A 115,343-nucleotide genomic window follows, 5' to 3' on the forward strand; every position below is an offset into this window, starting at 1 on the left:
AATATTTGGCACTGACATTCATCGACACACTATTGAGTTCTCAAAGAACACACGCACACACCATCGAACCGATCTGATCGATTGTCCAGCGAGGCAACTTTTCCAGCCTAACGGTCCGACTCCTCGGAGTCAAGTTCTCGTTTCGAACTGGGTGTTCACGTCAGGCGCTCCTCGTCCAACCTCGTTCTCCGATCCCGTAATCCCTGCTCTGAGCTGGGGTTTCGGTCCCGGTCGGTGTCCGTGTCGCTCTGACCTGGAATAAGTTACGTGGCGGGAAACGGAACGTCAAATCCCCTGGTCACGAACGTGTTTACGCAGGTCGCAGGGCCTCGAAACGACAAGATCGCCGGGTGGGACCACGACTTTGTGACCCAGCTCTCGGCGATCTCTTCCGCGCATAACGGAGAAGGGGGCGGGACCGCGTCCCACCCCCTTCGTTCAGCCCGCTCGACGGACTCCCGCGAAGTTCTTCTTGCCGCGCCGGAGCACCAGCCAGCGTCCATGCAGATAGTCGCCCGCCGCCGGCGTCCACTCCAGATCGGCGACGCGCTCGTTGTTCACCGACGCTCCGCCCTCGTTGACCGCGCGCCGCGCCGCGCCGCGGCTCTCGCACAGGCCGGAGGCGACCAGCAGGTCCACGATGGTGGCGGTGCCGTCTGTCTCGGCGACCTTGCCCTCGACCGCTGCCTCGGTCAGCGCCGCGGCCAGCGTGGACTCGTCGAGTTCACGCAGTTCGCCGCGACCGAACAGGGCCTGGCTGGCGAGCTGGACGGCGCGCGTGTGCTCCGCGCCGTGCACCAGCGTGGTCATCTCCGCGGCCAGGCGACGCTGCGCCTCGCGGGCGTGCGGGCGCTCGACCGTGGCCTGCTCCAGCTCGTCCAACTCCTCCTTGGTGAGAAAGGTGAACCAGCGCAGGTAGCGCACCACATCGGCGTCGGCGGTGTTGACGAAGTACTGGTACCAGGCGTACGGGCTGGTCATCTCCGGATCCAGCCACAGGCTGCCACCGCCGGTCGACTTGCCGAACTTCTTGCCGTCGGCCGAGGTGACCAGCGGGGTGGTCAGGGCATGGACGGATTCGCTGTCCACGCGGCGGTTGAGCTCCACGCCCGCGATGATGTTGCCCCACTGATCGGAGCCGCCGACCTGCAGGCGGCAGCCGTAGTTGCGGCGCAGCTGCACGAAGTCGTTGGCCTGCAGCAGCATGTAGCTGAACTCGGTGTAGGACATGCCGTCGGATTCGAGCCGCCGCTTGACGGTATCGCGGGCGAGCATGACGTTGATCGAGAAGTGCTTGCCGATATCGCGCAGGAAGGCGACGGCGCTCAGCGGGCCGGTCCAGTCCATGTTGTTGGCGATTATGGCACCGGTGGGCGAATCGTCGAGATCGACGAAGCGCTCCAGCTGGGAGCGGATGCGGCCGGCCCACTCGGCCACGGTGTCGGTCGAGTTCATGGTGCGCTCGCCGACATCGCGGGGGTCGCCGATCAGCCCGGTGGCACCGCCCGCCAGCACGATCGGGCGGTGCCCGGCCTGCTGGAAGCGCTTCAGGGTCAGCAGCGGGACCAGGTGCCCGGCGTGCAGGGAGGCCGCGGTCGGGTCGAATCCGGCATAGAGGGTCAGCGGGCCCTTCGCCAGGTCCGCACGCAGGGCGTCCAGGTCGGTGGACTGTGCGATCAGTCCGCGCCAGGTCAGTTCATCGATGATGTCGCCGCTCACGCCACCCCATCTTTCCGCACGGATACCGGAGACCTGCGCAGAGGTCTGCCATTCCGGAATCGGCCCCGGGCGTGCGCATGCCGGTCGGGGTCCGCCGCCGAGTGTGCGCGACGGCGGCGGGGACGGCCAGCGAGTTTCCGGGGCGTACCCGTCAGGAGACGGAATCGATGTCGCGAGACATGTGCGGCGGCACGGCGACGACAGCGGGGCCGAGGTGTCGGCGGAGCAGCTGTGGGAGCTGTTCACGCGGGTGTATGTCGAGGTGCCGCCGGGACCGGACGCGGAAGTGCTGTCGGAAGCCCGCCAGCACATCGATCGCGGCACCGCGTCGGTGACGGTCATCTACCGGGAGTACCGGTGTGCGGTGGGTGGTGCGGATGGCCCCGGCTCGGGAAGCGGCCGCCTCAGGCTCCGGCATCACCGGATGAGGTGTCGCCGAGTCGCCGCTCCAAATCGGCGACGCGGCTCTCCAGTGCCGTGATCCGCTGTCGCAGTTCCCGTTCGGCGGGCGGCGGCAGCTCGCGGGGGGCGGGTCCGGCACCGCCGAAGTGCGCGAGTACCGCCTTGCGCACCCGGTCGGCGTCGGCGCCCACCGCGACGAGGATCTGCGCGGCGACGCCCTCCCCCTCCCGGACGAGGGCGAGCAGCAGATGTTCGGGGGCGATGGTGCTGTGGCGCAGCAGCAATGCCTCACGCAGCGACAGCTCCAGCACCTTCTTGGCGCGCGGCGTGAAGGGAATGTGGCCGCTGGGCTCGTCCTCGGAGGTGCCGATCAAGGTCGCGACGCGTTCGCGCAGGGCGGGAAGTTCGACGCCGAGGTCGGCGAGCAGCGCTGCGGTGGTCCCGTCCGGCTCGGCCGTCAAACCGAGCAGGATGTGCTCGGTGCCGATGTAGTTGTGCCCGAGCAGCCGGGCTTCCTCCTGGGACAGCACGATGACGCGGCGGGTGTTGTCACTGAATCGTTCGAACATGGAACCGCCTGTGGGGTGTGGGTTCGATTCCACGGTAGTCCGTACGTCACCGTATCGGGGGCGAAACCTCTCGGGTTCGGCGCGCGATCAGGCCGGGCGGTCGAGTCGCGGAGCGCGCGGGCTGCGCCGGTAGGCCGAGACCGCCGGGGAGTCGCGCAGCCACAGCCGCCACGGCTGATCGGCGGCGACACTGACGCCGACCCGCGGGCCGACGCCGATGACGGAGGGGTCGGTAAGTTCCGGGCCGAGTTCGAGACGGATCGACGACGCGGGATCGAAGAGCGGAGTTCCGTAGTCGGCCAAGGCGATTCCGAGCGCGCTGCCGAGGTTGCCGGGACCGCGCGCCAGGGCGGCGTCGGTGCGGGCGGCGGGGCGGCGGGCCCGCGCCTGCTCGTGTCCGGCGGTGATCTCACCGGCGCGCAGCAGGACGGCGCTGGCCGTGCCGTCCGGACCGGTGGTGACGTTCACGCAGGTGTGCATGCCGTAGCTGAGATAGACATACAGCATTCCGGCCGGTCCGAACATGATGGTGTTGCGCGGGGTGGGCCCGGGATACGAATGTGCGGCCGGGTCGGGCCACGGTCCGGACGGGTCGCTGCCGTAGGCCTCGACCTCGACCAGGCGCAGGGCCACCGGACCGGACCACAGCGTCGCACCGAGCAGTCGCCGGGCGGCGGACAGGGGTTCCACGGCGAGTTCTGCGGCGCTCACGGGCATCCATTCTTCCCGATGCGTGATCGCGCCGGGTCGCCGCCGCTAGCGAACCCCGCCGGCCGGACGGAGACCAGCGAGTTTGTCGGGGTTGACCTGGAAGCGCAGGTGCAGGATGTGCCCGTCGAGGATGTCGAAGGTGATGACGCCCACCGGATGGTCACCGAGCCTGCCGACAATGCTCAGTTCACCGTTGACGACCAGGGTTTCGAGGGTGATGCCGGTGAGTACGGGTTTGGCCAGGACGCCCAGTAGCCAGCGGGCGACGTGGTCGGGTCCGTGCAGCGGCCGGCGCGCGGCGGTGACCTTGCCGCCGCCGTCGTTCCACAGGGTGACCTCCGGGGCCAGCAGTTCCATGAGCGCATTGACGTCGCCGCCGCGGCAGGCCGCCAGGAAGCGGTCGGTGACCCGGGAGCGCGCCGCGGTATCGGTGTCGAAGCGGGAGCGGCGGGATCGAACGTGCCCGCGCGCCCGGTGCCCGATCTGGCGGACAGTGGCCTCCGGCCGATCCAGGAATCCGGCGATCTCGCCGTGCGAGTAGCCGAACACCTCGCGCAGCACGAAGACCGCGCGCTCGACCGGGCTGAGCGTCTCCAGGACCACCAGCATGGCCGTCGATACGCTGTCGGCCGTCTCGGTCTCCTCGGCGGCCGAATCCGGGCCGGTGAGCAGGGGTTCGGGCAGCCACGGGCCGATATAGGTCTCGCGGGTGGCGCGAGCGGAGGTGAGCCGGTTCAGCGACAGGTTGGTGACGGCCCGCACCAGGTAGGACTTCGGATGTTCGACCGAATCTCGATCCACCGCATGCCATTTCAGCCAGGCGTCCTGCAGGATGTCCTCGGCGTCGGCGACGCTGCCGAGCATCCGGTAGGCGGTGCCGAACAGCAAACGGCGGTGCTCGACGAAGGGGTCGGCGGCCGCCGTGTCGGGTGTCTCGTCCCACATGGTCCACATCCTCACCCGGCGCGCACGCCTCGGGACAGTTTCACCGCGACCGGCAGGCGCTTGCTCATCGTGATGAGTGGAATCGGGCTGCTGCTCACGCTGTCCTTGTAGAACACCGCCGCCCGGCCGCGCAGGTACCAGCGTCCGGGGGTGTCGTCGGCCCGGACGAACTGGATGACCGCGTCCTCGCGGCCCAGGCTGAGCGGCTGGTGGAAGTAGCCGAACCGGAAGTGCCGCAGCGGCTTCGCCCGCAGCAGCCGCGTGATGGCATCGGCGGTGTAGGCGGCGGTGGGCATACCGCTCTGGCAGGTGCCGTGCAGTATGCCCCAGGGCATGCGGACCGCGGCCGCGTCACCGACGGCGTGGATCTCCGGATGGGAGACCGAGCGCAGGGTGGCGTCGGTGACGATGCGCCCGCGGGCGTCGGTCTCGACGCCCGCGCGGGCGGCCAGCGGCGGAACCCGGACACCGGTGGTCCACAGGGTGAGGTCGGAGCCGAGGTGTTCGCCGGTGTCCAGGCATACCGCCTCGGGCAGCACCTTGGTGGCCCGCACGCCCACCCGGCGGACGATGCCGAGCCGGTCCATGGCGCGCTCGAGGTGGGCCCGTGCCCGCTCCCCCATCATCGATCCGGGTCGGCCGTCGGTCACCAGGGTGACGGTGAGCCCGGGGTGGCTTTCCGCGATCTCGGTGGCCGCCTCGATTCCGGTGAGCCCGCCGCCGCAGACGGTCACGGTGCCACCGGTCGCGGCCACCTCCGCGAGGCGCCGGGAGAACCGGTGCGCCCGACGGGGATCGTCGAGGGTCCACGCGTGTTCGTCGGCGCCCGGCACCAGCGCGGTGTCGGTGCTGCTGCCCAGGGCGTAGACGAGGGTGTCATAGCCGAGGGTGGTGCCGTCGTCGAGGGCGACCGTCCGCGCGGTCGGATCGATGGCGGTCGCGGCGGCCTGCCGGAACACCACGCCGGAGCCGTCGAGCACCGTGGGAATCGAGTGGTGCGCCAATTCCTGGCCGGCGGCGACCTGGTGCATGCGCAGGCGCTCGGTGAAGCGCGCCGACGGGTTGACGAGCGTGATTCGCATCGGCAGCCGTCGTGTGCGCCGCGCCAGCCGGGCGGCGGTGAGCATGCCGGTGTAGCCCGCTCCCAGAATGACGACCTCGTGGATCTCGTCGTGGTTCATATCTGCCTCACACGTACTCGTTCTTCGCTGTCGACCATGGGACAGGGCAGCCGCCGAGAACGTGACAGTCCGATGCTGTGTTCCACATCACTTCAACGGCGAGGCCGGGCGCGGGTGCCGGAGTGATGCGGACCATGGAACATTCGCGCTGGTCACCCGGTTGCACCAGAGCGGTGCCGCGGCACTCGCGGGCGGTGATCGGCGTCCGCGCCGAATCGTTGGAATGAGGTGTGATGGCCGTACAGGTCGAGGTCTGGACCGATATCAACTGCCCGTTCTGCTATCTGGGCAAGCGGCGGTTCGAGGAGGCACTGCACGACTTCCCGCATCGCGACCAGGTACGGGTGGTGCACCGGTCCTTCGAACTGGACCCCACCCTGGACAGCGGGCACAGCGATGCGGTGATTCCGTATATCGCGAAGAAGTACGGAATCAGCGAGGCACAGGCCGCGGCCAATGAGCGCGGCATCGGAACGCAGGCCGAGGCGGTGGGGTTGACCTATCGGACCGAGGGGCGCGATTTCGGCAACAGCTTCGATATGCACCGGCTGCTGCACTTCGCGCTGGCGCAGGGACGGCAGGAAGCCCTGCTGGACGCGCTCTACGAGGCCAATTTCGCGGATGCGCGGCCGCTGTTCGGCGATACCGAGCGCCTGGTGTCGGTGGCGGTGGGCGCGGGTTTCGACGAGGACCGGGTGCGCGCGGTACTCGCCGACCCGGACGCGTACGCCGAGGCGGTGCGCGCCGATGAGGCCGAGGCGGCCCGGCTGGGTGCGCGCGGCGTGCCGTTCTTCGTCTTCGACCGCACCTACGGCGTATCGGGCGCCCAGCCGCCCGAGGTGTTCACACAGGCGCTGGAGCGGGCGTGGAGCGAGCGCCAGCCACAACTGGAGGTTCTGGACGGCGCGGATGCCTGCGGTCCCGACGGATGCGCTGTGCCGCAGCGGGATTGAACCGTAGAAGCGGGTGATCCGAAGTGGGGGCGCGGCCGGCCGCCCCGCATCGGCGACCGACCGCGCGTGCCGCGACGCCCTGCGCGCGGTGGCGTGCGGCGGGACGAGATGCCCGGTGACCCGACACCCCGAAGGTCGTACCGGGCCGACCATAACCCACCCCGACGCCGGTTAGAAGCTGAAGCGTTTCACTACTTTTGGGGGCTGGACGGCAGGTAGCGACTGTGCTCACCGCCGCGCACGCCGACGATGTCGTCGGCGATGACGAAACCGTAGGCGACCAGGATCAGCACGGCGAGCTGCCCCCACGCCACCCAGACCACCCCAATGCCCGCGGTCGCCACCGTGGCCAACGCCGCCAGCAGTCGCCACCACGGCCGCGGCAGTCCGAGCACCAGTCGAAACGCCCACTGCCCCACGAAGAACAGCGCCACCCCGCCCGACAGCGCCAGCGCCGCCGCGGCGGGCAGCCGCTCATTGCCTTCGGCGATGCTCAATTGCAGTCCGGCGGCGGTCATCACGATGCCGATCACGAGCGGAGTCAGCGCGTAACCGTAGGCCAGCACCGCGATCCGGGGCCGTTCGGCCGCGGGCAGGGCGCCCAGCACCTGTTCTCCGCGCTCGTCGTCGAACCCGAAGAAGGCCCACCACAGCACGTACGCGAGAGTCAGTGCGAGCGCGACCATTCCGGCCAGTCCGAAGGTCAGGTCCAGCCCGGCCAGGCCCGAACCCACCGCGAGGATGGACTCACCGATGGCGATGATCACCACCAGTCCGTGTCGCTCGCAGAAGTGGCTGGCCCGGATGACGAATCCACTCGTATCGATGAGGTACGGCGTGACGATCTGCACCACCACCGCCAGCGCCCACAGCGCGTAACGCGGCCAGCCGTGCGTCAGCCCGCCCGCCAGCACGAGTCCGGCCGACAGGCCGTTGAACACGGCCAACCGCACCACCGCCGGGGTGACCGACGCGCCCCCGTTCGAATAGAACAGCCCCGTGTGCACCGTATTGACGAGCAGATAGCCCAGACCGAAGGCCAGTCCGGAGCCGTGGAACGCGTCGGGGACGGCGAGAGCGATGACGAGGAAGCCGAACATGCCCACCATGAGCCAGGTGCGCCGCACCGAGGTGCTCGGCGCGACCTCGTTGGTGAGCCACACGTACCCGGAGTACATCCACCAGATGACGCCGAACATCAGGGCCACCTGGCCGAATTCCACCCAGCCCGGGTGGTGGGTGTAGACGTGCGAGAGCTGGATGATGGTGAAGACGAAGACCAGGTCGAAGAACAGCTCCAGGGTGGAGACGCGTAGCTGTCCGCCGTCGGCGGCCTCGGTGGGATGCGCACTGCTCACCCGGCGAGAGTAGAGCCATCCGCATGCTGACGCCCGGTGACCCGCGGGCGCGGCGCGTGATTTCAGGGTGTGGTCGGGGGCGATCTCCGGGCCTTGCCGGATGTGGCGTCGACCTGCTGTTTTCTAGCGTCGAGGGATGTCTTCGGTACGCAGGCCGCGCATGCGGCGGATACTCGTCGGCGGTGCGGCGGTTCTCGTGGTCATCATGCTGGCGCTCGCGGGCGGGTTCGCCCGCGTGTATATGACGGCGGACATCTCCACCGTCGGCACGGTGGATTTCGACCGCGAGTTGGCGATACCGCCGCTCGCGCCGTCCCGGGTGGAGGCCGACGGCACGCGCGTATTCGAGCTCGAGATGCGCTCGGGGCAGCGGGAATTCGAACCGGGCGTGGTCACGCCGACCTGGGGTTTCAATGGCGATCACCTCGGTCCGACGCTGCGGGCGCGCCGTGGCGAACAGGTGCGGGTGACCGTGCGCAACGCGCTGCCGGAGGCGTCGTCGGTGCATTGGCACGGCATGCATCTGCCGGCGGAGATGGACGGCGGGCCGCATCAGCCGGTGGCGGCCGGGGCCACCTGGACACCACACTGGCTGGTCGATCAGCCCGCGGCGACGCTCTGGTACCACCCGCATCCGCACGGGGAGACCGAATCCCATGTGCGGCGCGGGCTGGCGGGCATGTTCCTGCTCGCCGACGACGCCGCCGACGGGTTGGCGTTGCCGCACGAATACGGGGTGAACGATCTGCCGATCATCTTGCAGGACGTGCGTTTTCGTGGTGGCGAGCTGAGTGGAACACACGAGATGTTCCGGGATATCGGATTTCTCGGGGACCGGATCATGGTCAACGGCACGCTGTCGCCGTATCGGGAGGTGGATGACGAGCTGATCCGGTTGCGCCTGCTCAATGCCTCCACGGCGCGCATCTACAACTTCGGTTTCGCCGACGACCGGCGGTTCGCGCTGGTCGGCACCGACGGCGGACTTCTGGAACGGCCGGTCGAATTGGACCGCGTCCAGCTGTCGCCGGCTGAGCGGGCCGAGATCGTGGTGCGGATGCGGCCTGGGGAGAGAGTGGTGCTGCGGGGCTATCCGCTCGACGCCGGGTTGGACTTCTTCGGTCGCCGCTTCGCGGGCGGTGACGACCGTTTCGACATCCTCCAATTGCGGGCCGCCGAAACCCTGCGCCCCGCACCCGGGTTGCCTGCCGCACTGGTGCCCGCGGCCACACCCGACGGCTCGAATGCCGTGCGGGAGCGCACGTTCGATATCCGCTTCGCGCAGATCAACGGTCGGCCCATGGATATGAACCGCATCGACGAGACCGTGACCCGAGGCACCACCGAGATCTGGGCGGTGCGCAATGCCGACGGCATGCCGCACAACTTTCATGTGCACGATGTGCAGTTCCGGGTGCTGACGGTGGACGGTTCACCACCGCCCGCAGCCCTGCGCGGGCCGAAGGACACGGTGTACATCGCGCCGGGTGCGACCGTACGCCTCGCCCTGCGCTTCAACGGGCCCGCCGATCCGGATACGCCCTACATGTACCACTGCCATCTGCTCTGGCACGAGGATCTGGGCATGATGGGGCAGTTCGTGGTGGTCGAACCGGGCGGGTCCGCCGCGACGCCGCCACCCCGTCACGGCGGCCACTGACGGAAGCGGTGACCGCTCAGCGATATGCGGGGATCAGCGGTACTCGGGATTCTCGAAGTCGAAGCGGCAGCCCGCATCCCATTCGCTGCGCTGGTTGCCGTGCGCCGGGAAACCGCCCGCGTCCACCAGAATCCGGGCCAGGTGCATGAGATTCCAGGTCATGAAGGTGGTGTTGCGGTTGGTGAAGTCGTTGTCCGGGCCGCCGGACCCCGGGTCCAGGTAGGACGGTCCGGGTCCGGCTTCGCCGATCCAGCCCGCGTCGGCCTGCGGCGGGATGCTGTAGCCGATGTGCTGGAGGCTGTAGAGCACGTTCATGGCGCAATGCTTGATGCCGTCCTCGTTGCCGGTGATGAGGCAGCCGCCCACCCGCCCGTAGTAGGCGTACTGTCCGGCGTCATTGAGCACGCTGGAGTTGGCGTAGAGCCGCTCGATCACCTGCTTCATGACGGAACTGTTGTCGCCCAACCAGATCGGCCCCGCGAGCACCAGAATATGAGCGTCCATGACCTGCCGTTGCAGGTCGGGCCAGGCGTCGGTCGCCCAGCCGTGCTCGGTCATATCCGGCCAGACGCCGGTGGCGATATCGTGGTCGACGGCGCGGATGTGGGAGACGCTGACCCCGTTCTTCGCCATGATGTGCGCCGACAGGTCGATGAGCCCCTGCGTATTGCTGCGTTCCGGGGAGCGTTTCAGCGTGCAGTTGATGAACAGGGCGCGCAGGTCGCTGAAATCGGGCATGTACGACTACCTTTCGGGAGTGCCGCGATGGGTGTGGCCGCGGTGGGCGATGACCGTGGCCAGGGCGACCAGGGTCCAGACCGTGACGAGGGCGAGGGTCAGCCCGAGCAGATAGGGCCGGTCGCGAATGGTGGGATTGTCGGCGTTGGCGCCGCCGGGTGCGAGGACCGGCACGGCGATGAGCAGCAGGGAGACGGTGGCGACCGCGCCGCACGCGGCCGGAGCCCAGACGCGCGGCGGCAGCACCCGGCGGGCCGTGGTGCCGATCGCCGCGCACAGTGGCGCGAAGACCGCGTCGTGGACGAGAATGCCGCCCGCGAACCAGAATACGATCGAGATGAGGTCGGTGCGGCTCATCGCCAGCAGGTCGGTGACACCCAGGGCCGCCAGCCACAGGCCGAGCAGCACGAGCACGACGCGGATCGCGGTCACGGCAGCACCTCGATGCGGGACAGCCATTTGGTCTGGAGGACGCCGGGGCGGTTGGGGGCGATGAGGCGGCACGGGTAGCCGTGGTCGAGATTCAGGTCGGCGTCGCCGATGCGGAGGGCGACGAGGGTGTCGGCGGCGACGGCGTGCGGGCGCGGCAGCACCGACACACGGTAGATGCCGCTGTCCTCCAGCGAGGTGAATCGCACACTGCCGCCGCGGTATTCGCCGACGGTCGCGAGCAGGTCGCGCAGGCGCACTCCGGACCAGCGGGCGGTGGCGCTCCACCCCTCCACACACGTGATCGGCAGCTCGGCCGTGTGCTGCGGCAAGGCCGCCAGTTCGGCCCGGGTGAAGGCGCGACGGCGGTCGCCGACCGCGACGGTGAGGCTGTAATCGGCCGCGGTGGCGCGCTGCTCCACTCCCGCCTCCAGGGCGGTCCGGTTGATCGGAACACCTTGGGGACCTTCGCCGCTGCGCGGTGCGAGGACGGCGAGGCGGCGCAGGTACGGGACCGTCTGGCCCGCCGTCGACAGGCCCGCCGCCAGTGCGGCGACGGCGGCGGTACCCAGCAGTGCCCGCCGTGAGATGCCCTGGCCCGCAGCCGCTTTGTCGTCGGCCGGGCGGCGCAGGGCGGTGCGGATCACCGGCAGCTTCACCGCCAGGTGTACGGCGAGCGCACCCACGGCGACGTAGGCCATGGCGTAGTGCGTGGTGGTGAAGAAGAACCGCCACGGGTAGTTCTGCGCGGTATTGAACAGCCCGGTGACGAGCTGGAAGATCACCGAACCCACCAGCACCGCGATCGACCCGCGTTCCAGGGCGCGCACCGGGTCGCCGAGCAGGGGGCGGGCGAACAGGCGCGGGTACACCGACCAGAGCTTGACCAGCAGCAGCGGAAGGGCGACGACACCGGATATCACGTGAGCGCCCTGGGTGACCCGGTACAGCCAGACCGGATACGCGGGCCAGGTGAACCAGTGCGGCGGATGCTGGATCCAGTGGCTCAGCAGGCCGGTGGCGAAGCAGACGAGTATCGCCGCGCCCAAGGCGATTCCGACCCGCGCGGCCACCTCCGGCCCGCGCGCGGGCGACACCCGGCGCGCGATGGCGGCGGGCAGCAGCGACCCCGGCACTCCCGTGACCGGACTCGCCTCCGCCGAAGCGGCGGGCGCGCTGTCACCGTCATCCGCACCGGCAGCCGATGCCGCAGCACGCGCGGCGTCGCCAGCCGGGTCGGGCGGGCCGCCGGTCGGGCCGTGCGCGTCGCGGCTCTCGGCGGGATCGCCGCTCGGGCCGGGTGGATCGAGGCCGGGTGCCGGGTCGTCGGGTGGTTCCGGGGTGTTCATGGGACGAGTTCCGGGTGGGCCGTGCGGTGGTGGCGCATGGCCGTGGCGAAGCGGCCGTGTGCTTCGGCGGCGACCTGGAGGGCGTCGGCGTAGGTGTCGACGTCATTGAGAACGGGGAGGTCCTGGATGCGGTATCGGCTGCGGTGCAGCATGTCTCGGGTCAGTTCGCCGGTGCGGGCGGTGGACATGGGCACCTCGGCGAGGGCGGGGGCGGCCCACGGGTCGGTCCAGCCCAGCGCCCACCAGCCGCCGTCGGTGGCGGGCCCGAAGACCGCGTCGGCGGGGCCGGAGAGCCGGGCCGCCGCGCCGGTCAGCAGTTCCGGGGTGACCTGCGGGGTGTCCATGCCGATCTGCACGATGGGCAGGCCGAAGCGGGCGGCATCGGCGTGCGCGTGGGCCAGGCGTTCGGCGAAGCCGTCGCCGCGCTGCGGCACCACGGTGAAATCGGCGAGGGCGCGGGCGATGTCGGCGGCCGACTCGGCGGCCGACAGATCTCCCGTCCAGGCGACCACCCGGTGCCGGACGGGTGCGGCGCGCATGGCGTCGAGGGTGTCCAGCAGGGCGGCGGCGGCCAGGCGCGCGCCGTCACGCGGCGTGAGAGGCGGGGTGAGGCGGGTTTTGGCGAAGCCCGCGATGGGTGCCTTCGCCACCACGAGCAGGGTGGCGGCCAGTCGTCCGGCGGTCGGAGCGGTCATCGAATCCTCCTGCGGCCGTTCGATGCGGGCACCGCGCCGCGGGGCACGTGGCGGAATGTGTGACGGTGCGGGTGGTGTCATCGGACGCTCCAGAAATCGCGGATGGCGCGCAGGGTCCCGCGCACCGAGCCGGAGACCTTCGAGACGCCGTGGGTGCGAGGGCGGTAGGTGATATCGCGTTCGATGAGCGACCAGCCCGCTCCGGCCGCGGCCACCAGTAGTGCCAGCGGGTAGCCGGAGCGCGGGTGCAGCGGGCCGAGGGCGAGCAGGCGCTCGCGGCGGGCGACGCGCATGGCCGCCACATCGTGGACGGGCAGGCCGTAGCGGCGGCGCAGGCGGGCGGCCACCAGCACATTGCCCAGGCGGGCGTGCCAGGGCCAGGCGCCGCGCGCGGCGGGGCGGCGGCGGCCGACGACCATATCGACCTCGGGCGCCAAGTCGGCCACCAGCGTGGACAACTCGCGTGGGTCCATGGAACCGTCGCCGTCGAGAACGGCCACGATATCGGTGCGGGCGGACAGCACCCCGGCGTGCACGGCGCTGCCGTAGCCCGGGACGGATTCGGTGACGACGGTGGCCCCGGCGGTGCGGGCGACGGCGGCGGTGTCGTCGGTGGAACCGTTGTCCACCACGATCACCCGATAGCCCGCCGGGATTGCCGAAAGTACGCCGGGTAGCGCACCGGCTTCATCGCGACACGGAATCACCACCGTGACGCAGGATTCCTCGTTCGATTCGGTCACGCCTAGACCGTAGGCCCGCACGCGCCGGATGAACCCCAACACACCGATGACGAAAGTATGACGAGACCTGTGCGAACGCCCAGATCAACCGGTTCGGGGGCGACTCGCGGCCTAGGGTGGACGCGTGCGGAACACTCCCGTCATCACCCCGGACCGGCAGCCGACGCGCCGGGCCGATCTCGGCTGGGCCGTGGGCGCGGCGCTGTTGGTCGCCGTCGCCGTGGCCATTCCGCGAATAATGGGCAAACCATGGCGGGATCGGCTGTACGCCGGGGCCGCACCGCTGTTCGGCGAATGGCTGCCGCATATCGGCTGGGGCACCGGTCCGGCCGTCGCCATCGCGGCGCTGGTGATCATGTACGGCCCGGGCCTCGCCGCCCGCCTGTCCTGGCGGCGGCTGCTGGCCGCCACCTGGCTGACCGCGATCGCGTGGGCGTGCGCACTCGCCCTGGTGGACGGCTGGCGGCGCGGCTGGACCGAACGCCTCACCAGCCGCGACGAGTATCTGCACGAGGTCGGCGGGGTCACCGATATCGCGGTCATGCTGCGCGGCTTCTCCGCGCGCATCCTGGATTTCCAGCCCGACTCCTGGACCACGCACGTCTCCGGCCATCCGCCGGGGGCGCTGCTCGTCTTCGTCCTGCTGGACCGGATCGGACTGGGCGGCGGCGGATGGGCCGGACTGCTGTGCGTGCTGGCCGGTTGTGGTGCGGCCGTGGCCATTCTGGTCACGCTGCGGGCGCTGGGCGCGGCGGAACGCGCCCGCGCGGCGGCGCCCTTCCTGGCGCTCGCCCCGGCCGCCGTCTGGATCGCGGTATCCGCGGACGCGTTGTTCGCGGGGGTGACCGCGTGGGCGGTGGCACTGCTCGCGGTCGCGACCCGGCACGGTGAGCGGTGGGTATCGGCCGCGCTGGGCTCCGGACTGCTGTTCGGCTTCGGGCTCTACCTCAGCTACGGCCTGGTGCTCATGGCGGTGCCCGCGCTGGCGGTGCTCGCCGCCCGCGGGCTGCGGCCCGCACTCCCGGTGGTGGTCGGCATGCTGCTCGTGGTGGGCGCGTTCACGGCGGCCGGGTTCTGGTGGTTCGACGGTTATCACCTGGTGGTGGAACGGTACTACCAGGGCATCGCCAGCGAGCGGCCGTTCTCGTACTGGGTCTGGGGCAATCTCGCGGCCACGGTGTGCGCGGTCGGGCTGGCTTCGGTGGCAGCCCTGCACCGGGTGGCCCGAGAACTCCGTCCGTCCACGCTGTGGCGAACGCCGGAAGCCACTTCGAAACAGGCTGACAGCGAGGAGATGTCCCCGCTGGGGCCGCACCGGCACGACGATCGGGGTCCCGCTACCGTTCCCGGGCCGGAAGCGGCAGGCGAAGCGAACGCCGCGACACCGCGGTCGAACAGCGCGGTGTCGCGGTCGAGCGCATCGACGGTGGGTCTCCGCCAGGCGGAATCGGCCGCGGCCGGGCTGTCGGCGGCGAAGCGTGGCGGCTCCGCTGCCCGCGGGCGGTCGGCGGGCGTACTCGGCGGTGCGCGGTCGGCGCCGCGGCGGTGGCGGGCGGTGGTCGATCCGGCGGCGCTCATGGCGGCGGCGGGGTTGGCGGCGCTGCTGCTGGCCGATCTCAGTGGGCTGAGCAAGGCCGAGACGGAACGGATCTGGCTGCCGTTCGGGCTGTGGGTGATCGCGGGCACCGCGCTGCTGCCGCGGCGGGATATGCGGGGGTGGCTGGCCGTGCAGGCGGTCGGGGCACTGCTCGTCAACCATCTGGTACTCACGAATTGGTGACTGTCATGCGCATTCTGGTGGCCGATGACGATCCCGTGGTGCGGGAGGTGGTGCGGCGCTATCTGGAACGGGACGGGCTCGAGGTCGTGGAGACGGCCGACGGGCCGCAGACCGCGGCGGTATTGGCGCGCAATGACATCGACCTCGCCATTCTCGATGTGATGATGCCGCCGCCGGACGGGATCGACCTGGTGCGCATGGTGCGCGGCGGGCCGCATCCGGATACGCCGATCATACTGCTCACCGCGCTCGGCGAGGAGGACGACCGGGTGCTCGGATTGCAGTCCGGGGCAGACGATTACGTGACCAAGCCGTTCAGCCCCCGCGAACTCGCGCTGCGGGTGGCCTCGGTGCTGCGGCGCACCCGGCCCACGACGAGCGCCGGGCAGGTGCTGCGCAGCGGGGATGTCGAACTGCGGCCCGCGGCCCGCGCCGTGCAGGTGGCCGGGATGCCGGTGGAGTTGACCGCACGCGAATTCGATCTGCTCACCTTCCTGCTGACCCATCCGCACCGGGTGTTCAGCCGCGACGAACTGCTCGCGGAGGTGTGGGGGTGGACCTTCGGCGACCTGTCCACGGTGACCGTGCACATCAAGCGGCTGCGCGCCAAGCTCGGTGCGGCGCATCGCATCGACACCGTATGGGGGCGCGGATACGCTTGGGGCCGTACCGATTCCGGTGAGGATGTGCCCGGTGCCGACTGACACCCCCGGCCTCATCGGCTACGCGCTCGCCGGATCGCTGCCGGTGGTGGTGGTCGGCGCGCTGCTGCTGCGCTACACCCGCAATCGCGCCATGACCACGAGTATGGCCGTGCTGGTGCTGATTCCGACGCTGGCGACGCTCAGCGGCGTGGTCGCGGTCAGCGGGCTCATGTTCGACGACGCGCTGGCCCGTACCACCACCGTCCTGGGCGTGGTCACGGCGGTGACGGTGCCCGCGGCCATTCTGCTGGGGCGGGCGCAGGCGCGGGCCACGGTGTGGGAGAAGCAGATGCGCGAGCGGGAGCGGGCCGCGGAGCAGTCGCGGCGGGAGCTGATCGCGTGGGTGAGCCATGATCTGCGCACCCCGCTGGCGGGGATCCGGGCCATGGGTGAAGCGCTCGCCGACGGAGTGGTCGACGAGGGTGACGAGGTGCGCACGTACGCCGAACGCATTGTGCGTGAGACCAATCGGCTCTCCGCCATGGTCGACGACCTGTTCGAGATGTCGAAGATCAACGCCGGGGCGCTGCGGCTGTCCCTGGAGCCGGTGGACCTGCGCGAGTTGATCGACGAGGTGCTGGCCGCCAACCAGCCGACCGCCCGGCGCGCCGGAATCGCCCTCACCGCACGGCAACCCGAGCACCGCATCGCGGTGGCGGGCAGCGACCGCGCCCTCACCCGGGTGCTCACCAACCTGGTCGCCAATGCCATCGCCCACACGCCACCCGGCGGCCGGATCGAGATCGCGGCGGGCATCGCCGACGGCCACGCCTGGACCCGCGTGGACGACACCGGCCCCGGCATCTCCCCCGTCGACCTGCCCCGCATCTTCGAGGTCGCCTACCGCGGCACCTCCGCCCGCTCCCCCGGCGCGGCCGAACTGGGCAGCAGCAGCGGCATGGGCCTGGCCATCGCCGCCGGGCTCGTGGCGGCCCACCACGGCGAGATCCACGCCGAGAACCGCGACCGGGGAGCCCGATTCGAGATCCGCCTGCCACTGCTCGGTAATGGTGAACGGTAGAGCGACGCGTCCTGGGCCACCGCGATGGCCGTCCGCAACGACCGAGCTTGCATCACATACGGTGCTGGCACCGCGGAGAGGTCGGCCCAGTGCGGCGGGCGGGCGCACCGCACCGCTCCCGCCCGCCTGCGGTTCGCGACACCGGCCGATATAGGCCGAGCCCTCTCGGAGCGCCGCTCGCGAACCGCGTCCAGTGCGGCCCGCGAGTACCCCGGGGGCGCGGCCGAAACCCGACGGCCAAGGGCGAGCCTCTGAGCGCACGGCTCACAGCTCTGGCCCGCCGCGCACGGCACAGAAGCTGTCCCGTGGCACTCGGCTCCACGAGGTTCGGGGCTCGGTTACCAGGTCGGGGCACCGGAGGCGGGGGCCGGTCGCAGTGGGGCGGAGGCGAATTCGGTGAGGCCGGTGGTGGGAGTGGTGGCGGCGGTGAAGTCGAGGAGGCGGTGCGCGCGGGCGGGGCTGGCGACGATGTGGCGGACGTCGCCGGGGCGGTAGTCGGCGGTGACCACCGGGGGTTTGCCGCCGTGGGCGGTGGCGAGGACGGCGGCCACCTCGCCGATGGTGATCGGGTGGCCGGAGGCGATGTTCAGGGGGACGAAGGCGTCGAGCGGACGTTCGAGGGCGGCCAGATTGGCGGCGGCGATATCACGGACGTGCACGAAATCGCGGGCCTGGCGGCCGTCTTCGAAGACGCGGGGCGCCTCGCCCGCCTCCAGGGCGGAGCGGAAGATGGCCGCCACGCCGGAATACGGTGTATCCCTGGGCATGCCGTCGCCGTAGACATTGTGGTAGCGCAGCGCCGTCACGGTGGCACCGGTGGCGGTGGCCCAGGCGGCGGCATAGTGCTCCTGCGCGAGTTTGCTCGCGGCGTACAGGCTGCGCGGGCGCAGCGGGGCGTCCTCGTCGACCGGAGCCCAGTGCAGCGGTGCGCCATCCGGGCCGAGGTGGTCGAAGCGGCCCCCGTCCAGATCCGCGCGTGTGCGCGGTGCGGGCTCGACCCGTTCACCGTCGCGGTCCACATAGCTGCCCTCGCCGTACACCACCATGGACGAGGCCAGCACGAGGTGGCGGCAGTGCGCCCGGTCCATGGCGGCCAGCAGCACCGCGGTGCCGAGATCGTTGTGACTGGCGTAGGCGGGCGCGTCCTGGGCGCTCACCCCCGCACCGACCACGGCGGCCTGATGACACACCGCGTCCACCCCGCGCAGGCACGCGTCGAGCGCCTCCGGATCGCGCACATCTGCTCGCTCGACACCGCGCGGCGGCACCGCCTCGGCCCCGTGGGCGGCGGGCAGCATCAGGTCGAGCGCGACGACCTCATGCCCGGCATCGGTGAGCGCGCGGTGGATGTGGGAACCGATGAAACCGGCCGCGCCGGTGAGCAATACACGCACAAGTGTCCTCCGTAGCTGTGGCTCGCCAGGACCGGGTACCGGCTGAGCGTGGTCATGGCCTGTCCGGCGACGGCCCGGTGTGGCATGGTTGCGGTCCGCCGGTGCGGCGAGGTGCCGACCGGGCCGGATATCGTCGCCGGTCCGACGCACACACCCGCCCACCCGTCGCCGTCGATCCGACAACCGCTGCGCACCCGCACGCTGCCGGTCGAACATGCACCGCGCGGCGGATCGGACTCGCCGTCCGCCTCCGCACGGGCCAGCCCCGCGACGGCTTCGATACCGCCGGACGCGCCCATCCCGCCGGGCCGCACGCCCGGTTCGGATTTCGACTGTCCGGCGTGCGCCGCGGTACGCGCGTCGCCGATCCGACGTGGGCCGCACATCGCGGGGCGGCCGCCGATCCATGAGACGGGACGGCCGCCGATCCATGAAACTCCGCGCACACGACAGACATATCCGCGATTGTGGTGCCGACGGCCGTCGTTCGCGGCCCGACAGGCCGCCGACACGCGGGCCGTCAGCCTTTCGTCACCATCGCATCCGCACACGCGGTGGCCGCCGCGGGATCGGTCCGATTCGTCGGGGCGAAGCGGGTGGGCTGCGTGCGGGAACCGGATTCGAATCGGGTCTTGTGTCGCGGTCAATCAGGGTGCAGAATTCATCACACAGTGAATTCAACACTCGATGAATTGTAGGTGGTCCCATGACGACACCGAACCCCACGCCCGCCATCGACGCCGACGCCCTGTGCGTCACGCGGGGCGGGCGGCGGGTACTCCACGACATCACGCTGACCGTGCCGCGCGGTCGCATCACCGGCCTGCTCGGACCCTCGGGCTGCGGTAAGACCACGCTCATGCGCGGCATCGTCGGCACCCAGATCATCGAGTCGGGCACGGTGCGGGTGCTGGGCGAGACGGCCGGGTCGCGTGGGCTGCGCTCGCGGGTCGGCTATGTGACGCAGGCTCCGAGCATCTACGACGACCTCACCGTCACCGACAACGTCTCGTATTTCGGTGCGATGTACGGCGCTTCGCGGGACCAGGTGGCCGCGGCCATCGCCGCCGTGGGGATGAGCGACCATGCCGGGCAACGCGGCAATCAGCTGTCCGGCGGGCAGCGCACCCGCACCTCGCTGGCCTGCGCACTGGTGGCCGATCCGGAGGTGCTGATTCTCGACGAACCTACCGTCGGCCTGGATCCCGTACTGCGCGTGGAACTCTGGAAGGAATTCCACGCCCTGGCCGAACAGGGCCGCACACTGCTGGTCTCCAGTCATGTGATGGACGAGGCCGCGCACTGCGATCAACTGCTGCTCATGCGCGAGGGCCACCTGCTGGCCCAGCTCAGTCCCGACGAATTGCGCGCCGATACCGGCGAATCCAGTTTGGAGAACGCGTTTCTCGCCCTCATCGAGATGGGAGGACGGTCGTGACCACCCGCACCGGCCCCCGCCCGCTGGCCTGCTACACGGCCACCACCGCGCGCATCCTGAAGCAGTTGCGCGCCGACCACCGCACCGTGGCCATGCTGCTGCTGGTTCCGGCGCTGCTGCTGACCCTGCTGTACTTCGTGTACCAGGACTCGCCGACGCCGCCGGGCGCGCCGCGGGTGTTCGACCGGGTCGGCATCAGCATGCTGGGCATTCTGCCGTTCATCGTCATGTTCCTGATCACGGCCATCGCCATGCAGCGCGAACGCACCTCGGGCACCCTGGAACGACTCATGACCACACCGCTGGCCAAACTGGATCTGCTGGCCGGGTACGGTTCGGCGTTCTCCCTCGCGGCGGGCGCGCAGGCGGGCGTCGCCTGCCTGGTGTCGTTCTGGCTGCTGGATCTGCGCGCCGCGGGCAGTGTCTGGCTGGTGCTGCTCATCGCGATCGTCGACGCGGTGCTCGGGGTGGCGCTCGGCCTGCTGGCGAGTGCCTTCGCGCGCACCGAATTCCAGGCCGTACAGTTCATGCCCGTGATCGTCGGACCCCAGTTCTTCCTGTGTGGCCTGCTGGTGCCGCGTGAGCAGTTGCCCGACTGGCTGGAGGCGATCAGCGATGTGCTGCCGCTGAGCTACGCGGTATCGGCGCTGCAGGAGGTGTCGAACAATCCCGGGGCCACCGGCGCGATGTGGCGTGACCTGCTCGTCGTGGCGCTGTTCGCCGCCGCCGCACTGGGTCTCGGCGCGGCGACGCTACGCCGTCGTACCGCGTGACGGAGCGCGGCGGACGCGGCGGGCGGCGGCCCGGTCGATCCGGCACCCGGGAGGCGATCCTCGACGCCGCCCGGGTGCGTTTCGCGGAGGTGGGATTCGACCGGGCGTCGATACGGTCCATCGCCGGCGCCGCCGGGGTGGATCCGGCGCTCGTGCACCACTATTTCGGCACCAAACAGCAATTGCTCACGGCCGCACTGGATATCCCCGCCGATCCGAGCATCGTCACGGGGGCCGTCGCCGCCGCGCCGCTGGATCGGTTGGGCGACACCATCGTCCGCACGGTGGTCGGGCTGTGGGATTCGCCCATCGGTGTGCGGGCCGTGGCCGCCTTCCGGAGTGCGCTGGGCGGCGGCGATCCGGCGCTGGTGCGAACCTTCCTGGTCGAGGTGGCGCTGAAAGACGTTCGCGCCCGCGTGGATTCACCCCCGGGCACGGGGACGCGGCGGGTAGTGCTGGCCGCCTCGCAGCTCATCGGTGTGCTGGTGGCGCGCAAGATCCTCGAGGTCGAACCGCTCGCCTCCATGTCCGTGGACGAGCTGGCCGCCGAGGTGGGGCCGACGCTCCAGCGCTACCTGACCGGCGACCTGAAGACCTGACCAGCGCCGGACGGCCGCGTACCGCGATCCCGGGCGGGCAGCGGCCGCGGCCATGCTCGAACTCACGGTGGGGATCCGTGTCCCGCGGCTCCGTGCCTGCGGTCGCCTCAGTCCTGGACGATGAAGGCCGTGTGCTCCTCGTCCGACACCTCGCGCGCCTCGTCGACGAGCAGGACCGGGATGCCGTTGTCGATCGGGTAGGCGCGGCGCAGGCGCGGGTTGTAGAGCAGCGCGGCCCCCTGGTCGTCGTGGACCAGCAGCAGCGGGCCCTTGTCCTGCGGGCAGGCCAGCAGGCTGAGCAGGGTCGAGTCCAAGGTGATGTCCTCCGGCATGACCGATAACCTACCGGGCCGCGGCGGCACGCTCGCCGTCCGGTGCGGGCGGCGACTCCTCCGCACCGTCGGTGCGCCGGGCGCGCAGGTACCACCACTGCGACACCGCCAGGCCGAGTATGCCGGCCGCGCCGGTGGCCAGCCCGATCTTCCAGCCCGGCGGCCGCCAGGTCAGCACCAGCTCGGCGGACTCGGTCCCGGCCGGAATCCGCACGGCCACGAAGGATTTGGCGACGGTCGAGATGGGCACCGGCCGCCCGTCCAGGGTGGCGCGGTAGCCCGGCCAGCCGAGGCGGGCGAACACCACCTGCCCGCCCCGCGCCGAGGACACCCGCACCCGGCTGGTGGTGTCGGTCTCCGATACCGAGGTCGCGGTGGCATCGCGGGTGGCCGCGACGCGGCCGTTCTCGGTCGAGACGAGCCCGGCCACGCGTTCGAGTACCCAGATGTAGCGGTCCCCGGGCAGATCCACCCACCGCCACCCCGGCGGCGCGTCCTGGGCGCGCACGTCGGGGAACAGCGCCCGCTGCACGACCACCCGGTCCAGTTTCATCAGATCCACCAGCGGGCGGCCGGTGGTCGGCTCCGGCGCGAAGAGCCGCCGGTAGGCGTCCGGGCACACACTGGAATCCCACCGCATGCACAGCAGTTCGCCGAAATAGAAGTGGCCGGTCGGGGTGTACCCGTTGACATAGTCCAGTTCGAGCGATTTGGCATAATTGCCGAAGACCAGCGAGCCGTACGCCCCGTCCAGGCTCTTGTCCTCCGGCCGCACGAGTGCGCGATCGGCGAGCTGAATGGTGGTGCCCGGGAAGTCCGGGAAGACCCGCGCCGCATCGGATCGGTTCGTCGGCATGTTGTACGACATGGGCGTCGGCTGCGCGGCACGCACCTGCCAGTAGGCGATCGGGAACATGGCGACCAGGACCGCCGCGCAGGCGGCCGCGCTTCCTCGCGTCCGCGCCAGCCACACCACCACCGCCCCCACCGCCGCGACGACGATCACCGAGACCACGTGCCGGACCACAGTGTGCGGATCGGCCGAGAACGAGCGCACCCACAGCGCCAGGATCAGCACCCCGGCCGCCACGCCGCGCGCCCGCCACCGCACGACCGTCCCGAACCGCCCGAGCAGCACACACACCAGCACCAGCAGTGCGATGGCGATCATGGGCAGCACCCGCGCGGGCCAGCGCAGCGGGCCGATGGTGCCGGGCCCGGCCGCCCACAGCAGCATGACGATCGCGAACAGTCCGACGGAGACGAACTCCCGCCAGTGTTCGCGCGCCGCCCGCCAGTCCACGAACGCCAGCGCCGGAATCAGGAACCAGGCGATATAGGTGACCGGCATGGGTTGCACATATCCCCACCAGGAGGGAAAGGCCGGAAGGGTGGAGGGCAGGCTGGCATTCAGCGATTCCGACCAGGGCACCGTGAGGAACTGGTCGTTCACGATCTGCGCGGATCCCCGCCAGGTCACCTGGGCCGACAGCATGGCCGGCAGGAAGACCATCAGTCCGGCCAGTCCGGCGCACGCGCTCACCGCGGTCAGCCGCGCCACCGGCCGCCAGTCCCGCCGCGACACCAGCTCGCCCACCGCCACCGCGCCCAGCATGAGCGCGGCCTCGATGGCCGGGAAGATGTACTGCGTGGAAATGGTCAGGTAGAGAAAGACGAAGACCGGTATCGGCCCGCCGTATCCACGGCGGCGGGGGCGGGTCCCTCCGTGGTTACGCGGGCTGCCGCCTCCGGGCCCATCGCCCCCGCCGGGCCCGCGCGTGTACCGCACCGCCGACGCCCAGGCGTGCACCAGCCAGGCGGTGCCGGTGAGCGCCGTCATCCAGCTGGCCTCGTCGAAGAACAGGAAGAATCCGGACAGCGGGAAGGCCACGCCCGCCACCGCCGCCCACGCCGGTCGCGCGCCGTAGACCAGGCAGATGCGGTACACGCCCAGCGCCGCGATGATCGAGAAGACCAGTTTGACCAGCGTCGCGTACAGCGCCATATTGTCGAAGGACGGCGCGAGCAGGTCGATGAGCAGCTGCGGCGGATTGAACAGTCCCGCATCGTCCATGGTGTTGTTGCCCGACATCCACTGCTCGGGCCACAGCACCGGGAACTCCCCCGCCCGCAGCGCACGCCCGAGCCCCACCCACAGGCCGGTGTACTGGGATTCGGTGTCATCGGTGTAGAAGTGCCTGGCATTGGCCAGCAGCACCGCCGCGTAGCCCAGCAACACGCCCAGCACGGTGACCGCGCCCCAGCGCAATACCGCTCGGCGGGAATCGGATTCGCCCGCACCGCGGCTCGGTTCGGGCGCGCACCCGTCCGAGGTCACCGTCGAGACCGCACTGCCCGTCACGAGTTCCCCACCCTACCGGCAGTCACGGTTCGCGGCAGGGCGCGACGACGCGGCCGCCGCCCCGGGAGGTTGTCCGCACCGTGTTAAAGTGCTCGACGGCTCGGGCTCCAGCCAGTCCTCGAGGAGCACCGGCACGCGTACCGTCATCGAAAGTCGATTCAGCTGATGCCGATTCCCTCCCGACGCACGTACCACTCCGACGTCGACACCGCGGAGCATCCGATCCGGCCCGGTATCGACCGGCCGCACGCGGTCTCGGTGGTAGTTCCGGTGTACCGCGGCGAGGACACCATCGCCGCCCTGGTCGCCGAACTGCACGCGTTGACCGAGGCCACCACGACGCCGGGCGGCGTCCCCTTCGCCGTCTCGGAGATCGTTCTGGTGCACGATCACGGTCCGGACCGCTCCGATGTGGTCATGCAGGAGCTGCGCGCCGCCTACCCGGAGGTGCGCGCGGTCTGGTTGAGCCGCAATTTCGGACAGGACGCGGCGACCATCGCCGGAATGTCGGCGGCGCGCGGGGACTGGATCGTCACCATGGACGAGGACGGGCAGCACGACCCGGCGTTCATCGGCGCGTTCCTGGACGCCGCGCTGGAGCGGCGCGCCGACCTGATCTACTCCAAGCCGACCAACACCCGCCCGCACGGCTTCCTGCGCAATCTCACCTCGCGCGGCGCGAAACTGGTACTGGCTACCGTCTTCGCCTTCCCGGATTCCACCCGCTTCGAGAGCTATCGGCTCATCCGCGGCGATATCGGCCGCCAGCTCGCCGATGTCGCCTCCAATGGCGTGTACCTGGACGTGGCGCTGACCTGGGTGGTGGGCACGGTCGCCCAGGTGCCGGTGACGCTGCGCGCGGAGGGCCGGGAGGAATCCGGCTACAACTACCGCCGCCTGTTCTCGCTGTTCTGGAAGATGGTGCTGTGCAGCGGAACCCGCGGCCTGCGCCTGGTGAGCATGTTGGGCGTGACGCTGGCGCTGGCCGGGGTGGCGCTGGCCGCCTTCGTGGTGTTCCAGGTGCTCACCCGGGAGAACTGGGCTCCCGAGGGCTGGGCGTCCACCATCGTGGTACTGCTGCTGTGTTCGGGCGCGATCCTGTTCTCCCTCGGCCTGATCGCCGAATACCTGGGTGTGGCGTTGCACGTCCTGGTGGGCAAACCGCTGTATCTGACCGTGGATTCGCCGACGCCGCGGCCGGATGCCGACCGGGCCGCGGAAGCCGACCGCGAGATCGAGCACGTCGGGAGCTGACCGCTCGGCTCAGGGCTTCAGCAGGTAGAGCTTCTCCCGTCCGCCGGCGATGAGGCGGCGCTCCTCGACGTGTTCGGGGAAGCCGCGGAACAGTTCGTCGAGGGTCTCCTCGTCGAAACGCAGCGGCCGCGCGCCGTCCCCGGCGTCGGTGAGGCGTCCGCCGAGCCCGGCCATGGCGCGATGGCGGGTGGCGGTCAGATTCCGCACCGGTTCGGCGACGATCACCCGTTCCCGCGCGGCGTCGAGCATGCGGTCCAGCACCGGTTCCGGATCGGGCAGGAAGTGGTAGAGGCTGCCCTGCATGATGACGTAGTCGGCGGCGGGCAGCGGGGTGTCGGCGCGCAGATTCCAGACCTGCCCGTTGCCGCCCGCGCGGTTCAGCCGGGCGATGAAGCGCTCGTTGAGGTCGAGTCCGGTGTAGCGCACCGACTTCTTCCGCAGGTAGCGGGTGTAGAGGGTGGCCGGACCGCAGCAGAGATCGAGTACCTCGGCGTGCTCGGGCACCAGGGCCGCGATGGCGCGATACCGCGCGCCGTAGTGTCGGCCGTACAGCCCCCGCATGAGTAGTTCGTAGACGGTTCCGTACCGGTAGATGAAGCTGGTGCTCACGTCGATCCTGAACAGTTGGCGGACAACGTCATCCGTTGCACGAACTATGCCATCTGTCCGGTTCCAGCGCCCACCGTGTGGCGGGCGTCTCACGCGCACTGCCTGTTTGTGAACTGGTCGTTTCGTGTCGTCCGGTGCTGGTCGGACCGACCCCGGGTTTGTTGTCGGTGGCGTGTGTCACACTCGCCGGTGATGAGCAGGCACACCACCTTCCGCTACCGCCTCGACCCCACCCCCGAGCAGCACACCACGCTAGCCCGGCACGCGGGCGCGGCGCGGTTCGCGTTCAACCAATGCCTGCACCTGGTGAAAACCGCCCTCACCCACCGCACAACCGACCCCGAGCATCCGGTGCCGTGGACGGGGTTCGGTCTGATCAACGCGTTCAACGCCTGGAAGAAAACGGAGGCAGCCGGACGGGTGTTCACCGTCGACGCCGCCGGGGTCGCCGAGGTGCGGGTGACCGGTTTGGTGTGGCGGGATCAGGTGTGCCAGCAGGTGTTCGAGGAAGCCGCCGTCGACTGCGGCCGCGCCCTGACCAACTGGTCAGACTCGCGTACCGGTCGCCGCAAGGGCCGACGAGTCGGGTTTCCCCGCTTCAAGTCCAAACGGCGTGCGCCCCGGGCGTTCCGGCTGCGGAACAAGCCTGCCAAGAACGGCCGTCCGTCGATCCGGGTCGGTGACGGCGATACCCCCCGCTCGGTCACCCTGCCCGGCCTCGGAATAATCCGCGTACGGGACGACACCCGCCGGTTGCGGCGGATGCTAGCCAAACACCGCGCGAGAATCCTGTACGCCACCGTAACCGAGCGTGGTGGCCGGTGGTGGGTCAGCGTGGCCACCGAGGCCGCCGACCTGCACCCCACCCACCAGCACCGGCCCCGCGACCCCGGCGACGAACATGGCTGGGTCGGCGTGGATCGAGGACTGTCCGCGTTCCTGGTCGCCGCCACCACCGACGGCGGCGAGGTCGCCCGGATCACCGCGCCCAAGCCCCTTGCGGCCGGGTTGGCCCGGCAGCGACGACTGTCGAAAGCACTGTCCCGCACAGAGAAAGGATCACGCAACCGAGACGAGGCCGCCGCGCGGCTGGCGCGGCACCATCGCAAGACCACAGCGATTCGTCGTCACTTTCTGCATGAGGTCACCGGCATGCTGGTCAAGACCCACGACCGGCTCGTCATCGAGGACCTGCACGTGGCCGGCATGCTCCGCAACCACACCCTAGCCCGGGCGATCAGCGACGCGGGGTGGGCCGAGTTCGCCCGCATCCTGCGCTACAAACAGGATTGGAGGCACGGCAGCGTTGTCACCGCTGGTCGGTGGTTCCCGTCGAGCAAACGCTGCTCGCGCTGCGGCACCGTCAACCCGCAGCTGTGTTTGGCCGATCGGGTGTTCGCCTGCGGGTGTGGGCTACGGCTGGATCGGGATGTGAACGCGGCGGTCAACCTCGCACACTGGCCGGCCACGGTGAAAGACGTATCTGGATCCCCGGACCTCCCAGCAGGGGGCCGGGTCACCAAAGCCCGCCGACGGGAAGGCGCTGACCGACACCCTGCCGGTGTCGGTGTAACCGGCCCGGTGGACGCGGGAACCGGCACTCACCCGCTCGCGGTGTGAGTGCCGGACGCCCGAGAAGGGCGCTGTCGAAACAGCCCGTCAACCCGGGTGAATCAACAGGCTGTCAGTGCGAGCGGCGGAACGAGATGTGCCGGTGTCCGAAGAAGCTGGCGACCGCGACCAGGCCCATCACCACCACGGCGGCGGGCTTCTCCGGACAGTGCAGCACCGACACCGCCACCTGGAGCAGCAGCAGGTTCAGTGCCAGCCCACCGGAATTGACGCCGACGAAGGCCACGAAATCGCGCAGCGCGTGCCCGCGCACCCGGAACACCAGGGTGCGGTGCAGGACGAAGGCCACCACGATGCTGACGGCATAGGCCAGCGCGGGGGCCAGCGCCACCGCGGCCGCCTTGGCGACATGGCCTTCCAGCACGGTCAGCCAGAGCACGGTGAGCACCATGCCGAGCGCGGTATTGAAGCCGCCCACCAGGGCGAAGGCGACCTCCTGCCGCCGCACCAGGCGCAGCAGCAGGCCGGGCGGGGCGTCGGCGGCGGGCTCGGCGATGACACCGGAGTCCACCGTCAACTCGGGTGAGTAGTCGGCGGTGCTCACGAAACCGAGCCTGCCAGTTGACGTTCCGGTTCACCGGAGGACTCGCCGGGCGAATCCGACGCGTCCTCGCGCCGCGATCGCACGTAGAGCCATTGCAGCACCGCGATTCCGGCCACGCCGGCGGCACCGGTGGCGATGCCGATCTTCCAGCCCGGCGGACGCCAGGTGAGCACCAGTTCCGCGTCCCGGGTGCCCGCGGGGACATCCACGGCCACGAAGGAATTCGCGACCGTGGTGAAGGGGATGTCCTGTCCGTTCAGGGTGACGCGGTAGCCGGGCCAGCCCAGCCGGGCGAACACCACACGGCCGCCGTCGTCGGAGCTCACCCGCACACGGCTGGTGGTATCGGTTTCCGCGATCGAGGTCGCGGTGACATCGCGGGCGTCGGCGACGCGGCCGTTCAGACCCGACACGGGACCGCCGTCGCGCTCCAGTACCGAGATCCACTGGTCGTGGCCCGGGTAGTCCGTCCAGTGCCAGCCCGGCGGGGCGGGTTGGGTGCGGGCGTCGGGGAACATGGCCCGCTGCAGGATCACCCGGTCCAGCAGCATGAGGTCCACGATGGTGCGTCCGGTGGTCGGTTCGGGCGCGAACAGGCGGCGGTAGGCGTCCGGGCAGGTGCTGCCGTCCCAGCGCATGCACAGCATTTCACCGAAGTAGAAGTGCCCGTTGGGGGTGTAGCCCTGGACGTAGTTCAGTTCCAGGTCCTTGGCGTAGTTGCCGAAGACCAGGGAGCCGTAGGCGCGGTCGAGCGATGTGTCCGCCGGGCCGATCAGACCGCGATCACCGAGCTGGATATTGCGGCCCGCGAAATCCGGGAACGCCGCCATGGCCTGCTGTCGGTCGGCGGGCAGGTTCCACGACATGAGATTCGGCTGCACCGCGCGCACCTGGACGAACGCGATGGGGAACATGGCGGCGATGGTCAGCAGGCAGGCCGCGGCCACACCGCGGGTGCGGCCCAGCGCGACCACCGCCGCGGTCAGCGCCGCGACCGCCACCGCCGCGAGCACATGCCAGCCGATGCGGTGCGGGTCGGCGGAGAAGGTGCGCACCCACAGCAGCAGGATCAGCACCCCGGCCGCGATACCGCGCCCGCGCCAGTCGCGCACCGTGCCGAACCGGCCCAGCAGTACGCACACCAGCACCAGCAGTCCGATGGCCAGCATGGGCAGTACGCGGGCGGGCCAGCGCAGCGGTCCGATGGTGCCCGGACCGGCCGTCCACATGAGCGCCATGACGGCGAACAGCGCGATGGAGATGAACTCCCGCCAGTGCTCGCGCGCCCGCCGCCAGTCCACGAAGGCCAGCGCCGGAATCAGGAACCAGGCGATATAGGTCATGGGCAGCGGTTGCACATAGCCCCACCACGAGCTGAACGCCGGATAGGAGCTGGGCAGACTGGCATTCAGCGATTCCGACCAGGGCACCGTGAGGAACTGGTCGTTATTGATCTGCGCCGTGCCGCGCCAGCTCACCTTGGCCGAGAGCATGGACGGCAGATACGTCATGAGCCCCGCCAGCCCGGCACACACCGCCACCAGGGCCAGTCGCAGCACCGGCCCCCACGCGCGAACGGCAACGTTCATCATGTCCGTCCACGGCGGACGGATGCGGTCGTACCCGTCCCGCGTCCCACCGCGTCGGCGCGAGACGAGCGACAGCACCCCGTCCGACGCCACGCGCCATGCCGACAGAATCAGCCGAACCACCGGCTGCCAACCGCGGCGGCCGACGATCTCGCCCACGGCGACGGCGACCAACATGAGCACGGATTCGACCGCGGGGAAGACGTACTGCACCGAGATCGCCAGGTACAGGAAGACGAATACGGGAATCGGCCCGCCCTTCCCCCGCACGTAGCGCACCGCGGACGCCCACGCGTGCAGCATGTACGCGGTGCCGGTGAGCGAGGTCATCCAGCTGGCGGTGTCGAAGAAGAGGAAGAAGCCGGAGAACGGGAAGGCGACGCCCGCGACCGCCGCCCATTGCGGGCGCGCGCCGTAGACCAGGCAGACGCGGTAGACGCCCAGGGCAGCGAGGATGGAGAAGAGCAGTTTCACGATGGTGGCGTACACGGCCAGATTCGGCACCGAGGGCGCGATCAGGTCGATCAGCAGCTGCGGCGGGTTGAACAGGCCCGCCTCCTCCATGGTGTAGTTGCCCGACATCCACTGGTCGGGAACCATGACCGGGAAGGTGCCCTCGCGCAGGGCGCGGCCGAGCATCACCCACAGTGGGGCGTACTGGGATTCGGTGTCATCGGTGTAGAAGTGGCGCACGTCGGCCAACAGCACCGCCGCATAGCCGAGCACCACGCCGATCGAGGTGACGAACCCCCACCGGAACACCGCACGCCGCGTACCGAGAATTCCACTGTCCACCACGAGTTCCAGACCCTACAGGCAGGCCTTCGGGAAGTGCACCGCACCCGGGCGCGCGGGTGCGGAAATTCCCCGGCGACGATGCCGATTCCCGGCCGCCGCACCGTGTTAGAGTTCGACGCTCGGGCTCTGCCGTTCGGCATGTGGTCGGACGATCCGGGGCCGTTGCCGACCGCCATGAGGGGACCGAACTCCGGTGAGCACCGAACGCATTATCTTCAGCCGCCCGTTCCGGGCGAGCCGGGAGCTGGCGAATCTGGAGGCCGTGCTCGCCTCGGACCACAGCCACGGCGACGGTCGATTCACCGCCGCGGCCACCGCGAAATTGGCAGCCATCACCGGAGCCCCGCACGCGCTGCTCACCACGTCCTGCACGCACGCCCTGGAAATGGCCGGGCTGCTGCTGGAACTCGGACCCGACGACGAGGTGATCGTCCCCAGTTTCGCCTTCACCTCCACCGCCACCGCCATGGCACTGCGCGGGGCGACGGTGGTGTTCGCCGATATCGACTCCGCGACCGGCAATCTGGATCCGGACGCGGTGGCGGCCGTGGTCACCGAGCGCACCAAGGCCATCGTGGTCATCCACTACGGCGGGGTGGGCGCGGAGATGGACAGGCTGCTGGACCTGGCCGCCACCCACGGCTTCGCCATCATCGAGGACAATGCGCACGGTCTCGGCGGCACCTGGCGAGGGCGACCGCTGGGCACCATCGGCACGGTCGGCGCGCTGAGTTTCCACGACACCAAGAACGTGCACTGCGGTGAGGGCGGCGCGGTGCTGCTCACCGATGACATCCTGATGGCGCGGGCGGAGATCATCCGGGAGAAGGGCACCGACCGAGCGCGCTTCCTGCGCGGCGCGGTGGACAAGTACTCCTGGCAGGACATCGGCTCCAGCTACCTGCCCAGCGAACTCAATGCCGCGGTGCTGGACGCGCAGCTGAGCGAGTTCGACACCATCCAGGCCAACCGGCACCGGGTGTGGGACGCCTACGCCGCCGGACTGCCGGATTGGGCGCGCCGCAACGATATTCGCCTGATGACCGTGCCCGCCGACCGCGAGCACACCGCACACCTGTACTACCTGCGGGTCCCCACCGAGGACCGCCGCGACGACCTCATCCGCCACCTCGCCGACCGCGGCATCGTGGCCCCGTTCCACTACGTGCCCCTGGACTCCAGCCCGGCCGGACTGAAATTGGGCCGCACCCCGCTGCCCTGTGTGCGCAGCGCCGAATTCTCCGGCACCGTGGTGCGCCTGCCGCTCTGGCCGGGCCTGTCCGACGTCCAGGTGCGGCGCGTGATCGAGGAGGTCACCGCCTTCACGGTCTGAGGTTCACGGTCTGAGGCCTCCCCCGGTCGTCCACCCCGCCGCGTGGCGCGCGGACGAATCCGTCAGTTTTCCAGGGCCGTCGCCAGTCGCCGCAGGGTGTCGCTGATGGTGTGGCGGTTGCGCTCGGTTCGGTCGTCCACCCCCGAGATCTTCTTGCTGTACTCCAAGGCGTACGCGGGCCGCAGATCCTCGCTCCATTCGGTGACCCGGCATCCGTCCTCCGTCGGCTCGATGCGATACCCCCACGTCGCGTAGTGGATGTCGCGCATCGAGCATTCGAAGGCGAACTCCCGGCCTGGATCGGCCACGATGACCCGGCCCTGGGTGGTCCACTCGTGTTCGCCGTGGCGGTTGTGCCCGTCGAAGGTGGCGCCGACCACCGGGCCGTCGAACCCGTCGTGCCATTCGCAGGAGTAGCACTCCTCGGACCATTCGCCCATGCGAGTGATATCCGAGACGGCCGCGTACACGGCTTCGGGGTCGGCGGCGATATCCCGGGTGATCTCCAATTTCTCAGTCACACAACGGAGTCCACCAGAGAATTGGGATCGCCGCCACCCCGCGTTCGCGCACCGGTCAGGCGAAGAGCCGATCCGCCAGTTCCGGGGTGAGCACCTCGTACCGGTCGGATTCCCGGTTGTACCACCAGGTCCGGTCACCGGGTCGCGGGCGGCCCTGGGCCTGCACAGCGCGGGTGGAGGGGCGGAAGGTGGAGCTGCGCGGGATCTCGTCGACCACGTAGACCAGATCGGGCCGCTGGTCCGGGGGCAGGGCGCGCAGGGCCTCGCCGACATCCTCGGCTTCGAGGCGGTAGCCCGCGCGGACGCTCAGGGCGGCCACGGCGAGGATGCGGTCGCCGACCGGAAGTCCGTACGCCACTTCCATATCCACGGCCGTGATGTCGTTGAGCACATCGACGATCGGGTGGGTGTAGACCGGCCCGCGCGGGGTGTGGATGACGGTGTCGCGCCGGTCCATCAGCCAGTAGTCGCCGTCACTGTCGCGGCGGAAGAGGTTCTCCGTCGGCATCCAGGCGTCGCCGGGCGCGAACACCCCGCGCAGCCCGCCGCGGGAGAGATCCACCGAATCGGAGGCGGTGCCGATGAGCAGACCCACCTCGTTGTCGGCGCAGCGCCGCGCGAAACCCGAGTCCTCGACCAGGATCTCGTCGGTCCTGGGGTCGTAGGCGATGAGTTCGACCTTGGCGGTGCCGGGCACCGGCCGGCCCTTGGAGCCGATTTTCTGTCCGGACACGTTCGCCAACACCACATCGCCTTCGATGGAGGCGTAGAACTCCAGCACCCGCGCGGGGGCGAAGCGCTCCTGGGTGCGCCGCCACAGCCCGGCGGGCATCCCCGAGCCGATGAACAGGCGGATGGGATGCGAATGACCGTTCGGGAAGGTGTCGGCGTCGAGGATGTCGCGCAGCATGGTCCAGGTGTAGGTGACCACGGTGACGCCGTAGCGGTGCACCTCCTCGGCGAACCGGGCCGGATCCAGCGACCGCGCCAGCGCGATCCGGCTGCCGCCCGCGATGGCCCCGCCCAGACTCACCAGCAATCCGGACGAATGGTGCAGCGGCGCGAGGCAGTACACGGTGTCGCGGCGGTCCAGATCGGCCGCGGTGGCGGTGCCGAAGGCCGACAGCGCCCAGCGGTGGTTGGTGATGTATTTGACGTCGAAGCGGTCACCGGTCCCCGTCACCAGGACGAAGGCAAGCTCACGCGCCAGCCCCGGATTCGGCCGGTACCAGCCGGGCAGGGCGACCGCGGCCGGGTCGATCTGCTCCATGTCCACCACGTCGCCGCCGAGCGGGATGTCCAGGCCGCGACTCTCGCCGCCGCCCAGCACCAGGGTGCGCAGCCCGGTCGCGGCGGCGTCGCGCAGATTCTCCGGATCGGCGATGAGCAGTCTGGTGTCGGTGAGCGCCACGGCCTGCGCGAGTTCGCTGCCGGGCGCGAGCAGTACCGCCACCGCACCCAGTCGGGACAGCGCGGCGATGGTCACCAGGGCGCTCGGCCGGGTCTCCATGACCACGCCGACCCGGGTGGCCGGGCGCACGCCCACCGAGACGAGTCCGCGCACCACATTGTCGATGCGGGTGTTGACCGCGGTATTGGTGTGCACCCGGTCGTCGAAGAGGAAGCACTCACGCTGCGGTGCGCGCCGCGTCTGCTCGTCCATCAGGCGACCCAGCGAGATCCGGGTGTGCGACTGGATCATGCCGAGGCGGGTCAGGCGCGGCAGGGCGCGCGCCGCCTCCCCGGTGAGTTCCACCGATCCGCGCAGCGAATTGCTCGCCACGGTCTCGAGCGTCTTGCCGATGCTGGTTCCGGCCTCGGCCAGGGTGGCCGCGGCGTGCACCACCCGGGTCAGGGTCGACCGCTGTCCGTTGCGCGCCACATGCTCGGCCATGGGCGAGATGTCGGCGGGGAGTTCGCCGTGGCCGTCCGCCCAGCGCACCCAGTCGCGCACCAGCGGCCAGGTGCGGGCGGTGGCGGTGCTGCCGGCGACCAGGCCGAAGTGTCCGGCGACCAGGGATGCCTCGTAGACCTCGGCATTGGGCGCGGCGCGCTTGATCCCGCGCACCGCGGCGGGCTGGCCGATATCGTCGACCTCGCCGACGAAGGCCAGGATCGGGCATTCGATATCCGCCAATGAAATGGGCTGGTCGCGAATGACGAAACCGCCCAGCATCATTCGATTGTGCTGGACGAACTGCTCGAGCAGGTCGGTGAGCGCCGGACCGGGGTAGCCGAGCCACCCCTCGGCCTCCAGGAAGCGACGCTGCCGCTCCTTGGGCAGCAGCGCCTCGCGGTTGTGCAGTTGACGCAGGAAGTCCAGCCGCGCCCGTGCGGTCTTCACCGGGTCGAGGGCCTGGAAACCCAACCGCACCATGGAGTCGGTGATGGGCAGCCGGGTGAGCACATGGTCGGCGAGGAACTGCGCGACATCGGCGGCCAACCCGTGCGGCAGTCCCAGCGGCATCCCGGCCACGATGTCGACCGGGCTGCCGAAGGTGACGATGCTGTCGACGTCCTTCCCGCCGCGATAGGCGGTGGCCTGGTAGGCGAACATGCCGCCCTGGGAATAGCCCATGAGATGCACCGCGCGCCCGGTGATCTCGGCGACGGTGTCGATGGCGGCGCTCACGGCCAGCACGTGGTCGGCCAGATCCCGCTGCCAGCCACCCTCTTCCACCGCCGGGGAACCGAAATCCACCACCCAGCAGTCGATTCCAGCGGCGTCGAGAATGCCCACCGCGCCGTCGGCGGCGTTCACGTCCCACAGTTCGGCGCTCACCATGAGCGGCGGCACCAGCACCGCGACCGGGCGGCCCGGCGCGCTACTGTCGGGGAAGTAATGGCGCAGGCGATACATGCGCTTCCGCTCGACGACCTCGTACGGCGACGATTCGATGTCGTGCGCCAGCCCCCCGAACCGGATCACCTCGAGCCCGTTCTGCGCGGTGGCGACCAGCCGCTGCACGGGCCCCACGACGGACTTGGAATTGAATTTCACGACTTCTCCCAGACATACCTCGACGTGACCTGCGTCACCCGCCCCAACGCGTTCAGACGAGCTTGTCACATGGTCAGCCTACTTCGTGGGCGCTGTGAGCAGCGCCATGCGGCCCCCGGCGCGTCCTACACGAGTGAAGGAATTTGCCGCCCTGGAACTATCCCGGACGGTATTCATGCGGCCGCGTCGAAATTGCGGCACACGTCATGAAACTGCGGGCACCGGATTATTCCCGCATTCCGCTGCGGCTCGCCGAGTCGGCGATCTACCATCGAATCGCTGGAACGCACTGTCGCGCATGTCATTTCACTCAAACCGACTAGTTCGCGGGCAGCTACCGCCTGCTATATCGCCGTGACCATCACCGGCCGCCGCGCCCAGGCGGCAATTCGAGGGTGAGGACTTCAGCATGACCATAGAAATGCCCGTCCAGGCCGAGACCAACGGCCGAAAGAGCCTCAGCACCGGCGCCGCCCACCAGTTGGCGCACACCACCAAATCCGAACCCCAGATGCAGGGCATCAGCTCGCGCTGGCTCACCCGATCACTGCCGTGGGTGCAGGTGAAAGGCGGTATCTACCGGGTCAACCGGCGGCTGACCTACACCGTCGGCAATGGTGAGGTGGAATTCCTCATCGACGGCGGCAAGGCACGCGTCATTCCGGAGGAACTGACCGAAATGCCGCAATTGCATGATTTCGACGATGAGGAGATCCTCGGTGCCATGGCGCGCCGCTTCGAGCAGCGCGATCTCGAACCCGATACGGTCATCGCCGAATTCGGCAACCCCATGGACCAATTGCTGCTGATCGTGCACGGCAAGGTCGCCAAACACGGCACCGGCGAGTTCGGCGAACACACCAAGGTCGGAATGCTGTCGGGCGGAGACTATTTCGGCGATCGGATGTTGATCGACCCGAATGCCATCTGGCCGGTCACCCTGAAGACCGTCACGCCCGTCACACTGTTGGCGCTGCCCCGCACCGCCTTCCAGGAACTGCTCGACAACGCACCGCCGCTGCGCGATCGACTCGCGGCCGTGGCCGCCGCCGCACAACGCCCGCAGAACAAATACGGCGAGGCCGAGATCAACGTCTCCTCCGGCCATTCCGGTGAACCACTGCTCGACGGCACCTTCGTCGACTACGACGCCGCCCCGCGCGAATACGAACTCAGCCTGGCGCAGACGGTGCTGCGGGTGCACACCCGGGTCGCGGATCTGTTCAACGACCCGATGGATCAGGTCGAACAGCAGCTGCGACTGACCATCCAGGCCCTCTACGAGCGTCGCGAATACGACCTGGTCAACAATCCGGATTTCGGGCTGCTGCACAACTGCGATCTCAAGCAGCGCATCTACACCGAATCCGGTCCGCCGACGCCCGACGATATGGACGAACTGCTGTCCATGCGGCGCAGCACCAGACTGTTCCTGGCACATCCCAAGGCCATCGCGGCCTTCGGTCGGGAGTGCAGCAAGCGCGGTATCTATCCGGATCCGGTGGAGGTCGACGGGCACCGAGTGCCCGCATGGCGAGGGGTGCCGATCTTCCCGTGCGGAAAGCTGCCGGTCAGCGACACTCAGACCACCTCGATTCTCGCCATGCGCACCGGTGAGAAGGACCAGGGCGTGATCGGCCTGCACCAGACCGGAATCCCGGACGAGTACGAGCCGAGTCTGAACGTGCGTTTCAAGGGCATCGACGACCAGTCGCTCATCTCCTACCTGGTGAGCTGCTACTACTCGGCGGCGGTCCTGGTACCCGATGCCCTCGGCATTCTCGACAACGTGCTGGTCGCCCGGCAGACCGACTGACCGGCAGCCGCGCGCATCGGCTCGAAGTCGAAGCGTTCCAGCCGTTTTCGCAGCAAGCGCCACCAGCCCGACAGCGCGTTCGCCCGTGCGGCGCACGCGTTCCCCCGTGCGCCCATCGCACGTAGTCTCCACCGAGAGGATGATCTGCCATGACCATGCTCCACCACGACGCCGAGAACAGCCCGGTCCTGCGCACCGACTTCCAGCGATCGGTCGCCGCGTACTGGAACGACAACCCCAACGACGATCGGGTGAACACCAAACTCGGCGAGGTCGACGGGCTGTACCACCACCATTACGGGGTCGGCGAGCCGGACTGGTCGGTCATCGAGGGTCCGGAGGAGACCCGGCAGGAGCGCCTCGTCCGGGAACTGCACCGGCTGGAGACGGCACAGGCCGATCTGCTGCTCGACCACCTCGGCGACGTGCGGCCCGGCGACCGGCTGATGGACGGTGGATCCGGGCGGGGCGGCACCAGCTTCATGGCCAATCAGCGGTTCGGCTGCGCCGTGGACGGGGTGACCATCTCCGAGTACCAGGCCGGATTCGCCAACGACCAGGCGCGCGAGCGCGGCGTCACCGACAAGGTGCGGTTCCACTTCGCCAATATGCTGCACACCGGCTTCGAAGCCGGGTCCATGCGCGGCATCTGGACCAATGAGACCACCATGTACGTGGACCTGTTCGAACTGTTCGCGGAGTTCACCCGGCTGCTCGAACCGGGCGGGCGCTACGTGGTGATCACCGGCTGCTCCAATGACGTGACCGGCGGTCGCTCGGCCTCGGTGAGTTGGATCGACGCCCACTACGGGTGCAATATCCATCCGCGCAGCGAGTACTTCAAGGCGCTCGCCGCCAACAATCTGGTGCCCATCGCGGTCACCGACCTCACCCCCGCCACCATTCCGTACTGGGACCTGCGCACCCATTCGGAGCTGGCCACCGGGGTGGAGAAGCCGTTCCTCACCGCCTACCGGGAGGGTAGCTTCCAATACCTGCTGATCGCCGCCGATAAGGTGGGTAGGTGACCCTCGAATCCCCCGGCCTCGGCGCGGCCACCGATCGCGAAGCCCTGCCCGTCGAACTCGTCGACGAGCGCGGCCGGGCGATCGGGGCCTGCCCGGTGGCGGAGGCGCACACCGCACCGGGGCGGCTGCACCGCGCGTTCTCGGTCATGCTCTTCGACGCCGCCGGGCGGATGCTCCTCCAGCAGCGGGCCGCGGTGAAGACGCGCTTCCCGCTGCTGTGGACCAATACCTGCTGCGGCCATCCCGCCCCCGGACAGCCGGTGGCCGAGGCCGCGGCGGTCCGATTGCACGAGGAATTGGGTGTGGCGGCCGACCTCGCCGAGGTGGGCACCTTCACCTATCAGGCGACCGACCCCGGAACCGGGCGCGTCGAATACGAGTTCGACCACGTGCTCATCGGTCGGCTCGACGGCTTTGCGCCGCAACCGAATCCGGACGAGGTGGAGAACCTCACCTGGCTGCGCCCGGACCAACTCCGGGCCGCGCTCACCCACTCCCCCGAGGCGCACACCCCATGGCTGGCACGGGTGCTGGAGATCGCGGACCACGCGGTCCGATCGCGGGGGTAGACACCCTCACGCCGTGCGCTCATCCGGTGCCAGCAGGCCCGTATCGGTCGGCAGGGTCGCGATGACCTGTTCGAGACGCTTGTGATGCTGTTCGGCGGCGAGCAGCAGCCGATCGACGTCACGGGACAGGAAAGCGTCGAGCATGACGGTGTGGTCACTGTGCAGGCGCAGGCGGTCGGCCGCGCTCACGTGCACCATGGGCTGCACGGGTTCGGTGACATTCCACGCGGATTCGAGCATGTGCAGCAGCCGGAACATGCGCGAGGGGCGGGTGAGCGCGGTGTGGAAGGTGCGGGAATGGCGATGGTAGGCGATCGCGTCGCCGTCTCGAAGCGACTGTTCCAGTAGCGCATTCGCGTCGATGAGGGCGGTGCGCTCGGCGGTGCTGGCATGGGTGGCCGCGGCGACGAGGGACGCGCTCTCCAATGTCTGTCGCACCACATAGATTTCGCGCAGCTCCGCGGACGTCAGCCGGGCCACGGAGTACCCCAGGCCCGGTTCGTGTACGACCAGTCCCTCCCCGATGAGGGTCGCGAGCGCCTCCCGCACCGGAATATGACTGACGCCGAAGAGTTCCGCCACCTCGCGCAGCGGGATCAGAGTGCCCGGCGGCGCCGCCCCGTCCAGAATGAGCCGCCGCAGGTCACTCAGGATGATGCGGGGGCGGCCCGGCGCACCGGCCACCAGCGTGGCCAGCAGGGCGGTGTGTCGTCGTGCGGGCATGGCGCCACGCTAGGCGGCGCATGTTGGTTTTCTCGGTCGTCCATGTCACGAACAGGAAAAGCGTCAACCGAGCATGGCGGCCCGCACCCAGCCGACGCCGGTCCGCACGCCGGAGCCCAGGCAGCCCATGACCATCTCCGGTGTCATCATCTCGTAGCCCGCCGTGATCCGGACCCGCCCGCCCGCACCCGCACCGGCGACGATCTCCAGCTCACCCACGCTGGGCTGGGCCATGGTCACCGGCCACCACCCCCACACGGTGCTCACCGCACCGTTGGACCAGGTGATGTGCACGGTGATCGGACCGTCCGCGGGATGCATGCAGTCCGACCACGCCTCGTGCACGCCGGTGAAGGTGCCGCCGGTGATACCGGGCCACCCGACGCAGTCCCGCAGCGATCCGACCGAGGTGAAGGTCATCGGCTTGGGCGTCATATCGATGCCGCCGTGCACGGCGGTCCAGCGGAAGTCGCCCTCGGCGCAGCCCCCCACCACCGGCGGCGCGGCCGGGGGCGGCACCGCCACCGCGGCCGGCACCGCCACACCAGCCGCACGCGGCACCGCCACACCGGTCAGGGGCAGCACCGCCACACCGGTCAGGGGCGGCACCGCCGCCGCGGGGGCCGCGATGGCGAGCGCGCACGGCAGCATCGTGAGAATCATCCCGGATTTCCACACGGCTGCGGACATTAACGCAGGTCGGCAACCATGCGGTGGATGCGCCGTCGGATCGTCGTTTCCGAGCTCGCGGTCATCGCCAGACTATGCGTCCAGCAGCCAGTCGTTGGGGGCGAACAGTTCGAAATGCACGCGCCCGGCCGGGATTCCGGCCGCCAGCAGCTGCGCGCGCACCGCTTGCAGGAATCCGGTGCCGCCGCAGAGGTAGTAGTCGGCGTCGGCGGGCAATGCCACCTCGGCGAGGTCGAAGGTCTGCCCCTCGGCCTGATACCAGGCGCGGTAGTCGGCGTCGCGCAGATCGGCGGTGAGGTCCCGGACGCGGTCGCGCAGCGGATGCGTGGCGGCCGAGCGATCGCAGTGCAGCACCACGGTGCGCCGGGTGGACCTCGCGGCGGCCAGATACTCCAGCATGCCGACCATGGGTGTCACGCCGACCCCGGCGGAGATCAGCACCACCGGCGTGGTGGCCGCGGTGTCGAGGGTGAGGTCGCCGAACGGCAGCGTGATCTCCAGGCGGGCGCCCGCCACGGCATGGCGGTGCAGCCACGACGACACCTCCCCCTCCGGTGTCCCCAGCTCGGCCGCCACCCGGCGCACGGTGAACGCCAGCCTGCCCGTGCCGGGCGCGTTGACCAGGCTGTACTGACGCAACTGCCGGGCACCGTCGGGAAGCAGCGCACCGACCGAAATATATTGCCCGGGACGGAAATCGGGCAGCGGCCGGGTCGGATCCTCGGCTTCGACGACGAAGGTGACCACGCCCGAGGCATCCTCGACGCGGTCGACCACGCGGGTCCAGCGGTAGACATCGCCCGCCGCCACCCCGGCGGCCCGGTAGAGCCCCTGTTCGAAGTCGATGAGGGTGGTGGCCATGAGCCAGTACACGCGATCCCAGGCGGCGGCCACCTCGGCGGTCACCGCCTCCGCGCCCAGCACCTCGACGATGGCGGCGAACAGATGCTCGTGCACGATCGCGTACTCGTCGGCGGTGACCCCGAGCGAGGCGTGCTTGTGCCCGATGCGGGAGAGCAGTTCGCGCGGATGCGGCAGGTCCGGATTCACCAGATGGGTGGCATAGGTGGCGATGGAGGCGGCGAGTGCGCGCTGCTGCGCGCCCTGCGCCTGATTGCCCCGGTTGAAGCGGTCGCGAATGAGCTCCGGGTGGGCGGTGAACATCGTGCGGTAGAAGAGTGGGGTGATCTCGTCGATCCGAGCGCCCACCAGCGGCAGGGTCGCCCGGATCACCGCCGCGTGTTCGGGTTCCAGTTCCGGAACGACGTCCAGGGCCGGATCCATTGCGGTCGTCATGCTGTCTCCTCGTGCTAGCGGTCGACTGCCGGAGTGGCCGACAGATGCAGCAGTTCGACGGTCCGCGGGGTCACCAGGTCGGCGAGCGTGTAATGGTCGAGCTCCCGATAGAACGCCTCCTGCGCATTCCGGAGAACATGTCGCAAACGGCAATTACTCGCCAATGGACACGGATGCTCGCCGAGGCATTCGACGACTTCGGCATCTCCCTCGAGACCGCGGACTATCGCGCCCGCTGTCGCGGCGCGCCCTGCGTCGGTGAGGAAAATACCGCCGGAGCGCCCGCGATGGGAGGCGACGAAGCCGAGTTCGGCGAGCCGCGAGACGGCCTTGGCGACATAGTGCTCCGAGGCATTGACCTGTCTCGCAACCAGTTTCGCTGTCACACGGGTATCGGCTTCGCTGCTGACCGCGAGGCGCATCATCGCCCGGAGTCCGAGATCGGTGAACCGGGAAAGCTGCATGGCTATACCGTACGTAATTCGGACAGCAGAAAGCGCATTCAGCGCGTGTGCCCTTTAATACGCTGTGCCGCGCATATTTTGTCGGTTCGGTCACAAGGACTAATTACTCTATTCCGCGCCCTGCGGCCTTGGTATGGCTACCATCTGGCCAACCCGTGGTGGCCGGGGCGGATATCGGTGCCCGGCGCGACGCACGCCACACCCGGCTGGCAGCATGGCGGCCATGGATCTGGTCAGCGTGGAACGTATCGAGGACGCGGCGAAACTCCTCGCCCCCGTGGTGCGCCGGACGCCGCTGGTGGCGTCGCGGGTGCTGTCGGAGCGCACCGGCGTGGAGGTGCGGCTGAAATGCGAGAATCTGCAACGCACCGGATCGTTCAAACCGCGCGGGGCCTACAACCGCATCGCGAATCTCCCGGCGGACGAGCGGGCGCGCGGCGTGGTGGCCGCCAGCGCGGGCAATCACGCCCAGGGTGTCGCCTGGGCGGCCACCTCACTCGGGATTCATTCCACCGTCTTCATGCCCATCGGCGCATCGCTGCCGAAACTGGTGGCCACCCGGGCCTATGGGGCGACCGTGCACCAGGTCGGTGCGACCATCGACGAAGCACTCACGGCCGCACTGGATTTCGCCGGGCAGACCGGGGCCACCCTGATCCACCCGTTCGACCACCCCGACATCGTGGCCGGGCAGGCGACGGTGGCGCTGGAGATCCTGGACCAGATGCCGGACGTGGGCACGGTGGTGGTGCCGACCGGCGGCGGCGGGCTGCTGGCCGGGATCGCGGTGGCGCTGCGCCATCTCGCCCCGCAGGTTCGGGTGATCGGTGTGCAGGCCGCCGAAGCCGCCGCCTGGCCGGGTTCGCTCGCGGTGGGCCGCCCGGTGCCCCTGGACCGCATGACCACCATGGCCGACGGTATCGCCGTGGGCCTGCCGGGGGCGGTGCCGTTCGCCCATGTGGCCGAACACGACACCACCATCGTCACGGTGGACGAGGACGCGTTGTCGGGCGCCCTGCTGCTCTGCCTGGAGCGGGCCAAGCTGCTGGTGGAACCGGCCGGTGCCGCGGCGGTGGCGGCGCTCATGACCTGTCTGCCCGAGGAACTCGAGCTCCGGGGTCCGGTCTGCGCGGTGCTGTCCGGCGGCAATGTCGACCCGCTGCTGCTCACCCGCGTGGTCGGCCACGGCCTCAGCGCCGCGGGCCGCTATCTCGCACTGCGGGTGACGATCTCGGACCGTCCCGGCAGCCTCGGCGCGCTGCTGGGGGCGGTCGGACGCACCGGGGCCAGCGTGCTGGACGTGGTGCATTCCCGTACCGGGTCCTGGCTCGCGGTCGACGAGGTGGAGGTGGCGCTGACACTCGAGACGCGCGGCGCGGCGCACCGAGACGATGTACTCCAGGCACTGGCCGACGCGGGATACGCGGTGCGCGTGCAGGACTGACCACTTCCGCCACGCTGCCGGATCAGCACATGTCCGGCGGCGGGGCGGGAAGCACGGCAGCGTGACCCGATGTCCGCCAGCGTAACCGGACGCCCGCCAGCGGAGGCCTGGCAACATGACCGATGTCCGCCAGCGTAACCGGACGCCCGTCGGCGCAACCCGACGCCCGGCACCGTGTCCGGTGCCCGCCGGCATGACTTGATGGCCGCCGACGTCGCCGGATGACCGCCGGAGTGTGTCCGGAACCGCTGTGTGCCATAGCGTCTCGGCCGTCAGTGTGCCCCACCGAGTTCCAGCGCCAGCACGCCCGCGATCACCAGCCCGATGCCGCCGACCTGGACCAGGGTGAGCTTCTCGTTCAGGAACAGCGCGCCGATGACCGCCACCGCCACCACGCCCACCGCCGCCCAGATGCCGTAGGCCACCCCGACCGGCATCCCGCGCTTCAACGCCTGCGACAGACAGTAGAACGCCGCTCCGTAGCCGATGACCACGAGCGTCGACGGCACCGGTTTGGTGAATCCCTCCGACAACTTCAGCGATACCGTCGCGGTCACCTCGGAGGCGATGGCCAGCGCCAGAAACAGCAGAGTCATGCCGGGAGCGTATCCCGCCCGCGACGACCAGCATCGGTGACGATGCGCAGGGCCCAACCCGTGGCGGCCCGCCATCCCGGGCCCGCCGCTACGCGGCACGCGACGCGTCCGGGCGGCCCCTCTCGCGCGGAAACCCCATGGCCCGACACCTCCGGGCCGCGCACCCGACCACTACCACGCACGACCCGGCGAGTCCGGCTGCGCCGATCCCCGCCCCGGCTTCCCCTGTCCCGCTGATCCCAGCGGAACGTGGTGGCAGGCAGGCACACGACATGCTCGTCTCAACCGAGCACAGCTCGCCGAGCGGCAGTCTCCCACGATCCGGGTGCGGTGTGCGCATGGGCACACGGGCGCCCTTGCGCGCCGTGCTCACCCCCACGCGACGGCGCTCCAGCCAGTGAACCGGCCTCCGCCGCCAGCCGGGCCGCGCAAGCGCGTGGCGCACACGCACCGTCCACCACCGCCACACGCGTCGGTGGCGTCGGCAGCGCACCGACCATCGTGACACGGCGGAGCACAGTCCGCCCGTCGCCACCGCCCGGTGCGCTCGGCCGGGCGTCAGCTCAGCCAGTCGCGGTGGGCGGTGGCGGCGGCGCGCACCTCGTCGAGTTGTTTGGCGACCTGCACGCCCGCGGTGCCGCCGCGGGCGTTGCGGGAGGCGATGGAGCCCTGCACGGTCAGCACCTCGCGGACGGCGGGGGTGAGGGCCGGATCGACGGCGGCGAATTCGGTGTCGGTGAGTTCGTCCAGGCCGACGCCGCGCGCCTCGGCGGCGCGCACGCATGCCCCGGCGGCCTCGTGCGCGACGCGGAACGGGACGCCCTGGCGGACCAGCCATTCGGCGATATCGGTGGCGAGGGTGAATCCGGCGGGGGCCAGTTCGGCCATGCGGTCGGTGTGGAAGGTCAGGGTGGACACCAGTCCCGCGATGGCGGGCAGCAGCAGTTCCAGCTGCGCCACCGAATCGAAGACGGGTTCCTTGTCCTCCTGGAGGTCCCGGTTGTAGGCCAGCGGCTGCGCCTTCAGGGTGGCCAGCAGGCCGGTGAGGTTGCCGATGAGGCGGCCCGCCTTGCCGCGGGTCAGCTCGGAGACGTCCGGATTCTTCTTCTGCGGCATGATGGACGATCCGGTGGACCAGGCGTCGGCCAGGGTGATGTAGCCGAATTCGGGGGTGCTCCAGATGATCACCTCTTCGGCCATCCGGGACAGATCGACCGCGATCATGGCGAGGACGAAGGCGGCCTCGGCCGCGAAGTCCCGGGCGGAGGTGGCGTCGATGGAGTTGGCCGCGGCGGCGTCGAAATCCAGGTCGGCGGCGATGGCTTCCGGGTCCAGCCCGAGCGAGGATCCGGCGAGTGCCCCGGATCCGTACGGCGACACCGCCGCCCGCTTGTCGAAGTCACGCAGCCGCTCGATATCGCGCAGCAGCGGATGCGCGTGCGCCAGCAGGTGATGCGCCAGCAGCACCGGTTGCGCGGCCTGCAGATGGGTCTTGCCCGGCATCACCGCGTCCGGATGCGCGGCCGCCTGCGCGACCAGCGCGTCCACCACCTCGAGGACGCCGAAGGCGATGCGCCGCACCGCATCCCGCAGCCACATCCGGAACAGCGTGGCGACCTGGTCGTTGCGCGACCGCCCGGCCCGCAGTCGGCCACCGAGTTCGGCGCCGACCCGCTCGATCAGTCCGCGCTCCAGCGCGCCGTGCACGTCCTCGTCGGATTCCAGCGGTCCGAACGCCCCCGATGCCACGTCGGCAGCCAGTCGGTCCAGGCCCGCGAGCATGCCGTCCAGGTCGCCGTCGGACAGCAGGCCCGCCTTGTGCAGCACGCGCGCATGGGCTTTCGACGCCCGCACGTCGTAGGGGGCCAGCGCCCAGTCGAAATGCGTCGACTTGCTCAGTGCCGCCATGGCCGCCGCGGGCCCCGACGCGAACCGACCACCCCAGAGCGCGCCCTCGTTCGTGCCGTGCTGCTCGGTCATCGTGTGCTGTCTCCTCCGGGTCGGATCGTGGTCACGGGTGGATCGCTGTCATGAGTATGTGCCTGGCCATTTCGTCGGCCGTGAGTTCGGAATCGACGTCGCGGCCGTGGCGGGTGAGGACTTCGCGCGGGTCGCCGGGCGTGACGACCCAGCCCCGCTGCCGGAACCAGTCCACCGGGTGGTTGCGGCCCTCGAAGGGATACCACAGCTGGTTCACGTCCACGTGCACACCCTGTTCGGCCATGAACCGGGTACGTTCGCGGTCCAGTGCGTAGGCCCGTTCGGACCGTTCGCCGGACATGTTGAGCGCCACCCGGCTCCCGGGCGCGCTCAGCGCGACGATATCGCCGAGTAGCCGGTCCTGCGCGTCGGCGGGCAGATAGCGCAGCAGTCCCTCGGCCAGCCAGGCGGTGGGCAGGTCCGGGTCGAAACCGCTGTCCCGCAGCGCCTTCGGCCAGTCCTGCCGCAGGTCGGCGGCCACCGTGCGCCGCCGCACCGTCAGTTCACCGTCGTAGGCGGCGAGCGTCTTCGCCTTGAACTCCAGCACCTTCGGCTGATCGATCTCGAATACCATGGTGCCGGCGGGATACTCGAGGCGGTAGGCGCGCGCGTCGAGCCCGGCCGCCACGATCACGAACTGCCGGATACCGGCGTCCGCGGCGGCGCGGAAGTACTCGTCGAAGTACAGCGTCCGCGCCACCACGAAGCTCCACAGCTGGGTCAGGGCCCCGGCGACCGAGTCCTCGTAGTCGCCGCGGCCCATGCGCTGCCAGACCGGCGAGTCGACGGCGGTCACCAGGACCTCCGCGTAGGGGTCGTGGAACAGCGCGTCCGGGCGGCGGCTCTCCGCCGCCCGCATGGCCGCGACTCCGAGGGCCGTCGCACCCACGCTCTCGGTGATATCCCAGTTGTCGTCGTCGGTCCGCACGGCGGCCTCCTTCCGGGGTGATCCCCGGGTTCGAGGCTACTTCTTGCCGAGGTCGCGGCGGGCGGCGACCTTGGAGGACAGGCCGTGGATCTGGACGAAGCCCTTGGCCAGGGACTGGTCGAAGGTGTCGCCCTCGTCGTAGGTGGCGAGGTTGAAGTCGTAGAGGGATTCGTCGGAGCGGCGGCCGTTGACGACCACAGTGCCGCCGTGCAGCACCATGCGCACGTCACCGGAGACGTGCTGCTGGGTTTCGGCGACGAAGGCGTCGAGGGCGCGCTTGAGCGGGGAGTACCAGAGGCCGTCGTAGACCAGCTCGCCCCAGCGCTGCTCGACCTGGCGCTTGTAGCGGCCCAGCTCACGTTCGATGGTGACCGCCTCCATCTCCTGGTGGGCGGTGATGAGGGCGATGGCGCCGGGGGCCTCGTAGATCTCGCGGCTCTTGATGCCGACGAGCCGGTCCTCGACCATGTCCAGGCGACCGACGCCCTGGCGGCCCGCCCGCTTGTTCAGTTCGGTGATGGCCTCGAGCATGGTGACCGGGCGGCCGTCGATGGCGACCGGCACGCCCTTGTCGAAGGTGACGATGAGTTCGTCGGGGGCCTCGAAGTTGACGGTCGGGTCGACGGTGTAGTCGTAGACGTCCTTGGTGGGGGCGTTCCACAGATCCTCGAGGAAGCCGGTCTCGACGGCGCGGCCCCACAGGTTCTGGTCGATGGAGAACGGCGACTTCTTGGACACGTTGATCGGCAGGTTGTTCTCACCCGCGAACTCGATGGCCTTCTCACGCGTCCAGGCGTAGTCGCGGACCGGGGCGATGACCTTCAGATCGGGAGCGAGTGCACCGATGCCGACCTCGAAGCGCACCTGGTCGTTGCCCTTGCCGGTGCAGCCGTGCGAGACGGTGTCCGCGCCGTGGTACTCGGCGGCCTCGACCAGGTGCTTGACGATGAGCGGCCGCGAGATGGCCGAGACCAGCGGGTAGCGGCCCATGTAGAGGGCGTTGGCCTGGATGGTCGGCAGGCAGTACTCGGTGGCGAACTCGTCGCGCGCGTCGACCACGATGGATTCGACGGCGCCGCAGTCGAGGGCGCGCTGGCGCACGTCGTTCATGTCCTCGCCGCCCTGGCCCAGGTCGATCGCGACCGCGATCACCTCGGCACCGGTCTCCTTGCCGATCCAGCTGATGGCAACGGAGGTGTCCAGCCCGCCCGAGTAGGCGAGTACGACGCGCTTGGTCATAGTCCGTGTGCTCCTCGATTAGTGCGTATGAGTCTGTGCCGACCGGCCGCGTTCGCCTCCGGCTCCCTGCGCCGCGGCCCGCTCCGTCGTCCTGCAAATGATTATGCATGACGATGCAAGCCCATTCATAACCGGGGTCCCGAACCGCAGCACACGGCAGTTGCGGTCCTCCGCGCCGCCGTCGCCCGCAACCCCTCCGACACGGCGCGAAGCACCGCGACCGCAGGCACCATGAACCCTGGGAATTCCATTGCGGCGGTTGGTACAACGGAAGAGTGAGCGCTTCGAGAATCTGGTTGCTGCTGGTGTGTGCGGTCGCCGCGACCGTGGTCGCCGTCCGGCCCGCCGCGGCGGCTCCGGAGCTGGCCGAGACCACGGTGCTGGACGTGTACTCCCCCGCCATGGACCGCGTCGTCTCCAATCGGGTGATTTCCGCCGCGCACGCCGGTGCTCCGACGCTGTACCTGCTCACCGGCGCGGGTGGCGGTCAGGACGGGATCTCCTGGTGGGACGACACCGATGTCAGGGAATTCTTCGCCGACAAGAACGTGAATGTGGTGATGCCGATCGGGGGCGCGTTCACCCTGTACACCGATTGGATCGCCGACGACCCCATCACGGGGCGCAACAAGTGGCAGACGTATCTCACCAGCGAGTTGCCGGCCGCGGTCGACGCCCGGTTCGCGACGAGTGGCCGCAATGCCATCGCCGGGGTGTCCATGAGCGCGGGCTCGGCGATCGACCTGGCCATCCAGGCCGGTGACCGGTACAGCGCGGTCGCCTCCTACAGCGGTTGCCCGTGGACCTCCGACGCCGCCGGGGTGGCGATGGCCGGTGCGGTGGTGCTGCGCGGGGGCGGCAATCCGGCGAATATGTGGGGTGTGCCCGGCGGCGAGGTGTGGCGTGCCCATGATCCGTATCTGCACGCGGAGCGATTGCGCGGTAAGACGGTCTACCTGTCGGCCGCGTCCGGCGTGCCCGGTGTCATCGACCGCAACGGCCTGCCCTCCCCCGTCGTCGAGGCCATCGCCAGTTCGTGCACCGCGGCGTTCGCCGCGCACCTGTCACGGCAGGGAATGACACCGATCCACGTCGATCGCTCCGCCGGATCCCACACCTGGGGCCAGTTCCAGACGGACCTGCACGACTCCTGGCCGCATCTGGCCCGTGCCATCGGCGCCTGATCAGACCCGAAACGCCTGCGCCAACCGCTCGTCGAGCCGCTGCCGCGCGGTGGCGAGCGAGGGGCCGTACCAGGTGAGGGCGCGCCCCTCCACCAGGGCCACCGGGATACCCGGAAATGCCTCCGGCCCATCGATTTCGGTGAACACGTACGGCTCGTCGGGAAGTACGGCGAGTTCGACACCGGCGGTGAGCTCGCGCTCCGATAGGGTGGGATAGCGCTCCGGCCGATCCGCGTGCACGAGTCGCAGCCCCAGCCGCCGGGCGAGATCGCCGGTGAAGGTGTCGCGCCCGACGACCATCCAGGGATCACGCCACACCGGAATCACCGCGTCGCGCAGCGTTTCCGGTGGCGGCGGCGACCATTGCGCGCGTGCGCGCACCAGCCATTCCGGATTTCCGGCGTCGAGCAGCAGTCCGAAAAGCCGTTCCAGGGACGAGAATGCCTCCTCCAGCGTCCGAATCCTGGTCACCCACACCGCGATTCCCATATCCCGCAAACGCTCGACGTCGATGCGCCGGTTCTCCTCCTGATTGCACACCACCACATCCGGTGCGATCACGCCGATTCGACGCACGTTCGGGTTCTTGGTGCCCCGGACGCGCTCGACCGGCAGATCGGACGGATGCGTACACCAATCGGTAGCGCCCACCAGCAGATCCGGGCAGGTGACCGCGATCGCCTCGGTCAAGGAGGGGACCAGCGACACCACGCGCCGCACCGGCCGCCGCAGCGGAACCGGCGCACCGAGATCATCGAGCAGTTCGGTGGGCACGGACACGCTCAGCGGGGTAGGACGGAGGACAGTCCACTGACGATGCCGTAGAGAGTATCCACGACCAATCCCACGGCCAGACCGGTGTACACCGACAACAGGTTGGGGTCCATGTCGGTCCAGGGTAGCGCGTTGGCTCGCGGTCCCCTCACCCGAAGGCGACGCGGTCGAGCCAGCCGGTGAACAGCTCACCGTCACCGAGGACCTCGATCGCGGCCGATTCCGGCGTGCGACGCCGGTAGATGACGAGCAGCAGTTCGGTCAGCGGCCCCCGCACCGCCACCGCGCAGCGCTCGTGCGCCCGCCGCCAGGTGATGCCCGCACCGGTCAGGTCGATCACCCATTCGGCTTCCAGCTCCTCCGGCACATCGGTGGCGTGCAGGTGCAGGGTGCGGCCCGGGCCGAACAGTTCACGGACTCGCGGGCGTTGCTCGAGCAGATCGGGCAACGAGCACAGCTCCAACCATTCGTCGATGGCGTCGGCCGCGAGATCCGGCTCCACCGCGAACTCCGCGCCGATCGCGAGGGTGGCGTCGGCGCGATGCACGAGTGCCTCATGAGTGAACCGACGCGCATAGAAATCGCTGGACCGCACGCCCGGCACCGGAGTCCACAGCGGCAGCCCCTCGCCCGCCGCGGCCAGCGCGCCGGACAGCCGAGCCGACGTCTCGCCCAGCCACGGATCGATATCGGCGGACTTCTCGTCGACGAATGCCGACAGCTCCCGGAACTGGAACTCGTCCTCCGGCAGCGGCTCCTGCACCCGGCGCTGCACGGCGGCGGCCGCCCAGCACTGGCCGCCGCCGACATGGCGGGCGAGCTGGCCGAGATTCCACTCCGGGCAGGTGGGGACCGGGGTGGTCAGATCTGCGTTCTCGATGGCGGTGCGGAGGTGGTCGGTCTGGGTGATGATCTCCATGGTGTAGCGGTCGTAATCCAGAGGCATGGGACCACCGTAGATCGAACGCCGGGGCGCGCCGCCGCATCAGCGCCGGTTTCAGGCCAATTGCTCGATCTTGGCGGCCAATTCGGCCCCGCTCATCGGCTCCCGGGCGATGACGGCGATGGTGTCATCACCCGCGATCGTTCCCACGATCTCCGGCAGTGCGGCCCGATCCAGCGCACTGGCGAGAAAATGCGCCGCACCCGGCGGTGTCCGCAGCACGGCGATATTGCCGCTGGCGTCGGTGGAGACCAGCAGGTCGCCGAGGAGCTTGGACAATCGCTCGGTTCCGCCGGTCACCCCGCGCACGGGACTGCCGTCCTCGGGAACGACGTACACCCCCGCCCCGCCGTCTGCGGCACGCAGTTTCACCGCACCGAGTTCGTCGAGGTCACGGGACAGCGTGGCCTGGGTCGTCTCGATGCCTTCGGCCGCGAGCAGGGTGGCCAGTTCGGTCTGGCTGCGCACCTCGTGCTGGGTCAGGATGGCGATGATGCGGGCCTGGCGTCCCGCTCGTGTTCGCGCGATGGCCGCACCCGAACGGGTGGGTGCGGCCGAACGTCGCTCACCGCTCACCGCGCACCGCCCTCGAATTTCTCCAGCAGCCACACCAGCAGCGCCTTCTGGGCGTGCAAGCGGTTCTCGGCCTCGTCCCAGACCGCGCTGTGCGGACCGTCGATCACCTCGTCGGTGATCTCCTCACCGCGATGCGCCGGAAGGCAGTGCAGGACGGTGACATCCGGTGCGGCACGGGAGAGCAGGTCGGCGTTGACCTGGAAGGGCCGGAACGGGGCGACGCGGTCGCGGCCGTCGTTCTCCTGGCCCATGGACATCCAGGTGTCGGTGACCAGGGCGTCCGCGCCCTCGGCCGCGGCGAGGGGGTCGTTGGTGAGGGCGATCTTGGCTCCGGTCTCGGCGGCGCGCGCCCGCGCCGATTCGACGATCCACGGCAGCGGCTCGAAACCCTCGGGGGCGGCGATGGTGACGTTCAGTCCGGCCGTGACGCCGCCGAGCAGCAGCGAGTGCGCCATATTGTTCGCGCCGTCGCCGAGGTAGGTGAGGTTGCGCCCGGACAGGTCGCCCTTGCGCTCCTTCAGCGTCTGGAGGTCCGCCAGCACCTGGCACGGGTGGAACTCGTTGGACAGCGCGTTCACGACGGGAACCGTCGCGGCCGCGGCCATCTCGTCCAGGCGGGCCTGTTCGAAGGTGCGCCAGACGATGGTTTCCACGTAGCGGGAGAGCACCCGCCCGGTGTCGGCGAGGGTTTCCTCACGGCCCAGCTGGGTGTCGCGGCCGTCCACCACGACGGCGTGCCCGCCCAGCTGTGCGATACCCATCTCGAAGGAGAACCGGGTGCGGGTGGAGTTCTTCTCGAACATCACCGCCACCCCGCGCGGCCCGGCCAGCGGCTTGCGGCCCTGCGGGTGCTGCTTCAGTTCCGCGGCGAGAGCGAGGATTTCGGCCTGTTCGGCGGGCGTGACGTCGTCGTCGCGCAGGAAATGCCGGATGGTCACTGTGGGGTCCCCTTCGCCTTGGCCTGCGCGGCGTCGAGAATGCCGGGCAGGTCGGACAGGAAATTATCGGCCTGGGTTTCGGTGAGCACCAGCGGCGGCGCGAGCCGAATCACGTTCGGTTTGGCGGGATTGATGAGATATCCGGCGTCGCGGGCGGCCTCGTCGACCTGCGCCGCCACCGCGTCGGTGAGTTGGATGCCGATGAGCAGCCCCGCCCCGCGCACATGGTCCACCAGCGGGTGGTCGAGGGCGTCGATGCCGTCGATCAGTGTCTTGCCGAGCGTCTCCACATGGGTGAGCAGATCCTGCTCGTCGATGGTGCGCAGCACCGCCAGCGCCGCCGCGGCGCATACCGGGTTGCCGCCGAAGGTGGTGCCGTGCAGGCCGGGCGTGAGCAGTTCCGCCGCCGCGCCCTGCGCCAGCACCGCGCCGATCGGCAGTCCGCCGCCGAGCCCCTTGGCCAGGGTGATCACATCGGGCACGATGCCCGCGGCCTGATGCGCGTAGAAGTGGCCGGTGCGCCCGATCCCGGTCTGCACCTCGTCCAGGATCAGCAGCGCCCCATGCTGTTTGGTGATGGCGCGGGCCCGCGCGAGATAGTCGGCCGGGGGCACCACGACACCGCTCTCGCCCATGATGGGCTCGATGAACACCGCCGCGGTCCGATCGTCCACCGCCGCCGCCAGTGCCTCGGCGTCGCCGTAGGGTACGTGCACCACACCGGGCGGCATCGGCTCGAACGGAGCCCGCTTCGACGGTTGACCCGTCAACGCCAGCGCGCCCATGGTGCGTCCGTGGAACGCCTCCTCGCAGGCGACGATCTTCGTCCGACCGGTCAACCGCGAGATCTTGAACGCCGCCTCGTTGGCCTCGGTGCCGGAATTGCAGAAGAACGCCCGACCGTGCCCGTCACCGAAGTGTGCCAACAATCGCTCGGCGAGTTCCAGGACCGGTTCGCTCGCATACAGATTCGAGGTGTGACCGAGGGTGCCCAACTGTTGGGTGACCGCCTCCAGAATCGCCGGATGCGCGTGCCCCAGGCTGTTGACGGCGATACCGCCGAGGAAGTCCACGTAGCGCTTGCCGTCGGCGTCGTACACCACCGCGCCCGCGCCGCGCACCAGCGCGACCTTCGGGGTGCCGTAGTTGTTCATCAGCAGGGTGGACCACCGCTGCTGCAGGTCGGCCGTGTTGGTCATACATACTCCTGAGCCGGGGTGACCATCGTGCCGATGCCCTCCCCCGTGAATAGTTCCAGCAGCACCGAATGCGGCACCCGACCGTCGATCACGTGCGCGGTCGGCACCCCGCCGAGCACGGCGCGCAGGCAGGCTTCCATCTTGGGCACCATGCCCGCGTCGAGGCGCGGCAGCAACTTCTCGAGTTCGGCGGTATCGATCCGGCTGGTCAACGACGACCGGTCGGGCCAGTCGGTGTACAGCCCTTCGACATCGGTGAGCACCACGAGTTTCTCCGCGCCGATACCCTGCGCGAGCGCCGCCGCGGCGGTGTCGGCATTGATGTTGTGCACCACGCCGTCGGCATCGGGCGCGATCGTGGACACCACCGGAATTCGGCCCGCACCGATGAGATCCAGCACCGCATCGGGATTGACGGAGGTGACGTCGCCGACCAGGCCGATATCGGTGGCGATGCCATCCACGTCGACGGTGCGGCGGGTGGCGGTGAACAGGTGGGCGTCCTCACCGGAGATGCCGACGGCGTACGGGCCGTGGGCATTGATGAGCCCCACCAGTTCCCGGCCCACCTGACCGAAGAGCACCATGCGCACGACATCCATCACCTCGGGTGTGGTGACCCGGAAACCGCCCCGGAACTCGCCCTGCAGTCCGAGTTTGGTCAGCATGGCGCTGATCTGCGGGCCGCCGCCGTGCACCACCACCGGATGTACGCCGACGGTGCGCAGGAACGCCATATCAGCGGCGAAGGCGCGTTTGAGTTCGTCGTCGACCATGGCGTTGCCGCCGTATTTGACGACCACGATCTTGTCGTGGAACTTCTGCAACCAGGGCAGCGCGTCGGCGAGGACGTGCGCCTTGTCCAGCGCCGAGAGTTGTTCGTGCAGTGGGTTCATGAGCTGTAGGCCGAATTCTCTTCGACGTATCCGTGCGAGAGGTCCGTGGTGCGAATGGTGGCCTCGCCCGCGCCCAGGCCGAGATCCACGACCACGTGGATGTCCGCCCCGGACAGGTCCACCTCGCGCGCGCCGGGAGCGCCGGTGCCGTTGACGCACACCGGAGCACCGTTGAAGGACACCGAGATCAGGTTGGGGTCGAGGTCGATCGGCGCGATGCCGACCGCGGCCAGCACCCGGCCCCAGTTCGGATCCGAGCCGAAGAACGCCGTCTTGACCAGGCTGTCGCGGGCGATGGCGCGGGCACCGGTGAGCGCCTGCTCCTCATCCACCGCCCCGGTGACGGTGACCAGCACCCGCTTGGTGACGCCCTCGGCATCCGCCATGAGCTGGCCGGCGAGATCGTCGCAGATCGCGAGCACGGCGGCGTCGAGTTCCGCCTGCGTCGGCGCGACCTCGCTCGCACCGTTGGCGAGCAGCAGCACGGTGTCGTTGGTGGAGCAGGAGCCGTCCACGTCGAGGCGGTCGAAGGTGCGGCCGGTGGCCTTGCGCAGCGCCTCGTCCAACTGGGCCGGGGTGGCCACGGCGTCGGTGGTCAGCACCACCAGCATGGTGGCCAGCGACGGCGCGAGCATGCCCGCACCCTTGGCCATGCCGCCCACATTCCACTTGTCCCGGTGGTGGAAGGCGGCCTCCTTGGGCACGGTGTCGGTGGTCATGATGGCCCGCGCGGCTTCCGCGCCGCCGGAGAGCCCGCCGCCCATCTCGTGCACGATCTCGGTGACGGCCGGAATCAGCTTGTCCATGGGCAGCCGGTCGCCGATGAGACCCGTGGAGCAGACCGCGATCTCACCCGCACCGGTCTCGGTGCCCCAGTTGCTCAAGGCTTTCGCGAGTTCCTCGGCGGTGGCGTGGGTGTCCTGGAATCCGCCCGGACCCGTACACGCGTTCGCGCCACCGGAATTCAGGATGACCGCGCGCAGCCGACCACCGGTGAGCACCTGCTGCGACCACAGCACCGGCGCGGCCTTCACCTTGTTGCGGGTGAACACGCCCGCCGCCGCGTATTCGGGACCTTCGCTGAAGACGAGTGCCAGATCCGGCTTGCCGCTGGCCTTGATGCCCGCGGCGATACCGGCGGCGCGGAAGCCCAGCGGCGCGGTGACGCCCTGGGTCCGAACCAGCTTGCCGTTCTCGAATGTCGTCACGGTGCCACTCCTACGGTGGAAAGTCCTGCGGTCTCGTCGAATCCGACGGCCAGATTCATGGATTGCACCGCGGCGCCCGCGGTGCCCTTGGTCAAGTTGTCGATCGCGCCGACCACCACCAGCACCCCGGCGTCGGCGTCCACCTGGACCTGGAGGGTGACGGCGTTGGAGCCGAGCACCGAACCGGTCTGCGGCAGGCGGCCTTCCGGCAGCAGGTGCACGAAAGGCTCGTCGGCATAGGCTTTCTCGTACACGGCGCGGGCCTCGGCGGCGTCCACCCGCACCGGCGCGGTGCAGGTGGCCAGGATGCCGCGCGCCATGGGCGCGAGGATGGGGGTGAAGGAGACGGTGACGTCGACGCCCCCGGCGGCCTTCAGGTTCTGCGCGATCTCCGGGGTGTGCCGGTGCGCGCCCGCGATGTTGTAGGCCCGCGCTGAGCCCATCACCTCGGATCCGAGCAGCCCCACATCGAGTTTGCGCCCCGCCCCCGAGGTGCCGGTCACCGCGACCACGTGCACGCTCGGTTCGATGATTCCGGCGGCCACGGCCGGGGCCAGCGCCAGACTCGCCACGGTCGGGTAGCAGCCCGGGACGGCGATGCGCCGCGCCCCGCTCAGGGCAGCACGGCCGCCCGGCAGTTCCGGCAGCCCGTAGGGCCAGCTGCCCGCGTGCGGGCTGCCGTAGTACTTCTCCCACGCCGCCGCGTCGGTGAGCCGGAAGTCCGCCCCGCAGTCGATGACGACGGTCGACTCCGGCAGCTGCTGCGCGAGCGCCGCCGACTGGCCGTGCGGCAGTCCCAGGAAGACGACGTCGTGGCCCGCCAGTTCGTCGGCGGTGGTGGGTGCGAGCACCCGATCGGCCAGCGGCAGCAGATGCGGCTGCAGTTCACCCAGCGCCGTACCGGCGTTCGACCCCGCGGTCAGCGCCCCGATCTCGAGGCGCCCGGCTCGGTAGGCTGGATGCCCGAGCAGCAGGCGCAGCACTTCCCCGCCCGCATATCCGCTCGCACCGGCTACCGCGACCCGTACCGTGGGCCCACCCGAGGTATCCACCATGTGATGATTATGCACGAACGTGCAAGCTCATTCACGCGTGGGTGTCCGATCCGACCCGTGAGGTCGGTTCAGGGCCGGAACACCAGCAGCGGAACATGCATTTCGGCGGAGGTCAGCGAGCCGTGATGGCCGACCATGCCGGATTGCAGCGGTTCGACGGCCGATCGCACGATTCCCGCGCGCTGGCGGGCCACCACGACCAGATCGCCGATGCGGTCGTAGCTCTCCGGAGTGATGGCCGGACCGAACCACCCGCGCTGGATGGCATCCGCGCGCAGCACCACGTCGAACCGGTCGCCGAGGAGTTCGGACCAGGCGGCGGCGACATCCGGGGCCGCACCGTCCAGGGTGTAGACGTGGCGGGCGCGGGGTTCGCCGCCCAGATCGCCGACGCCGTCGGCCAGGGCCGGATCGGTGTCGAAGTCGATACGCTCGTCCACCTCCACCATGCCGTGGTCGGCGGTGACCAGCAGCGCGGCGTCCGCGGGCAGTCGTTCGGCGATGGCCTGCGCGGCGCGATCGACATTGGTCAGCTCGAATCTCCACGCCGGTGAGCCCGGGCCGCGCACGTGGCCGGTGGTGTCCAGGTCGGCGTGGTAGGCGTAGACCAGGGAGCGGTCGCCCTGTCGCAGCGCGGTGAGCGCGCCGTCCACCAGATCACCCATGGAGACGTCGAAGCGGAAGTCGCTGCCCCGGAAGGCCGCCCGGGTCAATCCCGATCCGGCCTGGAATATCGGCCCGACCTGGGTGACCGCGACCCCGGCTGCCGCGGCCCGCTCGAACACCGTCGCCCGGGGCTGGAATTCCTCGGGGGACAGTTCCTTCAGCAGATCGACCTTCGGCCCGGCCCCGAACAGGCCCCACTTGAGCGGCGTCATCAACCGATCGTGTCCGGGCACCCGCAGCAGGTACCCCACCAGACCGTGCTCCCCCGGCGGCACGCCGACACCCAGGGATGTCAGGCTGGTGGTGGTCGTGGTCGGGAAGCCGGCGGTCAGGCTCCGGGGGTCGGCGCTGGCCAGGAATGGCGCGACATCGGCGTGCTCGGCCAACTGCTCGGAGCCCAACCCGTCGATCAGCAGGACGCACACACGCCGCGCGTCCAATCCCAGTCCGAGCCGGTCGGTCTCCCCCGGAATCCCCAACCCGGCCAGGAGTGAAGGGAACAGATCGGACAGCGATGCCTGTCCGTAGCGCGGCACAGTGAACACGCCTCCCACCATCCCAAGATCACAGACGGCGGACAAGGGGATTGCCGCGACGACGCCCCGGTCGGCCCGAGCACCGCCCGCCCGCGGTGCGCGGCGCCGCCGAGGCGACCGACGCCGATGAACTACCAAGCAGTCGGTAGGGTGGGTTCGTCAACGCCACCGGCACGAGGAACAGGTATGGCAGACAAGCAATCCGACGTCCCGCTCCGGCTGTCCGGACGGTTCAACCACTTCGCGAGCACCCGCCTCGGGCCGGTGACGCGGTTCTACGCGCGACTGCACGGCAGGCTCTACACCCGTTTCGGCGGCTCCCGCTTCACCACCCTCGAGGGCAAACCGGTCTTCCGCCTGACCGTGTCCGGCCGCAAGTCCGGCGAACCCCGCCCGGTCATGCTCATGCTCATCCGCGACGGCGACGACCTGCTGGTCTGCGGTTCCAACGGCGGCAATCCGGGCGAGCCGAACTGGTGGAAGAACCTCATGGCCGCGGGCACGGCACGGGTACAGGTCGGACCGGAGACCTGGCCGGTCGCGGTGCGGCTGGTCGAAGATCAGGCGGAGTACGACCGACACTGGCGCACTTTGGTGGCCGGCTACCCCAACTTCGCCACCTACCAGGCCCTGAGCCCGCGCCGGTTCCCCATCGCGGTGCTCAGTCGCGCGGCATGAGGTCGGTCGGGCCGCCGAAGCGCGGGCGGTATCCGCCCCGCGCACCGTTCCAGGTCGAGCCGACCCCGCTGTGCCCGCACCCCGTGGAGTAGCGCCGAGGTCTGCGCGGAAACCGCTCGGCGTCTCGGGGACGTCGATTCGTCACGTCGCGACGCCTGCCACGCCTCCGATTCCATACCCAGCGGTGCGAATGTCGTTCAGGTGGACCAGACCGCGAGTTCGCCGCCCGGCATGGAGACGGCCAGGTAGTTCGGGCCCGTGAGCGACCACGCCTCGAAGTACCGGTCCGGCTCGATCACCACCGTGCGGCCGGTGTCCAGGGTGAGGTGGAGGCCGCCGGAGTCGGGGACGGTGGCCGTGGTGATCACACCGTCGAGCAGGACCACCAGGTCACCGTTGTCGCGGGACGGGTCGCCCACGACGAAGTGTTCGATGCCGTTGGCTGTTTCCACGGCGAGTTCGCCGCCGATGTGCAGTTCGTATTCGCCCACGCCGAGGGCGAGCAGTGGCTCCGTCGACAGTACGCACAGGCTCCGGCCGGTGATCGGCAGTTCCATGTTTCCTCCTCGGGCTCTGTTTCCACTGTGCCCGAGGGGCGGACCGGTGCGCCGGGGGCGCTCCGGTCCGTGCGCGGCCTCATAGCGCGGCCGCGACTGTGAGCCGATGCACTCCGGTCAGGCGTCGGCGAGGATGCCCAGCACCCGCTCGGACAGGAAGAACGGCTCCAGCCGCTCGCGAATCAGCTTGGACAGCACACCGTTTCGCTTGGCCTGCTCGATGACCGCCGGACCGTAGCGCAGGATCTCCCCGGCGATGTCCTCGCCCGAGAGTCCGAGTTCGGGCAGCATGGCGGCGAGGGTGTGATCGCCGTACTTGGTGAAGAACACGTCCACGCATTCGTCGACGAGCAGCCCGAAGTACTCCTTCTCGCGGGTGGTGAGCGCGATCTGGTAGATGATCACGGCCAGTTCGCGCAGTTCCTGCTGCGAGAGGTATTCGCGCAGACCGCTCACCGGCTCCCCGGCGTGCAGATCCCAGAATTCCATGGCGGCGTCGTGCACGGGCGCGTCACGCAGCATCTCGCGAATCGCGTTGTTGGTGCGCTTCAGCGCGAATTGCGCTCCCTTACCGGCCATTTCGCCGAGGAAGGTGCCGTCGCCGGCGGCCTTCTCGGCGGCCTTGCGCGCCTGCTTGGCGGCCGAGGTGCCCAGCGACACCAGCGATCCCACACCCGGGATCTTGCCCGCCATCTGCCGGTTGGACTCCATGAAGTCGTTGATCAGCTTGTCCACGAACTTCGAGGCCACCGTGGCGATGAGCGGACTCTCGGTGAGCCGCTCCAGAATCCGCTCCTGCGCCTGGTGCATGCCGAAGATCTTCTCCAGCAACTGTTCGACGGGCTCGCGGTCCACCACGTCGCCGAGGGTGTACTCGTTGTTCTCGGCGATATTGTCGTAGATGGAGTCGGCGAAGACGCTCACCACATCCCGCAGCACGGGGCTGCCGCCGATCAGATTGATCACGGTGGCGACGGTTTGCTTGGCCTCGTCGATGCCGACGACCTCGCGGAAGACCATGGTGTCGGCGACACCGAGTACGGCTTCCACATCGCGGGCGACCACCTCGGCGAACCGGTCGCCGCTCACTTCTCCGACAAGGTATTCGACCTGGGCGTCCAGGAGTCGTTCTGCGATCTCACGCGGCTCGGTCATCGGCTTCCACCCATCTGCTGATCCGGGACCGCCCGCGCAGACTACGGCTGATCGGAGTCCTGTTCGTGGACCGATTTCCGGATCTGCTCGAGGCGTTCCCGCGCGGCCTTCTCCCGCGCATCCCACTGTTCGGCGACGCTGCGGCCCACAGGTGTCTGCCGATCCAATTCGCCCATCCCCCGCGCGGTGCCGTAGCGCTGCTCGACCTTATCGCGAACTGACTCGAAAGTAGGGACTCCGCCGGGCGAATAGCCCCCGACCGCTTCGATACCCGGCGTCGGCTCCGGTATGCCGGCGGTCACAGGAGCGGCCCCGACCTGCCCGAACGCACCCGGCGCGTCGGGCTGTGGATAGTTCGCGCCAATCTGGGTGTCCGTACTCACACCCACCGCGACCGGCACATGACCGGTGGTCGCGGCCAGTGAGGCCGCCACCTCGTGCAGTGCTCCCAGGGCGGCGCGACCATCGGTGGCGGCTGCCACAGCGGCGGCCAGGTCGGCATCGGACAGGCCCGAGAGGGCTCTCGCGAGTTCACCGGCATCAGTCATAGAGCCAGGTTACGCACCGAATCGGACATTCGGTGCGAAGTAATAGCGGCGGGCTCTGATTCCCGCCGCCATCGACCACCGTCGAACGCCTCAGGCGAGGAGCGCGAACAGCAGGCCCGCGACCGCGAAACTCACCACCGACAGCACCGTCTCGAGCACCGTCCAGGTCTGCAGCGTCTGCTTGACGGTCAGGTTGAAGTACTTGGCGATGATCCAGAACCCGCCGTCGTTGACGTGGCTGAGGATGATGGAACCCGCCGCGATGGCCATGGCGATGAGCGCCAGCGCCAACTGCGAGTATCCCTGGTCGGCCAGCAGCGGGGCGACGATGCCGCCGGTGGTGACGATGGCCACCGTCGCCGATCCCTGCGCGATGCGCAGCCCGCAGCTGATCAGGTAGGCCAGCACGATGACGGGCAGCCCGGCCGCGGACATGGTGTCGGCCAGCGCCGCGCCGATTCCGGTGGCGGAGATGACCTTTCCGAAGAACGCGCCCGCGCCGACGACCAGCAGCAGCATGCCGATGGGCCGCAGCGATTCTCCGGTGAGCACACCCAGTTCCTGCACGCTGGACCCACGCCTGATGCCGAGCACGTAGAAGGCGATGAGCACCGCGACCAGCAGTGCGACGGCGGGCGTGCCCAGGAAGGTCAGCACGGCCAGCGCACGCGAGCCGTCGTCGAGAATCTGGCTGCCGAAGGTCGCGCCCAGAATGAGCAGCAGCGGTACGGCGATAATGGCCCCGATGAGCGCGACGGAGGGCGCTTTCTGTTCCAGCACACCGGTTTTCGGATCGGTCGCGGTACCAGGCCCCTCCCCGGCGGCCGACTGGCGCGGCCGCACCAGGAAGTCCGCGGGCACCTCGACCTGCACGCGCTTGCCGATCCAGCCGCCCCACACGATGCCCGCCGCGATGAATCCCGGGATGCCGCAGACGAATCCGATCAGAATGAGCCAGCCCAGGCTGACCCCGAGCAGGCCGCCCAGGGCGACCGGCCCCGGATGCGGCGGCAGGAAGGCGTGCGTCATGGACAGGCCCGCCAGCATGGGCATGGCGTACAGCACCAGCGACCGAGCCCCGCGTGTGGCGGCCACGTACACCAGCGGTGCGAGGACGAAGATGCCCACATCGAAGAACACGGGGATGCCGAAGATGAGGCCGAGCAGGCCCATGGCGATGGGAGCGCCCCGGTCGCCGAAGAGTTTCAGCAGTTTCTCGGTGAGCACGTCCGCGCCGCCGGAGCGTTCCAGGATCGCGCCGAGCACGGTGCCGAGGCCGATGATGACCGCGATATGCCCGAGAATGCCGCCGAATCCCGTCTCCAGCAGGGATTCCCCGGCTTTCAACGGTGTTCCGACAATGGTGGAGACCGGCAGTCCGGCGGCCAGGGCCAGGCCGAGGCCGGTGAGCAGCAGGGCGATGAACGGCTCGAGTTTGAACCGGATGATCGCGAGCAGCAGCACGGCGATGGCGAGCCCGCACAGCACCAGCAGCCCGGGGGTGGTGGTGCGCAGCCAGTCGACGGTGGCGCCCATGGGTTACCTCACTTCAAGGGATCGAACGAACGAGGCCGCGCGCGAGGCGATGGCGGACCAGCGGCCCGCGGCGACATCGGAGGGTGCGACGACATCGGTTCCGGCCGTGACGGCCACCGCGCCGTGCGCGAGGAAATCGGCGGCATTGGCCGCGTTGACGCCACCGGAGGGAATGAGATCCACCGCCGGGAAGGGACCGCGCAGATCACGGAGATAGCCCGGCCCGAGAGCGCGGGCGGGGAAGATCTTCACCGCCGCCGCGCCCAGGTCGAGCGCGGCCATGACCTCGCTGGGCGTGAAAGCGCCCATGACGACCGGGATACCGCGCCGCAGCGCCACATCGGCGACGGCGGGGCGCAGTCCGGGAGTGACCAGGAAGTGCGCACCGCTGTCGATGGCGGCTTCGGCCTGTTCGGAGGTGAGCACCGTGCCCGCGCCCACCACCGCGCTCGTCGAGGCGGCGGCCTTGCGCAGGCAGTCCAGCACGTCGGGGGTGGTGAAGGTGAGTTCCAATGCTCGGATCCCGGCCCCGGCCAGGGCCTCCGCGAGCGCGAGCGGGTCGGGGATCTCGGGTGCCCGCACCACCGTCAGCGCGCGGTCGGTGCGGATCACCTCCAGGGCGGTGGTCACCGGGTCTCCTTCCGCTCGGAATCCATGCGCAGCGCGCGACCGGCCAGCGCGCCGGTGGGTGCGCCGTCGTCGAGGGCGAACACGCCGTTGACGAGCACGTGGGAAATGCCGCGCGCCTGCTGTTTCGGCTGTTCGAAGGTGGCGGTGTCGGTGATGGTCGCCGGATCGAAGATCACCAGATCGGCGGCGTAGCCCTCCCGGATGAGCCCGCGGTCGCGCAGTCGCAACCGCTCGGCGGGCCGACCGGTGAGGTGGTTGACGCAGTCCTCCAGTCCCAGGTGCCCGAGTTCGCGCACGTACTGCCCGAGGTAGCGCGGAAAGGTGCCCCACGCCCGGGGGTGCGGCCGGTCCCCGACGAGCAAGCCGTCGCTGCCGCCCATGTGGCGGGCGTGACGCATGATGGCGCGCACATTCTCCTCGTGGCCGACGTGCTGAAGAATGGTGGTGCCCAACTGGTCTCGGGTCAGCAGGTCGAAGAACACCGCCACCGGCGGCAGGTCGCGGTCGGCCGCGATCTCGCTGACGGTGCGGCCGACGTACTGCCCGAGCGCGGGATCGCGCACGCCGCTGAGCTGAATGGTGTCCCAGTCGACGGTCACGCCGTGGCAGCCGTCGGAGCCGTGCACGGTGACATCGGCGGCGATCCGCACCCGCTGCACCGGATCGGCGATGCGCGCCAGCGCCGCATCCGGCCCGCCCGACATGACCCAGCTCGGCAGCAGCGCCGACAGCGTGGTGGAGCCGGGCAGATACGGATAGGTGTCGAGGCTGATATCACAACCGTCGGCCAGCGCCGCGTCGATCATGGCGAGCAGTTCCGGTGCGCGCCCGCGGTTCTCGCCGAAGTTCATGGTGGCGTGGGTGAGGTGCACCGCACAGCCGGTGCGCCGGGCCAGCCCGATCATCTCCGCGTAGGCGTCGAGCGCACCCCTGCCGTAGGAGCGGGTGTGCGGGGCGTAGAAGCCGCCCGCGTCCGCGACCACCTCGCACAGGGCGGCCAATTCGTCGGTGTCGGCGTACATTCCGGGCGGGTAGGTGAGGCCGCTGGACATGCCGACCGCACCCTCGGCCAGGCTCCGCGCGAGCAGTTCGCGCATGCGGTCGATCTCGGTCGCCGTGGCGGCCCGCTGGTCCGGGCCGACGACGAGCAGCCGCAGCGTGCCCTGCGGCACCAGGTAGGCGGCATTGGGAGTGATGCCCCGGTCCAGCCGGTCCAGATACTCCCCCACCGTGCGCCAGTCGAAGTCGAGATCCGGATCACCGTTCCACCCGGCGATCTGGCGGCGCACGATGTCGAGGGTGCGGCCGTCGACGGGCGCGTAGGACAGCCCGTCCTGGCCGATGACCTCGGTGGTCACCCCCTGGCTGAGCTTGGGGAAATGCCCCGGATCGGTGAGCAGATGCAGATCCGAGTGGGCATGCATGTCGATGAAACCCGGTGCCAGCACCAGGGATTCACCCTGCACCACACGGTCGGCTCCGGCGACGGTGCCGGGCTCGGCGAGCGCGGTGATGCGGCCGCCGTCGACCAGGACGTCGCCGCGAAAGCGCGGCGCACCCGTTCCGTCGATGATGTCGATATCGCTGATCAGCAACTCATGCACGGTCGCCGCCTCTCAGAAGAAGGTGTGCAGCAGATCGACCACGCGGGGCCGGTCGGCATCGGCATCGTCGATCACGGGGATGAGTCGCCATTTGTCGAAGGCGGTGCAGGGATGCGACAGTCCCAACCGCACCACGCTGCCGACCGGCACGTCCTCCGGGCCGCCGCCGGGCAGCCGCAGGAAGGCGTGCTGGTCGTTGAGCGCCGACACCAGTGCCCGGCCGGGCAGTGCGCCCGCTGCCGGTCCCGCGTTACGCTGCGGGACCGGCAGCCCCTCATCGAACGGGAGATCGCGCTTGCCGGCATCGAGCAGCGCCAACTCCGGTTCCGGCCGGGAGACGGTGCGCGCCCACCCGTGCATGGCCGAGCGCAGCGGACGCTCGGCGTGGCCCGCGCCGAGCGGGGAGATTCCGGCGTAGAAGCCGTCGTCGTGGATCAGGTACGCGCCCGAGCGCAACACCACCGTGGTCGCGACGCCGCGCGCGCCGTCCTCGTCCGCGAGTCCGGCGAGGTGGTCGACCACCAGTTCCGGGTAGGCGCTGCCGCCCGCGGTGATCACCGCCGCGCCGGGATACAGTCCGGCCGCGGCGATCTCACCGTGCAGTCGGGCCAGATCGTCGAGGTAGCGGTGCACCGCTGCCAGCGCGCCGTCGGTCCGGTCGTGGGCGAGTGCGCCCTCGTACCCGCCGACGCCGCCGAGGCGCAGCCGCTTCGACGCGCTGATCGCCGCGGCGATCTCGAGTCCGCCCCGCACCGAACGCGCCCCGGTGCGCCCGTGCGGTCCGCCCAGTTCGACCAGGACGGTGAGCCGATCGGTGTGCGGCGCGGACTCCAGGACGCGGTCCATGAGTTCGACGGTGGCGATACTGTCGGCCCAGCACAGGAATTCGACATCCGGATGGGTCGCCAGCTCCGCCGCCACCCAGTGCAGCGCGACCGGATCGACCAGGGCGTTGGCCAGCAGGATGCGGTCCACGCCGAAGGCGCGGGCCACCTGCGCCTGCCAGCCGGTGGCCAGGGTGATGCCCCAGGCTCCGGCGGTGAGCTGCCGCTCCCACAGGCGCGGGGCCATGGTGGTCTTGCCGTGCGGGGCCAGTCGTACCCCGGCGGCGCGGGTCCAATCGGCCATGACGGCGAGGTTCGATTCCATGGCCGCGGCGTCCACGGTCAGCACCGGGGTGGCGAGGTCGTCGAGATGCGGTGCGGTGTCCAGGTATTCGCGCACGGTCAGCCCCCACGCGGTGGGCGGGAGGGACTTGTGTTCCGGACCCAGCCTGCGCTCGTCCAGCGCGGCGACGGCGTCGGAGTCGATGGCCACGGAACTCCCTTCGGTATTCACGGTTCGCGGCGGGCGGCGAGATAGCCGCTATGCATTGCATATTCTGCAACGCTTGTTGCGTAATGCGTAAGTGGTGGTTAGTCTGCACGGGATGGCCGAAAGCCGCAAGGGTTCGAAGGGAGTTCGTGTGATCTGGCCTATGCCGAACCGGCCGCGGGCGGTGACCGTGGGCGAGGGACTGGCCGTGCTGGTGGCCCAGCCGGGACCACTCGAGGACTCCCCCGTCTTCGAGCGCGGGGCGGGCGGCGCCGAGGCCAATGTGGCGGCCGTGCTGACCCAACTCGGGGTGCCGACGGCCTGGATCTCCCGCGTCGGCGACGACGGCTTCGGCCGGTACCTGGTGCGGCATCTGGGCGAGCGCGGCGTGGACGTCTCCGCCGTGGCCGTCGATACCGAGCGGCCCACCGCCGTCTACGTGAAGGAGCGCGGCGGCGGCTCGGACACACCCGGCGATCTGGCGGCCGGTGCCAGCCGAATGCTGTACTACCGCACCGGATCCGCCGCCAGCGCGCTGTCCCCCGCCGATCCCGACGCGGCCGCCGCCCTGCTCGACGGCTGCGAGGTCGTCCACTTCACCGGCATCACCACCGCGCTCTCGGATTCCGCGACGGCGCTCACCGACTCCCTGCTCACCCGGCCGCGCGGCGACCGGCTGCTCAGCTTCGATCTGAATTACCGTCCGGCGCTGTGGCATCGGCGCACCGTGGACGCCGCCGAGGTGCTGGCCCGGCATGTGCGCGGCGCCGATGTGGTGTTCCTCGGCTCCGACGAGGCCGCGGCGGTCTTCGGCACCGGCGATCCGGATCGGCTGCGCGCACTGTTCCCGCAGCCGCGGCACCTGGTGGTCAAGAACGACGCTCACGCGGTGATCGGCTTCCTCGGCGAGCGCCGTCTCGAGGTGCCCGCCCTCGCCCTGCGCGTGACCGAACGCATCGGCGCCGGAGACGCTTTCGCGGGCGGCTATCTGGGCGCGCTGCTCCAGGGCAGACCGCACGAGCACCTGCTGCGCTTCGGACATCTGTGCGCCGCGGCGGCACTCACGGCCGTGGGCGACGGCGCCGAACTTCCGCCACCGGCCCGATTGGCGTCGCTGGCCGCCCTGGACGCCGCCGAATGGGCCCGACTGCGTTACCCCGACACCGTCGTGACCGAGAATGTGGCCTCATGAGCCAGAGTCTGCAGCGCGCGCTGACCATCCTCACCGAACTGGGTGCGGACTCGAAATCCCTGGACGAGTTGGCCACTCGGCTGGGTGTGCACAAATCGACGGTGCTGCGGCTGTTGCAGACCATGGAGGGCGAGCGTTTCGTCACCCACGACGCCGAACACCGCTACCGGCTGGGATCACGGCTGTTCGAGCTGGCCAATCACGCGCTGGAGAGCCGCGATATCCGCACGGTCGCGCGAGCGCATCTCACCGATCTCAATGCCGCCACGGGGCAGACCATCCACCTCGCGGTCTACGAGTCCGGTGAGGCGGTCTACATCGACAAACTCGATGCGACACAGAGTGTTCGGATGTACTCGCGGGTGGGCCGACCCGCACCGCTGCACTGCACGGCGGTCGGCAAGATACTCGTCGCCGCGCAGCCGCGCACGCGGTGGCGCGCCATTGCCGAGGGCATCGAGTACACGCGGTTCACCGATCGCACCATCGCAGATCCGGACGCCTACCTGACCGAGCTGGAACTCGTTGCCGCACAGGGCTATGCGGAGGACCACGAGGAGCACGAGAGCTTCGTCAACTGCATCGGCGTCCCGGTCCGCGACGGTACCGGGGCGGTGGTGGCGGCGCTGTCCATGTCGGTGCCGGACATGCTGCTCGATCACGATCAGGTGCTCGCCCAGCTCCCCCGGGTGCGCGCCGCCGCCGACGCCGTCTCCGCCGAACTCGGCTGGAGCCCACGCCCGTGACATCCGGTGGCCTCCGCCACCCGTGACACCCGGTGGCCTCCGCGACCTGTGACGGGCCGTCGGCACCGGACACCCTCCCGATATCGAAAGGTTCACCCATGAGTGAGAAGATCGCCATCCGCACCACCGCCGCGCCCGCACCCGCGCACACGTTCTCGCAGGGGGTGCGCAAGGGGCCGTTCGTGCAGGTGTCCGGGCAGGGGCCGGTGGATCCGGTCACCAACGAGTACCTGTACCCCGGCGATGTCGCCGCCCAGACCACCCGCACCCTCGACAACGTGAAGGCCATCGTGGAGGCCGGTGGCGCGAGCTTCGACGATGTGGTGATGCTGCGCGTCTACCTCACCAAGCGCGAGGATTTCGCGATCATGAACGACGCCTACGGGGCCTTCGTCACCGCGCACACCACCGGCGATGTGCTGCCCGCGCGCACCACGGTGTTCACCGGGCTACCGCGCGCGGAGATGCTGGTGGAGATCGACGCGGTGGCGATCGTCAGCGCGTGATGCCGAGACTGGCCGCGACCCAGGCCGAGAGGGTCGCGGCCCACTCCGGTTGCGCCACCACCTCGTTGTGGCCCGCGCCCGGAAACACCACGAGCCGCTTGGGTTCCGGCGCGGCCGCGTACAACTGCTCCCCCATGCGCAGTGGCAGCAGTTCGTCGTTGTCGCCGTGCATGATCAGCACCGGCGCACGCAGGTTGCGGATGCGGCGCAGACTCGGGTAGGCGTCGGGCACGAAGAGCTTCGGCAGGATCGGGTAGACCGCCGCGGCCGCGTCCCGCAGTCCGGTGAAGGTGGAGATGAGCACCAGCGCGGCGGGCGGATAGGCGGTCGCCAGTTCCAGCAGCACCGCGCCGCCCAGCGACTTCCCCAGGTAGACAATCCGATTCGGGTCCACCCCGAGCCGCTCCAGCAATGCCGTCCGGGCGGCCCGAGCGTCCAGATAGGTGCCCTGTTCGCTCGGCCTGCCGGTACTGCGCCCGTATCCGCGATAGTCGAAGATCAGCACATCGAATCCGGCCCGCGACAGCAGCGCCAGAATCGGCGACCGGTCCCCGATATTCCCCGCGTTCCCGTGCGCGAACAGTATGTGCGCCACCGGTTCTCCCCGCGCTGGCACCCACCACGCGTCGATGGTCTCGCCGTCCCCGGTCCGCAACCGCAGTTCCTCGTAATCGGTCCCGTACACCGCGGGCGTCAACTCGATCCGCCGCTGCTGCGGCAGGAACGTGAGCAGATTGAGCACGGGCCGGGCGGGATGCTGCATGGTCTCTTCCTACCAGGAGGTCGGAGCCACGGTTCCGCTGCCCGCCGGAGCGTCCGCCGACACCGGTACGGCGGTGTCGGCCGACACGCGGAGGCTGGAACGTTCGTACCCGCAAACGGTCTCAGGGCCGCTCGACCCACAGTTACAGTGTGGCCACCTCTTTTCGAGGGGGTGGCGACCTGCCTGATCCGCGTCGCCCCGCCAGAAAGGAGGTGGTGGGTCATGGGGAAGCATTCCCGCACACAGGAAACCCCGGTCGACTGGGCATCCATAGCTTTGGGCGCTGCCCTCGTCGCCGGGGTTGTGTGCCTGATCCGACTGATACGTCGGGTTAGGTAACCCACACGGGTCGGGTGCCGTAGCAGCGGCACCTGGCCCTCACAGCCATCACACGGGGTGACGCCGTTCATGATACGCGATCGCCGGACGACACGACAGCGAAACGCGCAGAACATCGCAGGTCACCGCGATGACGACGGCCCGGATCCACGCGGATTCCGGGCCGTCGTCTGCCGATGTGTCAGCTTCGCAGCACCGCTCCCACCGCATCCGCCGCCGCGGTGACGGCGGCGTCGCGGGCGGCGCTGGCCTCGTCCTCGGTGAGGGTGCGGTCGGGGGCGCGGAAGCGCAGCGCGTAGGTGAGGGATTTGCGGCCCTCGCCCGCCTGCGCGCCCTCGTAGACGTCGAACAGGGCGATGTCCTCGAGCAGGTCGCCCGCACCGGTGCGCAGCGCGGATTCCACGGCGGCGGCCGGGGTCGATTTCTCGACGCTGACCGACACGTCCTGCAGGACCGCCGGGAAGGCGGAAACCACGGGGGCGGGCCGGTTCTCGCGCAGCGGCAGGGCGTCCAGGTCGAGTTCCAGGGCGCAGGTGCGCGGGGGCAGACCCGAGCGCTCCAGCACCGCGGGGTGCAGTTCGCCCGCATGGCCGACCACGGTGCCGTCCACCACCAGTTCCGCGCAGCGGCCCGGATGCCAGGGCAGGTATGCGGCGGTGCGGCGCTCGATCACCACACCGGCGGCGTCGGCGATGGCGTCGACCAGCGCGAAGGCGTCGGCGGCCTCGACCTGGCGGCCCTGCCCCCACGGGCCGCGCGGCTCGCGCTTACCGGTGAGCACGGCGGCGATGTGCACCGGCTGATCGGGCAGCGAGCGCAGCAGGGTGCCGATCTCGTCCTCGGTGGGGCGGCGGTCCACGGGCAGCGGATCGACGGCTCCGGTCTCGCTACCGGGCAGCACCACCTGGGCGATGCCGTAGATGGCGATATCCCGTGCGCCGCGCGAGATATTGCGACCCGCCACCTCCAGCAGTCCGGGCAGCAGGGTGGACGCCAGGTCGGGGCGCTCCGCGTCCAGCGGGTTGAGCACCTTCAGCGTCTTCCGGCGCGGATCGTCGGCGTCCAGCCCCCAGGTGTCGAAGACGGTGGCGGACATGAAGACCGGCGGCGGCACCTCCACGGCCCCGGAGAAGGCCAGCGCCTTGCTCACGGCGCGGCGGCGGCGCTGGTCGGCGGTGAGGCCGCGCCCGGCGGGGGCGGTGGGCAGCACCGACGGGATCTTGTCCAGACCCTCGAGGCGCAGCACCTCCTCCACCAGATCGGCGGGCCGCACCAGATCCGGCCGCCAGCTCGGCGGGGTGACCACCAGCTGACCGTGGCCGGACTCGCTGACATCGACGTCCACGGCGCAGCCCACCTGCTGGAGGCGGCGCGCGGAGGTGCCGGGCTCGTAGGTGACGCCCGCGGTGCGGTCGGCCAGATCCAGATCCATGGCGATGGGTGCGGGGGCCGGGGTGGGCACCCGCACGTCGGTGAGCACGGATTCCACCGTGCCACCGGCGATCTCGGCCAACAGGGTGGCGGCGCGGTCCAGCGCGGCGAGGTTCAGCTCCGGGTCCACCACGCGCTCGAAACGGCGGCTCGCCTCCGAGCCCAGCTTGTGACGCCGCGCGGTGCGGGCGATGGCGACCGGGTTCCAGGTCGCCGCCTCCAGGATCACGTCGGTGGTGGCGTCACCGACCTCGGTGCTGGCCCCGCCCATGACGCCCGCGAGCGAGATGACGCCCGAATCGTCGGTGATCACCACGTCTTCGGCGTCGAGGACGCGTTCGGCCTCGTCCAGGGTGCGCAGCGTCTCGCCCTTGTTGGCGCGGCGCACCACGAAACCGCCGGTGACCTTGGCGGCGTCGAAGGCGTGCAGCGGCTGGCCGAGTTCCAGCATGACGTAGTTGGTGACGTCGACCGCCGGGGAGATGGGCCGCACGCCCGAGAGCAGCAGTCGCCGCTGCAACCACCACGGGCTCACCGCCTTCGGGTCCACCCCGGTGACGCGGCGCACCGTGAACCGGGTGCACAGCGAGTCCGGTTCGATCTTCACCGACCAGGCCTGTTCCTCCGCGTCGGGCAGCAGGCGTACGGCGGGATCGGCGTATTCCAGGTCGAAGCCGCAGGCCAGTTCACGCGCCAGGCCGCGCGCCGAGAAGGCGTAGCCGCGGTCGGGGGTGATGGCCAGTTCGATGACGGTGTCGTCCAGGCCGAGCAGCTCATTGGCGTCGGTGCCCGGTTCGGCGGTGCCCGGTTCGAGCACCAGGATGCCGCTGTGGTCCTTGCCGATGCCCAGTTCGGCGACCGAGCAGATCATGCCATTGCTGGTGTGCCCGTAGGTCTTCCGCGACGTGATCTGGAAGCCGCCGGGCAGCACGCCACCCGGCAGCACCACCACGACCAGGTCGCCGACGGCGAAATTCCGAGCGCCGCAGATGATCTCCTGCAACTCCGGATTGCCGATATCGACCTTGCAGAAACGGATCGGCTTCTTGAACTCGGTCAGTTCGGTGATCTCCGCGACCCGGCCCACGACCAGGGGCTTGTCGATCTCGCCGCCGACCGGCCGCAGCCGATCGACCTCTTCGACCTCCAGCCCGACCCGGACGAAACCGGCATCGAGTTCCTCCGGCGTCACCGACCACTCGGGGGTGGTCCGCCGCAGGATTTCCGTCAGCCACGACTGCGCTACTCGCACTTTTTCGCTTTCCTCGTTGGGTCGGGGATCAGGACTGGATGCCGAACGGCAGCGTGAACCGCACGTCGCCCTCGACGATGTCGCGCATATCGGGCAGGCCGTTGCGGAACTGCAGGGTCCGCTCCAGGCCCATGCCGAAGGCGAAACCGGAGTACACGTCGGGATCGATGCCGGAGGCGGTGAGCACCTTCGGATTCACCATGCCGCAGCCGCCCCACTCGACCCAGCCCGGCCCGCCCTTCTTGTCCGGGAACCACACGTCCACCTCGGCGGACGGCTCGGTGAAGGGGAAGAAGCTGGGCCGCATGCGGGTGGTGGTGTCCGGGCCGAACAACGCCCGCGCGAAGGCGTCCAGGGTGCCCTTGAGATGCGCCATGGTCAGCCCCTTGTCCACGGCCAGACCCTCGACCTGTGAGAACACCGGGGTGTGGGTGGCGTCGAGCTCATCGGTGCGGAAGGTGCGCCCCGGGCACACCACGTAGATGGGCAGCTCGCGCGAGAGCATGGACCGCACCTGCACCGGTGAGGTGTGCGTGCGCAGCACCTGCCGCGAACCCTCCGGCGCGATGTGGAAGGTGTCCTGCATGGTGCGCGCCGGATGATCCGGCAGGAAGTTCAGGGCGTCGAAGTTGAAGTGTTCGGTCTCGACCTCCGGGCCCTCGGCGACCTCCCAGCCCATGCCGACGAACACATCGGCGACGCGCTCGGACAGCACGGTGATGGGGTGGCGTGCGCCGACCGCCGCGCGCGACGCGGGCAGCGTCACGTCGATGGTCTCGGCGACCAGCACCGCGGCATCGCGCTCGGCCAGCAGCTCCCGCTGCCGCGCCTCGAACGCCTGCGACACCCGCTGCCGGGCGACATTGACGCGCTTGCCCGCGTCGGCCTTCTCCTCCTTGGGCAGGGTGCCCAGCGACCGCTGTGCCAGTGCGATGGGCGACTTGCCGCCCATGTACTCGGTTTTCGCGGCCGCCAGTGCCTCCAGGTCGGCGGCCGCGGCAAACGCCTTCTCGGCTGCTTCCGCGGCGGCGGCGAGCGATTCCTCGCTCAATGCCGCGGTCTGCTCGGCACGGTCGATATCGTCGGCCACGATGTCCGTCTCTCCCCTGGGCTGGTACGAGTAGGGCGGATGCCCACCAAACATTCTTGCTGGTGGAATCCTAGGCGACGCACGCAGCCCATCTCACCCGCATTTGCCCGCGCCACGGCGGACGTGGCGCGGGACACCTACCGCGCGGGTGAACGCGGTGGTCGAGAGACGGTGGACGGTACCGGAAGCTCAGTTGCGCCCGGTGACATCCTGCGCGATCGCCGCGAGCCGGGTCTGGGCCGCGGAGACCACGCCGTGCCGATTCTTGTGCGCCTCCTCGTAGGCCACCACGGCGCGGACGTCGGCCGGTTCGGTCAGCTCCTTGATGGCGGCGACGGCCTGGTTGACGTTCAACTCCTCGTAGTCGTCGATCGGCAGTTCGTCGGGGTCGAGCACGCCGGTGCTGGTGCGCAGGGCGTGCAGGGCGTCGGCGGCGCTGTCGGCACCCTCCCGGCGGGCGACCCGCTCGGCCGTCTCCAGGGCGGCGTCACGGGAGGCCGAGATGGTCCGGACGGCGATATCACCGGCGTGCTGGCCGCGCTCGAGCAGGTCGCCGAGTGCGGGCGGGGTGGTGCGGAAGGTGTCCAGGGCGCGGTCGATGCCGCGCACCGACAGCGTGACCGGCACGTTGACCAGCCGCATCGTCGCGCCCGTGGCCGCCTGCAGCGGGGTGCGGCGCAGGGCCGCCGGACCGCCCAGCGCGTCCTCGGCCAGCACGGTGGTCAGCCACTCCACGGTGGCCGAATGCGCGGTGATCAGTCGATCCGCCAGCGCCACCACATCGGGCCGCCGCGCGGCGGTGGCCAGGGCCTTGATGTAGCGGGCGCGGTCGAGGAGCTGGTGTTCCAGGGCGAGATCGCCGAGCAGCGCCTCGTCGAACGGCTGCGCCTGTTCGACCAGCGCCTTGATCGCGGCGACGAGCCGACCCAGGAAGGGACCGACCAGCTGCGGCACGCCGCCGAGTTCGCGAATGGCGGATTCGATGGCCTCCACCCGGCGGCGGGCATTGTCGGCGTTCTCGGACAGCTCGCGGCGCACCGCGTCGGTCCGGGCCTGCGCGACACGGGTTTCGGCGATCTGGATCTCGGTGTCGGTCAGATCGCGGACGGTACGCAGCTGGGCCAGCAGGGTCGTGATGTCGCGTGTGCTCATGGTTTTCGTCCTTAGTCGCGTTAACAAGTCGCGTTGACATCGCATCGGCGCACCATTGCACCGCTCTGGTGACTACCCCGCTGTAGCGTCCGAAACGTCGCGCCGGGCCGTGGATCCGGCCCCATCGGCCGCCGGTGCGCGCCGGATAGCGGTCGCGGAACACCGTCGCCTGACCGGACGGCGGCCGGAATGGGCGCGCCGGGCCGCGGGATAGCCCACCGACATGAGCAGGGCACTGGCGAGGTCGTCGCGATCCTCGATGCCGATAGCCTTCTTGACCCGATCCTCGTCCCAGCCGTTCACGGGCGAGGCGGCCAAACCGAGTTCAGTGGCGGCGAGCATGGTGTAAGTGGCGGCGATCACGGCGTCCTTGACGGCGTCATCGCGCAGCAGGTCGCGCTCGGCCAGCGACTGCTGGAATCGGCTTGCCGCCGTGTCGAATCCGGAGATGAACTCCTCCGTCCAGGCGCCATTGCGGCGGGCCAGGTCGAAACGTCGGTGCGGTCGGCGCGCCACGCCTGCGGTTCGGCGACGAAGACCAGCATGACGGGGGGCCTCCCGCGGCTGCGGCTGTCCGTCGGTGGCCCGGACCAGATCCGCCCGGACCTCCGGATCGGTGACGACGACCAGCGAGCGGTCCTGGAGATTCCAGCTGGAGGGCGCCGCCACGGCCAGTTCGGCCAGGGTGTCGAGAGCGGCGGCGGACACCGGGTCCGGGCGGTAGTGGCGGATGGTGCGGCGGGTACGGATGGCCGTGGCGACGGACATGATGTCGGTCAGGTACGAACTCACCGCACTCGGCCGCAGTCTCGCGGAACCGATCGCGGCACTGCGAGACTGGGCCGAGCGGAATATCAACGAGATAGAGCGGGCGCACGCCGCGCCCGAATGAGCGGGACCGCCACCCCGGCCGCCCAGAGTGCGACCGCGATGTAGACGATCTGCTCGGGCAGGCGGAACCACAGCGGTGTGGCCGGGTCACCATTGAGCGGGATGTCGTTCACCGCCGCGTAGATATTCGCGGGGGTCATGAGCACGAGCAGCACGGCCAGGCCGATGCCCGCGATGCGGCGGGTACGGGTCACGATCAGCCCCAGCGCGCCGAGCAGTTCCAGGACCCCGGTTACGTAGACCAGGGCACCGGGGAACGGCAGGGCCGACGGGACCATGGTGGTCAGGTCGTCGTGGCTCGGCATCACATCGATGCTGTCGGGCGCGAAATGCGCCGCGCCGGTGAACATCAGCAGTACGGCCAGGCCGTGGGCGAAGGACACCCGCCAGGTGCTGAAGCGGCGGACGCCGAGTGCGCCCAGCAGGCGGAAGGCCAGGGTCGGGACGACCATGAGCATGAGGGTTCCGAACATGAGACGTTCCCAATCGAATCGGTGGGCACGGCGGGATCAGGCCGCGAATTCCGCTGCGGGGGTGCGCTCTTCGAGGAGTGCGGTGCGGGGGCGGCCGGGCAGCAGCAGGGCGATGAGGCCGCCGACCGCGACGATGGCCGCGCCGACCCACACGGCGGGCACCAGCCCGTCGGTGTAGGCGGCCGGGCTCAGATACGAGCCGTGGGAGGAGAAGACCGACGCCAGCACCGCCACGCCCATGGCCACGCCGACCTCGCGAATGGTGTTGTTGGTGCCGGAGGCCATGCCCTGATCGGCGGGGTCGGCGCTGGCCATCACCACCGCCGAGGCGGGCGCGAAGGTCAGGCCCATGCCGATACCGCCCAGCAGGAACGGCGGCACCAGGGCGGCGTATGCGACGTCCCCGGTGGTGACCAGCGCCATCCAGGCCAGCGCCGCCGCCAGGCACAGCTGGCCCACCGCGATGAGCACCCGCGCCCCCACCCGGTCGACGACGAGTCCGGCCAGCGGCGCCACCACCATCGGGGCCAGCGTCCACGGCAGCGTGCGGATACCGGATTCCAGCGGCGAGAGTCCCTGCACCACCTGGAAGAACTGTGCCAGCAGGAAGATCGAGCCGAAAACGCCGACGGAGAAGGCGAACAGGGTCGCGTTCACCGCACTGAACCCGCGCGACCGGAACAGCCGCAACGGCAGCATGGGTTCGGGCGCGCGCCGCTCCCACAGCACGAACGACAGCAGCAACACCGCACCGCCGACCAGTCCGGTGAGCACCCCGGCCGAGGTCCAGCCGTCGTCGGCCCCGTGGATCACGCCCCACACCACGGCGAGCACACCGCCGGCCGAGAGCACCAGTCCCAGCACATCCGAACGCCGTGCGCCGCCGAAGGATTCGCGCAGCGCCCAGGCCGCCAGCGGCAGCGCCAGCAGGCCGACGGGCACATTGATCCAGAAGATCCACTGCCAGCTCAGCCCGTCCACCACGGCGCCGCCCACCACCGGACCGAGTGCGACACCGAGACCGGAGATGCCGCCCCAGATGCCGATGGCGGCGCTGCGCATCCGTTCCGGCACCGCCGCCGACAGCAGGGTCAGCGACAGCGGCATCACCGCCGCCGCCCCGAAGCCCTGGATCGCTCGAGACAGGATCAGCATCCACGGTTCGGTGGCAAGCGCGCAGGCCGCCGAGGCGAGGGTGAACAGCGTGATACCGGCCAGGAAGACGCGGCGGCGGCCCAGTCGGTCGCCGAGGGCCGAGGCGGTGAGCAGCAGCGTCGCGAACGACAGCGTGTACGCGTTCACGAACCATTGCAGGTCGGTCAGGGACGCGCCGAGTTCGGCGCGGATGACCGGCAGCGCATTGGTCACCACGAGGTTGTCGAGCGTGACCATGAACATGGGAATTCCGACCGCGGCCAGGACCGCGGCGAGGGGACGGGGTGTCGCCGTGGGCGCGACGTCCGGGGCGCTGGTGAGGGTGGAGGACATACCCGAGATCCTTAAGTTGTTATCCACTGATAACTTACTGCCGAAAGAGTATGCATCCGCTGATAACATGTCAAGGCATACCGAGACGGAGGAGATGGCGGAGATGACCAGGACCCGGATGACGGCGAGCGAACGCGGCGAACAGGTGCTCACCGCGGCGATCGGAGCCTTCGCCGAATCCGGTTACGCCGCGACCAGAACCGATGAGATCGCGCGCCGCGCGGGCGTCTCACAGCCGTATGTGATCCGCCTGTTCGGCGGTAAGCGACAGCTGTTCCTGGCGGCGCTGCAGCGGGTGTGCGACCGCATCGAGGAGATCTTCCGCACCGCCGCCGCGGCGGCCGCCGCCGACGCCGCACCCGCCGAACGCCTGGCCGCCATGGGCGAGGCGTTCCACACCTTCCTCGCCGAACGCGAACTCGGCCTGGTGCTGCTGCACGGCTTCGCCGCCAGCTCCGATCCGGAGATCGGCACCGCGACCCGCGACCGCTACGGCCGGATGTACTACCTGGTCCGCGACCTGACCGGCGCGTCGGTGGCCGAGACCCGCCGCTTCATGGCCACCGGCATGCTCCTCATCGACATGGCCGCCATGGGAGCCATCACCGGGGACGGCTTCGGCACCGAGTGGGCCGCCGAGATCGTCACCGACCTCGCCGAACACGACGACTGAGCCCTCGATGTCGTGGTGTCGAGGGGTCCCCGCGCACGGCACAGCGAATGCCATTGCGCGCAGGGGAATCCGGACCCGCGAGCCGATGCTGGACGAGGGCGAGACCGCCACCTGGCGGCGGCCCGCCGATCGCCCCCCCGGGGGGCGGCCGTGCCGTGGGTGGAACGCACTATCCGAGTTCCGCCCGGCTGCGCGTCGACCCGCGCGAGGGTGCGCCCGAACTGTTCGTCATCGGCATGCTCGACAAGACGGTCGACCCCTCCGCGCCGCCCTCGGCTAGCGGCCCCGCCCGCGGTGCTGGACCCGGGCGCTCGCGTACAGGCAGATGGCCGCGGCGGCGGCCAGATTGAGGCTTTCGGCGCGACCGCGGATGGGAATGCGCACCCGGTGGGTGGCGCGGGCGGCGACGGCGCGGTCCAGACCGTGCGCCTCGTTGCCGAACAGCCAGGCGACGGGGCCGCGCAGGATGTCGTCGGCGTCGTCGAGGTCCACCTCGCCGCGGGCGGTGGTGGCCAGGACGGCGATACCGGCCGCCTCCAGCGCGTCGAGGGTGGCGTCGATATCGCGTTCACGGGCGACGGGGACGTGGAAAAGGCTTCCGGCGCAGGCGCGGACGCATTTACCGTTGTGCGGGTCCACCGAATCGCCGGCGAGCACCACACCATTCGCGCCGACCGCGTCGGCGACCCGGATGAGGGTGCCCGCATTGCCGGGGTCGGCCATCGCCACCGGCACCGCCAGCATGCGCGGCGACGCGTCCAATACGGTGCGCAACGGCACGTCGACCTGGCGGCAGACCGCGACCAGGCCGGGCGGGGTCACCGTCTCCCCCAACGTTTCCGCCGCGCGGTCGCTCACCAGCGTGGTGCGCACACCCGTCGCGGCCGCACCGGCGACCAATTCGTGTTCGCGCCCCGCGGCCTTGGCGGAGTAGAAGAGTTCCTCGACACGCCCGGTATCCAGCGCCGCCGCCACCGAGTTGGCCCCCTCGGCGAGGAAGAGCCCGGTCTTGCGGCGGGTATGGGCGCGGTGCAGTTTCACGGCGGCGACGACCCGCGAGTTGCGCCAGTCGATCGCTTCAGCGGTCACGGCCGCCCCGTCCTTTCTCACCCGTCGACAGCGACAAAGCGACGACCCGCGGAATGCGCTCGAAGAGCGCGTCCACGGGTCGTCGCGAGAATTCGGTTGTCACGCAGCCGCGAATCAGGCGGCGGGGGCGTTGACATCCTCCGGCAGCGCGGCCTTGGCCACGGCCACCAGACCGGCGAACGCCTCGGCGTCGGAGACGGCGATCTCGGCGAGGTTCTTGCGGTCCACCTCGACACCGGCGGCCTTCAGGCCCTGGATGAAGCGGTTGTAGGTGATGTCGTTCAGACGCGCGGCGGCGTTGATACGAGCGATCCACAGCTTGCGGAAGTCACCCTTGCGCGCGCGGCGGTCGCGGTAGGCGTAGGTGAGCGAGTGCAGCTGCTGTTCCTTGGCCTTGCGGTACAGCCGCGAGCGCTGGCCGCGGTAGCCCTTGCTGGCCTCGAGGATGGAACGGCGCTTCTTCTGAGCGTTGACGGCCCTTTTGACGCGTGCCACTTGTCAGTCCTTGTTCGAATCGTGGGCGCTGCGGTCGCGCCCGGAGTTGGTCGGTTGAAAGCGTCCGTAAACGGATCGCGGATGGCTGCTTCGGCCGGAGATCACTCGGCCGGAGATCAGAGGCCGAGCAGCTTCTTGACGCGAGCGACGTCCGCCTTGGCGACGACCTCCACGCCGTCCAGACGACGAGTCCGACGGGTGGGCTTGTGCTCGAGCAGGTGGCGGCGGTTCGCCTGCTGACGCAGCAGCTTGCCCTTGCCCGACAGCTTGAAACGCTTCGACGCGCCGCTGTGGCTCTTCATCTTCGGCATGGAATCCTCGTATCTGTCTCATACCGGCGGAACACAGACGTGTCCCACCGGTGCTACCTGAATCGTTCGTTACTGCGGTTTGTCCGCCTGCGCCGGAGCCGGCGCGTCGGCAGACGCCGCAGGGGTGGAGCTCGGCGCGCTGCCGGCCTGAACCGTCTTCTGCGCCTGCACCCGCGTCTTCGCACCCTTGTGCGGCGCGAGGACCATCGTCATATTCCGGCCGTCCTGCTTGGCCGAGGTCTCGACGTAACCGAATTCGGCGACGTCGGAGGCCAGCCGCTGGAGCAACCGGTACCCGAGTTCCGGTCGCGACTGCTCGCGGCCGCGGAACATGATCGTCACTTTGACCTTCGAACCCGCCTGCAGGAACCGAAGGACGTGACCCTTCTTGGTCTCGTAGTCGTGATCGTCGATCTTCGGACGGAGCTTCTGCTCCTTGATCACGGTCTGCTGCTGGTTCTTCCGCGACTCGCGCGCCTTCTGCGCGGTCTCGTACTTGAACTTGCCGTAGTCCATGATCTTGCAGACCGGCGGGCGCGCGTCCGGTGCGACCTCGACGAGGTCGAGGTCCGCCTCCATGGCGACGCGAAGTGCATCTTCAACACGCACGATCCCAACCTGCTCACCCCCCGGTCCGATGAGTCGGACCTCCGGGACACGGATGCGATCGTTGATGCGGGTCTCAGTGCTGATGGGGCCTCCTAGGTCAAGCGGTGTCGTCCAACGACCGCAAACGCTTAAACTGCAACCCCAATTTCAACACGAAAGCCCCGTGTCGGTATTTCTCCAACACGGGGCCCGAGTCGACCGGCCTGCGACGCAAACAGCTCGCATCGCACCTGTGCAGGAAGAATCCCACACGAGGAACCCATCAGAAAAAGATGGGCGACCGGACCGTCGAGCCTGGTAGTGACCGGCTGACGGTGGGAGTCGGGCTCCACTTGAAGCCCCGGTCGATCGCAGGAACCGATCCGGGACGGTCGTCGCAGGTCAGTCTAACAGCTGCGGCACGATCCGCCGAATCGGTCCCCCCGAGACCATTGACAAGCCGCTCGGTGCCATGCTCATAGCCATGAGCGAGCGCAGCGAGCGACCAGAAGACACAGCCGAGCTCTCGCTCGTGACGCCGCCGAGCGCCAGCGAGGTGGCGGCATGAGCGAGGCGACTGCTGATCCGGAATCGGACCTCATCGACGGCGAGTTGAGCGTACGCGAGCTGGCCGAGATCCCGGCCGTCGAGGTCATCAGCCGGGCCGCCGTCATGCTGATGAGCTCCGCCGCGGAGAAGCTGGGGCTCGGCGAGGCCGATCCCGCCGCCAGCCCGCACCTCGACCTGGACGAGGCCCGCCGCGTCATCACCGCCCTGGCGGGCCTGGTGACCGCGTCGGTCGAATACCTGGGCCCGCATGCCGGTCCCATCCGCGACGGTCTCCAGTCGCTGCAACGTGCCTTCCGCGAAGCCTCCGAACATCCGGACGCTCCGGGCGCGGGTCCGGGCGAGAAGTACACCGGCCCGGTCTACTGACCGCACGGCCCGTTTCGACGAATGCCCGACATCCGGACGCGACCGGCCGCCGGATGACCTTCTCGGCGAGAAGATGTCGGCGGCCTGTGCCATCCTTCGTCCATGGCGCGCATACTCCTGGTCCCCGGGTTCTGGCTCGGCGCATGGGCATGGGACGAGGTGGCGGAGGTACTTCGCGACGCGGGTGACGATGTCACGGCGCTGACGCCGCGGGGACTGGATCCCGCCGATGCCGGACGTTTGTCGACCACGCTGGAACAGCAGGCGCGGCATATCGTCGACGCGGTGCCGGAGGGCGAGCGGCGAGTGTTGGTGTTGCACAGCGGGGCCGCCGTCACCGGCTACCTCGCCACCGATCTGGCTCCCGAGCGCTTCGAGCGTGTCATCTACGTGGACACCGCGCCCGCGTGGCCGGGTTTCGCGGTGAATCCGGGCCTGGATCCCGCACTACCCGCGTGGGAACTGCCGGCCTGGGACGAGTTCCGGGCGGAGCAGCCGAATCTGCTCGACGGGCTGGACGAGGCGGCGCTGGCGCGCTTCCGGGAGCGCGCGGTGTCGGAACCCGCTCCCCTGGTGTCGGTGCCGGTGACGCTCAGCGACCGCCCACAGCGGTTCGCCGTCCCCACCACCATGATCTGTTCCAGCTTCACCACCGAGGTAGCCCAGCAGTTGCGAGACGCCCCGGAGGTCAGCCTCTTCGACGAGTTGGCGCATATCGACGCCGACTATGTCGACCTGCCCACGGGTCACTGGCCGATGTTCTCGCGACCGAAGGAACTCGCCGAGCTGATTCACGGAACCGCCAACCGATGAGCCGCGATTAACACTTCCCGCGATCGAATCGATTGTCAGACGGCACCGCCACCGCGGCGGCGCTGAGCGTTGCCTGATATTTGCCAGTCGACGGCACAAGTGTGAAACAACAACTATGAACATGGTTGCCTGGGAATAGTTCTCGCTGCACTTCCGACTCGATATGCGTAATGTCTTGCGCGGCCCATGATCGTGCCCGGCCTGTGCCAGGCCCGGACATGGGACGCAAACCGCTCGGGCAGTCCACTGCCCACCAACCGGGTCGTACGAGAACTCTCAACGGGGGTTGAACATGATTGAACTGTTGACGCGCAAGCGGACACCGCGCCGCTCGCGCACACGGGCCGGGATCGCCCCGGTCGTACTGGCGGCCTCGGTCGTCGCCGCACTGGTCTCGGGCTGCTCCAGCGGCTCCGATGATCCCGCCACCACCGCGGCCGCCCCGCCGCCGACCGAACTGCCCGACGGCGCGCAGATCGTGCAGGAATCCGCCCGCACCACCCAGACCTTGCAGTCGGTGCACCTCACCCTGAACGTGAACAACATCCCGAACCTCCCGGTGGAGATGGTGGACGCGGATGTCACCAACCAGCCCGAGGGCTCGGGGCAGGCCATGGGTGAGGCCAAGGTCCGCACCGCGGAGAACGAGCCCTTCATCGAGACCAAGTTCCTGGTCGTCGACAAGACCCTGTACGCGGCCCAGGACGGCGTGAAGTACGCCCCCATCGGCCCCGCCGAGAAGATGTACGACCCGGGCGTCATCCTCGACAAGGACAAGGGTCTGGCCAATGCCATTGCGCAGGTGCAGAACCCGCAGGTCGAGAAGCGGGAGACGATCAACGGCGTCGAGACCGTGAAGGTCACCGGCACCATCAGCGGCTCGGTCATCGACCCGATCGTGCCGCGCCTCGGCGACGGCGTCGGCGAACTCCCGATCACCCTGTGGATCCAGGACGTCGCACCGCCCACCACCTCCGCCGCTCCCCTGCCCTCCACCGCCGCCTCGCCCGGCACCGGACCGAACCTGATCAAGGCCGAGGTCACCAAGGATCAGGGCAGCATCGAGCTGGAACTGTCGGACCACGGCAAGCCCGTCACCGTCGCCAAGCCCGCGGGCTGACGGCGGACACGAGCCACGCTCGTGGATCGGAACCGGTCCGGGACAGCGCCAGGGCGGCAAGGATCGCCGCCGCGCGCCCCGGACCGGCTGTCGTTCCCGGGTCGCGCGGCGGCGCTCCGCTCGCGACCCGATGAGACATGAGACTCGCGAATCCCGGCACGGCCGGTTACGTATTCGGCCCGGGCGGCGATATCTGTGCGAACCGCACGTCCCGTCCGGCCCGCTGTAAGAGATTGTTCAGTGGAATGCAAGGCGCGGCAAGGACGATACGGTCCGAAGGCTATCGACTTGCTCGCGCGCGTGGAGGAATGACATGACCGACCGCCCAGACGTAGAGGAGCGGGAATTCCGTCGTCCTCCCCGTCCCGAGGGCCCGCCTCCGGTCTCCAATGTGTGGGTGTACAACGGTCGAGCCTACGACCTCAGCGACTGGATTTCCAAGCATCCGGGCGGCGAGTTCTTCATCGGCCGCACCAAGAATCGGGATATCACGTCGATTGTCGGTTCCTATCACAAGAATCCGGAAGGAATCGCCAAACTCATCGAGCGCTACGCACTCGACCGCGAGGCGTTGCCCGAGGACATCCATCCGAAGGCCAACGCGCCGGACTTCCTGTTCAAGGAGGGCTTCGACAGCTGGCGCGACACCCCGAAATACCGCTTCGACAACAAGGACGACCTCCTCCACAAGGTGAAGGCGCGGCTCAAGGATCCCGAGCTGGCGGCCCGCATCAAGCGGATGGACCGGTACTTCGACATCGTCGTCGCACTGTTGGCCGTCGCCTACTTCGCCGTACAGGGTCTACGGCTGTGGGATACCGGCTGGATGCCGTTGCCGCTGTTCGTCGTGCTGATGGTGCTGCTGCGCAGTTCGCTGGCGGGCTTCGGCCACTACGCCATCCACCGTGCCCAGAAGGGCATGAACAAGATCTACACGAATGCCTTCGACCTCAACTACGTCGCGCTGGCCTTCGTGACCGCGGACGGTCACGCCCTGCTGCACCACCCGCACACCCAGAGTGAAGTCGATATCAAGAAGAACGTCTTCACCATGATGATGCAGGTCCCGCGGCTGTACCGGGTGCCCGTGCACACCGTGCACAAGTTCGGGCACACCGTCACCGGCATGATCATGCGCCTGCTCGACGTCTGCCGCCTCACCCGCAAGGTGGGCATCAAGGACATGTACGGCACCTGGGGCGGCGCGCTGCCGCACTTCATCGGCTCGTTCGGAGTGCGGTTCCTGCTGGTCGGCGAGCTGGTGGTGTTCACCCTGGCGGGCGACTTCTGGGCCTGGGCACTGCAGTTCGTGATCACGCTGTGGATCAGCACCTTCCTGGTGGTGGCCAGCCACGACTTCGAGATGGAGACCGAGGAGATCGAGTCGAACACCGAGGACTGGGGCATCAACCAGCTCGAGCAGGCCTACGACCTGAAGGTGGTCGGAAACCGCTATGTCGACTGCTTCCTCTCCGCGGGATTGAGTTCGCATCGGGTGCATCACGTACTGCCCTATCAGCGCAGCGGATTCGCCAATATCGCCACCGAGGACGTCTTGCGCGAAGAGGCGGTGAAATTCGGGGTCGAATGGCTGCCCGCCAAGAGCTTCTTCACCGATCGTTTTCCCAAACAGATTCGCACCTACATCCTCGCACCCTCGGACGAGGCGAAGGACAAGAAGTGGGGCCTGGTGCGGGAGCACTGTTCACCGTCGGCCTTCAAAACCTGCGGAATCTACATGGTCCAGGGTTTCACCGGAATCGGAACGGTCTGAACCGATTCCGTTGCGGGCGATCACGTCACTGTTCGGCACGGGGACCGATCGCCCGATTCTTATCGAAAGAAGGGGAGAATTTCGTGTCCGTCACCATCGACGAGGGGGGCATCGAACCCACGGGGGCCATTTCCCACCGTAGCGAGGGCGAAGGGTTCGCCTACGATCTCGTGCATATGCTACCCACCCCGCCGACCACGGTCGGCGTGATCGAGGGCATCGCGACCGGGTCGCCGAGCGGTGTCTTCGATCAAGCCGAGGCGGCCGGTCGGGTGGCGGAACTGTTCGCCGATCCCGCTCAGCGGGCTCGCATTCCACGCGTCTACCAGAAGACCCGCATCGACACCCGCCACCTCGTGGTCGATCCACTCGACGATCGGTTCCTGCCCTTCAGCCGCCGACCCGGCACAATCCGGGAGCGCATGGACCTGTTCTACGAGCACGCGGTTCCGCTGGCCGTCGACGTGGCCCGGCGCGCGCTGGCGGGGGTCGCGGATCCCGCCGCCGAGGTCGGCCAGCTCATCTTCGTGACCAGCACCGGCTTCATCGCGCCCGGCGTGGACGTGGCGGTGGTCAAGCAGCTGGGGTTGTCGCCGACGGTCGGGCGCATCGTGGTGAACTTCATGGGCTGCGCGGCCGCTATGAACGGCATTCGCACCGCCACCGATTACGTGCGGTCGCATCCGGACAAGAAGTCGCTGGTCATCTGTATCGAACTCAGTTCGGTGAACGCGGTTTTCGACGACGACGTCAACGACGTGATCATTCACAGCCTCTTCGGTGACGGCTGCGGGGCGGTGCTCATCGGCGCGAGTCAGGTGCACCAGCCGCTCGCACCCGGCCGGGTCGTCATCCGGGACAGTTTCAGTCAGCTGTTCGACGATGCCGAGGACGGCATCGTGCTGCGCGTCAACGACGACGGCATCACCTGCGAGCTGGCCGAGAGCCTGCCGCACTACATTCTGCGCGGCGTCGATCCGGTGGTCACCGAGGTACTGCACCGCAACGGCCTGCACAAGACCGATATCGACCTGTGGGCCATCCATCCGGGTGGACCCAAGATCATCGAGGAATCCGCGCGCTCGCTGGGCATTCCGGTCGAGCGGGCGGAGCTGAGCTGGAACGTGCTCGCCGAGCACGGCAATATGCTCAGCGTCTCGCTGATCTTCGTGCTGGAGCGGATGATCCAGCAGTCCGAGACCGCCGCCCCGATCTCCACCGGGGTGGCCTTCTCCTTCGCGCCGGGTGTCACCCTCGAAGGGTTGATCTTCGACATCATCCGCCACTGATCGACCTCGTCGCTGTCGAAAAGAGCGCAGTAGCAATGCAACTCATCAGATTCCTGTTCTCGATCTCCTGGATGCGGATCGCGGCCGTCATCGCCGCGGGCCTGATCTGCGGTGTGGCCAACACCTATCTGCTCACCCTGATCCGCGGCGTGGTCTCCCCCGAGCCGCACCCGAACATCACGCTGCGGGCCTTCGTCCTGACGGCGATGGTCATCCTGGTCAGCGGGGTGGCGTCGCAGGTGCTGCTCATCCGGCTGGCTCAGGACGCCATCTACCGGCTGCGGGCGGAGCTGAGTTCCGGAATCGTCTCGGCCCCGCTGGAACATCTGGAACGGCTCGGCATGCACCGCCTGATGGCGACGCTCACCGAGGACGTGCGGTCGCTGTCACAGGCCGTGACGGCCATTCCTAGCATCTGCATCGACGTGGCCACCATCGTCGGCTGCTTCGTCTACCTCGCGGTGGTGTCCGGGCCGATCTTCGCGGTCACCGTGGCGGGCACGCTGCTCGGCATCGCCTGCGTGGAGATGTTCCTGAAGCGGGTGCGCCGGATCTACCAGGAGGCGCGGGAGAACGACGACGCGCTACTGCGTTCGTTCCAGGCGGTGACGCTGGGCATCAAGGAACTCAAGCTGCACCGGGGCCGCCGCCGCGACTTCATGGACAAGCATCTGCTGGGCACCGCCGAGCGGCTGCGCTCCCAGAATGTCGAGGCCGGGTCGAAATTCGCGCTGGCACAGGGGCTCGGACAGGTCCTGCAGCTGGCGACCATGGCGCTGATCCTGTTCGTGCTGGCCGCCGCCATGAACCTGCCCAAGGAGGTCATGATCGGGTACGTGCTGGTGACCACCTTCCTGTCCATGCCCATGCAGAACTTCATGCACCGGATTCCGGACCTGCTGCGCGGCGATGTGGCGCTGGCCAAGATCCGCACCATGAACCTGTCCATGGCGACCATGCACGACGAGGAGCGGCTGCCGTTCGGCGATCGGCCGCCGGTCACCGCGGCGCGGCTGGAACTGGTGAATGTCGGCTACAGCTATGTGGCCGAGCGGCCACCGCTGTTTCCGACGCCGGGAGCCGATGGGCCACCGCCCGTGCCGGGCCGAAAGGCAGGCAGTCCGGGTGGGCATCCGGCCCTGCCGGGCGGGCCGCCCACCCCGGGCGGACGGCCCGGCAGCCCGGCCGGACATCCCGGCGGGCAGGTCGGACCGGGTGGTCACGGGGGTCCGCCGCCGGGAGGTCCGCACGCCGGGGGTCCCGGTCCGCTCGGCGGCGGGCCGGGAGCGCACAACGGGACGCTGCGACCCGATGTCAACGGCAAGCAGCGAATCGTCCACGGCGGCCATGACGGTCGGCCCGTTCCACTGGACGCACCACCGCCCGAACGCGCTTCCGACGACGACGGTGGGTTCCGCCTCGGCCCCATCGACCTCACCTTCGAGCCGGGCCAGATCACCTTCATCGTGGGCGGCAACGGCAGCGGCAAATCCACCCTGGCCAAACTGATCACGGGGCTGTACGTGCCGCGCAGCGGGTTCGTGGAGTTCGACGGCGAGCAGATCAACCACGAGAACATCGAGTGGTTCCGGCAGAACTGCTCGGCCATCTTCACCGACTTCCACCTGTTCGAGGACTATCTCGGCTTCGACCGCCCCGGTATCGACGACGAGGTGCGGCACTACCTCGAGGAATTGCAGATCGCGCACAAGGTGACCGTGCACGACGGGCGGCTGTCCACCATCGACCTGTCCCAGGGGCAGCGCAAGCGGCTGGCCCTGCTGACCGCGCTGCTCGAGGATCGCGCCGTCTACCTGTTCGACGAGTGGGCCGCGGATCAGGAACCACGCTTCCGCGACGTGTTCTACCGCGAGATCCTCACCAAGCTGAAGGAACGCGGGAAGACGGTCATCGTGATCACCCACGACGACCGGTACTTCGACCTAGCCGATCAGCTGGTGAAGCTGGACTACGGGCGGCTGGAAGAGGTTTCGACCCCGGCGGCGGTGGCGGCGGAGTAGGTCGTTCCCGACGAGCGGAGCGGCGATCGGGGCCGCTGGTCGGACAGAACGCCGGACCGGCCGGGCCGCCGCCCGCCGCGTTCGACGCGCCGCAGCCGAGCGTGAACCACCCTGGTTCGGACCGGCGGCGACATCCGATCCGACCACCGCGAGTCTCGGGTGCGGGCGAGCGAAGGGTCGGCGGCGTCCGATCCGGCCGCGGTGATCGTCGGGCGCGGCCGAATTGATGGCCGCCCGTCCATTGATGGCCACCCGTCAGACAGAGGCGAGGTCCGCCTCGCACAGCAGCGCCCCGAGCCGCTCGGCGGTCTCGGTGCCGGGTCGCGGATTGTAGAACTCCAGGTACCAGTCCGGATGGTCGATGACCATCAGGGTGGTCTTGTCGAAGACCAGGTCGCCCACCCCGGGATGCTGGACCGCTTTCACCGACCGGGTGGGGGCGGCCACATCGTGGCGCTCCCACAGCCGCGCGAATTCGGGGCTGGCCGTGATCAATTCGTCGATCACACGGGCGAAGGCGGGATCCCCCGGGGCGTGCGCGGCATCCGCGCGGTAGGCGGCCACCACCTCCGGGGCGATGGCCGCCCACTCGGTGTGCCGGTCACGGTAGCGCGGATTGGTGAAGAACGAGATCAGGCAGTTGTGGTCGCCGTCGTCGTAGCCGAACACGGCGGTCGATCCCGCGTTGACGGCCAGGATGTTCCAGTAGCGGTCACGCAGGATCGCCGGTCGCGGCGACCAGGCGTCGAGCAGCTGCCGCAATTCGGGTTCCACCGTGCTGGCGACGCCACGCGGGCGCGGCGGCCGCAGTCCGGCCAGCACGAACAGGTGCGCCCGCTCAGGGTCGGACAGCCGCAGTGCCCGGCTCACCGCGTGCAGGATCTCGTCGGAGACATTGATATCGCGCCCCTGCTCCAACCAGGTGTACCAGGACACCCCGACCCCGGCCAGCTGCGCGACCTCCTCGCGCCGCAGTCCGGGGGTGCGCCGCCGCCCCGAGGTCACCAGCCCGACATCGCCGGGGGTGAGCCGGGCGCGCCGGGTGCGCAGGAAGTCCCGGAGCTGTGCATGCCGTTGCTCTTTCGCCGCCGCGGTTTCGCTGACCATGCCTAGCGCAACGCGGCGACCCGCCCGGCTACTCCCGAACCCGCCGAATATTCCCCCTCGTCCGGACGACTTCGTCGCCAGCCTGGTGGTGGTGAACCCGGGTTGATCGCGCACTGTTTGCGCTCCGGCGCGCCGACCAGACTCGACGGCATGACGCACAGCACTTCCCGATTCGAGAACAAGATCGTCCTTGTCACCGGCGGCACCAGTGGTATGGGGCTGGCCGCCGCCCGGCGGCTGCTGACGGAGGGCGCGACCGTCGTCATCACCGGGCGTGACAAGACCCGGCTGGACGCCGCCGTCGCCGAACTGCGTTCCACGGCGGGCGGGTCCGAGGACCGGCTGCTGGCGGTGCGGGGCGATGTGGCGGCACTGGCCGATATCGACGCGCTGGTGGACGTGGTGCGCGAGCGCTACGGCCGGCTCGACGCGGTCTTCGCCAATGCGGGTGTGGCCTCGTTCCAGCCCAGCGCCGAGATCGCCGAGGCCGAATTCGACCGCGTGGTGGACATCAACTTCAAGGGCGTGTTCTTCACCATCCAGAAGACCCTGCCACTGCTGGCCGACGGCGGCGCGATCGTGATCAACGCCTCCTGGACCCTGCACCGCGGCATGCCCGGCGGCGCGCTGTACGCGGCCACCAAGGCCGCCGTCCACAACCTGGCCCGCACCCTGGCGGCGGACCTGGCCCCCAGGGGAATTCGGGTGAACTCGGTGAGCCCCGGCTACATCGAAACCCCCATGTTCCACGACAACGTCTCCCCCGACGCCGCCACCGAGGTCGTCACCGCCGTCGCCGCGGGCCGCACCGGCACCGCCGACGAAGTGGCGGCAGCGGTCGCCTTCCTCGCCTCCGACGAGGCCGGCTACATCAACGGCCAGGACCTCGTCATCGACGGCGGCCTGGTCGCGGCCATCCCCGGCGCGATGGTCTGACACGGCCTGCCGCACGACCGGGGGGTGACGGGCGATACGACAGCGCCCTCTCCGCCCGGGCGGTGCCGTGGATGCGGAGTCTGCGTTCGTCCACCGCGCTCGGGGCGAGTCCTGGTCGTGGTCGACGTTCAGCCCTGTCGTTCCCGGTCTCGCCGCAACCGTTCGACGGCCTTCGCGACACAGGTCGCACGGTCCGCGCCGGGGAGCTTCCCGCGCTCATAAGCGATCAACCGCTCAGCGGCCGCATGGTCCTTCATCACCATGGTGAGCAGCACCTGGAACTCGTCCGGCGTGGCCACCGGCACAGTCGGCGCCGGTCGCGACGCTGGTCGGCGGGTACCCGGCCTGCGATTCTCGGCGAGCAGCCGGTGCGCCAGCGTCAGGAATACGTGGATATTGGGGACCTTGCGGACCGGAATACTGATCGGCATGAGCCGACGCTCTCCCCCGTATACACACAGATTGCCGTGCCGCACCTCGATCTGGTGGACCTGGGACCATCGGACAGACTTGGCACCGACACCGACCTCGTACGTTGTCAACCGGAGTGCGCCGAACACCACGATCTCCCCCCGGTACAGCTTCTCGACCGCGGCGGGCAGTTGGGCCGCCGTCACTCCGTCCTGGATGACAGCGCCCCAACGGGCGGCGTTGGGCAGTCCACCTTGCGAATAGTCCTGCAGTCGCAGTTGCTCGCCCTCGACATCGAGCAGGGTGTAGTCATGGGTGGTCTTGGTCTCCAACAACCCGTATAACATATGCCGGACGTGCTCCTGATGAACCACCGTCGTGTCATAGCGCACAGCGCGTACCTCGTCATTGTGGGCGAATACCAGGCCGCGATCGTAGAGATCCAGCCGGACCGCCCGATACGTCGCGGGTCCGAACAGGCTCTGGTGCATGCTCTTCACGAACGCGACCCCGAGCAGCAGAGTCAACGGCACCAAGACCACCAGACCGACCACGTTTCCGGCCTTGCCACCCATTTGGTCTGTGCGGGTGAGGAGTTCGCTGATCATAACCACCACTGTCGTGGCGAGTAGTGCCACGACGATCCCCAGTATCAGCATCCAGCCCTGAATCCTGGCGACCATGCGCGCATGAACCTCACGATGAGCACCCAGGTCCGCGTCGTACGCGGCCTGATGCACCCGATCGCGCAGTGCGTGCTCGTCGTACCCCTGCAGATCCTCGACCATCGAACTTCCTATCCGAGGCGACCCGAGCCACTGCCCCGGAGGTCTTCCCCATCCCATCCAGATCGCCCGAAACGGCGTCAAGTGCACCGCCGCGGCGCAGCGGGTCCGATGCACGAACCGGGGAGCCGGTCCGAACCGGCGATTCGCACGCTAATGGCTGTCGGTCGCACCCGCCATGGGGAATCCGGTTGATTCGGTCGTGACCGACGGTCCTGCGGCAGCCGCCCGGTGATCCGATGTCGCCCCGCCGAACACCGGTCGCTCGCACCGGTCGACACATCCATACGGCCGACGATATGGGCCGGCACATATCGGCAGCGTATCGAAAACCCGAAAGGCGTCGAAAAGGCTTCCACACCTTGACTTTCGGCAAACACCGGGTCCGGGCGCTGCTACCGACCGTGTCGAGCGAGACAGCTCTCGGCCCCGCCGGACCACCAGGGCCGCCGTCCGCACACTGGTCCGCACCCCCGCGTCCGCATTGGCCCCCAAGGGATTCGGGTGTACTCGGTGTGCCCCGCGCACCTCGACGGCCAGCACCTCGTCATCGACGGCGGCTTGGTCGCGGCCATTCCGGATGGCTCGAGCGATGCCGTCACGGATCGCGGCAGGAGGTCGCGGACACGCGACCACGTGTCAGCGGACGTGTGCGGGGTGAACGCGGGTGACCGCTCGAGTCTCGACCCGAGCCGCTCCGGTCACCGAGTGGCCCGGAGCCGAAAAGTTCCGGGCCACTTGCCATTCGCCACCAGTGGACGCCCCGGCGGCTAGCGCAGGGCGGCGGCCTTGCGGCGGGCGGCGGCGGCCTTCTTGGCGGCGGCCTGTTGTTCCGGGGTGGCCTCGGACTTCGTGGTCGCCCGCTTGGTGGTGGGCTTCTTGGCCGCCGGGGCGGCTGTGGTCTTGGTCGGGGCCTTTTTGGTCGCGGCAGTCTTCTTCGCGGGTGCGCCGTTGGTGGTGGCCTTGGTGGTGGCGCTCTTGTCCAACACCTCGCGCAGGAACTGGCCGGTGTAGCTGTCGGGGACCGCCGCGACATCCTCGGGGGTGCCCTGGGCCACGACCGTGCCGCCGCCGGAGCCGCCCTCGGGGCCCATGTCGATCAACCAGTCGGAGGTCTTGATGACGTCCAGGTTGTGTTCGATGACGATGACCGTATTGCCCTTGTCCACCAGGCCGTTGATGACCGCGAGGAGTTTGCGGATGTCCTCGAAGTGCAGGCCCGTGGTGGGCTCGTCGAGGATGTAGACAGTGCGGCCGGTGGAGCGCTTCTGGAGTTCGGCGGCGAGTTTGACGCGCTGCGCCTCACCGCCGGACAGCGTCGGCGCGGACTGGCCCAGGCGCACATAGCCGAGGCCGACGTCGACCAGGGTCTTGAGGTAGCGGTGGATGGAGGTGACCGGTTCGAAGAATTCCGCCGCCTCCTCGATGGGCATGTCGAGCACCTCGGCGATGGTCTTGCCCTTGTAATGCACCTCGAGGGTTTCCCGGTTGTAGCGCGCGCCGTGGCAGACCTCGCACGGCACATACACGTCCGGCAGGAAGTTCATCTCGATCTTCAGGGTGCCGTCACCGGAGCACGCCTCGCAGCGGCCGCCCTTCACATTGAAGGAGAAGCGGCCGGGCTGGTAGCCGCGCACCTTGGCCTCGGTGGTGGCCGCGAACAGGGTGCGGATCTTGTCGAACACCCCGGTGTAGGTGGCCGGGTTCGAGCGCGGGGTGCGGCCGATGGGCGACTGGTCCACCTGCACCAGCTTGTCCAGATGGTCGAGCCCGTTCACCCGCTGATGCCGCCCCGGCACCTGCCGCGCGCCATTGAGCTTGTTGGCGAGCACCGTGGCGAGAATGTCGTTGACCAGCGTGGACTTTCCGGAACCGGAGACGCCGGTGACCGAGGTGAGCACGCCCAGCGGGAAGCTGACGTCGATGCCGCGCAGATTGTGCTCGTGTGCGCCGACCACGGTGAGCTGCTTCTTCCTGTCGATCGGCCGCCGCACCAGCGGCGCCTCGATCTGCTCCCGCCCGGAGAGGTACGCGCCCGTCAGCGAGGTCTTGTCTTCCAACAGCCCGGGATACGGTCCCGAGTACACCACCTGGCCGCCGTGCTCACCCGCCATCGGGCCGATGTCGACCACCCAGTCCGAGGAGTGGATGGTGTCCTCGTCGTGTTCGACCACGATCAGCGTATTGCCGAGATCCCGCAGCCGCGTGAGGGTTTCGATGAGCCGCCGGTTGTCGCGCTGGTGCAGGCCGATGGACGGCTCGTCCAGCACGTACAGCACGCCCACCAGACCGGAGCCGATCTGGGTGGCCAGCCGGATGCGCTGCGCCTCACCGCCGGACAGCGTGGCGGCGGCCCGCGACAGCGTCAGATACTCCAGCCCCACGTCGAGCAGGAAGCCCAGCCGGGCCTGGATCTCCTTGATCACCTGCGCGGCGATGGCGGCCTGCCGCTCGTCCAGGGTCAGCGCGTTGAGGAAGCGCGCCGCCTCGCCGATGGACAGATCCGAGAGATCGGCGATGGATTTGCGCTCCGCACCGGTCTTCAGCGTGACGGCCAGGATCTCCGGCCGCAGGCGCGCGCCGTTGCACACCGGGCACGGCACATCGCGCATGTACCCGTCGTAGTGCTCCTTCATCTGCTCCGATTCGGTGTTCTCCATGCGCCGCTGCAGGAACGGCATCACACCTTCGAAATCGGCGTAGTACGAGCGCTTGCGGCCGTAGCGGTTGGTGTAGGAGACGTGCACCTGATCGGAGCTGCCCTCCAGCACCGCCTTGCGCGCCTTGGCGGGGAGGTCCTGCCAGGGGGTGTCCATGGAGAAGCCGATGGCCTCGGCCAGACCCGACAGCAGCCGGGTGAAGTATTCGGCGGTCTGCCCGCGCGACCACGGGGCGATCGCACCCTCGGCCAGGCTCAGCTCCGGATCGGGCACCACCAGTTCGGGATCGACCTCCTTGCGGATGCCGAGGCCGGTGCAGTCCGGGCACGCGCCGTAGGGCGAGTTGAAGGAGAACGACCGCGGTTCCAGATCCTCGATGTCGAGGGGGTGGCCGTTGGGGCAGGCCAGCTTCTCGGAGAAGCGGCGCTCCCGGTCGTGCGCGTGCTCGTCCCGGTCGACGAAGTCCAGCACCACGATGCCGTCGGCCAGCCGCAGCGCGGTCTCGATCGAATCCGTCAGGCGCTGCTTGGAACTCGGCTTCACGGCGAGGCGGTCGACGACCACCTCCACATCGTGCTTCTCCTGCTTCTTCAGCTTGGGCGGATCGGTGAGCGGATACACCACACCGTCCACCCGGACGCGCGAGTAGCCCTGGGTGTTCAGCGATTCGAACAGGTCGACGAATTCGCCCTTGCGGGTGCGCACCACCGGCGCGAGCACCTGGAACTTGATGCCCTCGTCCATGGCGAGCACCTGGTCGACGATCTGCTGCGGCGTCTGCTTCTGAATGTGCTCACCGCAGACCGGGCAGTGCGGGGTGCCCGCGCGGGCGTAGAGCAGGCGCAGATAGTCGTAGACCTCGGTGATGGTGCCGACGGTGGAGCGCGGGTTGCGGTTGGTCGACTTCTGGTCGATCGACACCGCCGGGGACAGTCCCTCGATGAAGTCCACATCGGGCTTGTCCATCTGGCCGAGGAATTGCCGGGCGTACGCCGACAGCGATTCCACGTACCGGCGCTGTCCCTCCGCGAAGATGGTGTCGAAGGCCAGCGAGGACTTGCCCGAGCCCGACAAACCGGTGAACACGATCAGGCTGTCGCGGGGTAGGTCCAGGTCGACCCCTTTGAGGTTGTGCTCCCTCGCACCGCGCACAGTCAGGTGTTCCGCCACAGGGCTGTCCTTCCAACGTTTCGGCATCCAGAGTTACCCCCGACGCCATGCTATGCGCGCCCACCGACAAGTTTTGCGGCGCGCGCTGCGACGCTGGTCAACCGTGGAATTCAGTCGAGGATCGGGACGCGCCGCACCGCGGTCGCGCTCTGCACGGTGGGCCGGAAGCAGGCATTGCCCACGATACGGGACTGCGCGGCCCGGTCGCCGCCGCTGCGCTCATCGGTGGCGGGAGTCACCAGTCCGAGGTCACCGTCGAAGCGGCGGTATAGAAGCCGCCCCCGGCCGGTGTCGGGATGGCCGAAGAACAGGTACGGGAGTCCGCGGCGGCAGAGCCGGTCGGCGGCCTCGTCGTCGGTGAGATTCGGTATGCCGTCCCGCTGCCGCAGCGTCCGGACGCCGAGCGGTCCGGTCCAGCACACCACCGCGTCCGATCCTGTCTCGGCGTCGGTGAACAGGTGCGCGTCGTAGTCCATGGCGTCCAGGACGCGGGCGGCGTGCGCCGCCGAGATCACCTGGAGTCGGCGGTCCTTGCGCCGCACGATCGGCCGCGGCTCGCTGACCACGGCGAGTGTGGGCCGGGCAGGGTCGGGCCATGGTCGGGATGGCTCCTCCGGCCCACACTCGAGGCGCAGATCGAGACGTTCCAGTGCGAAGGTCACCGCGAACCGTCCCGGTCCGGCGACCTGCACCCGGTATTCCGTGCCCACCGAGCGCAGCACCACCTGCACCAGGGTGGGTGCGTCGGTCGTGGACCACTCCAACCGCGCCCGCACCGCGCCCTCGACGCCATGCCTGCGCAGGATCCGGCACAGACCGCGCACCACCCTGGTGACCTCGGTGGCGGGCGCCGGACCGCGGGTGGCGACTACGAAGTCGGGATCGATACCGCTCGACCACACGTCGTATGCGCCCATCGCCGTCCCCGCTTCCTTGTCGATCACGACTGTTGATCTCGATCCGGCAACCCTCGTCTATGGCAGCACTCCGACCGCATGACGTGACAGGGCCTAAAGTCCCCACTCGGTCATATTTCAGTAAAATTTTCCTGCAAAACCGTGGCGAACCCCCGTGGCGGCCCGCGACCGCTCGTAGGATTCCGGTACCGAGTGCGTCACGCCGGAGGACCGCCCATGGCCGACCATTCCCGCACCGGCTCCTACCGGGTACGGGAAACCTTGTCGCAGTTACGATTACGAGAACTCCTCACCGAGGTCAAGGACCGGGTCGAGCAGATCATCGACGCCCGCGACCGTATCGACGGCCTGGTCGAGGCGATGCTCACGGTCACCGCCGGACTCGATCTGGACGACACCCTGCGCACCATCGTCGGCGCGGCGACCGAACTGGTGGACGCCCGCTACGGCGCGCTGGGCGTGCGCGGACACGGCGAACGGCTCACCAACTTCATCGTGCACGGCATCGACGAGCGCACCCGCACCCGGATCGGCGACCTGCCCGAGGGGCACGGCGTCCTGGGCGTGCTGCTGCGCCAACCGGAATCGCTGCGGCTCGAGGACCTGGCCCGCCATCCCGCCTCGATCGGCTTCCCGAGACACCATCCACCCATGCACAGCTTCCTCGGCGTCCCGGTGACCATTCGCGGGGAGACGTTCGGAAACCTGTACCTCACCGAGAAGTTCGGCGGCCACCCGTTCACCGAAGACGACGAGGTACTGGTGCGGGCGCTGGCGGCGGCGGCCGGTATCGCCGTGGACAATGCCCGACTCTACGAATCGGCCCGGACCCGACAGGCGTGGATCGAGGCCACCCGCGATATCGCCACCGACTTCCTGGCCGGTACCGAACCCGGCCGGGTGCTCGCCCGGATCGTGTCGCACGCACGGGAGCTCACCGGCTCGGACCGCGCCGTCCTGGCCATCGTCGCCGACCCGGAGGCGCCACCCGAGGAGGACGCCGAGGTGGTGGTGGCGCAGTGGTCCGGTCCGGCAGCCGAGTACTCCGGCCGCACCGCGCGCACCGCCGGCACCGTCCTCGGCGAGGTGCTCACCGACCGCACCCCCGTGCGCTGCGACGACGCCAGCCGGATCGATCTCGGCGTACCGCACGGCGACGCCGGGCCCGCCCTGGTGCTGCCGCTGCACACCACCGATTCCACCCTGGGGGTGCTGATCACGCTGCGCGCGGCCGGATCGGCTCCGTATTCCGACGAGGTGACCGACCTCATCGCCGCCTTCGCCGATCAGGCCGCACTCGCCATGCGACTCGCGGTGGCGCAGCGGCGGATGCGCGAACTCGACATCCTCACCGACCGTGACCGCATCGCCCGCGATATGCACGACCATGTCATCGGGCGGCTGTTCGCCATCGGCCTGTCCCTGCAGGGCACCGTGCCGTGCGCCCAGGAAGTCGCGGTGCGGCAGCGGCTTTCGGATGCCGTCGGTGATCTGCAGGAGGTGGTGGCGGAGATCCGCACCTCCATCTTCGACCTGCATGGCGGCGCGGAGCACAGCACTCGACTACGCCGGCGCCTCGAACGCGCGGTGCGGCAGCTGACCGCCGCCACCGCGGTCCGCGCCGAGTTGCACGTCAGCGGACCACTGTCGGTGGTGGAACCCGGACTGGCCGAACACGCCGAGGCCGTGGTGCGGGAGGCGCTCGGCAATGCCGTCCGACATTCCGGCGGCGACCGGGTCACCATCGATATCGGCGTCGCCGACGACCTCATCGTCGTGGTGGCCGACAACGGCCGCGGCATCGCCGAGCAGATCGTTCCCAGCAGCCTCACCGATCTCGCGCGCCGCGCCGAGAAGTCGGGCGGCCACCTCGCGGTCTATCCGTGCCGCGATGCCGACGGCGTCATCACCGGCACCAAGCTGCACTGGTCGGCGCCGCTGCACTGAGGCTGCGGCGCGCCGATCCGCCAGCAGGCACCGGAGCGATCGCGGATCGGGGCAGCACAGCCCGCGGCCCAGAACACGGCGCGCCACCGCACGGCCGACCGCCGCCACCCGTGACCGCTGGTCCGACGCCCGATGAGATGCGACGGCAGCCGGCACGCGGCGTACGCGACGGAGCGGGTCTGGGAAGTACACGGCCCGGCGGTTCGCACCGCGATTGCCGTGCACCACGCACACCCGCCGCAGGCGACGTCGGCGGCCACCGCCGAGATCAGCGCGCCGGACCCAGCACCACGGCGGAATTGTGCCCGCCCATCCCGAGCGCGGTCTTCAGCGTGATGCCGCCGCTCATGGGAGTCGGGCCGTCGAGTAGTCGGGCGTGCGCGGCGGCCACGATCGGGGCGGCCGCCACGATGCCCCGGTCGTAGCCGATGGCCGCGGCCGCGACCTCCACCCCGGCCGAGGCGGCCTGACAGTGCCCCGCGAGAGGTTTGAGCGCCGTGACCCGGGGACGGTTACCCAGGATGCGTTCCAGCACCGCGGTTTCGGCGTCATCGCACTGTTGGGTGCCGGAGCCGTGGGTGTTGAAGTAGTCCACCTGATCCGGCCGGATTCCGGCATCGTCGAGCGCGCGGTACACGCAGTCGAAGATCTGCTCGTGTGAAGGATCCACCGAGAGCACGTGGTAGGCGTCATTGGACATGGCGCCGCCCAGCACGCTCACGTACGGCCGGTCGGCGTCGCGGGTGAGGACGAAGCCGACCGACGCCTCACCGAAGCCGAACCCGCGACTGCCCTCCTGGAAGGGGCGGCACGCCTGCAACGGTTCGGTGTCGTCCACCGCCGCACCCAGCTGCACGAACGGCTCGACCATATCCGGCGTGGCGGACAGATCGCTGGCCACCACCAGCACGTCGTCGGCGAAACCGCTGTCCAGCCACAGCTTGGCGGTGATCAGCGCGACATTGCTGGAGCTGCACGCCGCGGTGACGTTCATGGACGGGCCGTGGAATCCGAACTCCCGCATGAGCATCGCGATGGGCGTGGAGGGCAGCAGGCGCAGATAGTCGCGATTGCGGCGTCGAGCCCCGTCGACAACGTAGAAGTCGCGCCACTCGTAGACGTCCCCGAGCACGATGGCGTGCAGCAGCCCCACCCGGCGGCCGGGCCGCCAGCCGCGCTCGGTGGCGTCGGCGACGGCCTCGCGCGCCGCCTGCTGCACAGCACGTCCGTAGCGACTCGGACTCACCGCCGAATCGCCGCCGTCGGGGACACGCGCGACCCATCCCTGTCGATCGCGATCAGGCCCGTACCCTGGAAAGAGTCGGGCGGCGGGCTTACCGCTCAGCAAACCCTCCCAGAGGGTCTCGCGGCCCCAGCCGTAACCGGTGACCGCGCCGATCCCGGCGATGGTCATATGATCTTGGTGCTGTGCCGCGGACTTCGACGTACCACTGGTCATGCATCGCTCCTTCGCGAGCCGGTGCCTGTAATGATCACCAATCGGGTCCCGATGCAGTGCGGGATCGTGATTCATTCAATACCGCCGGGACTGTGCAGCGCTGCCACCCGGCACCACAATGATCCCGTGCTCCAAGGACAATGATCCCGTGCTCCACCGACGTAGGTCGACGACGATCAGGGGGTACACACGTGGAAGTGGGTAACGATCGGGCAAACGACCCGACCGATGCCGAACAACTGGCTCAGCGGTACCGATCCCTCGTCGAGCACAGCCCCGACGGGGTGGTGGTGCATGAACGGGGCATCCTCGTCTACGCCAATCCGGCAATCGTCCGGTTACTGGGCGCGGACAGTACCGAGGACCTCGTCGGTCAGCCGGTCACCCGCTTCGTCGACCCGAAATCCGTCCCCGGCATGCTGGCTCGCATCGGCCGCCTCACCGAGGCCGGCGCCGCCTCCGAACCCGCCGAGATGACCCTGGTCCGCACCGACGGCAGCCTGCTGGACGTGGAAACCGTCTCGGTGCTCACCGCCTGGCACAACCGGCTCGCCTACCAGGTGGTCATCCACGATCTGTCCGCCCAGCGCGCCGCCGAGGCCGCGCAGCGCCGGGCCGAACAGCACTTCACCACCGTCGTCTCGCAGCTCGAGGAGGGCGTGGTGGTGATCGACCGGCAGGGCCGCATCGAATCCATCAACCCGGCGGCGCTGCGCATCTTCGGCCACGAGGGCGAGGACCTGGTCGGCACCCCGATCTACGCGCTGCCGCTGACCCTGCTCGACGCCAACGCCATGACCCTGCCGCCCACCCGGCATCCGGTGGCGCGCACCCTGGCCACCGGGGAGACCGTGGTCGGCTACGTGTTCGGCGTGGACCGGCCGGACGGGCAGCGCCGCTGGCTGTCCGGGTCGAGCCGCCTGCTCAATCCCGGCGACCCGCAGTCCTCGGCGGTGTCGTCGTTCAACGACATCACCGAATTCCGGGCCAGCCGAAGGCAATTGGAGTACCAGGCCACCCACGATCCGCTCACCGGGCTGGCCAACCGGGCGCTGGTGCTCTCGCGGCTGGCGGCGGCGCTGGGCACCACCGAGGATCTGCCGGTGTCCACGGTGCTGTTCATCGACCTGGACGGTTTCAAATCCATCAACGACACCCTCGGCCACGCCATCGGCGACACCGTGCTGCAGATCGTGGCGCAGCGCTTGCAGCGCGGCCTGCGCACCGACGACATCGTGGGGCGGATCGGCGGCGACGAATTCCTGGTGCTGCTGTCCGGCCGCACCCTCGGCGAGGATCTGGAGGCGCTGGTCGCACGCCTGCGCCAGACCATGGCCGAACCGATCATCGCGCGCGGCCACCGCATCCAGGTGGACGCCTCCATCGGCATCACCCCCCTGCACCCCGGCGACTCCCGCACCCCCGAGGCCGTCCTGCACGACGCCGACGTGGCGATGTACCGCGCCAAGCCGCCGGGCCACCGCGACAGCTCCCCCGTGACCCGACGCCCCAACAACACCCACGCCTCCTGAAAGCCGCGCATGATCCTCGAGCACGCCCTGCTGCCGGTACGCCCCGGACAGTCCGCCGACTTCGAAGCCGCCTTCGCCCGCGCCCGGCACATCATCGCGGGGATGCCCGGATTCCGATCACTGTCGCTGTCGCGCTGCCGGGAAAGGCCCGACACCTACCTGCTGCTGGTGGAGTGGGATCGGCTCACCGACCACACCGAGGGTTTCCGCGGTTCGGCCGGATATCGGGAATGGAAGGCACTGCTGCATCCGTTCTACGATCCGTTTCCGGTGGTCGAGCATTTCGCCCCGGTGTTCCAACTCACCGCCGCCGCCTCACCTGCGAATACGGCGGGGTCGCCGGAGGGGAACTAGACTCGACTGCTCTGTTCTCGAACGTTGCGCGTGTATCCGCGCGGTGACAAGGAGTTCCGTTTTGCCCGACCTCACCGAGGAGCGTCCTGTGCCCGCGACCGACTCCGACACCGCGGAGCTGGAGCGGGAACAGCGGCATCTGACGCTGCTGTACGAGCGGCTGGACGGGATGCGCCGGTACGCGCAGCGCCGACTACGCACCGTCCTGCTGGAAACCGGCGGCACCCCGCAGGCTCGCAGCGAACGCGAATCGTTCACCCAGCTCTACCACGAGGACCTGGCCAAATACGATGCCGCCGAGCACGGCCTGTGCTTCGGGCGCATCGACCTGGCGGCCACCGCGGACGGTGAGCCGAGCGGGAACGGCGACGGCGAACACCGCTATATCGGCCGCATCGGCATCCTCGACGAGGACGCCGACTACGAAACCCTGCTGCTGGACTGGCGCGCGCCCCTGGCCCGGCCGTTCTACCTGGCCACCACCGCGGCACCGGACGGGGTGACGCGGCGGCGGCACATCCGCTCGCGCAATCGCAAGGTCACCGCGGTCACCGACGAGTACCTCGACTTGGCGGCCGCCCAGCGCGCGGGTGCCATCGACTCCGACGGCGGCGTGGGCAGCGAGAGCGCCCTGCTGGCCGCGCTCAACGCCGCCCGCACCGGGCATATGAACGACATCGTCGAGACCATCCAGGGCGAGCAGGACGCCATCATCCGCTCCGAGCACAAGAGCGTGCTGGTGGTGCAGGGCGGGCCGGGGACCGGTAAGACCGCGGTGGCGCTGCACCGTGCCGCCTATCTGCTCTACACCTACCGGCAGCAGCTGGACAAGGCGGGCGTGCTCATCATCGGGCCGAACTCCACCTTCCTGGACTACATCGGCCAGGTGCTGCCCTCCCTCGGCGAGACCGGCGTACTGCTGTCCACCATCGGTGATCTGTACCCGGGAGTCCGTGCGACGCTGGAGGATTCGCTGCGCGCGGGGGAACTCAAGGGTTCACTCGACATGCTCGACGTCTTGAAGAAGGCGGTGCGGGACTGGCAGGAGGTGCCCGCGGAGCCGATCCGGCTGCACTTCGACGGACACGATCTGACCCTGGACCGCAAGATCGTCACCAAGGCGCGCGGGCGGGCCCGGTCCTCGCGACGGCCGCACAATCTGGCCCGGCCGGTGTTCGCCGCCGCGGTGGTGGACGCGCTGACCGATCAGCTGGCCGAGCTGATCGGCGCGAATCCGCTGGGCGGGCGCAATCTGCTGTCGCAGACCGATCTCACCGAGATCCGCGACGAGATGCGGGCGGATCCGGAGATCCAGCGGGCCATCGCGCGGCTGTGGCCCATCCTCACCCCGCAGGAGGTACTGGGCGGACTGTGGGCCGATCCCCAGCGCCTGACCCGCGCCGCCGGAAAGCTCACCGAGGAGGACCACCGGGAACTGCGGCGCGCTGACAGCGGCGAATTCTCCCCCGCCGACGCACCGCTCCTGGACGAGCTGGCCGAACTGCTCGGTGTGGACGACACCGAGGAGCGCGAGCGCGCCCGCCGCCGCTGGCGCGCCCAATTGGCCGAGGCGCAGGATGCCCTCGACATCCTCACCGGTTCGGCACCGCAGGATCTCGAGGACGAATTGGATCCCGAGATCCTGATGGCCTACGACCTGATCGACGCCAGCCAGCTGGCCGAGCGGCAGCGGGTGGGACGCCGCGAGACCACCGCCGAACGCGCCGCCGGCGACCGCACCTGGACCTATGGGCATGTCATTGTCGATGAGGCGCAGGAGCTTTCGGAGATGGCGTGGCGAATGGTGATGCGCCGCATCCCGAATCGCTGGATCACCGCGGTCGGCGATGTGGCGCAGACCGGCGATCCGGCGGGTGCCTCGTCGTGGCAGCAGGTGCTGGAACCGTATGTGGCGCGGCGGTGGAAGCTCACCGAACTCACCGTCAACTACCGCACCCCCGCCGAGATCATGGCGGTGGCCGCGGATGTGCTGGCCGAGATCGACCCCGAGGCCAGCGTGCCACGCTCGGTGCGCGACTCCGGTTTCGCCCCCGGAGCTCAGCGCGTGGCGCCGTCCGAACTGGCCGACGAGGTGAAGCGGCTCGTCGCGGCGGAGGCCGAACATCCCGGCACCACGGCGGTGATCGCACCGCACGACCTGGTGGCGGGCCTGTCGGAGGTGGGCGGCGACTCGGTGCGGGTGCTAACCGTGCACGATGTGAAGGGTCTGGAATTCGACGCGGTCATCCTGGTCGAGCCCGGTCGACTGCTCGGTGAATCACCGCGCGGGCTGAACGATCTCTACGTGGCTCTGACTCGCGCGACGCAGCGGCTGGCGGTGGTGCACACCGAGGACCTGCCCCCGGTGCTGCACCGGCTCGCCTGAGTCGCCCACGGCGGATCCGACATCACCCGGGCGGAGCCGACACCGGATACGCACCCGGCGGAGCCGACACCGGATACTCCCGGCGGAACCGAAACCACGAGCGCCGCGGAACCGAAACCACGAGCGGCCCGTACCGCTCGGGTACGGGCCGCTCGCGTGATCGATGTTCGGGCTTCGCGCCGCGGCTCGGCTCAGCGCACGGTGTGCACGATCAGCACGTCGGTGCGGGACTTGCGCGCCACATCCGACGGCACCGAACCGAGCAGGCGGCCGGTGATGGTGTTGAGGCCGCGGTTGCCGACGACCAGCAGATCGGCCTCGACCTCCTTCATCAGCGACAGCAGCGATTCCACCGGCTCGCCGACGACCGCCTTCTCGACGACATTGGCGGCACCGGCGGCGACGGCCTTCTCGCGGGCGATGCGCAGGATCTCGCTGGTGGGCGCGGAGCCGCGCACCTGGTAGGCCTCGTCCTTGAGCACATCGGCGGCCGCGGCCACATCCCGGTCGTCGGTCGGGTAGTACGCGCAGGCGATGTACAGGGTGGCGCCCTCGTCACCGGCCAGTGCCGCGGCCCGCTCGACGGCGACGTACGACGAGTTCGAGCCATCGGTACCGACGACAATGCTCCGGTAGGCGGTCATTCTCTCCTCCAACGTGAGTCGGGTGCGGACACCGATACGTGGTGTCACGGCAACTTCGCCTGACAATAGCGGCATATCCGGCGGAACTTTTCGATATCGCCGCACATCACACTTGTGTGCCGTCACAGCATCAGCACACATTCCGCTGTGTCGCAGCGACACGACCCGCGCTACCAGCGCTTGTCGCCTATATCCCGACGCCGCCGGAAATAGCCGAACGTTATTGCGGCCGTGGGATATTCGTCACAAACAGCGGTGGGCCCGGATAGGGAGCGGCCCGCCCGCCGCGGATGATCCGGGGCGGACGGGCCGGGCGATCAGCTCGTGGATCAGGGCCACGGGCGGTGATCGGCCCAGAACAGCCCCAGAATCCAGCCGATGAGGTCCATGCGTTTCACTCCCTGTCGAACACGATATTGCGCTGCGATACTAGCGCGCCGCCACGCTCAGCCGAGGCTGAAAAGAGGTTCGGTCACCGTGATTCCGAGTTCGGGAGTATGGGCGAAGAAGGCGAACAGCATGAGCGCCGCACCCGCCAATGCGATGTCCTTGTTGAACTGGATCATCTCGGCCTGCTTGGCAGTGGCGTCGGTTTCCTTCCAGAAGGCGTGCATGAGGAAGGCGGTCGGCACCAGGAACAGCACCAGCAGCAGCGAACCCAGGTCCGCGAAGATGCCGAACAGCACCATGAGCGCGCCGAGCAGCATCAGGACACCCGAACCCGCCACCGCGAGCTTGGGCGAGGGGATGCCCTTGGCTTGCGCGTATCCGGCCATGGCGTCGGCCTGCGTGAGATGCCCGATGCCCGAGCCGAGGAAGAGAACGACGAACAGGACCCGTCCGATCAACACCACAACATCCATTGCCAGCTCCTCTGTCGGGTTGACTGCCGGGTACCCGTTCGGGTGATATGGCAACCAACTAGCCGTGGGATGTGCTCACTCCTGGGAGGAGGCTAGCGAGGCGCGCGCGTATTCCAGCGGAGGCATACCGATCTCCGCGGCGAACTCCTTGCAGAAGTGCGCCTGATCGAAGTAGCCCAGTTCCACGGCGAGAGCGGCCAGGTCGGTGGTGCGGCCCTGGGTGAGCAGATGCGCCCCGTCCTGGAGGCGGTAACGGCGCAACACCCACTTCGGACCCGCGCCCACATACCGGCGGAACAGGCGCTGCACGGTGCGGACGGGGACGTCGAAGCGGTCGGCGACCTGGTCCACCCGGGTGAGCTCCGGGTCGTGCTCCATGGCGTCGACGATGCGCAGGACCAGCCGGTACGCCGTATCGTCGGCGATCGCTCGGTGCTGCGCGACCTCGGTGAAGAAGTCCTCCACGAGCAGGCGGCGATCCTCGAGGGTGGGGGCGGCGAGCACCTTGTCGGCGAGCCCGGCCGCCTCCGGCAGCACCTCGGTCAACTCGACCGCGGTGTCCCGGATAGCCCCGACATCCATCCCGGTGAACGCGCCGAACCCGCCCGCTCGGAACTTCACCCCGAATGTCTCCCCCTCGCCCTCCAATTCGCGCACGTACTTTCTGGTGGTGACACCGGTGACGAAACCACCGCGATGGCCGGGCTCGCGCTCGAAGGTCATATTGACGGCCGGATAGGACAGAATCTCGGCGTGGTAGGGCGGCATCCCGCGTCGATCCCACCGCACGGCCCAGTACCACTCGACATACCGGCTCACATCCGGCCCGGCCGCCAGCCGCTCATGGCTGTAGACCCGCAGTTGCTCCCGTGGCCGCAGAATGCCCTTCGCGGTCTCGGGCGGGGGCACCCGCCGCGGCGCGAAGCGCCCGGATGGACCGTCGGTCGACGAGTCACCGGGCCGTGGTCGAGCGGCGGGGGCGGCCTGCTGCCCGGCGGTGGAATCGGCGGGACCGGGGGCGGCCGCGCCGATGGGTTGTCCCGGTGGACCGGAGGTGGGATATCCGGACGGTGGATTCGCGGCATCGGGTCGGGCCGCCCGCGGCGTGGTCGGGACGGGCGGAAGTCGGTCGGCGTGGGTGGACGGGTCGGCGTTCATGGGAGCGCTGTCGCCTTCTTACAAGACCGGGGCGGCGTCGGGCGGTGAGAGTTGTTCCCATGAGCGACAGCGTGAATCCCACCGTGAATCCCATTGCCCCGGGCTACCATTCGATCTCCTGCTTCCTGGCGGTCCCGGACGGCAACAAGGCCATCGAGTTCTACACCGCGGTCTTCGGCGCGGAGCTGCTCTCCCGCAACGATCTCCCCGACGGCCAGCCCGCGCATGCCGAACTGCGGATCGGCGACTCCACCTTCCAGATCGGCGTCCCCATGCCGGACCACGGCATGCGCGCCCCCGAACCCGACTGGGTGCATTCCAGCGTCGTCCACTACTGCCCCGATGTGGACGCGGTGGCGGAACTCGCCCGCGAGCACGGAGCCCGCGCGGTCGAAGATCCGGAAACCTTCGTCAACGGCGAGCGGTTCAGCCGCATCATGGACCCCTTCGGTCACCGCTGGGTCGCCATGACCCGGGTCGAGAACGTCTCCCGAGAGGAGGCCGAACGCCGCGTGAACGAGTGGATGGCGCAACAGGGCTGAGCCGACAGCGGGCGGCGGTGGGGTCGCCCCGCCGCTCACGACAGTCCGGCGGCGTCCATACCGCGTAGTTCCTTCTTGAGGTCGGCGATCTCGTCGCGGAGGCGGCCCGCGAGTTCGAATTGCAGTTCGCGGGCGGCGTTCATCATCTGATCGGTGAGTTCCTTGACCAGATCCGCCAGTTCGGCGCGCGGCATATTCTTCACATCGCGGCCCTCGTAGACGCCCGCCGAGACGGCGCGACCGGGTTCGCCCTGGGCGCGGCGGCCGCGCGAGGCATTGCGACCCGAACCGCCGACCTCGACCTCGGTCTCCTCGGCCTCGCGGTAGACCTGATCGAGGATGTCGGCGATCTTCTTGCGCAACGGCATCGGGTCGATGCCGTTCTCCTCGTTGTAGGCGATCTGCTTGGCGCGACGGCGTTCGGTCTCGTCGATGGCCTGGCGCATGGAGTCGGTGATCTTGTCGGCGTACATGTGCACCTCACCCGAGACGTTGCGGGCGGCGCGGCCGATGGTCTGGATGAGCGAGGTGCTCGACCGCAGGAAGCCTTCCTTGTCCGCGTCGAGAATGGCGACCAGCGACACCTCGGGCAGGTCCAGCCCCTCGCGCAGCAGGTTGATGCCGACCAGCACGTCGTATTCACCGAGCCGCAACTGTCGCAGCAGTTCCACGCGCCGCAGCGTGTCGATCTCGGAGTGCAGGTAGCGCACCCGGACGCCCAGGCCGAGCAGATAATCGGTGAGATCCTCGGCCATCTTCTTGGTCAGCGTGGTGACCAGGACGCGCTCGTCGCGTTCGGTGCGCAGCCGGATCTCGTGCACCAGATCGTCGATCTGCCCCTTGGTCGGCTTCACCACCACCTGCGGATCCACCAGCCCGGTGGGGCGGATCACCTGCTCCACGAATTCGCCGCCGGTGCGCCCCAATTCGTACGGACCGGGGGTGGCGGACAGGTAGACGGTCTGCCCGATGCGGTCGGCGAACTCCTCCCAGGTGAGCGGCCGGTTGTCGATGGCCGATGGCAGCCGGAAGCCGTATTCGACGAGATTGCGCTTGCGCGACATGTCGCCCTCGTACATACCGCCGATCTGCGGCACGGTGACATGGGATTCGTCGATGACGAGCAGGAAGTCGTCCGGGAAGTAGTCGAGCAGGGTGGCGGGCGCGGACCCGGCGGGGCGGCCGTCGATATGGCGGGAGTAGTTCTCGATCCCCGAGCAGAAGCCGACCTGCTTGATCATCTCCAGGTCGTACTGGGTGCGCATGCGCAGCCGCTGCGCCTCCAGCAGTTTGCCCTGCTTCTCCAGTTCGGCCAGCCGTTCGTCGAGTTCGACCTCGATATCGCGCACCGCGCGCTCCATGCGCTCGGGACCGGCGACATAGTGGGTGGCCGGGAAGATGCGCACCACGTCCACCTGCCGCACCACATCCCCGGTGAGCGGGTGCAGGTAGTACAGCGCCTCGATCTCGTCGCCGAAGAACTCGATGCGCACCGCGAGTTCCTCGTAGGAGGGGATGATCTCCACGGTGTCCCCGCGCACCCGGAAGGTGCCGCGGGTGAAGGACATGTCGTTGCGCGTGTACTGCACGTCCACCAGCAGCCGCAGCAGCCGGTCGCGATCCACCTCGGCGCCCACCTCGAGCTCGATGGACCGGTCCAGATAGGACTGCGGGGTACCGAGGCCGTAGATGCACGACACCGACGCCACCACCACGACATCGCGCCGCGACAGCAGGCTGGAGGTGGCCGAATGCCGCAGCCGCTCCACATCGTCGTTGATGGAGCTGTCCTTCTCGATATACGTATCCGTCTGCGCGATGTACGCCTCGGGCTGGTAGTAGTCGTAGTACGAGACGAAGTACTCGACCGCGTTGTTCGGGAGCATGTCCCGCAGCTCGTTGGCCAACTGCGCGGCGAGGGTCTTGTTCGGGGCCATCACCAGCGTCGGTCGTTGCAGCCGCTCGATCAGCCACGCGGTGGTCGCCGACTTGCCGGTGCCCGTGGCGCCCAGCAGCACCACATCGTGCTCCCCCGAGTTGATCCGCCGCTGCAACTCCTCGATGGCCGCGGGCTGATCACCGGCGGGCCGATGCTCGCTGACCACCTGAAACCGCCCGTCGGCCCGCTCGATCTCACCGATGGGCCGGAACTCCGAATGCGCCAGCGGCAGATCATCGGGGATCTCGGTTGCGAAAGCCATGCTCACCAGCCTAGAACCAGCCACCGACAAAATCCGCCGGAGCGGTCCCGGACCGGGGCGAATCCGCCGTCGGTCCGTCCGCCGCGGCCGCCCCTCACCCACCGCGATGTCGACTCCGCGATGCTCGCGCCGCGGAGGGCGGCGCGGCCCGCCGAGACCGGTCCGTTGCCCCCGGGGGCAACCGCGCAGCAGTAGCGGGACCAGGCCGTTATGACCTGGCCCTTCCGCGTTAAACCGCTGGTCAACCGGATCGCGTTGGATCGTGTTACGGGTAGCCGACAGCGGGCTGCCGGAGGGGTGATTGGGGCCCGGAACATGTACGACGAGGTACATGTGGCCGCCCGGGAGTGCGTTCCGGACGACCACAAATACACCATGCGGATCAGCCGCCTCGCCATCGACAAGCTGGGAATCAAACTCTACGACCGCGTTTCGGCCGTGCTGGCCGAACTCATCGCGAACTCCTACGACGCCGACGCCACGCTCGTCGACGTGTCCCTGCCGTGGGGTGTCACCTTGGCGGGGACGGTCCGGGCGGCGGAGGAACCGCAGTACGCGATCGTGGTGCGCGACAACGGTCACGGCATGACCGCCGCCGAGGTGAACGAGCACTATCTCATGGTCGGCTCCGATCGACGCCTGCGCACGGGCACCGACCTGTCCCGCGAGCGCGGACGCCCGGTCATGGGCCGCAAGGGAATCGGCAAGCTCGCCGCCTTCGGCATCTGCCGCACCATCGAGGTGATCACGGCGGGCAGCACACCGCGGGACCGCACCCCGGCGGGTTGGCCGGTCTCGCACCTCGTGTTGGACCTCTACGACATGCTCTCCGACACCGAGAGCGACTACTTTCCCCAGATCGGTCCGCGCGACGGCACGTTCAGCGAGCAGCGGGGGACCACGGTGGTGTTGCGCGACTTCTTCCGCAAGCGGGTGAACTCCGGGCCGGAGCTGAATCGGCAACTGGCCGCCCGCTTCGGAATCGAGCGCCCGGACTGGCGGGTCGAGGTGTACAACAGCGCCGCCTCCGATCAGAGCTTCGCCCTCAGCCTGCTCCCCGTGGACGTCATGGACGAGACCCGCATCGACGTGGGCCAACGCCCCGTCCGCGTCGGCCGCCAGTTCCTGCCGGTATCGGGCTGGGTCGCCTATTCCAAACAGCCCTACCGCGACGAGGCCATGGCGGGGGTGCGCATCTACGCGCGTGGCAAGATCGTGGCCCAGACCCGCGATTTCGGCATATCCGCCGGATTCACCGGCGAGTTCAAACTGCGCTCCTATCTGGTCGGCGCCATCCATGTGGACTGGCTCGACGACGAGGAGGATCTGGTGCGCTCCGATCGCCAGGACATCATGTGGAATTCGCCGCGGGGGGAAGCGCTCGCGGTGTGGGGCCGGGATCTGGTCAAGACGATCGGACGCCTGGGCGAGCGGTCGATCCGGCGGCGGGTGTGGGACGAGTTCGTCGAGAAGTCCCGCATCCACGAGACTTTGGCGGCGATCGCCCCCGGCGACCGGCTCTTCCGGGACGCGGTGCTCGACGCCGCGCGAATCCTGGTGGTGCACAAGGACCGTGCCGCGTTGGACGATCCGTCGCATGTGGAGTCCATCGTGCGGCTCGCGCTCTCCCTGGGGCCGCAGCGCAGCCTGCTGGAAACGCTGAAGGAGATCGCCGAGGACGACGCGCAGCTCGATGTGATCGTGGCGCTGTTCGAACGGGCGAGGGTCGCCGAGATCTACTCGCTGGGCCAGATCGCCAGCGAGCGGGTGGCGGTGGTGAATCGCCTGCGCGGGCTCATCGACGACCGCCGTTCCCTGGAGCGCCCGTTCCAGGAACTCATCGAGAGCGCGCCCTGGCTGCTCGCACCGGAGTGGACGCCGCTCGGTATGAACGAATCCCTCAAACGGGTGCGCTCGGCGTTCGAACGCTGGTATGCGCAGAAGTTCGGCACCGCCCTGGTCACCAGTTCCATCGGGAGCGAGAAACGCGAACCCGACTTCGTGCTGCTGCACGACTCCGGTGAGCTGTGGATCGTGGAGATCAAGCGCATGGACTACCACCTCACCGACGAGGAGTACAGCCGCGCGGTCAACTACCTGTACGCGCTGGACACCTTCCTCGAGGAGAATCCCCGGATCGGCGCCCAGTTCCCGCGTCGCCGACTGACGTTCATCGTCGACCATATCGACAAGCTGCGTCCGGCGGCGCTGTCGTCACTGGCCAGCGATCATCGGATCGACCGCCGCACCTGGCGGGAACTGCTGGACTCGACGTTGCGGGCCCACCGGGACTTTCTCGACCGTGTCTACGCCATGCGGGGTGACGACGACGTGTCGGCGTCGGGAGCGCGGGCCGGTTGACCGCGAAGGCCGGGAGCCACCCGGCCCGCTACTGATCGGACCGAGTGGCTCCCGTTCCCGGACTGCCAGACCTCCGACTAACCGGACAGGCTCGGGAGCAGGCCGCCCAGACCGCCGCCGCAGCCACTGCCCGAGGCGCTGCCGGAACCGCCGCTGGATTCGGCCACCTGCACGGTGATCGAATCGCTGATCAGGATCTGGCGGGCCTCCAGTCGGTGGCTGCCCGCGGTCTGCGGGGTCCACTTGATGCTGACCTTGTTGCTGAGCAGTGACGGGCTGACCGGGCTGCCCGGGATCTCCTTGCCGTTGTCGGAGAACTTCACCGAGCTCAACCGATCCACCTCGACCGAGGCGGTGAGCGTATAGGTGCAGCCGACCTTGTGGTCCTTGCCGGACACCTCGAGATTGCCGACCCACGCTCCGGCCTGGGGCGCGGCCAGCACGATGGTCGCGGCCACGGCGCCGAAGGTGGTCAGTCCCATGCCTACCCGCCGCGCGCGGGTCCCCTGTGCGTTCATACTCTGCTTCCCTTGTCCTACCGCTCACCGGTGTGAGCTAGCCGCACAGTATCGAAACAGATATGTTTCAGATCGGGTTTTCCCAGAAATCGCTGCGGGAAATCTCACGCCGCGAGCGACGCGACCCACACTCCCCTGGACGATCTCCACGCGAACAGCGATGCTGAGTGCATGACCCAGGCGCCCACGGTGGACCTGCACCGACCGAAGGTGGAGTACTTCAACGTCGACGAACTCACCAATATCGACCCCAAAGGCTTCGTGCGGAGCGTCGAGCGTTACCACGTGGAGCCCTGGGGGCTGTACATGGCCCGTACCTCCGACCATCCCGAATTCCACTACATCGAATCCTGGCTGCTGCCGAAGCTGTCCCTGCGCGCCACGGTGTTCCACTTCACCCCGGCCCATCTGCGCGATCAGGACTACTACGTGGACATCGGCGAATTCAGTCAGGTGGAGCCGACGAAGTGGAAGTCGGTGGACCACTACCTCGATCTGGTGGTGCGCACCGGACGCGAGGTGGAACTGCTCGACGTGGACGAACTGCTCGCCGCCCACGCGGCCGGCTATCTGGACCTGGATCGGGCGCAGCGGGCCGTCGAGATCGCCACGTCGACCATCGACGGAATCGCCCGGCACGGCCATGATTTCGAAGCCTGGCTGGGTACACAGGGCATCAAGCTCAGCTGGCTGTAACCCCTTCGGCTCGCTGCCATCCCCTCAGCTGGCTGTGGCACCGGACGACTCGGCCGGGCCGGCCGGAGCCGCATCCGGCCGCCGACGCCGCGGCCGGCAGCCGGGCCGTCCGATTCAGTCCGCGGCCGAGATCAGCACCCGCGCCGGGCGGCCCGGATCCGCATTCGCGTGCAGCCGTTCACCTTCCGCTACCTGAGCCGCGCTGACGACGGGAAAACCGATATCCGCCAGGCGATCCCGCAGCCCATCGGCCACCGCCGGGCCTGCCACCGTGATCCGGATGTCGATGACGTCCTCGGCTGGCTTGCCGGGCACGGCGGTCGGGCCGATGTGGTCGATGGCCGAGGCGTCGGCGGCGCAGGCGACGGCGAGGCGGGCGATGATGCGCCGCGCCTGCGCCCCCCACTCCGGATTCGCCTCCACCACAGGCGGATCCACTGGAAGCGCCGGCGTCCGGGTGCGCAGATTGCGCTCGAAGGGCAGCAGTCGCTCCTCCCAGAGCCGGTGCACCGCGGCGATCACGGCATCCTCCGCGCCATTGTTGTCCAGCAGCACATCGGCGGTGGCCCGACGCTGCTCGTCGGTGGCCTGAGCGGCGATGCGGGCTCGCGCATCGGCCTCGTCCACCCCGCGGAACTCCACCAGTCGGTGCACCCGGGTCTCCTCGGCCGCGTCCACGATCAGCACCAGATTCATGAACGGTGCCAGACCGTTTTCCACGAGTAGCGGAATATCCTGCACCACAATGGCGTCCGCCGGTGCGGCGGCGATCAGTTCGGCGGTGCGGCGACCTACCAGCGGATGGGTGATGGAATTGAGCGTGGTCCGCGCCGTATCGCTGGCGAATGCCTTGGCCGCCAAGGCCGGACGGTCCAGACTGCCGTCGGCGGCGAGGATATCGGAACCGAAGGCGTCCACGAGGGTCGCCAGCCCCTCGGTGCCCGGCGCTACCACCTCCCGGGCGATCACATCGCTGTCCACCAGCACCGCGCCCCGTGCGACGAGGCTGCGCGCCACGGTGGACTTGCCCGCTCCCATGCCTCCGGTGAGACCGATTCGCAACATTCGACCAGTCTCGCATCCGGCGCGCAATCGGCGCGCAGCGGGCCTTACCAGCCGAAAAGGGGGATTACCCACGGGGACCGGCAATTCCACTTCCCCGCGCCGAGTTTTCCCATTCCGTGATAATTACGAGACCGGCCCGCAACTATTTTCCATCAATCCCGACCCCCCGTCGGCAACATTCCGACACGCCGGGGAGAATGTCACGGAAAATCCGATACGGCACACTTTTGTTCCGCTAAGGTTCGCCGCAGGCGATACCCGGCCGGTTACACGCAAGCAAAGGAAGTTCAGTGGGCACCAAAAACATCCAGACGGGTCGCCACCGTCTGGGCCTGGCGGGCACAGTGCATTGCATCGAGATCCCCGCCGTCGCAGCCGCTCTCGCCGAGCATCGCCGTTCGTGGCTGACCATGCTGATCAGCCCCGCCCGCCACAGCTTCGCGGCCATGCGCAAGCGTTCCGCCGAGGCCGCCGCGCACTGGGTGCCCGCCACCGCCAGCTGAGCCGACCGGCCCGTGGCTAAGCGGTGCGCTTCAGTTCCGCCGCAATCCGTTCCAGCTCGGAGGCGAGGACCGACACCGGCCGGTCGTGATCGGCGGAGTCGAACAGATCGCGCTCGATCAATGACCGGATATAGGCCGACTTCGACAGCCCGAGGCGCAACGCCCGCTGCGTTGCGCGGCGATCCAGCTCCGCAGGGATCTTGATCGACCGCGGTACGAGGTCGGCTGCGGTGTCCTGTCCGAGCGTAACCGGTAGGTCGGCCGATTCCACCTCTTCGTCGGTATGGACGAGTTCGTTCGCGACCGCGACCATTTCCTCGGCCGTGGTGGGGTAGTTCGGTTCAGTCATATCGGGTTGCCTCCCATTTCTCGAACTCCACGACCTGATCGCCGATGAGGCGATTCGCGCCGCATATATGGAAATCCGAACCGACAATTCGGCCCCAGATCGCCATCGGCTCACCGGCGTCGGTACGTGCCCACAGCACCCGGCGCGCACCACCCAGCCACGCGCCGACAATGTCGAACACATCGTCGGGGTCGATACCCCGCTCTGGCCAGCATCACTGCCAGCCCGAAGTACTACGCTATCGCCATTCCGCAAGACTACTACCAGACTACCGCAGGTGGGTGCTGGATTGCGGAATAGCCGGACGCCCCACAACGCGAATGCGCGGAGTAGCGCGACGCACCACCAGATCCTCAGCCCGCCCTCAATACGCAAAATGTCCCCCGGGTCCGTCAGGACCCGGGGGACATCGAGCTCAGCTCACACCATCAGGCGTGAATC

The 115,343-nt window shown here is 69.2% G+C and carries 103 protein-coding genes and 2 pseudogenes (1 of these 105 running past the window's edge); 37 read left to right on the forward strand and 68 right to left on the reverse strand.

Going from position 1 to position 115,343, the window contains the following annotated elements; genetic code table 11:
* Nucleotides 1–438 precede the first annotated feature (438 nt).
* The 5 genes and pseudogenes from tyrS to QJS31_RS29305 all read right to left on the reverse strand — a co-directional run bounded on the left by tyrS (nucleotide 439) and on the right by QJS31_RS29305 (nucleotide 5,527).
* Nucleotides 439–1,719: a tyrosine--tRNA ligase gene (gene tyrS, locus QJS31_RS29285; protein WP_282785562.1), complete on the reverse strand. Its 1,281-nt coding sequence runs from the start codon at nucleotides 1,717–1,719 to the stop codon at nucleotides 439–441.
* A 518-nt stretch (nucleotides 1,720–2,237) separates the two neighbouring features.
* Nucleotides 2,238–2,690: pseudogene (locus QJS31_RS29290) on the reverse strand (Clp protease N-terminal domain-containing protein); the annotation flags it as partial.
* Nucleotides 2,691–2,777: 87 nt separating this feature from the next.
* Nucleotides 2,778–3,401, reverse strand: coding sequence for a DNA-3-methyladenine glycosylase (locus tag QJS31_RS29295; protein WP_372341832.1), 624 nt, complete (start codon nucleotides 3,399–3,401; stop codon nucleotides 2,778–2,780).
* A 45-nt stretch (nucleotides 3,402–3,446) separates the two neighbouring features.
* A complete protein-coding gene (locus QJS31_RS29300; protein ID WP_306358232.1) occupies nucleotides 3,447–4,346 on the reverse strand; it encodes an RNA polymerase sigma-70 factor in 900 nt (299 codons plus the stop codon).
* A gap of 11 nt (nucleotides 4,347–4,357) precedes the next feature.
* Nucleotides 4,358–5,527 (reverse strand): NAD(P)/FAD-dependent oxidoreductase, encoded by a 1,170-nt coding sequence (locus tag QJS31_RS29305; protein WP_306358233.1) that lies wholly within the window; start codon nucleotides 5,525–5,527, stop codon nucleotides 4,358–4,360.
* 233 nt (nucleotides 5,528–5,760) lie between these two features.
* Between QJS31_RS29305 and QJS31_RS29310 the strand changes: the two genes are divergently transcribed.
* Nucleotides 5,761–6,480, forward strand: a complete 720-nt coding sequence (locus QJS31_RS29310; protein ID WP_282785558.1) for a DsbA family oxidoreductase — start codon at nucleotides 5,761–5,763, stop codon at nucleotides 6,478–6,480.
* A 191-nt stretch (nucleotides 6,481–6,671) separates the two neighbouring features.
* Here the strand turns inward: QJS31_RS29310 and QJS31_RS29315 are convergent, their stop codons facing one another.
* Complete coding sequence (locus tag QJS31_RS29315) at nucleotides 6,672–7,838, reverse strand: low temperature requirement protein A (RefSeq protein WP_306358234.1); 1,167 nt, start codon at nucleotides 7,836–7,838, stop codon at nucleotides 6,672–6,674.
* Between the two features lie 136 nt (nucleotides 7,839–7,974).
* Here QJS31_RS29315 and QJS31_RS29320 point away from each other — a divergent pair, with 136 nt between their 5' ends.
* Complete coding sequence (locus QJS31_RS29320) at nucleotides 7,975–9,498, forward strand: multicopper oxidase family protein (protein ID WP_306358235.1); 1,524 nt, start codon at nucleotides 7,975–7,977, stop codon at nucleotides 9,496–9,498.
* A 33-nt stretch (nucleotides 9,499–9,531) separates the two neighbouring features.
* On the opposite strand, the gene QJS31_RS29325 is transcribed toward QJS31_RS29320, so the two are convergent.
* From QJS31_RS29325 to QJS31_RS29345, 5 genes are all read right to left on the reverse strand, one after another.
* Entirely contained in the window at nucleotides 9,532–10,236 is a 705-nt protein-coding gene (locus QJS31_RS29325; protein WP_282785861.1) for a flavodoxin family protein, read from the reverse strand.
* A gap of 6 nt (nucleotides 10,237–10,242) precedes the next feature.
* Nucleotides 10,243–10,668 carry a hypothetical protein gene (locus tag QJS31_RS29330; protein WP_306358236.1) on the reverse strand — a complete coding sequence of 142 codons (426 nt, stop codon included), beginning with the start codon at nucleotides 10,666–10,668 and terminating at the stop codon, nucleotides 10,243–10,245.
* Nucleotides 10,665–12,014 (reverse strand): molybdopterin-dependent oxidoreductase, encoded by a 1,350-nt coding sequence (locus tag QJS31_RS29335; protein WP_306358237.1) that lies wholly within the window; start codon nucleotides 12,012–12,014, stop codon nucleotides 10,665–10,667. The genes QJS31_RS29330 and QJS31_RS29335 overlap by 4 nt, the downstream gene beginning before the upstream one ends.
* Nucleotides 12,011–12,709, reverse strand: coding sequence for a DUF2064 domain-containing protein (locus tag QJS31_RS29340; protein WP_306358238.1), 699 nt, complete (start codon nucleotides 12,707–12,709; stop codon nucleotides 12,011–12,013). The genes QJS31_RS29335 and QJS31_RS29340 overlap by 4 nt, the downstream gene beginning before the upstream one ends.
* Nucleotides 12,710–12,786: 77 nt before the next feature.
* Nucleotides 12,787–13,452, reverse strand: coding sequence for a glycosyltransferase family 2 protein (locus tag QJS31_RS29345; protein ID WP_306358239.1), 666 nt, complete (start codon nucleotides 13,450–13,452; stop codon nucleotides 12,787–12,789).
* 124 nt (nucleotides 13,453–13,576) lie between these two features.
* Between QJS31_RS29345 and QJS31_RS29350 the strand changes: the two genes are divergently transcribed.
* Genes QJS31_RS29350 through QJS31_RS29360 form a run of 3 tightly spaced genes read left to right on the forward strand, consistent with a single transcriptional unit; the run spans nucleotide 13,577 to nucleotide 16,957 of the window.
* A complete protein-coding gene (locus QJS31_RS29350) occupies nucleotides 13,577–15,232 on the forward strand; it encodes a hypothetical protein (RefSeq protein WP_306358240.1) in 1,656 nt (551 codons plus the stop codon).
* 5 nt (nucleotides 15,233–15,237) lie between these two features.
* A complete protein-coding gene (locus QJS31_RS29355) occupies nucleotides 15,238–15,936 on the forward strand; it encodes a response regulator transcription factor (protein WP_282784542.1) in 699 nt (232 codons plus the stop codon).
* On the forward strand, nucleotides 15,926–16,957 hold the full coding sequence (locus QJS31_RS29360) for a sensor histidine kinase KdpD (protein ID WP_306358241.1): 1,032 nt from the start codon (nucleotides 15,926–15,928) through the stop codon (nucleotides 16,955–16,957). Before QJS31_RS29355 ends, QJS31_RS29360 begins: the two co-directional genes overlap by 11 nt.
* Before the next feature lie 338 nt (nucleotides 16,958–17,295).
* Here the strand turns inward: QJS31_RS29360 and QJS31_RS29365 are convergent, their stop codons facing one another.
* Entirely contained in the window at nucleotides 17,296–18,351 is a 1,056-nt protein-coding gene (locus tag QJS31_RS29365) for an NAD(P)-dependent oxidoreductase (protein ID WP_306358242.1), read from the reverse strand.
* 706 nt (nucleotides 18,352–19,057) lie between these two features.
* Between QJS31_RS29365 and QJS31_RS29370 the strand changes: the two genes are divergently transcribed.
* Genes QJS31_RS29370 through QJS31_RS29380 form a run of 3 tightly spaced genes read left to right on the forward strand, consistent with a single transcriptional unit; the run spans nucleotide 19,058 to nucleotide 21,161 of the window.
* Nucleotides 19,058–19,789 (forward strand): ABC transporter ATP-binding protein, encoded by a 732-nt coding sequence (locus QJS31_RS29370; RefSeq protein ID WP_282784548.1) that lies wholly within the window; start codon nucleotides 19,058–19,060, stop codon nucleotides 19,787–19,789.
* Nucleotides 19,786–20,562: an ABC transporter permease gene (locus QJS31_RS29375; protein ID WP_282784550.1), complete on the forward strand. Its 777-nt coding sequence runs from the start codon at nucleotides 19,786–19,788 to the stop codon at nucleotides 20,560–20,562. The genes QJS31_RS29370 and QJS31_RS29375 overlap by 4 nt, the downstream gene beginning before the upstream one ends.
* The gene (locus tag QJS31_RS29380; protein ID WP_282784551.1) at nucleotides 20,559–21,161 is read left to right on the forward strand and encodes a TetR family transcriptional regulator; all 603 of its coding nucleotides are present in this window, start codon (nucleotides 20,559–20,561) and stop codon (nucleotides 21,159–21,161) included. Before QJS31_RS29375 ends, QJS31_RS29380 begins: the two co-directional genes overlap by 4 nt.
* A gap of 107 nt (nucleotides 21,162–21,268) precedes the next feature.
* Here QJS31_RS29380 and QJS31_RS29385 read toward each other — a convergent pair whose 3' ends face one another.
* Both QJS31_RS29385 and QJS31_RS29390 read right to left on the reverse strand, forming a co-directional pair.
* The gene (locus QJS31_RS29385; RefSeq protein ID WP_228812302.1) at nucleotides 21,269–21,493 is read right to left on the reverse strand and encodes a Trm112 family protein; all 225 of its coding nucleotides are present in this window, start codon (nucleotides 21,491–21,493) and stop codon (nucleotides 21,269–21,271) included.
* A 10-nt stretch (nucleotides 21,494–21,503) separates the two neighbouring features.
* The gene (locus QJS31_RS29390) at nucleotides 21,504–23,732 is read right to left on the reverse strand and encodes a hypothetical protein (RefSeq protein WP_282784555.1); all 2,229 of its coding nucleotides are present in this window, start codon (nucleotides 23,730–23,732) and stop codon (nucleotides 21,504–21,506) included.
* A 288-nt stretch (nucleotides 23,733–24,020) separates the two neighbouring features.
* On the opposite strand from QJS31_RS29390, the gene QJS31_RS29395 reads away from it, so the two are divergent.
* Nucleotides 24,021–25,109, forward strand: coding sequence for a glycosyltransferase family 2 protein (locus tag QJS31_RS29395; protein WP_306358243.1), 1,089 nt, complete (start codon nucleotides 24,021–24,023; stop codon nucleotides 25,107–25,109).
* A gap of 9 nt (nucleotides 25,110–25,118) precedes the next feature.
* On the opposite strand, the gene QJS31_RS29400 is transcribed toward QJS31_RS29395, so the two are convergent.
* On the reverse strand, nucleotides 25,119–25,718 hold the full coding sequence (locus QJS31_RS29400; protein ID WP_282776598.1) for a class I SAM-dependent methyltransferase: 600 nt from the start codon (nucleotides 25,716–25,718) through the stop codon (nucleotides 25,119–25,121).
* Between the two features lie 192 nt (nucleotides 25,719–25,910).
* Here QJS31_RS29400 and QJS31_RS29405 point away from each other — a divergent pair, with 192 nt between their 5' ends.
* Nucleotides 25,911–27,338 carry an RNA-guided endonuclease TnpB family protein gene (locus QJS31_RS29405; protein ID WP_306358244.1) on the forward strand — a complete coding sequence of 476 codons (1,428 nt, stop codon included), beginning with the start codon at nucleotides 25,911–25,913 and terminating at the stop codon, nucleotides 27,336–27,338.
* A gap of 64 nt (nucleotides 27,339–27,402) precedes the next feature.
* Here the strand turns inward: QJS31_RS29405 and QJS31_RS29410 are convergent, their stop codons facing one another.
* Both QJS31_RS29410 and QJS31_RS29415 read right to left on the reverse strand, forming a co-directional pair.
* On the reverse strand, nucleotides 27,403–27,894 hold the full coding sequence (locus tag QJS31_RS29410; protein WP_372341645.1) for a GtrA family protein: 492 nt from the start codon (nucleotides 27,892–27,894) through the stop codon (nucleotides 27,403–27,405).
* Nucleotides 27,891–30,212: a hypothetical protein gene (locus tag QJS31_RS29415; RefSeq protein ID WP_372341651.1), complete on the reverse strand. Its 2,322-nt coding sequence runs from the start codon at nucleotides 30,210–30,212 to the stop codon at nucleotides 27,891–27,893. The genes QJS31_RS29410 and QJS31_RS29415 overlap by 4 nt, the downstream gene beginning before the upstream one ends.
* A 262-nt stretch (nucleotides 30,213–30,474) precedes the next feature.
* On the opposite strand from QJS31_RS29415, the gene rffA reads away from it, so the two are divergent.
* Entirely contained in the window at nucleotides 30,475–31,614 is a 1,140-nt protein-coding gene (gene rffA / locus QJS31_RS29420) for a dTDP-4-amino-4,6-dideoxygalactose transaminase (protein ID WP_282776592.1), read from the forward strand.
* Between the two features lie 62 nt (nucleotides 31,615–31,676).
* Here rffA and QJS31_RS29425 read toward each other — a convergent pair whose 3' ends face one another.
* Nucleotides 31,677–32,135 carry an SRPBCC family protein gene (locus tag QJS31_RS29425; protein WP_282776590.1) on the reverse strand — a complete coding sequence of 153 codons (459 nt, stop codon included), beginning with the start codon at nucleotides 32,133–32,135 and terminating at the stop codon, nucleotides 31,677–31,679.
* A 55-nt stretch (nucleotides 32,136–32,190) separates the two neighbouring features.
* A complete protein-coding gene (locus QJS31_RS29430; RefSeq protein ID WP_282776588.1) occupies nucleotides 32,191–35,136 on the reverse strand; it encodes an AMP-binding protein in 2,946 nt (981 codons plus the stop codon).
* A gap of 409 nt (nucleotides 35,137–35,545) precedes the next feature.
* Between QJS31_RS29430 and QJS31_RS29435 the strand changes: the two genes are divergently transcribed.
* From QJS31_RS29435 to idi, 3 genes are all read left to right on the forward strand, one after another.
* A complete protein-coding gene (locus QJS31_RS29435; protein WP_282776586.1) occupies nucleotides 35,546–36,952 on the forward strand; it encodes a family 2B encapsulin nanocompartment shell protein in 1,407 nt (468 codons plus the stop codon).
* 149 nt (nucleotides 36,953–37,101) lie between these two features.
* Entirely contained in the window at nucleotides 37,102–37,980 is an 879-nt protein-coding gene (locus tag QJS31_RS29440; protein ID WP_143980445.1) for a geranyl diphosphate 2-C-methyltransferase, read from the forward strand.
* A complete protein-coding gene (idi, locus tag QJS31_RS29445; RefSeq protein ID WP_244961837.1) occupies nucleotides 37,977–38,549 on the forward strand; it encodes an isopentenyl-diphosphate Delta-isomerase in 573 nt (190 codons plus the stop codon). The genes QJS31_RS29440 and idi overlap by 4 nt, the downstream gene beginning before the upstream one ends.
* A 6-nt stretch (nucleotides 38,550–38,555) precedes the next feature.
* On the opposite strand, the gene QJS31_RS29450 is transcribed toward idi, so the two are convergent.
* The 4 genes from QJS31_RS29450 to QJS31_RS29465 form a co-directional block, all read right to left on the reverse strand.
* Entirely contained in the window at nucleotides 38,556–39,272 is a 717-nt protein-coding gene (locus QJS31_RS29450; protein WP_282776581.1) for a GntR family transcriptional regulator, read from the reverse strand.
* Nucleotides 39,273–39,335: 63 nt separating this feature from the next.
* A complete protein-coding gene (locus QJS31_RS29455; RefSeq protein ID WP_282776579.1) occupies nucleotides 39,336–39,935 on the reverse strand; it encodes a hypothetical protein in 600 nt (199 codons plus the stop codon).
* A 99-nt stretch (nucleotides 39,936–40,034) separates the two neighbouring features.
* A complete protein-coding gene (locus tag QJS31_RS29460) occupies nucleotides 40,035–41,258 on the reverse strand; it encodes a globin domain-containing protein (RefSeq protein ID WP_282776577.1) in 1,224 nt (407 codons plus the stop codon).
* Nucleotides 41,259–41,272: 14 nt separating this feature from the next.
* On the reverse strand, nucleotides 41,273–41,722 hold the full coding sequence (locus QJS31_RS29465) for an Rrf2 family transcriptional regulator (RefSeq protein WP_282776576.1): 450 nt from the start codon (nucleotides 41,720–41,722) through the stop codon (nucleotides 41,273–41,275).
* Between the two features lie 214 nt (nucleotides 41,723–41,936).
* Between QJS31_RS29465 and ilvA the strand changes: the two genes are divergently transcribed.
* Nucleotides 41,937–43,166 carry a threonine ammonia-lyase gene (gene ilvA / locus QJS31_RS29470; RefSeq protein ID WP_282776574.1) on the forward strand — a complete coding sequence of 410 codons (1,230 nt, stop codon included), beginning with the start codon at nucleotides 41,937–41,939 and terminating at the stop codon, nucleotides 43,164–43,166.
* Nucleotides 43,167–43,438: 272 nt separating this feature from the next.
* On the opposite strand, the gene QJS31_RS29475 is transcribed toward ilvA, so the two are convergent.
* The 4 genes from QJS31_RS29475 to QJS31_RS29490 form a co-directional block, all read right to left on the reverse strand.
* The gene (locus QJS31_RS29475; protein ID WP_282776573.1) at nucleotides 43,439–43,762 is read right to left on the reverse strand and encodes a multidrug efflux SMR transporter; all 324 of its coding nucleotides are present in this window, start codon (nucleotides 43,760–43,762) and stop codon (nucleotides 43,439–43,441) included.
* Nucleotides 43,763–44,320: 558 nt separating this feature from the next.
* Nucleotides 44,321–45,742 carry an argininosuccinate lyase gene (gene argH, locus QJS31_RS29480; protein WP_282776572.1) on the reverse strand — a complete coding sequence of 474 codons (1,422 nt, stop codon included), beginning with the start codon at nucleotides 45,740–45,742 and terminating at the stop codon, nucleotides 44,321–44,323.
* Nucleotides 45,743–45,773: 31 nt separating this feature from the next.
* Complete coding sequence (locus tag QJS31_RS29485) at nucleotides 45,774–46,670, reverse strand: class I SAM-dependent methyltransferase (protein WP_306358245.1); 897 nt, start codon at nucleotides 46,668–46,670, stop codon at nucleotides 45,774–45,776.
* 36 nt (nucleotides 46,671–46,706) lie between these two features.
* Nucleotides 46,707–47,909, reverse strand: a complete 1,203-nt coding sequence (locus QJS31_RS29490; RefSeq protein WP_282776568.1) for an argininosuccinate synthase — start codon at nucleotides 47,907–47,909, stop codon at nucleotides 46,707–46,709.
* A gap of 275 nt (nucleotides 47,910–48,184) precedes the next feature.
* Here QJS31_RS29490 and QJS31_RS29495 point away from each other — a divergent pair, with 275 nt between their 5' ends.
* Nucleotides 48,185–49,093 (forward strand): alpha/beta hydrolase family protein, encoded by a 909-nt coding sequence (locus QJS31_RS29495; RefSeq protein WP_306358246.1) that lies wholly within the window; start codon nucleotides 48,185–48,187, stop codon nucleotides 49,091–49,093.
* Here the strand turns inward: QJS31_RS29495 and QJS31_RS29500 are convergent, their stop codons facing one another.
* The 9 genes from QJS31_RS29500 to QJS31_RS29540 all read right to left on the reverse strand — a co-directional run bounded on the left by QJS31_RS29500 (nucleotide 49,094) and on the right by QJS31_RS29540 (nucleotide 57,893).
* Complete coding sequence (locus QJS31_RS29500) at nucleotides 49,094–49,873, reverse strand: helical backbone metal receptor (protein WP_306358247.1); 780 nt, start codon at nucleotides 49,871–49,873, stop codon at nucleotides 49,094–49,096.
* A gap of 142 nt (nucleotides 49,874–50,015) precedes the next feature.
* Entirely contained in the window at nucleotides 50,016–50,813 is a 798-nt protein-coding gene (locus tag QJS31_RS29505) for a maleylpyruvate isomerase family mycothiol-dependent enzyme (protein ID WP_282776565.1), read from the reverse strand.
* Between the two features lie 51 nt (nucleotides 50,814–50,864).
* Entirely contained in the window at nucleotides 50,865–51,404 is a 540-nt protein-coding gene (locus tag QJS31_RS29510; RefSeq protein WP_372341650.1) for an arginine repressor, read from the reverse strand.
* Entirely contained in the window at nucleotides 51,383–52,324 is a 942-nt protein-coding gene (gene argF, locus QJS31_RS29515) for an ornithine carbamoyltransferase (protein WP_282776561.1), read from the reverse strand. The genes QJS31_RS29510 and argF overlap by 22 nt, the downstream gene beginning before the upstream one ends.
* Nucleotides 52,321–53,523, reverse strand: a complete 1,203-nt coding sequence (locus QJS31_RS29520; RefSeq protein ID WP_282776559.1) for an acetylornithine transaminase — start codon at nucleotides 53,521–53,523, stop codon at nucleotides 52,321–52,323. The genes argF and QJS31_RS29520 overlap by 4 nt, the downstream gene beginning before the upstream one ends.
* Nucleotides 53,520–54,419, reverse strand: coding sequence for an acetylglutamate kinase (argB, locus tag QJS31_RS29525; protein WP_029928907.1), 900 nt, complete (start codon nucleotides 54,417–54,419; stop codon nucleotides 53,520–53,522). Before argB ends, QJS31_RS29520 begins: the two co-directional genes overlap by 4 nt.
* The gene (argJ, locus tag QJS31_RS29530) at nucleotides 54,416–55,627 is read right to left on the reverse strand and encodes a bifunctional glutamate N-acetyltransferase/amino-acid acetyltransferase ArgJ (protein ID WP_282776556.1); all 1,212 of its coding nucleotides are present in this window, start codon (nucleotides 55,625–55,627) and stop codon (nucleotides 54,416–54,418) included. Before argJ ends, argB begins: the two co-directional genes overlap by 4 nt.
* Complete coding sequence (gene argC, locus QJS31_RS29535; RefSeq protein ID WP_029928911.1) at nucleotides 55,624–56,682, reverse strand: N-acetyl-gamma-glutamyl-phosphate reductase; 1,059 nt, start codon at nucleotides 56,680–56,682, stop codon at nucleotides 55,624–55,626. Before argC ends, argJ begins: the two co-directional genes overlap by 4 nt.
* A 68-nt stretch (nucleotides 56,683–56,750) precedes the next feature.
* A complete protein-coding gene (locus QJS31_RS29540) occupies nucleotides 56,751–57,893 on the reverse strand; it encodes an alkaline phosphatase family protein (RefSeq protein ID WP_282776553.1) in 1,143 nt (380 codons plus the stop codon).
* Nucleotides 57,894–58,070: 177 nt separating this feature from the next.
* Between QJS31_RS29540 and QJS31_RS29545 the strand changes: the two genes are divergently transcribed.
* Nucleotides 58,071–58,562, forward strand: coding sequence for a nitroreductase/quinone reductase family protein (locus QJS31_RS29545; protein WP_306358248.1), 492 nt, complete (start codon nucleotides 58,071–58,073; stop codon nucleotides 58,560–58,562).
* 197 nt (nucleotides 58,563–58,759) lie between these two features.
* Here the strand turns inward: QJS31_RS29545 and QJS31_RS29550 are convergent, their stop codons facing one another.
* The 7 genes from QJS31_RS29550 to QJS31_RS29580 form a co-directional block, all read right to left on the reverse strand.
* Nucleotides 58,760–59,119 (reverse strand): DUF6188 family protein, encoded by a 360-nt coding sequence (locus tag QJS31_RS29550; protein WP_282776550.1) that lies wholly within the window; start codon nucleotides 59,117–59,119, stop codon nucleotides 58,760–58,762.
* A 117-nt stretch (nucleotides 59,120–59,236) separates the two neighbouring features.
* The gene (locus QJS31_RS29555; RefSeq protein ID WP_282776549.1) at nucleotides 59,237–60,274 is read right to left on the reverse strand and encodes a hypothetical protein; all 1,038 of its coding nucleotides are present in this window, start codon (nucleotides 60,272–60,274) and stop codon (nucleotides 59,237–59,239) included.
* Between the two features lie 41 nt (nucleotides 60,275–60,315).
* Nucleotides 60,316–60,822, reverse strand: a complete 507-nt coding sequence (locus tag QJS31_RS29560) for a PspA/IM30 family protein (RefSeq protein ID WP_282776547.1) — start codon at nucleotides 60,820–60,822, stop codon at nucleotides 60,316–60,318.
* 90 nt (nucleotides 60,823–60,912) lie between these two features.
* Entirely contained in the window at nucleotides 60,913–62,358 is a 1,446-nt protein-coding gene (locus QJS31_RS29565; protein ID WP_282776545.1) for a GntP family permease, read from the reverse strand.
* A gap of 3 nt (nucleotides 62,359–62,361) precedes the next feature.
* Nucleotides 62,362–62,988 (reverse strand): bifunctional 4-hydroxy-2-oxoglutarate aldolase/2-dehydro-3-deoxy-phosphogluconate aldolase, encoded by a 627-nt coding sequence (locus QJS31_RS29570; RefSeq protein ID WP_282776543.1) that lies wholly within the window; start codon nucleotides 62,986–62,988, stop codon nucleotides 62,362–62,364.
* Nucleotides 62,985–64,592 (reverse strand): amidohydrolase family protein, encoded by a 1,608-nt coding sequence (locus QJS31_RS29575; protein WP_282776541.1) that lies wholly within the window; start codon nucleotides 64,590–64,592, stop codon nucleotides 62,985–62,987. Before QJS31_RS29575 ends, QJS31_RS29570 begins: the two co-directional genes overlap by 4 nt.
* Before the next feature lie 12 nt (nucleotides 64,593–64,604).
* Entirely contained in the window at nucleotides 64,605–65,909 is a 1,305-nt protein-coding gene (locus QJS31_RS29580; RefSeq protein ID WP_306358249.1) for an amino acid deaminase, read from the reverse strand.
* A 148-nt stretch (nucleotides 65,910–66,057) separates the two neighbouring features.
* Between QJS31_RS29580 and QJS31_RS29585 the strand changes: the two genes are divergently transcribed.
* From QJS31_RS29585 to QJS31_RS29595, 3 genes are all read left to right on the forward strand, one after another.
* Nucleotides 66,058–67,098: a sugar kinase gene (locus QJS31_RS29585; RefSeq protein ID WP_306358250.1), complete on the forward strand. Its 1,041-nt coding sequence runs from the start codon at nucleotides 66,058–66,060 to the stop codon at nucleotides 67,096–67,098.
* On the forward strand, nucleotides 67,095–67,844 hold the full coding sequence (locus QJS31_RS29590) for an IclR family transcriptional regulator (protein ID WP_282786242.1): 750 nt from the start codon (nucleotides 67,095–67,097) through the stop codon (nucleotides 67,842–67,844). The genes QJS31_RS29585 and QJS31_RS29590 overlap by 4 nt, the downstream gene beginning before the upstream one ends.
* A gap of 98 nt (nucleotides 67,845–67,942) precedes the next feature.
* Nucleotides 67,943–68,350: a RidA family protein gene (locus QJS31_RS29595; protein WP_029928933.1), complete on the forward strand. Its 408-nt coding sequence runs from the start codon at nucleotides 67,943–67,945 to the stop codon at nucleotides 68,348–68,350.
* Here QJS31_RS29595 and QJS31_RS29600 read toward each other — a convergent pair.
* The 5 genes from QJS31_RS29600 to QJS31_RS29620 all read right to left on the reverse strand — a co-directional run bounded on the left by QJS31_RS29600 (nucleotide 68,340) and on the right by QJS31_RS29620 (nucleotide 75,169).
* The gene (locus tag QJS31_RS29600) at nucleotides 68,340–69,113 is read right to left on the reverse strand and encodes an alpha/beta hydrolase (RefSeq protein ID WP_282786243.1); all 774 of its coding nucleotides are present in this window, start codon (nucleotides 69,111–69,113) and stop codon (nucleotides 68,340–68,342) included. The two genes, QJS31_RS29595 and QJS31_RS29600, sit on opposite strands and share 11 nt — an antisense overlap.
* A gap of 520 nt (nucleotides 69,114–69,633) precedes the next feature.
* A complete protein-coding gene (gene pheT / locus QJS31_RS29605; RefSeq protein ID WP_306358251.1) occupies nucleotides 69,634–72,135 on the reverse strand; it encodes a phenylalanine--tRNA ligase subunit beta in 2,502 nt (833 codons plus the stop codon).
* Between the two features lie 28 nt (nucleotides 72,136–72,163).
* Nucleotides 72,164–73,225 (reverse strand): phenylalanine--tRNA ligase subunit alpha, encoded by a 1,062-nt coding sequence (gene pheS, locus QJS31_RS29610; RefSeq protein WP_282786062.1) that lies wholly within the window; start codon nucleotides 73,223–73,225, stop codon nucleotides 72,164–72,166.
* A gap of 189 nt (nucleotides 73,226–73,414) precedes the next feature.
* Nucleotides 73,415–74,377 carry a hypothetical protein gene (locus QJS31_RS29615; protein ID WP_029928939.1) on the reverse strand — a complete coding sequence of 321 codons (963 nt, stop codon included), beginning with the start codon at nucleotides 74,375–74,377 and terminating at the stop codon, nucleotides 73,415–73,417.
* Nucleotides 74,378–74,449: 72 nt separating this feature from the next.
* Nucleotides 74,450–75,169, reverse strand: coding sequence for a nitroreductase family protein (locus QJS31_RS29620; RefSeq protein WP_306358252.1), 720 nt, complete (start codon nucleotides 75,167–75,169; stop codon nucleotides 74,450–74,452).
* Between QJS31_RS29620 and QJS31_RS29625 the strand changes: the two genes are divergently transcribed.
* Nucleotides 75,147–75,269: a helix-turn-helix domain-containing protein gene (locus QJS31_RS29625; RefSeq protein WP_282785852.1), complete on the forward strand. Its 123-nt coding sequence runs from the start codon at nucleotides 75,147–75,149 to the stop codon at nucleotides 75,267–75,269. The genes QJS31_RS29620 and QJS31_RS29625 overlap by 23 nt on opposite strands.
* Here QJS31_RS29625 and QJS31_RS29630 read toward each other — a convergent pair.
* Nucleotides 75,232–75,741, reverse strand: coding sequence for a DoxX family protein (locus tag QJS31_RS29630; protein WP_282785847.1), 510 nt, complete (start codon nucleotides 75,739–75,741; stop codon nucleotides 75,232–75,234). The genes QJS31_RS29625 and QJS31_RS29630 overlap by 38 nt on opposite strands.
* Nucleotides 75,742–75,777: 36 nt before the next feature.
* Entirely contained in the window at nucleotides 75,778–77,229 is a 1,452-nt protein-coding gene (locus QJS31_RS29635; RefSeq protein WP_306358253.1) for an MFS transporter, read from the reverse strand.
* A gap of 103 nt (nucleotides 77,230–77,332) precedes the next feature.
* On the opposite strand from QJS31_RS29635, the gene QJS31_RS29640 reads away from it, so the two are divergent.
* On the forward strand, nucleotides 77,333–77,902 hold the full coding sequence (locus tag QJS31_RS29640) for a TetR/AcrR family transcriptional regulator (RefSeq protein WP_306358254.1): 570 nt from the start codon (nucleotides 77,333–77,335) through the stop codon (nucleotides 77,900–77,902).
* A 276-nt stretch (nucleotides 77,903–78,178) separates the two neighbouring features.
* Here QJS31_RS29640 and QJS31_RS29645 read toward each other — a convergent pair whose 3' ends face one another.
* The 4 genes from QJS31_RS29645 to infC all read right to left on the reverse strand — a co-directional run bounded on the left by QJS31_RS29645 (nucleotide 78,179) and on the right by infC (nucleotide 80,490).
* Nucleotides 78,179–78,991: an RNA methyltransferase gene (locus tag QJS31_RS29645; protein WP_306358255.1), complete on the reverse strand. Its 813-nt coding sequence runs from the start codon at nucleotides 78,989–78,991 to the stop codon at nucleotides 78,179–78,181.
* A 114-nt stretch (nucleotides 78,992–79,105) separates the two neighbouring features.
* Nucleotides 79,106–79,486, reverse strand: coding sequence for a 50S ribosomal protein L20 (rplT, locus tag QJS31_RS29650; RefSeq protein ID WP_029928952.1), 381 nt, complete (start codon nucleotides 79,484–79,486; stop codon nucleotides 79,106–79,108).
* Nucleotides 79,487–79,602: 116 nt separating this feature from the next.
* Nucleotides 79,603–79,797 (reverse strand): 50S ribosomal protein L35, encoded by a 195-nt coding sequence (rpmI, locus tag QJS31_RS29655; protein WP_029928954.1) that lies wholly within the window; start codon nucleotides 79,795–79,797, stop codon nucleotides 79,603–79,605.
* A 69-nt stretch (nucleotides 79,798–79,866) separates the two neighbouring features.
* Nucleotides 79,867–80,490 carry a translation initiation factor IF-3 gene (gene infC, locus QJS31_RS29660; RefSeq protein ID WP_282785024.1) on the reverse strand — a complete coding sequence of 208 codons (624 nt, stop codon included), beginning with the start codon at nucleotides 80,488–80,490 and terminating at the stop codon, nucleotides 79,867–79,869.
* Between the two features lie 459 nt (nucleotides 80,491–80,949).
* Between infC and QJS31_RS29665 the strand changes: the two genes are divergently transcribed.
* The 6 genes from QJS31_RS29665 to QJS31_RS29690 all read left to right on the forward strand — a co-directional run bounded on the left by QJS31_RS29665 (nucleotide 80,950) and on the right by QJS31_RS29690 (nucleotide 88,338).
* The gene (locus QJS31_RS29665) at nucleotides 80,950–81,321 is read left to right on the forward strand and encodes a DUF1844 domain-containing protein (protein WP_282785021.1); all 372 of its coding nucleotides are present in this window, start codon (nucleotides 80,950–80,952) and stop codon (nucleotides 81,319–81,321) included.
* Between the two features lie 102 nt (nucleotides 81,322–81,423).
* Nucleotides 81,424–82,134: an alpha/beta fold hydrolase gene (locus QJS31_RS29670; protein WP_306358256.1), complete on the forward strand. Its 711-nt coding sequence runs from the start codon at nucleotides 81,424–81,426 to the stop codon at nucleotides 82,132–82,134.
* A 292-nt stretch (nucleotides 82,135–82,426) separates the two neighbouring features.
* Nucleotides 82,427–83,254 carry an LppX_LprAFG lipoprotein gene (locus QJS31_RS29675; RefSeq protein ID WP_282785019.1) on the forward strand — a complete coding sequence of 276 codons (828 nt, stop codon included), beginning with the start codon at nucleotides 82,427–82,429 and terminating at the stop codon, nucleotides 83,252–83,254.
* Nucleotides 83,255–83,567: 313 nt separating this feature from the next.
* On the forward strand, nucleotides 83,568–85,028 hold the full coding sequence (locus QJS31_RS29680) for a fatty acid desaturase (RefSeq protein WP_306358257.1): 1,461 nt from the start codon (nucleotides 83,568–83,570) through the stop codon (nucleotides 85,026–85,028).
* Nucleotides 85,029–85,204: 176 nt separating this feature from the next.
* The gene (locus QJS31_RS29685) at nucleotides 85,205–86,317 is read left to right on the forward strand and encodes a type III polyketide synthase (RefSeq protein ID WP_282785023.1); all 1,113 of its coding nucleotides are present in this window, start codon (nucleotides 85,205–85,207) and stop codon (nucleotides 86,315–86,317) included.
* A gap of 35 nt (nucleotides 86,318–86,352) precedes the next feature.
* A complete protein-coding gene (locus QJS31_RS29690) occupies nucleotides 86,353–88,338 on the forward strand; it encodes an ATP-binding cassette domain-containing protein (RefSeq protein WP_306358258.1) in 1,986 nt (661 codons plus the stop codon).
* Nucleotides 88,339–88,593: 255 nt separating this feature from the next.
* Here QJS31_RS29690 and QJS31_RS29695 read toward each other — a convergent pair whose 3' ends face one another.
* Nucleotides 88,594–89,445 (reverse strand): helix-turn-helix transcriptional regulator, encoded by an 852-nt coding sequence (locus QJS31_RS29695; RefSeq protein ID WP_282778216.1) that lies wholly within the window; start codon nucleotides 89,443–89,445, stop codon nucleotides 88,594–88,596.
* 150 nt (nucleotides 89,446–89,595) lie between these two features.
* Between QJS31_RS29695 and QJS31_RS29700 the strand changes: the two genes are divergently transcribed.
* Nucleotides 89,596–90,381 carry a glucose 1-dehydrogenase gene (locus QJS31_RS29700; RefSeq protein ID WP_306358259.1) on the forward strand — a complete coding sequence of 262 codons (786 nt, stop codon included), beginning with the start codon at nucleotides 89,596–89,598 and terminating at the stop codon, nucleotides 90,379–90,381.
* Nucleotides 90,382–90,509: 128 nt separating this feature from the next.
* Here QJS31_RS29700 and QJS31_RS29705 read toward each other — a convergent pair whose 3' ends face one another.
* The 3 genes from QJS31_RS29705 to QJS31_RS29715 form a co-directional block, all read right to left on the reverse strand.
* Complete coding sequence (locus QJS31_RS29705; protein WP_282778218.1) at nucleotides 90,510–91,580, reverse strand: DUF6585 family protein; 1,071 nt, start codon at nucleotides 91,578–91,580, stop codon at nucleotides 90,510–90,512.
* A 767-nt stretch (nucleotides 91,581–92,347) separates the two neighbouring features.
* Nucleotides 92,348–95,407: an excinuclease ABC subunit UvrA gene (gene uvrA / locus QJS31_RS29710; protein WP_306358260.1), complete on the reverse strand. Its 3,060-nt coding sequence runs from the start codon at nucleotides 95,405–95,407 to the stop codon at nucleotides 92,348–92,350.
* 110 nt (nucleotides 95,408–95,517) lie between these two features.
* Entirely contained in the window at nucleotides 95,518–96,351 is an 834-nt protein-coding gene (locus QJS31_RS29715) for a sigma 54 modulation/S30EA ribosomal C-terminal domain-containing protein (RefSeq protein WP_282778220.1), read from the reverse strand.
* A 189-nt stretch (nucleotides 96,352–96,540) separates the two neighbouring features.
* Between QJS31_RS29715 and QJS31_RS29720 the strand changes: the two genes are divergently transcribed.
* Nucleotides 96,541–98,271, forward strand: a complete 1,731-nt coding sequence (locus QJS31_RS29720; protein WP_282778222.1) for a GAF domain-containing sensor histidine kinase — start codon at nucleotides 96,541–96,543, stop codon at nucleotides 98,269–98,271.
* A gap of 268 nt (nucleotides 98,272–98,539) precedes the next feature.
* On the opposite strand, the gene QJS31_RS29725 is transcribed toward QJS31_RS29720, so the two are convergent.
* The gene (locus tag QJS31_RS29725) at nucleotides 98,540–99,730 is read right to left on the reverse strand and encodes a beta-ketoacyl synthase N-terminal-like domain-containing protein (protein WP_282778224.1); all 1,191 of its coding nucleotides are present in this window, start codon (nucleotides 99,728–99,730) and stop codon (nucleotides 98,540–98,542) included.
* A 197-nt stretch (nucleotides 99,731–99,927) separates the two neighbouring features.
* Here QJS31_RS29725 and QJS31_RS29730 point away from each other — a divergent pair, with 197 nt between their 5' ends.
* The 3 genes from QJS31_RS29730 (at nucleotide 99,928) to QJS31_RS29740 (ending at nucleotide 104,002) form a co-directional block, all read left to right on the forward strand.
* Nucleotides 99,928–101,262, forward strand: coding sequence for a diguanylate cyclase domain-containing protein (locus QJS31_RS29730; RefSeq protein WP_029928980.1), 1,335 nt, complete (start codon nucleotides 99,928–99,930; stop codon nucleotides 101,260–101,262).
* A 9-nt stretch (nucleotides 101,263–101,271) separates the two neighbouring features.
* Nucleotides 101,272–101,616: an antibiotic biosynthesis monooxygenase gene (locus QJS31_RS29735; protein ID WP_282778227.1), complete on the forward strand. Its 345-nt coding sequence runs from the start codon at nucleotides 101,272–101,274 to the stop codon at nucleotides 101,614–101,616.
* Nucleotides 101,617–101,704: 88 nt separating this feature from the next.
* Nucleotides 101,705–104,002, forward strand: coding sequence for an ATP-binding domain-containing protein (locus QJS31_RS29740; RefSeq protein WP_306358261.1), 2,298 nt, complete (start codon nucleotides 101,705–101,707; stop codon nucleotides 104,000–104,002).
* Between the two features lie 191 nt (nucleotides 104,003–104,193).
* Here the strand turns inward: QJS31_RS29740 and QJS31_RS29745 are convergent, their stop codons facing one another.
* The 3 genes from QJS31_RS29745 to QJS31_RS29755 all read right to left on the reverse strand — a co-directional run bounded on the left by QJS31_RS29745 (nucleotide 104,194) and on the right by QJS31_RS29755 (nucleotide 106,667).
* Nucleotides 104,194–104,646, reverse strand: coding sequence for a universal stress protein (locus QJS31_RS29745; RefSeq protein WP_029928987.1), 453 nt, complete (start codon nucleotides 104,644–104,646; stop codon nucleotides 104,194–104,196).
* 446 nt (nucleotides 104,647–105,092) lie between these two features.
* Nucleotides 105,093–105,509, reverse strand: a complete 417-nt coding sequence (locus QJS31_RS29750; protein WP_306358262.1) for a DoxX family protein — start codon at nucleotides 105,507–105,509, stop codon at nucleotides 105,093–105,095.
* Between the two features lie 75 nt (nucleotides 105,510–105,584).
* Nucleotides 105,585–106,667, reverse strand: a complete 1,083-nt coding sequence (locus QJS31_RS29755; RefSeq protein ID WP_306358263.1) for a DUF6597 domain-containing transcriptional factor — start codon at nucleotides 106,665–106,667, stop codon at nucleotides 105,585–105,587.
* Nucleotides 106,668–106,726: 59 nt separating this feature from the next.
* Here QJS31_RS29755 and QJS31_RS29760 point away from each other — a divergent pair, with 59 nt between their 5' ends.
* Nucleotides 106,727–107,209, forward strand: a complete 483-nt coding sequence (locus tag QJS31_RS29760; RefSeq protein ID WP_306358264.1) for a VOC family protein — start codon at nucleotides 106,727–106,729, stop codon at nucleotides 107,207–107,209.
* Nucleotides 107,210–107,244: 35 nt separating this feature from the next.
* Here the strand turns inward: QJS31_RS29760 and uvrB are convergent, their stop codons facing one another.
* Nucleotides 107,245–109,410 (reverse strand): excinuclease ABC subunit UvrB, encoded by a 2,166-nt coding sequence (gene uvrB, locus QJS31_RS29765; RefSeq protein WP_282782026.1) that lies wholly within the window; start codon nucleotides 109,408–109,410, stop codon nucleotides 107,245–107,247.
* A 315-nt stretch (nucleotides 109,411–109,725) separates the two neighbouring features.
* Here uvrB and QJS31_RS29770 point away from each other — a divergent pair, with 315 nt between their 5' ends.
* Complete coding sequence (locus QJS31_RS29770) at nucleotides 109,726–111,771, forward strand: ATP-binding protein (protein WP_306358265.1); 2,046 nt, start codon at nucleotides 109,726–109,728, stop codon at nucleotides 111,769–111,771.
* Nucleotides 111,772–111,848: 77 nt separating this feature from the next.
* On the opposite strand, the gene QJS31_RS29775 is transcribed toward QJS31_RS29770, so the two are convergent.
* A complete protein-coding gene (locus QJS31_RS29775; RefSeq protein WP_282782029.1) occupies nucleotides 111,849–112,289 on the reverse strand; it encodes a hypothetical protein in 441 nt (146 codons plus the stop codon).
* Between the two features lie 171 nt (nucleotides 112,290–112,460).
* Between QJS31_RS29775 and QJS31_RS29780 the strand changes: the two genes are divergently transcribed.
* On the forward strand, nucleotides 112,461–112,985 hold the full coding sequence (locus QJS31_RS29780; protein ID WP_282782031.1) for a DUF402 domain-containing protein: 525 nt from the start codon (nucleotides 112,461–112,463) through the stop codon (nucleotides 112,983–112,985).
* A gap of 135 nt (nucleotides 112,986–113,120) precedes the next feature.
* Here the strand turns inward: QJS31_RS29780 and coaE are convergent.
* Nucleotides 113,121–114,050: pseudogene (gene coaE / locus QJS31_RS29785) on the reverse strand (dephospho-CoA kinase); the annotation flags it as partial.
* 290 nt (nucleotides 114,051–114,340) lie between these two features.
* On the opposite strand from coaE, the gene QJS31_RS29790 reads away from it, so the two are divergent.
* Nucleotides 114,341–114,553 (forward strand): hypothetical protein, encoded by a 213-nt coding sequence (locus tag QJS31_RS29790; protein ID WP_029929002.1) that lies wholly within the window; start codon nucleotides 114,341–114,343, stop codon nucleotides 114,551–114,553.
* Between the two features lie 16 nt (nucleotides 114,554–114,569).
* Here QJS31_RS29790 and QJS31_RS29795 read toward each other — a convergent pair whose 3' ends face one another.
* From QJS31_RS29795 to rpsA, 3 genes are all read right to left on the reverse strand, one after another.
* Nucleotides 114,570–114,866 carry a hypothetical protein gene (locus QJS31_RS29795; protein ID WP_282782034.1) on the reverse strand — a complete coding sequence of 99 codons (297 nt, stop codon included), beginning with the start codon at nucleotides 114,864–114,866 and terminating at the stop codon, nucleotides 114,570–114,572.
* 28 nt (nucleotides 114,867–114,894) lie between these two features.
* The gene (locus QJS31_RS29800; protein WP_282782035.1) at nucleotides 114,895–115,083 is read right to left on the reverse strand and encodes a hypothetical protein; all 189 of its coding nucleotides are present in this window, start codon (nucleotides 115,081–115,083) and stop codon (nucleotides 114,895–114,897) included.
* Between the two features lie 258 nt (nucleotides 115,084–115,341).
* On the reverse strand, nucleotides 115,342–115,343 hold a 2-nt sliver of the coding sequence (gene rpsA, locus QJS31_RS29805; protein WP_143980399.1) for a 30S ribosomal protein S1. The gene runs 1,459 nt beyond the window's last position; only 2 of the gene's 1,461 nt are visible here; its start codon lies off the right edge, out of view — the gene reads right to left on this strand; its stop codon straddles the right edge of the window (only 2 of its three bases are visible, at nucleotides 115,342–115,343).

The organism is Nocardia sp. CC213A (assembly GCF_030766805.1).
GTDB classification, from domain to species: domain Bacteria; phylum Actinomycetota; class Actinomycetes; order Mycobacteriales; family Mycobacteriaceae; genus Nocardia; species Nocardia otitidiscaviarum.

Bases quoted from the DNA above. Each gene is read 5' to 3' on its own strand.
- QJS31_RS29300 (WP_306358232.1), bottom strand. From the start codon at position 4,346: ATGTGGGACGAGACACCCGACACGGCGGCCGCCGACCCCTTCGTCGAG.
- QJS31_RS29305 (WP_306358233.1), bottom strand. From the start codon at position 5,527: ATGAACCACGACGAGATCCACGAGGTCGTCATTCTGGGAGCGGGCTAC.
- QJS31_RS29310 (WP_282785558.1), top strand. From the start codon at position 5,761: ATGGCCGTACAGGTCGAGGTCTGGACCGATATCAACTGCCCGTTCTGC.
- QJS31_RS29320 (WP_306358235.1), top strand. From the start codon at position 7,975: ATGTCTTCGGTACGCAGGCCGCGCATGCGGCGGATACTCGTCGGCGGT.
- QJS31_RS29325 (WP_282785861.1), bottom strand. From the start codon at position 10,236: ATGCCCGATTTCAGCGACCTGCGCGCCCTGTTCATCAACTGCACGCTG.
- QJS31_RS29335 (WP_306358237.1), bottom strand. From the start codon at position 12,014: ATGAACACCCCGGAACCACCCGACGACCCGGCACCCGGCCTCGATCCA.
- QJS31_RS29340 (WP_306358238.1), bottom strand. From the start codon at position 12,709: ATGACCGCTCCGACCGCCGGACGACTGGCCGCCACCCTGCTCGTGGTG.
- QJS31_RS29355 (WP_282784542.1), top strand. From the start codon at position 15,238: ATGCGCATTCTGGTGGCCGATGACGATCCCGTGGTGCGGGAGGTGGTG.
- QJS31_RS29370 (WP_282784548.1), top strand. From the start codon at position 19,058: ATGACGACACCGAACCCCACGCCCGCCATCGACGCCGACGCCCTGTGC.
- QJS31_RS29385 (WP_228812302.1), bottom strand. From the start codon at position 21,493: ATGCCGGAGGACATCACCTTGGACTCGACCCTGCTCAGCCTGCTGGCC.
- QJS31_RS29395 (WP_306358243.1), top strand. From the start codon at position 24,021: ATGCCGATTCCCTCCCGACGCACGTACCACTCCGACGTCGACACCGCG.
- QJS31_RS29405 (WP_306358244.1), top strand. From the start codon at position 25,911: ATGAGCAGGCACACCACCTTCCGCTACCGCCTCGACCCCACCCCCGAG.
- QJS31_RS29435 (WP_282776586.1), top strand. From the start codon at position 35,546: ATGACCATAGAAATGCCCGTCCAGGCCGAGACCAACGGCCGAAAGAGC.
- QJS31_RS29440 (WP_143980445.1), top strand. From the start codon at position 37,102: ATGACCATGCTCCACCACGACGCCGAGAACAGCCCGGTCCTGCGCACC.
- QJS31_RS29450 (WP_282776581.1), bottom strand. From the start codon at position 39,272: ATGCCCGCACGACGACACACCGCCCTGCTGGCCACGCTGGTGGCCGGT.
- QJS31_RS29455 (WP_282776579.1), bottom strand. From the start codon at position 39,935: ATGATTCTCACGATGCTGCCGTGCGCGCTCGCCATCGCGGCCCCCGCG.
- QJS31_RS29460 (WP_282776577.1), bottom strand. From the start codon at position 41,258: ATGACGACCGCAATGGATCCGGCCCTGGACGTCGTTCCGGAACTGGAA.
- QJS31_RS29465 (WP_282776576.1), bottom strand. From the start codon at position 41,722: ATGCAGCTTTCCCGGTTCACCGATCTCGGACTCCGGGCGATGATGCGC.
- ilvA (WP_282776574.1), top strand. From the start codon at position 41,937: ATGGCGGCCATGGATCTGGTCAGCGTGGAACGTATCGAGGACGCGGCG.
- QJS31_RS29475 (WP_282776573.1), bottom strand. From the start codon at position 43,762: ATGACTCTGCTGTTTCTGGCGCTGGCCATCGCCTCCGAGGTGACCGCG.
- argH (WP_282776572.1), bottom strand. From the start codon at position 45,742: ATGACCGAGCAGCACGGCACGAACGAGGGCGCGCTCTGGGGTGGTCGG.
- QJS31_RS29490 (WP_282776568.1), bottom strand. From the start codon at position 47,909: ATGACCAAGCGCGTCGTACTCGCCTACTCGGGCGGGCTGGACACCTCC.
- QJS31_RS29505 (WP_282776565.1), bottom strand. From the start codon at position 50,813: ATGCCTCTGGATTACGACCGCTACACCATGGAGATCATCACCCAGACC.
- QJS31_RS29520 (WP_282776559.1), bottom strand. From the start codon at position 53,523: ATGACCAACACGGCCGACCTGCAGCAGCGGTGGTCCACCCTGCTGATG.
- argB (WP_029928907.1), bottom strand. From the start codon at position 54,419: ATGAACCCACTGCACGAACAACTCTCGGCGCTGGACAAGGCGCACGTC.
- argC (WP_029928911.1), bottom strand. From the start codon at position 56,682: ATGGTGGATACCTCGGGTGGGCCCACGGTACGGGTCGCGGTAGCCGGT.
- QJS31_RS29545 (WP_306358248.1), top strand. From the start codon at position 58,071: ATGGCAGACAAGCAATCCGACGTCCCGCTCCGGCTGTCCGGACGGTTC.
- QJS31_RS29550 (WP_282776550.1), bottom strand. From the start codon at position 59,119: ATGGAACTGCCGATCACCGGCCGGAGCCTGTGCGTACTGTCGACGGAG.
- QJS31_RS29555 (WP_282776549.1), bottom strand. From the start codon at position 60,274: ATGACCGAGCCGCGTGAGATCGCAGAACGACTCCTGGACGCCCAGGTC.
- QJS31_RS29560 (WP_282776547.1), bottom strand. From the start codon at position 60,822: ATGACTGATGCCGGTGAACTCGCGAGAGCCCTCTCGGGCCTGTCCGAT.
- QJS31_RS29565 (WP_282776545.1), bottom strand. From the start codon at position 62,358: ATGGGCGCCACCGTCGACTGGCTGCGCACCACCACCCCCGGGCTGCTG.
- QJS31_RS29590 (WP_282786242.1), top strand. From the start codon at position 67,095: ATGAGCCAGAGTCTGCAGCGCGCGCTGACCATCCTCACCGAACTGGGT.
- QJS31_RS29595 (WP_029928933.1), top strand. From the start codon at position 67,943: ATGAGTGAGAAGATCGCCATCCGCACCACCGCCGCGCCCGCACCCGCG.
- QJS31_RS29600 (WP_282786243.1), bottom strand. From the start codon at position 69,113: ATGCAGCATCCCGCCCGGCCCGTGCTCAATCTGCTCACGTTCCTGCCG.
- QJS31_RS29615 (WP_029928939.1), bottom strand. From the start codon at position 74,377: ATGAGCACACGCGACATCACGACCCTGCTGGCCCAGCTGCGTACCGTC.
- QJS31_RS29625 (WP_282785852.1), top strand. From the start codon at position 75,147: ATGTCGGTCAGGTACGAACTCACCGCACTCGGCCGCAGTCTCGCGGAA.
- QJS31_RS29630 (WP_282785847.1), bottom strand. From the start codon at position 75,741: ATGTTCGGAACCCTCATGCTCATGGTCGTCCCGACCCTGGCCTTCCGC.
- QJS31_RS29635 (WP_306358253.1), bottom strand. From the start codon at position 77,229: ATGTCCTCCACCCTCACCAGCGCCCCGGACGTCGCGCCCACGGCGACA.
- QJS31_RS29640 (WP_306358254.1), top strand. From the start codon at position 77,333: ATGACCAGGACCCGGATGACGGCGAGCGAACGCGGCGAACAGGTGCTC.
- rpmI (WP_029928954.1), bottom strand. From the start codon at position 79,797: ATGCCGAAGATGAAGAGCCACAGCGGCGCGTCGAAGCGTTTCAAGCTG.
- QJS31_RS29665 (WP_282785021.1), top strand. From the start codon at position 80,950: ATGAGCGAGGCGACTGCTGATCCGGAATCGGACCTCATCGACGGCGAG.
- QJS31_RS29670 (WP_306358256.1), top strand. From the start codon at position 81,424: ATGGCGCGCATACTCCTGGTCCCCGGGTTCTGGCTCGGCGCATGGGCA.
- QJS31_RS29675 (WP_282785019.1), top strand. From the start codon at position 82,427: ATGATTGAACTGTTGACGCGCAAGCGGACACCGCGCCGCTCGCGCACA.
- QJS31_RS29680 (WP_306358257.1), top strand. From the start codon at position 83,568: ATGACCGACCGCCCAGACGTAGAGGAGCGGGAATTCCGTCGTCCTCCC.
- QJS31_RS29685 (WP_282785023.1), top strand. From the start codon at position 85,205: ATGCTACCCACCCCGCCGACCACGGTCGGCGTGATCGAGGGCATCGCG.
- QJS31_RS29690 (WP_306358258.1), top strand. From the start codon at position 86,353: ATGCAACTCATCAGATTCCTGTTCTCGATCTCCTGGATGCGGATCGCG.
- QJS31_RS29695 (WP_282778216.1), bottom strand. From the start codon at position 89,445: ATGGTCAGCGAAACCGCGGCGGCGAAAGAGCAACGGCATGCACAGCTC.
- QJS31_RS29700 (WP_306358259.1), top strand. From the start codon at position 89,596: ATGACGCACAGCACTTCCCGATTCGAGAACAAGATCGTCCTTGTCACC.
- QJS31_RS29705 (WP_282778218.1), bottom strand. From the start codon at position 91,580: ATGGTCGAGGATCTGCAGGGGTACGACGAGCACGCACTGCGCGATCGG.
- QJS31_RS29720 (WP_282778222.1), top strand. From the start codon at position 96,541: ATGGCCGACCATTCCCGCACCGGCTCCTACCGGGTACGGGAAACCTTG.
- QJS31_RS29725 (WP_282778224.1), bottom strand. From the start codon at position 99,730: ATGACCAGTGGTACGTCGAAGTCCGCGGCACAGCACCAAGATCATATG.
- QJS31_RS29735 (WP_282778227.1), top strand. From the start codon at position 101,272: ATGATCCTCGAGCACGCCCTGCTGCCGGTACGCCCCGGACAGTCCGCC.
- QJS31_RS29745 (WP_029928987.1), bottom strand. From the start codon at position 104,646: ATGACCGCCTACCGGAGCATTGTCGTCGGTACCGATGGCTCGAACTCG.
- QJS31_RS29750 (WP_306358262.1), bottom strand. From the start codon at position 105,509: ATGGATGTTGTGGTGTTGATCGGACGGGTCCTGTTCGTCGTTCTCTTC.
- QJS31_RS29755 (WP_306358263.1), bottom strand. From the start codon at position 106,667: ATGAACGCCGACCCGTCCACCCACGCCGACCGACTTCCGCCCGTCCCG.
- QJS31_RS29760 (WP_306358264.1), top strand. From the start codon at position 106,727: ATGAGCGACAGCGTGAATCCCACCGTGAATCCCATTGCCCCGGGCTAC.
- uvrB (WP_282782026.1), bottom strand. From the start codon at position 109,410: ATGGCTTTCGCAACCGAGATCCCCGATGATCTGCCGCTGGCGCATTCG.
- QJS31_RS29770 (WP_306358265.1), top strand. From the start codon at position 109,726: ATGTACGACGAGGTACATGTGGCCGCCCGGGAGTGCGTTCCGGACGAC.
- QJS31_RS29775 (WP_282782029.1), bottom strand. From the start codon at position 112,289: ATGAACGCACAGGGGACCCGCGCGCGGCGGGTAGGCATGGGACTGACC.
- QJS31_RS29780 (WP_282782031.1), top strand. From the start codon at position 112,461: ATGACCCAGGCGCCCACGGTGGACCTGCACCGACCGAAGGTGGAGTAC.
- QJS31_RS29795 (WP_282782034.1), bottom strand. From the start codon at position 114,866: ATGGTCGCGGTCGCGAACGAACTCGTCCATACCGACGAAGAGGTGGAA.